Here is a 113653-nt window from a genome sequence, read left to right on the forward strand (position 1 = left end):
CGGCAGCTCCGCCGCCTAGGACTTGCTCACGGGACCCTGCCGTCGCACGACGGCGGGGTCTTCGGTGTCTCCGATGCCGCCCATCGCGTGTTTCACAGGCGTTCGCCTGTGAAACACGCGGTCACCCGGCAGTCCACCTGCGGCGATTACGTTTCATGAGCTGTTGCAAACAACTCGACGCCTGAAACGCCCTCATGAAACAGTCTCGGCTCGTGAGCGACGACTTCAAGCGCGTGGAATCGCGCGACTGTCCGATGTCCACCTGAGCCGCCCCGGCAGACTCGCCCTGCCGCACTGGCAAGAACAAGGTGGCGATCCAGTACCACACCGCCCGCTTCCGTCTGGTGCCCCAACTTGCGAAGGCCCTCAGCGTGCCGACCCCCGCCGTGCGCAAGCCCGGCTCCGCCTGGGCCGATCTGCCCCGACCAAGGAACACCGGCGTCGAACCCGTCGGGCACGCCCGCCTGGGGTACGCACGCGCATCCACCGCCCGGCAGTCCCTCGACTCCCCACTCGACTCGCTCTCCGAAGCCGGGGTCACCGATCTTCTCCGAGAAGATCTCCACCCGCGCCACCCAGCGCCCCGAACTGGACAAGACCGTCGCCCTCGCCGGCGAACCACGCGCCCCGGGGTACGCGTCACCCTCGTCGTCCACGAGCACAAGCGGGCTCGGCCGCGGCATCGAACTGGCGCCCCTGGCCGAGGAGCTGAAGGCGAGCGACATCAGCCTCGAGTTCCTCACCGGTGAGCTCCAGGGCTCACACGCCCCCTCCGGAGTCATGTTCACCGTCCTGGCCACCCTGTCCGGTATGGAACGCGAGTACACCCGTGAGCGCACCCTGGAAGGCCACAAGTCCGCTCGCAAGCCGGCAAGACCATCGACGGCGCGGGCGTCACCGACGACGACATGCTGTCCATGGCCCTCCACCTGCGCGATCAGGAGATGAGCCTGCGCGACATCGCCAAGCGCCTCGTCATCACCACGGGCAAGAAGAAGGGCCAACACCCCTCACCCGCCACCGTGATGCGGATGCTCCGCGAGCACGACGAGCAGACAGCGGCCGCCTCGGCGGCGTAGCCGAGCTATACGACCGCAGCCCCGAGTGTTACGCAGGGCTACACACCACCTGGCCGTAGGGGCGGCGAGCGGCGCCACCTGTTACTTCAGGCCGTGCAATGGGCGAGGCGGTCGGCGCTGCGTCCGAAAATGCTGGCGCAGCTGGCTGCAGCGGCCTCGGTGACGGCCGACCGCGCGCTCGCCATCGAGCTGGCGACCGAGGCGGAACAGGCAGCACGTGAACGTCCGCGGTACGACACCTGGGGGAACTCCAAGGAGTATCTCGCTCGAGCTCTCGTCCGGCTCGGCCGCCTCGATGCGCCCGAAGGCATGTACCGGGCAAGCGGCGTCCCCGCCTTGCTGCGGGCCGACATGGCCCTGGCCCATTCCCGGAGCTCGCCGGCGGACACACTGCGCCTTCTCGACGGCCTCGACGGCCTCGACGACCAGGCCAGGTGGCGAGATCCCAACGGTCAGCCCCTCGAAAAGATCACCAACGCAGACCTGGTCAAGGCGTCGGCGGTCCTGGAGGATCTTCAACCCTACCGTGCCGCCGCCCTCGTCGATCGAGCGATCGGCCGCGCCCGCGGCCGGACCCAACCCCGGCAAGCATGGGGAGGGGCTGGTCGACGTACTGACGTATGCGGCACCGAAGCGGGCCGAGCGGGTCCTCGTTGACGTCGCACAGGATCCGACCCTCGCGGATAGCTGGCCCCCCATGACGCGCTACAGACTGGCGCGGGCCCTGCTCCACCTGGACCCGCGACGCGCTGAGCGACTCGTTGGCCAGGTGCAGTTGGCAGACCGCGAGGAGTTCCAGTCGGTCGACCGGATCGCCGTGCCGGCTGTGATCGCGCCCGATCTCGCCGCCGAATCGGTGGAGCGCATGCTCGGCGAGGACGACATCTGGTTCATGGACAAGCCGGCCGACGCGCTGATCGTCGTCGGGGCAACCTGACACGGCACTCCCTGCAGTTCAAGGCCAGCTGACGAACGACGACCTCAAAACGGGGGCCGGCGGCTTATACGGGCAGATGATCACGCGGCTTGGGCCGGTGCCACCGGGCGACTCACTCACTGTTACGAGCCGGCCCAGAAAGCAGGGCTTCGAGCGTAGTCGGGTGGCGTCCGATTTGTGCTCAAGCGATGCCGACTTCGACAAGATCTCGACGGTTCGCGCAACCGCCAGGCCATGAGAGGCGGCGTCCCGCCGCGGCGCAAAGACGCCGCCCGCCCTCCGTCCCACCCCTTGTTTCACCTATCGACTTTCGATAGATTCCCATCGCAACTCGATGGAAGGATGGGTCGTGGGGAAGCTGACAGTGCGTGCGCTGTGCGCCGTGCTCGTGGTGGTGCTCGCGGGCACCGTGTTCGTGCAGGTTGGGATGGTGTGGGCGTTGGCCACCGACCCGGAGGACGGGTCGCTTCCGCTGACCCCGCTGCGCGTGATCACGATCCTGGGCATGGTGTCGGTCCAGGTCGCCCTGGTCTGCGTGTGGCGGCTGGTGACGATGGTGCGACGCGGAACCGTGTTCTCCCACGCCGCGTTCCGGTACGTGGACGGCGTGATCGGCGCGATCGTGGCGGCTGCCTTGGTGTGGTTCGCGGTCACGGCCCTCAATGCGCCGGGCCAGCGGGACGACCCGGGCGTCACCGTCATCATGGGCGGGGTTGGCGTGGCCATCCTGGGGGTCGCGCTCATCGTGCTCGTGCTGCGGATGCTGCTCGCCCAGGCCGTCGCGCGCGACGTCGAAGCGGCGCAGATGCAGGCCGAGTTGGACGAGGTGATCTGATGCCGATCGCCGTCGACATCGACGTGATGCTGGCCAGGCGGAAGATGTCCGTGGGCGAGCTCGCGGACCGCGTAGGGATCACGCCCGCCAACCTGGCGGTACTCAAGAACGGCCGCGCCAAGGCGGTACGCTTCGCGACGCTCGCCGCGCTCTGCGAGGTGCTCAAGTGCCAGCCGGGCGACCTGCTGCGCTGGGAGGCCGAGGACACCGCCGGCGGATGACGTGCACCAGGGCGGGCGTGAAAACGCCTGGCACCATCGGCCCGTGACACGGGCACGTGGACCGCATGGACGTGGATCGCCGATCACCCGCAGCACCGTCTTGACCCCGCTGGGCAGATCCCGGTTGACCTGCACCGCACCGTCCCTGTCGACGATCGCGACCTGCGAACGTGACCTCCCCACCGCAAACCCCCGTCCTTCCAGCGCGGAAGGGCGGGTGGCTTTGTAGAGGAGTATCGGGAACGTTTGTTGCTCACTGGTGAGATCTCCTGGTGCGGCGCGAGAACGATGTCTGCGAGTTCCGAAAACGCAGGGATACCAGCTCCGGGACCGCTGGTGTGCTGAGCCAGCGCCATGGGCCCGCCGCATGCGCTGTCAGAGGCAGCGGTCAGGATGACGGTCATGACAGACGGAACGACCTGGCTCGCTGACCGACAATCCATCGCTTTCGGGGGCTACCACGTGGTACTCACCCGCGGGCTCTCCCCGCAGGAACTCGCCAACCGCCTTGCAGCGACCCTGCTGTACGACACGGAGCACGTCGTCGTGCCGGTCGGGGACCACACTGGAACCTCGCTCCTGGAGCTCATGGACGACCACTACGACGTCGGGCTGCGCCTCGGCTCCGCGGGGGACTGGACCTACGCGGTTGCGTACGGCGGCTGGCAGGCCGAGTTCGGACCGATGACACCGATCTCGCGCGACGGCGCGCATGTCTGCCTCCTGGAGTACGAGGAGGAGAACGGCAAGCCGGTGCCGCCCCAGTTCGCCTATTTCCACGACGGCCGGCTGCTGGCCGCCTTCAACCTGCACCTGGACGGATCATGGGGCTACGAAAAGGTCGAAGGTGACCCCGCTACAGCCGCCCGACTGCAGGAGCGGCTCACGGCCGCCGGCCTCCCGGACCCGGAGCGGAACCGAAGGGAGGTCCACCGCGCCGCGCTGGGCGTTGTCGAGGAGTTCTTCGGGCTCTCGCTGCCAAGGGAACCGATCGTGAGCGGGACACTGCCGGCCGTTTTGCTGGAACCGGCGTGACCCGCAACCAGACCGACACACCCACCAGGTGTTCTCACTTCTCACGAACATGCACCGGACGGCCAGCCCTCGCTCGTTCTCACTACTCCTCGACAACCGTTTCTGGTTCTCACCTACGCAGCCAGGGGGGGGTTCGTCGTTGGGCGGGCAGCCAGGGCTTCGCCGTAGTCGCTTGATGCCCGCGTGGACCGTAGGCGCCGAAGTGGACCGTGCCAGTCCCGTCGAGTCAGGTCTCCCTCCGCCGGAAACAGCAGAGCGAGGGAACCCTCACGCGACGAAATCGAAAAGGGATCAGTTCCGCAAGGCATGATTCACGAGTTTGAATTGATGCCAGAGGGAGGGGTGCGTTATCGGTTGATTCCTGATGCGAAAAACCCGTGAACAACACTTAAGTTACCCGCAGGTTTCTCGTGACTTATCTCACGCCTCTTAGTAGAACTCGTTTCGATTATACAAGGGGAAGGAGATCTACGTGGGCACCAGACCTGCCGACACACTGCAAGGAAGAGGTTTGACCCGACGCCGACTCATTGGAGGAACTGGTTCTATTCTTGGCGCCGCAGCTCTGGGCGCATTCGACATCCCGACCGCTGCGGCGCTCCCTCGGGAGGCCGACCTGATCGAACCCGGCGCACAGATCGCCGCACTCGTGATAGGAACCGGATACGGGGGTTCCGTCACCGCACTGCGACTCGCACAGGCCGGCGTGGACGTCCACATGGTGGAAATGGGCATGGCCTGGGACACCCCGGGAACGGACGGCAAGATCTTCGCCAACACCGCCAGCCCCGACTACCGGTCCTTCTGGCTGCGGACCCGCACCAAGCAGCCGGTGATCCAGTTCCTCGGCTACCCGCTCGACAAGGACGTGCCGAAGTACACGGGCATTCTCGACGCCGAGGAAATGGGCGGCATCATCGTGTACCAGGGCCGGGGCGTCGGAGGCGGCTCCCTCGTCAACGGCGGTATGGCGGTGACGCCCGACCGGTCCCGGTTCCCCGGGGTGCTCCCCTCGGTCGACGCCGACGAGATGTACGACGTGTACTACCCGCGCGCGAACAGCACGCTCGGCGCCGCCACGATCGACCCTGCCTGGTTCGAGACGACGGACTGCTACCAGTACGCGCGCGTCGGCCGCAAACACGCGCAACGGTCGGGCTTCTCCTTCAGGTTCGTCCCCAGCGTCTACGACTGGGACTACATGAAGCAGGAGGCCGCGGGGACGGTGCCCAAGTCGGCCCTGGCCGCCGAGATCCTGTACGGCAACAACTACGGCAAGAAGTCCCTCCAGAAGACCTATCTCGCGCAGGCCCGCGCGACCGGCCGGGTCGACATCTCACCGCTGCACAAGGTCACTTCGGTGACGCCCGCCACCGGCGGCTACTCCGTGACCATGGACCAGCTCGACACGACCGGCACCGTCGTCACCACCAAGACCGTCCTCGCCGCGCGGGTGTTCTTCGCCGCCGGAAGCGTCGGCACCAGCAAGCTGCTGGTCCGGCTGAAGGCGACGGGCGCGCTGCCCGGCCTCAGCAGCGAGATCGGCAACAGCTGGGGCGAGAACGGCAACGTCATGTGCGGCCGGGCCAACCACCTGTGGGACCCGACCGGAGCGCTCCAGTCGTCGATGCCGACCGCGGGCATCGACAACTGGGCCGCGGGCGGTGCGTTCGCCGAGGTGGCGCCGCTGCCGACCGGTATCGAGACCTGGGCGTCGTTCTATCTGTCGATCACCAACAATCCCAACCGCGCGCGGTTCACGTACAACACGTCGACGGGACAGGTGGAACTGAACTGGCAGACCGCGTGGAAGCAGCCGTCCATCGACATGGCGAAAACGATCTTCGACAAGATCAACGCCACCGAGGGGACCGTCTACCGCTCGGACCTCTTCGGCGCCTACAAGATCTGGGGCGACCATCTCACGTACCACCCGCTGGGCGGCGCGGTCCTGAACAAGGCCACTGACAACTACGGCCGTCTGCAAGGCCATTCGGGTCTCTATGTGATGGACGGCGCGCTGATCCCCGGCAACGCCACCGTCAACCCCTTCGTGACCATCACCGCGCTCGCCGAGCGCAACATCGAGAAGATCATCACCGAGGACTTCTGACCGTTCCCGGGTCCCGTCGGGGCGTCGTACGAACACCTGCGGGCCGTAGCCGATGTGCCGCGGCCCGCAACTCGCAGCCCGAGACGCCTCACTGGTCCTGTGCCGAAGGCAGGACACAGACGCTGTCGAGACCCAGCACATGATTGAGACGGCCGAACGCCAGCCAGGAGCCGATGCTCATGGTCAGCTCCACGATCTCCGCCTGGCTGTAGTGCGCCTTCATCCGGTCCCAGAACTCGTCGTCCAGGTGGTGATGGTCGAGTGCGTAGCGCTCCGCGTACTCGGCGGCGAGTCGGGTCCGTTCGTCGAAGGTGTCCGTGGTCCGCCACTGCGTGACCGCGTCGAGGAATCCCTCCTCGACCTTCTCCCCGTCGCGTTCGGTGCGCCAGTCCAGGCAGAACAGGCACCCGTTGATCTGCGCGATGCGCAGGCGGGCGGCCTCGAACTCGCGCAGTCCGAGGGTCGAGTACTCATAGACGGACAGGGAGAAGGTGCTGGCCGCATGTCCGATCTTGGGCACCATGTCACCCCAGACGTACGGGATGGGCTCGGAGCCCTCGGGGATGTCGATCTGCATGATCACTTCTTTCCCAGTCTGCCCACCGCGGGGCGCAGCGGGACGTCGAGTGCGTCGAAGAGACCCGGTTCGGCCTCGACGAGCCAGTCGATGGCGTTCACCAGACGGCCGGCCGCCGTCGCGTTGCCGCCTGCGGCTCTGTTCTCTCCCTCGTCCGTGGCCTCGACCGTGACCTCTATGCGGGGGCGCCCTTCGATGATCACGCGATGTGCGCCCGCCCCACCGTCAGGCGGTGCCGGCCAGTCCGGGGCACAGGTGGCGTGAATGCGGGTGACATGCTCGATGACGATGCGGGGCTCGCCCGCCACCACGCCCTGCACCTCAAGACGCACCGCTCCCTGGGTACCGGCCGAGAACTCCCCCATCGTGGCCGTGCCGACGGACTTTTCGAGGGGTCGGCGTTCCAAGGTCTCCTCGATGCGGTCCAGTTCGACGCCCAGGGCCCGTGCCATCATCCGCAGCTGACCGCCCCAGATCATCGTCGGAATGCCCTCGGCGAGCATCAGCGGCTGATAGTCCAGAGGGTGTCCCATACCGATCAGCTGGCGGACCGCTTCCTCCTGGTCGTAGGTCGAGTAGTCGAAGATCTCCTGGCAGCGGACGGCGTCGATGTCGGACCCGAGCCCGCTGACCAACAGTGGGAGCACGTCGTTGGCCCAACCGGGGTCCACACCCGACACGAACAGGGAGCCGCCCCCGGCTTCGACGGATGCGAGCAGTACGTCGCGGATCTCGGCGGGCGCGTTCGTGCAGTCGTACATGCCGTACAGGGACGGTGTGACGACCACCGCGCCGGCACGGACCGCGCGGCTGATGTCATCGAGGGCGCCGTCCATGCGGACGTCACCGGATGCCGCGTACACGACCGCGCGAGGGGCTCCGGAGAGAACCCCGTCCACATCGTCCGTCGCCGTCACCCCGAGGCGCCGGCCGAGTCCGCCGAGCTCGCCCGCGTCCTTGCCGACCTTGGCGGGACTGGACACCAACACGGCCACCAGGCTGAGCATCGGGTGCGCCGCGACAGCTCGAATGGCCGCGCGCCCGACGTTGCCTGTGCCCCAAACCACCGTGGGAATCATGGGCGGAGGGTAACGATGCACCCCAAAACTTCCCATAGCCGTGCACGAGGAATCGTGCCCCGTCCTGCGCATGTTGGTGGTGCGCAGCCGACGCCGGCAGGTTGTCTCCTGGCCATCGACGAAGCCCGACCCCCGCCCGGCAGGCCGTGGCCCCGGACGGCAAGCTCGGCAGGTGGAGGAGCGGGGCGCGTACCTCGGCGTACACGTCGAGGAGGCCGCCGCGGACGGGATCGCGGGTGGTGAAGGTGCGTAGTTCGGTGGCGGGCGCGGTGGTAATGCGGCCATCCTCCAGGCGGCGGTGTGATCGATCCAGGTCTGTTGAGATTTAACGCAAGAAAGTCGCACGAAAGGACCACGAACGAGACCGCGATGCCTGGGAGGCAGACTCACCCAGCAGGTCGCGCTGGAACTGGCCGACGGCCACCCCGGCCTCATCCCCGCCAACCTGCTCCTCGCGAGGCCGCTCAACCGCGGGCACCGCGCTCGGCGGATATGCGGTGGGGCTGGTGGCCGTGGCGGTCGGCTACTACACGACGGCTGCCTGAGCGTCCGATCAGTCGAAGCAGGACTCGAGCGTGCCGCGGCGCCGAATGTCGAGCGTCGCGCAGTGGAACGAGCCGCCGAACGGCGCGTAGTGCAGCAGGTCGCTCGGGATCGGCTCGAAGCCCCACTGTTCGAGCGCGCGCAGCATGCCGGTGTGGTGGCGCTCGGCGATCACCCGCTTCTCGTCGACCATGAGCACGTTCATGCTGAGCCATTTGCCGCACATCGAGGTGATCCTGAGCAGGGGTTCGTCGATCGGGTCGGGCTCGGGGGCGACCAGGACGTCCCACGAGTTGAGGATGTCGGGCAGGCGGTCGACGTCGATGTATTCGGCATTGACCAGGACCTTGCCGGGCGCGAGTGGGACGAAGGTGGTGTCGATGTGCATGGGCGTGCGGCAGCGGCTCTCGATCTCGTGGATCCGGTAGCCGGGTCCGAGATGGCGACGTAGCCACTCGATGCCCATCCGGTTGGTGACATTGCTCCGCGTGACGAACAGGTCGCGTCCGGCGCGCACGAAGTCCGCGGCGTCGAAGACCGGCTCGAACTCGGTGAGGATGTAGCGCATGGGCTCGCCGGGCTCGGGCGCGCGGAATTCCGGTTTGTACAGCTCGTCGGTGAGCTGCGGCTTCGGCGCCGCCGTCCAGCGTGCGCCGCGCCGGAAGTAGTCCTTGAGGATCGGGCGATAGGAGTGGGTCTCGAAATACCGGCACGGCCACGCCATCGGGGTCTCGATGATCTCGTCGCCGATCACGAGCAGGCTGTCCCGCGGGCAGGTGGTGCAGAAACCGCGCGACGACCAGTACGGGGTGCTGAAGCGTTGCCTGTGGTCGACCGCGTCGGGGCGCCTGACCGTGACGTCGAGGGACCGCAAGAGATCGATGAACTGGTCGAGTTCGTCCTGCGCCCGCTCAAGCAGCACGCGCGGATACTTGAAGCCGCCGGCCAGCCCCAGCAACCGCCCCATCCATGGGGGGACGTTGCAGGCGACGACCGGATGGCGGGAGGGTATCGTCGCGCCGTCGAGACGGCCGACGATGATCTCCTCCAGCGGGTCCCACTCATTGTGTGAACTGACCGGCGAAACGAGAGGTTGCACAGCCTTGGTGGTCGTGGCCGAGGGCGCCGACACCACGCAGTCCATAGTCTGCAGATGGGCGTCGTGTTCTGCATCCGCCGTCCGTATGCGCCTCTGCGCCACTGACGTGCATCGGTCCATGAGCATCAGTCCCCATGGGTGTTGATCATGATGTCAGCGCTTTGGGGGGCTCTTGAGCTCCGGCTCCTCCAGGTATTCGGGGCAGTCAGGGTTACGGCAGGGCCCAGGGACCCGCACGGGCACAAAGATCCCAAGGGTCTTGTGTCGCCTTTTGACGATCATGTTCAGGGAGTGCTTGCAAACCGGACACGCAAGCGTCCCTTGAGGGTCGACCTCCCGCTCGACTTTGCTCATTCTTTAACAATAGGCCGTTTGTGGACAAAAGGGGAAATCGATCCCTGTTGGTCAGCGCGTGGCGCGGTCGCCGCGCAGGACACCGCCTCGGCGAGGCCGGCCAGGTCATTGCTGCCTCGACTACTGGCGGAAGAGGACGGCCAAACTGCCGGATAGCGACAACTCACCATCCCTCAAGATCGACCCGGATGAAGGCTCATGACAGAGCCGTTTGCGGTACGCCAGTGCGCCCTGATCGCCGCCTGGCAGGATGCCGGTGACCGTCGCATCGGAGGAACCGCGGATTGCCGCGCGCAGCAGGGGGCCTGGACCGTACTCGCCGCAGCACTGCGGACACTGCACCACGCCGAGCGGCGCGCGGCAGGGAGCGGGTCTCCGGCGTCGGGGAGCTCCGGGCCAGCCGTATGGAGGCGTGTGAGGCCATCGCCACGGACTGGTGCCCGCTCGGGTAGGACGTCGCCTGGCAGCGCTGCTGCCGCCCCGCGTTCGGGGTCGCTGGGGTTTCACTGCTGGAAGCCCCGGGGCCCGCGGCCGCGGTGTCCAGAACTCCTGGTGAGCGCGGTGGCGCGGTTCACGACCAGTGCGGCCGGCGTGCTTGGACCGCGCGGGCCTGCGCCCGGGCTGCCTGCCGCTGGCGCCCCGATCGAGCGCGGCCGCGCACCCCGCCGCACCCCACGTCGGCGGCGCGCCCAGCCGCGCAGAAGGCTGGACGCGCCGATGTCTCATCTGCGTGCGCGGGTGGCGTGTTCAGCTGCCATCCGCGCGATGTGCAGCGTCAGCGACGGGCGTCGCCGTGGTGGCGGTCGTGGCCCCAGGACGGCTTCTCGACCTCCTGCCGCCACGGCTCCATCGTGCTCGCCGTGTGGGCCGCGTTCGGTGTTGTGCCGGCGGGTCCAGGCGGCGAGCCGGTCCACGAACTGCTCGGTACGCAGCGGGCCCGTGCCTTCGGCGGCCGACGCCACGGCACGCTGCGCGCCGACGAAGTCGGTCACCGGCCCATACAGCTTCTCGGCCGGCGTCGCGCGGCCCGCCGGGGAGGTCGGCGTCTGCCCGATCGTGGGGTTCAGCCGCACCGCCTTGCGGCCCAACGCGGTCTCAGGCAGGCGGACTACAGGAAATGGACGGAATGGACATCCTCCGCCTGTTCAGCGTCGTACGGCCGGCCCGCAAAGTGCCGCGGGTCTTCTTGACGGCGGCCACCACGTGGGCGGCGTCCACCGGGTCGGTGGCCCGGGGCTCGGGCGTTCGCCGGGTGCGCAGCAGCACGTCCCGGGCGGCACCGGCGGACAGCGCGGTGGCGGCATCGGGATGCCAGACCGCGGCCAGCGCGTCGTGGGCCAGGTGGCCCAGGGCCCGGTCAGCGGGCAGCCAGGCAGCCAGCGCCGGGTCGTCGGCGAGTGCGCGGATGAGCATCTCGTTGTGCCGTTCGCGTTCGTAGGCGACGTCGCGGCGGGCGTGCCGGGCCTCGGAGGAGGCCAAGTCGCCCTGGTCGCTGCAGGCCAGCAGTCGGGCAATGGCATCCACTGTGCGGTGGTACTGGCGGACCTGGGCGGTCCGGGGTCCGCGCCGCCCGGTGGTCCACAGGACGACCAAAGCCAGACTGCAGCCGAGCAGGGTCTCGACGATGCGGTCGGCGAACAGGTCCCCGACCGCCGACCCCGGCGAGGAGGCGGTGTTCGCCATCGTCGCCATCGCTGTCACCGCTATGACGGCGAGCGTGTACTGCCGGCTGAGCAACAGGTTCATCCCGTACACACCGATGAGCAGGATGACCACTTGCTCGGACCTGGTGGGGCCCAGGCACCAGACACCGGCTACCACGACGACCCCGAGCAGGGTACCGAGGACGCGGTGCAGGGCCCGCCTGAGGGTGAAGTCCCGCGCGGCGCCGGAGTGCAGCACGACGGCCGAGGAAAGCACGGCCCAATATGGGTGCCCGATCCCCACAAGTTGGGCGATCAGCACGGCGGCCCCGGCGGACAAGGCGTTGCGGCCGGCGGTGAGGCGAGCCGGGGAGTGCCGGTCGAGGGCGTGCCGGAGCAGCCTGCGCGGCACCGGCCGCCCGACGTGGCTGTCTCGCGTCTCCGCGTATCCGGCGACGATTCCGGGAAAGTGGTCGGCCACCAACCGGTGGGCCAGTCTCGACTCGGTGTGCAGCAGTTCGTCGGCGAGCGCGCGGTGCCCGGCGGACGCGGCGTTGTGGGCTTGCGCAGCGTGGAGCACGCCCCAGGCCCGGTGGACGGCTCTGGTGGCGTGGTCGCGGGCGGTGAGCAGGGGCTCGTCGGACGGGCCGTCGGAGTGCGCGGGCAGCCTGGTGTAGGCGTCGACGGCGCTCCGGGCAGCAGCCACCGTGCTCCGCTCGGGGTGGCGCGGACGCACCGCCAGGTCGGTGAAGCTGAGCAAGCCGGTCAAGAGGGCCGAGCAGAGGGTGACAAGGACGATGTCCCATGCCTTGTCGGTGTGGCTGCCCAGGTAGGCGCCCAGGGCGCAGGCGAAGAAGGTGTTCAGTGGTCCGGGCCCTTGCTCCATCATGAAGGCGTAGTACAGGGCAACGGCAACCAAGGTGACAGTGGCCAGGGCCGGGGCCATCAGCCAGGGCAGGGGCGATATCAGTACGCCCAGCGCCATCGAGCCGGGCAGGACGCAGGCCACGGCCGAGAAGGTGCGGATTCGGGAGCGTAGTGGCTGGCCGGTGTTCCAGAGGGCGATCAGGGAGCCGAACAGAGCCATCGGGCCCACGTCCAAACCCGCGATCGCGGTGATCACCAGGATGGAGACGGCCATCACCAGCGACGTGCGCAGGGCCGTACGCCACTGCCCTGGAACCGGCGCCGGTGCGAAACGGAAAAAAGCGATGATGTGGGCGCGTGTCCCGTTGGTGGGGGCCGAGCCGGGCGGCATGGGGAGTGTTCTCCTTCGGATTGCTGTCGGGTGCCGGCCGCCCCAGGTACGAACGCGGGCGCCTCGCGGGTCAGGCGGCCGGCGGGCGCAGGAGCCCGGCGGCCCTGCTCAGGGCCTCGGCGTGCCGGGCGCGCTCGGGGTCGCCGCCCCGGTCCGCGGGCATGGATGCCATCAGGGCCAGCCGGTCCCGCCAGCTGTTGCCGGTCAGCAGCACGGCGACGGCGTTCATGCCGCGCACCGACTCGCCGACGCTGTCGGCGTGGCCGAGTGTGCGGATGCGGGCCAGTTCCAAGAGCAGGGCGGTGCGGGAGATCACGGTGTGCTCGGTGACGCCGGTCAGCCGCTCCTGCGGGTAGAGGGCGCAGACCTGTTCGGTCGTGAGCTGCGCGAGCAGCACCTTGCCGGCCGACGTGGCGTGCGCGGGGTGAGCGCGGCCGATCTCCAGGACCGCGCGCACCGGGTGGGGCGACTCCCGGCCATCGGTGATGATGACCTGGTCGCCGATCAGAGCGGCGGTGCTGATGGTCTCTCCGGTGGCGGTGGCCGCCGCGTCCAGGACCACCTGGAGGCGTGCCCTGAGCTCCGGGCCGTAGCCGGCGGGGCGGCCGAGGGTGACCAGTTCGGGGCCCGCCGAGTAGCCGCGGCCCGAGGCGTCGCGGGTGGCGAAGCCGCGGGCCTCCAGGGTGCTGAGCACGCGGTGAGCGGTGGAGCGGGCCACGCCCAGTTCCCTGGCCGCGTCGGTGACCGAGAGGGTGTCATGGGTGAGGAAGAGCCGCATCAGACGCAGTCCGGTGTCCAGTGACTCGATGACGTAGCTCTTGGTGCCGGTCACGGTGTCCTCTCGGTGGATTACGAGTGCCGGGTGCCGCTGGGTCCGTGGTGCGGCGTTCGGCACCCATCATCCCGGGCCGGTCACACGGCGGTGTAACCGCCGTCCACCACCAGCTCGGTGCCGGTGACGAAGCGCGACTCGTCCGAGGCCAGGTAGAGGACGCCGTAGGCGATGTCCGCAGGGGTTCCGCGATGGCCGACCGGGGTGCTGTCCAGCATCCGCTGGGCGTAGGCGGCGGCCTCGGGCGACGGGTCGGCGGAGAGCGACTTGCTGAGTTCGGTCTCGATCGAGCCGGGGTGCACCGAGTTCACCCGGATGTTCGACTTGGCGTAGGTGGCGGCGTCCGCCTTGGTCATCAGCCGGACCGCGCCCTTGGCCGCGTGGTAAAGCGGGATACGGGCACCGCCGACCAGTCCGTAGATCGACGACATGTTGATGATGCTGCCGCCGTCCTGCTCCAGCATGTGCCGTACGGCGTGCTTGGTGCACAGCCAGACGCCCTTGACGTCGACGGCGAAGAGGAGGTCGAACTCCTTCTCCTCCACCTCGTGGGACGGCTTGATCGGGCCGGGCACACCGGCATTGTTGACCAGGATGTCGATCCGGCCATAGGTGGCGGCAATGTCGTCGAACGCGGCGCGCACCGACGTCTCGTCGGTGACGTCGACCCGGCGGTAACCGGCGGGGCCGCCCTCGGCGGACGTGGGAACGCCGTCGGCGGGGGCGAGGTCGGCCACCACCACGGTGGCGCCTTCCGCGGTGAGGACCTTGCCGATCTCGGCGCCGATGCCGCGCGCCCCGCCGGTGATGACGGCGATCTTGCCCTCTACGCGTCCGTTTGCCATGGCCGTGTGCTCCTTCACTGTGCTTCTGGGCCTCGCACCCACCTCACTATTGTCCTTCTCTGCGGGACAGTTGTACGCGAGGGCTTCCATGAGGCCGGAATCGAACTCCTCGTCAACAACCTTACACCTCGACAACATGGGCCTATCTGCACCGATGCCTGTCCCACTCAGCAGGACAGAAGTGTATTGACTGATAGTCCGCAAGAGGGTTCGATGCCAGCACCCGCGGACATCCCCGAGCCCCAGGAGCAACGTTGTCCACCCCCGAACCCTCCCCCCGCGTTCTCGTCGTCACCGGAGCCGCATCCGGTCTCGGGCGGGAGATCGCCGTCCAGGCCCTCGCCCAGGACTGGACCGTCGCCCTGCTGGACCGCGACGCGCGATCCGTTACCGCCGCCGCCGACGAACTGGGCGTTCTGGCCGTCGCCGCGGACGTCACCAGCCCGGCGGAACTCGGCACCGCGTTCGCGACCGTCGTCGAACGACTGGGCCCGCTCGACGGTCTGGTCAACAGCGCGGGGCTGACCCGGCCCGGCCCCTCCAGCACCCTGCCGGAGACGGACTGGCGGACCGTGGTCGATGTCGACCTCAGCGGCACCTTCTACGCCTGCCAGGCCGCCTTTCCGCACTTCGCCCGCGACGCCGCGATCGTGAACCTGGCGTCGATCGCCGCTGTCCGGGGCCTGCCCCAGCGCACTGCGTACTCCGCCGCGAAAGCCGGCGTGGTGGGCCTCACCCGGTCCCTGGCCGCCGAATGGGCGCCCCGCCGACTGCGGGTCAACGCCGTGGGCCCCTCCTGGGTCGACACCCCGCTGACCCGGCGGATGGCCGAGGAGGGCGCCATCGACCTGAAGGAGATGACCGACCGGGTGCCGCTGGGCCGGCTGGGCACCCCGCGGGACGTCGCCGAGGCCGTGCTGTTCCTCCTGGACCAGACCCGTGCGGGCTACATCACCGGACAGACGCTGTACGTGGACGGCGGATTCACCTGGGCCGGCTGACCTGGGTCGACAAGGCGCGGAAGTTTCTCATTGAACGGAATGGCTGTATCGCGGGCTGTGTGGCTGAGGCCACGCTCATCCCCATCGCATGCGCACCACACAGGAACTCTCTCCGCGAGCCGCGTTCGGAGGATTCATGTCCGCTCACTTCCCGTCCCCGACGGCCGCCCGCCACCCGGTCGGCCACACCCCCCGCCCGCAGGCCCAGCCCAGGAAGGCCGCGCTCGCCGCGTTCCTGGGCAGCATGCTCGAGTACTACGACTTCTTCATCTACGGGTCGGCCGCGGCCCTGGTCTTCCCGACGCTGTTCTTCCCCTCCGGGAACGCGACGGTCGGCACCGTCTCGGCCCTCGCCACCTTCGGCGTGGGCTACGCCGCGCGTCCCCTCGGCGGCATCGTCCTCGGCCACTTCGGCGACAAGGTGGGCCGCAAGAAGGTCATGGTGCTCACGCTGCTGCTGATGGGTGTCTCCAGCCTCGTCGTCGGCCTGCTGCCCACCTACGAGCAGGTGGGCATCGTCGCCCCGGTCCTGCTGGTGCTCGCGCGTCTTGGCCAGGGCGTCTCCGCGGGTGGTGAGGCGGCGGGCGCCAGCACCCTGGCCCTGGAGCACTCGCCCGAGGGACGCCGGGGCTTCTTCACCAGCTTCGCGATGTCCGGCACGATGGCCGGCATCCTGCTCGCCAACTTCGTGTTCATCCCGGTGGCGGCCCTGCCGGAGGCCCAGCTGATGTCCTGGGGCTGGCGGATGCCCTTCTGGCTGAGCATTGTCATGATCGTGCTGGCGTACCTCGTCCGCAGGCGTCTGGACGAAGCCCCGGTGTTCAAGGCGGAGGCGGCCGGGGAGGAGCCCCCGCCGCTGCCCCTGGTGCATCTCTTCCGCACCCAGTGGGCGGACGTCCTCAAGGTCATGTTCGCCTCGCTCTTCGCGGTGTTCCAGACCGTCTTCATGGTGTTCGGCCTGGCCTACGCCACCTCCGACGCGGTCGGTCTGGAGAGGTCGACCATGCTGTGGGTGTCGGTGGCCGCGAACGCGGTGGCGGTGGTGGCGGTGCCCGCATCGGCGGCACTCTCGGACCGCGTCGGCCGCCGGCCGGTGTGGATCACGGCCGCCCTGAGCTGCGCCGTCCTGGTCTGCGCGTACTTCTGGGCCGTGTCCACCGGCAGCCTGCCGTTGATCATCCTGGTGGCGGTGCTGCTCAACGGCGTCGCCTACTCGGGCATGAATGGCCTCTGGCCCGCGTACTTCTCCGAGCTTTTCGCCGCGCGGGTGCGCTACTCCGGGTTCGCCACCGGCAGCCAGTTCGGCTTCCTGCTCGCCGGGTTCGCCCCGGCCATCGGCTTCGCGATCATGGGGGACGGCGTCACCGGCTGGGTGCCGGTCGCGGCCTTCGCGGCAGTCTGCGGCGTGGTCTCGGCGATCGCCGTCCTGACAGCCCGCGAAACCCACAAGGTCCCCCTGGCCGAGCTGGGCAAGCCGCTGTCCCGCCGCTGAGCGGCTCGCACCTCTACTCACCCACGCTACTCACCCACGAAGGAAGGAACCGCCATGCCGGTCTACGCCGTCACCTACACCTACACCGACGACAGCGCCGGGCGCGACGAACACCGCCCCGCCCACAAGGAGTACCTGGCCGGACTCGGCGACCGGGGCGTCAACCTCTGCTCCGGGCCGTTCGGCTCCCAGGAGGATCCCGGCGCCCTGCTCCTGATCCGGGCCGGCAGCAAGGACGAGGCCGTCCGGTTCACCGAGGACGACCCCTTCCGACGACATGGGCTGGTCGGCGCCGTCGCCGCGCGGGAGTGGCTCCCCATGCTGGGACGGCTGGCTGCGGAGATCTAGACCCGGACTTCGTGGGTCACCGTTTCAGGTTTGTGGCCAGCGGGTTTGTCCGATGTCGGTGTCGAGGCGATCGAGGAGGTGGAGTTGAACGCCGCGGGTGATCTGGACGGTGGGCGGGTCGGTGATAGTGCCGATCCGCAGCGCGAGTTCGCCGAGGTGGTAGAAGATCAGGCGGCCGGTGGGGCGGATGCGGCGGTTGTCGGGGTAGAGGCCGGCCATGGTCTGCTCGGGGCCGAGGGCACGTCTGACCCGCCGCTCGATCAGGCAGAGCACCAGCAGGGCCAGGCAGATGATTTGGATCAGAGCGGCGACGCGTCGGTTGTGCTGGGCCACATCGATCCCGAACTCGCCAATCGGTCATCGTTCAGGAGGTCCGCCTCGATCCCGAAGACCTCCTCCACCGCCCAGCTGCGGGCCCAGTCCCCGACCCGCACCAATGACGCAGGCGCGGTCAGCCGCTTGGCCACCAGCACCTCGATCACCTGCCCGTGCGTCACATGCGCACTCGCGCCGCCGGGGCACACCTCATCGACGATCCCGGCCAGATCCAGCCGACGAGTGAACTCGGAAACGACAGGCAGAGCGCCCAGACGCTTCTCCACCACGGACGTCACCGCCACTTCAAAGCGCTGACGCTGCGACCGTGGCCGCGGGGACCGGGAAGTCTTCGACACACCCCACCCAACGCCACACCACCGGCCCGGGACACCCCAGGCCGGTCACACCATACGCATCACTGACCCGCGAAGTCCGGGTCCAGAGGCGTCCCGAGGCAGTCCTCCGCACGCTGGTGCGCACACACGAGGACGTGTGCCAGTCTGGAACGGAAGGTAACCGTACATGGCCAGGTCCAACGCCGGTGAGTCGGTGCTCAGCCGCGCGATGCGCGTCCTGCGGCTGTTCACGGCCGACTCGCCCGCACTCACCGTGTCGGAGATCGCCCGTCGGGCCGGCCTTCCCGTCGCGACGGCCCACCGCATCGTGGGCGAGCTGGTCGCTCTCGGAGCCCTCGACCGGGCCGAGGGCAAACAGGTGCGCATGGGCTACCAACTCTGGGAACTGGCGTCCCGCTCCTCCCGGGTCCTCGATCTGCGCGAGGTCGCGATGCCGTTCATGGAAGACCTTCAGGCGGTGGTACGGCACCACACGCAGATCGGTGTGCTGGAGGGCACCGACGTGCTCTACCTGGAACGGCTCTCCGCCCGTGGCGCGGTGCGGAACATCACCAGGATCGCGGGCCGACTGCCGATCCACGCGACCTCGGCCGGCCTGGTGCTCCTCGCCCACAGTTCGCTCGAACTGCAGGAGGAGGTCCTGTCGCAGCCGCTACGGCGGTACACGGCCCGGACGGTCACCGACCCGGTGCGGCTCCGCTCACTGCTGGCGCAGATCCGCCGCGAGGGATTCGTGGTCGCGGCCCAGATGATCAGCCAGGCGGGCACGGGCGTCGCCGCCCCCGTCCGGGACGCGGGCGGCGAGGTGGTGGCGGCGCTCTCCGTCGTCATCCCGGCCGCCGACCCGAACCCCCGCACCCTGGTGCCGGCGCTGCTCGCGGCCGGCCGCGGCATCTCCCGCGCCCTGGGCGCTCCCACCGCCGACGAGGACCTGCTGCGCAGCCACGGTCCCCGGCTGCCGGGCGACGCCTGACGACGCCTGACGACGCCTGACGACGCCTGACAACGATTCTCCCATTGAACGGAATGCATGTTGTGGACCACCGCGTCCAGGCTGCACGCTGGTCGCACCGATCGAAGGACCCCACACGGACCAGCGGCCGGGCCCGGAGCGGAAGTCCGCGATCCACGCCATACCGGCCCCCGCATCCGCCGCCGAGCCACCTGGCTCTCCTCATCGCCACTGACACGCCGTCAGCATTCTCGGTGCGTGCTTCACCCGCGTACCGCTCTCGCAAGGACGGGTAACCACCACATGACCACACAGACCACCCATGCCCGGACCCGGGTCGGCATCATCGGGGCCGGACCGGCCGGCCTCATGCTCTCGCACCTGCTGTCCCGAGCGGGGATCGACTCGACCGTCGTGGAGACGCGCAACCGCGCCACCATCGAGACCACCATCCGGGCCGGCATCCTCGAACAGGGCACCGTCGACCTCATGGTCGCCACGGGTGTCGGCGACCGCGTCCGCAAGGAGGGCAGCTGCCACGAGGGCATCGAACTCCGCTACGGCGGGGAGAGCCGGCGTATCGACTTCCCGTCGCTGACCGGCCGTTGCGTCTACCTCTACCCCCAACACGAAGTGCTCAAGGACCTGATCGCCGCACGGCTCGGCGACGGCGGCGACATCCGGTTCGGCGTCACCGACGTCGCTCTGCGGGACCTCACCACCGACCGTCCCGCCGTCACCTTCACGGACGCCGACGGCACAGCCGTCGAACTGCGCTGCGACCTGCTCGTCGGCTGCGACGGCTCCCAGGGCATCAGCAGGTTCGCCATCCCCGACACCCTGCGCACCGACTACTTTCGTGCCTATCCCTTCGGCTGGTTCGGCATCCTCACCGAGGCGCCCCCCAGCAGCGACGAGCTGATCTACGCGCGCTCCGACCGCGGCTTCGCCCTCATCAGCTCTCGCACGCCGACGGTGCAGCGGATGTACTTCCAGTGCGACCCCGGTGAGAGGGCCGAGCGCTGGAGCGACGAGCGGATCTGGGAGGAACTGCAGTCCCGGGTCGCCGGCAATGGGTTCGCGTTGAAGGAGGGTCCCGTTTTCCAGCGCGGCGTCGTCCCGATGCGCTCGTACGTGTGCGCCCCGATGCGGTACGGCCGCCTCTTCCTCGCCGGAGACGCCGCCCACACCGTCCCTGCGACCGGTGCGAAGGGACTCAACCTCGCGATCTCCGATGTGGCGGTGCTGTCGCAGGCGATGGAACGCTTCTTCCTCGACGGCGAGCCGAATCTCCTGGATAGCTACGGAACCACAGCCTCGGACCGTATCTGGCGCGCTCAGCACTTCTCCTGGTGGATGACCTCGATGCTGCATCGCGACGAGTCCGCCACCGACTTCGACGCCCGCCGCCAACTGGGCGAACTGGACACGGTCACCGGCTCCGAAGCCGGGCGCGCCTTCCTCGCCGAGGCGTACACCGGCTGGCCCACGGCCCTCACCAACCCCGGCGCAGCCGCGGCCGAGGCACTCCGGCTCACCGCGGGCCGTACCCCGTAGCGGCCCCGACCACCTGACCGAACCGAATCCAGAGCCGCGAAAGTTGAACATCATGAGTGACACGACCTACCAGTGCGACGTGCTCGTCATCGGATCCGGCGCCGCCGGGATCTCCGCCGCCCTCAAGGCCAAACAGCAGGGCCTCGACGTCCTGGTCGTCGACAAGGAGCCGTACCTGGGCGGCACCACCGCCGTCTCCGGCGGCTGGCTGTGGGTGCCCGGCAACAAGCAGGGCGTCGCCGAGGGCGACACCCGCGAGGAGGCCGAGACCTACATCAAGGCACTGGCCGGAGACTCCTACGACCCGGCCGCTGTGAAGACGTTCCTCGACCTGGTGCCGGAGGCGCTGGACTTCTTCGAGAACGACGCCGATGTCGAGTTCCACTATCCGGAGATGGCGCCCGACTACCAGATGGACACCCCCGGTGCCCGCAAGTCCGGCCGGGCGCTGACGGTGAAGAAGGCCAGCGGCCGGATGCTGAAGCGGGACCGGCTGCGGGTCCAGCCCTACCTGTACACGTACACCGTCTTCGGCTACATGCCGGAGATCGGCCCGGACATCGCCACGTTCATCAAGGCCAACCGCTCCCTCAAGGCGTTCCTCTACGTCGGGAATCGGTTGGTCAAGACGTGGGCGGAGCGCATCCTCTTCCGTCGCGCCTTCACCCGCACCAACGGCAACGCGCTGATGACCCGCATGCTGGCGAGCGCCGGCGCCATGGGCATCCCGATGTGGACCGGCACCAAGGTCACCGAGGTCCTCAAGGACGCCGACGGCGTGGTGAACGGCGCGCTGATCACCGGTGCGCGCTCCGGCACCGTTCGGGCCAGGCACGGCGTGGTCATCGCGGCCGGCGGCTTCTCCGGCAACACCGGGCTGCGTACCAAGGTGTTCGGGCACGACCCACGCGGGGACAACCACTTCACGCCCACCATCGGCCACCAGGGCGACAGCTACTTCCTGGCCGAGCAGCACGGCGGAGTGCTCGACACCCGGCCGCACCAGCCCGCGTCCTGGGGCCCGGTCACCGTCTGGAAGAACCTGCGCGGACAGGACCAGATCTTCCCCCACCTGCGCGCGTTCGGCCTGCCGGGCCTGATCGCGGTCAACCGCAGGGGCGAGCGGTTCGCCAACGAGTCGTACTCCTATCACGACTTCGGCGTCGAGATGATCAAAGAAAACGCGGCCGAGCGCGACACCTACGGCTGGATCATCGCGGACAAGAAGGCCATGCACACCTACGGCATCGGCTACGCCAAGCCCTGGCCACTGCCCACCTGGTACTACAGGAAGGTCGGTTACCTCGTCAAAGGCTCGTCCGTGGAAGACCTGGCCGCAAGGATCGACGTGCCGGCCGCCGGCCTCAGGCGCACCCTGGACGACTTCAACATCGACGCTGCCCTGGGCCGGGACCTGAGGTTCCAGCGCGGCTCGAACTGGTTCCACCACTTCAAGGGCGACATGGAGCACAAGCCCAACCCCAACCTCGCCCCCATCGAGAAGGCGCCGTACTACGCCGTCAAGATCCAGATGGGTGACCTGGGCACCTACGCGGGACTCGCGGTGAACGACCGCAGCGAAGTCGTCGACTCCGCCGGTGCGGCGGTCCCGGGCCTGTACGCCGTCGGCACGGCCGCCGTCAGCGTCTTCGGCGGCGGATACCCGGGCTACGGATCCAACATCGGTCCCGCGATGGTCTTCGGCTACCAGGTCGGCCGGGACATCGCCGTCCACGCCGCGGAGCGCGCGGGTGGACCGCAGAAGGCCGGAAGCCGGAGCGAAGGGCGCTGAGACACCATGGGCCGGGCCCGGCCGCGTCACGTCACCCTCGGGGATGCCCGGCCCTGTCCTCCCATGCCTGGCGGTTCGTCGGCCGTGCCGTGATCGATGTGTTCATGTACTGCCGCAACACGGCGTAGTCGTCGGCGAGTGTGCTGATCACCAACGTGTGGTCGTCCAGCCGCAGCGTCGCCGAGTCGGGGGGCGGCTACGCTGCGGCATGTCTGCGCTGGTGAGTGAGGGTCCACGACGAGCAGGGTGCCGATCGCCCGCGGCCCGACCGGCCATCCCCCTGTCACCGTCCGAGGGCATGGTGATGCGCCGCCTTCGGCACGACCCCGCCGCCCGGCCCAGCCGCATCGCCGCCGCGACCGGGCTGCAGCGCACCAATCTGTCCACCGTCCTGGGCGGACTGGAGCGCAAGGGTCTCATCGAGCGACGTGCCGACCCGGGCGACGGCCGCTGAGTGACGGTCCACACCACCGAGCGAGGCCGCACCGACTACGCCCTGGTCCGCCGGGAATAGGGCCGCGGCCGTCGCCGCCGCAGCCGGCCACGACACCGTCCGTCTCGATGCGGCCCTCGCCTGTTCGTAGCTGATCCACACCTCCGGCGCGTCGTCCAGCATGCGGTATCCCCATCGTTTGTCCCAGGTCACGGGCGGAAGACCCTTCGCGGCCGAGACCTTGCGCAGGTGCGCGAGCCCGGTGTGGACCTGCGCGCGGGTGCGTTCGGTGGCGGCCATCAGCTGGGTGATGCTCAAGCCGGCGGGACGGGCTTCCAGCGGGGCGCTGAGGATCGCTTCGGCGTGGACGTGAGCGGGGACACCCCGCCCCATCGCCTACTCACCCGAGCCTTTCAGTAGCTTCTCCAACTGCTCGTCGAGGTCGACTTCGCCGCGGGTGACGGCGTTCTCGATCCAGTCGGCCGCGGCGCGTACCCGCGAAAGTTCCCGCCCGATCGTCTCGCGTTCGCCGTCGTCGTAGTGCTCGCCGCGCAGGTTCGGCACGATCCGCCCGGCCGTGGCCACGAACTGGGCGCAGGCCGCGACCAGGTCCATGAACTGGGCGCTGTGTTTCATGCGCTGCAGCTGCGGGACGGCTTCCTCCTGTACGAACTGGGCCTGCTGCCGGAACCGGTCGAACTGAGCTTCATTAACAGCGTGCCGAGCCGTTTCGTCGGCCATGGCCTTGTTGGCTACTGCGGGACGGCGCAGGAAGTCGGTGGTCACTACGGCGGCGACCGCGTCGTCGATGGCCAGGTCGTGAATCGCTTCGACCTTCTCCTGGACGCTTTCCGGGGAGTCGACCTTCCAGCCCACCACGCGTTTGGCCCTGTCGTGCGTCCAGCGTGGCTGTCCGCCGCGCGGGGTGGGCGGGGGGGTGCTGACCGCCTCGAAACGCTCCTGCTCATCGGGGATGCCGGCAAGGATCTTGTGGATCGTGTGCGAGACGTCCGCCCGTCGGCGCTCGGTTGGCCAGCGCGAGGACACCCACCGGTAACTGCGGACCGTCGTGTAAGCCAGGCCTACGTCTTCGGCCAACATCCGGATGGCCTCGCTGACGGTGAACAGGTCGTCCTTTCCAGACGGGTTCACCCCCCATACGAACGCATCGGCTCGATCTCCAGGGCGGTATCCCCGAGACGCCGCTGGGCACTGCTCATTGCGGACACCCAGTCCCGCCCCAGCTTGGCCAGCTCGTCGTAACGGTTCCGGGTCACACTCCCGATCATCGTGGGCCCATCCCGACACCACCCCCACGGGCCGGGGTGCGGCATCCTGTCCATGCCGACAACTTGCCCTGGCAGCCCGTCACTTCGCACCATCCTGCGGCCGGAGCCCGTCGGAAAGGGTGTGCGGTCCTGGCGCGTGGAGCGGCCCCGTGGTCGTCGGACGCGCGCTCTCACGTCTCGCTCTGTCCCGTGCGCTGCCTGTGCCAGGCCCGTTTGCGGCAGCGGGGAGAGCAGTACCTTGCCGAGGCAGGACGTTCGAGGCCGACCTCCAGGGCGTTCCGCACTCCGGGCAGCTGGACATCACGCCCGCCTTGACCGCCCGTGTTCTCGCCCGCGCTCGTCGCATCTGACGCCAGTGCCGTGACCGGCACGCCGACGAACAGAACACCGCCGTCGGCATCAGCGGACCGCCGCATCCGCGGCAAAGCCGCGGCCCGGTGTCGTTGTCCGTGGCCACGACCAGCCGCAGCCGCGGCACCCCGTTCCTGGCCATGCGGCCACCGTACGAAGGTCGATCCTGCCGAGCAATCGTCTCGCGCGGTCCGAGAGAGCGACTTCTTCGCAGTTCAGGCTTCTGCCGCAGTTCCCACCCCGCTCTCGTTCTTACCGGGCTTGAAGGAACTCTCGTGCTCCACGCAGCCGTGTGCGCACGCGTCCCTGGGTGGCGCTGCTGTCGAGGCGGACGTCCAGGGCCCCGGGCATGGGGGTGTCGGCTCGGCGCCCGGCAGGCAGCCGGGTTGCGTCGAGTCCATCGCGTCGGGCGATGAGAACGCCGAGTTCGTGACGGCTGAGGGCGTCCGTTCCGGCAAGGTGGAACATGCCGGCCTGGTCGGACATGGCGAGTTCCCGCACAGCGGAGGCGAGGTCTTCGACATGCACCGGGCAGCGGATGTCGTCGGTAAACAGGACGCCATCGCGGGTGCCGGCAACCAGGGCGTGGACCATCCGCTCGTGCACGGATCTGCCGTGCCCGATGATCAACGAGGTGCGTGCGACCGCAGCGGTCGGCGCCAGCAGTCGCACAGCGGTCTCGGCGGTGGCTTTGGCCGCACCATAAGGGGTGAGGGGATCAGGCACGCAGGCCTCGTCGTAGTGGATCCGGGAACCGGAGAACACGGCGTCGCTGGAGACGTGGACCAGACGGCAACCGCGCTTCGCCGCGGCTGCCGCCACGCGGAACGAGCCGTCGGCGGTGACCGCCCAGTCGCTCCCTCCGCTCGTCGCGTTGATGACGGCAATGGGAGCAACCGCCGCCAGTACCTCATCGACCTGCCCGGGGGCGCGAAGGTCGAGTTGGTACCACGAGGCTCCAGGCATGCTGCCCGGGCGGGAACAGTACGTCGCGGCCGTCTCCCAGCCTGCAGCAGCCGCCTGACGCACAAGTTCCGTCCCCAGAAACCCGCTGCCGCCGATGATCAGGACCCTCATAGCGCCCAACGATAGGTCAGCCCGGTTCCGCCCAGGCAAGTCGCCCGGGCGCCCCAGCAAACTGGCTTGGTCGGCTTCTCCCAGGGCCGGCGGAGATCGGTGGCCAGCGGCCGGGCAAGGCGGAGCTGGATGTGGGCGACGACCAGGAGCCAGGTCCAGCGGTCCACTGCCTCAGGCGTACGGATCTTCGGTGTGGTCCAGCCGAGCGTCTGCTTTCCGAACCGGAAGGTGTGCTCCAGATGGTCTCCCGGATCGGTCTGGGAGCGATGGGCATGTCCCACGGCCTGACCGGCGTCGGCGCCGACGCCGACGCCGACGAGGCGAATCCATCCGCACCGTGCACCAGGCCATCGACCTCGGCGTCACCCTCCTCGACACCGCCGAGATCTACGGCCCCTACATCAATGAGACCCTTCTCGGCCAAGCCCTGAAGGGCCGCCGCGACCCAGTCGTCCTGGCGACCAAGTTCGGCCTGGTTTCCCACGCCGGGGACGGTGCGTGGACGCTGGACTCCAGCCCGGCCAACATCCGCACCACGCGCCACCTCGACCTCGTCGCCGACGCCCTGCGTTCCGCCGCCCGCCCCTGACACAACCGGGCCAAACCGAGTCGGCGGCGGTCGCGCTCACCATCAGCGGCCGCCGGGCTGCGACCGGGAGCGGGCAAATGGATGTGTCCGTTTCGCGTCGGCATCGCACGCATGGTCGCTACCCTGTGGGGCACGCGAAGTGATTCTTGATCACGACGTGGGTGACGGGGGCGTGGGGGGCCATGGTCGATCGTTCACTGGGGGACGCGGGTGCGGCTCGGGAGAGCCTCCCCGCCGAGTCCCGCGTCCTGTCGCCGACTTCGGTCTCTCTGTCCAAGGGCGGCAGGGCGATCCGCGGTATCGGGGAGAAGTTCGCGGCCAGTCCCGTCACGGGGACGGGGATCCTGTCGGTGCCGATCGCGACCAGCCCGGGGCGGTCCGGTTTCGGGCCGCGGTTGTCGCTGTCGTACGACTCGGGCTCGGGCAACGGGCCCTTCGGATTCGGCTGGCGCCTCTCGCTGCCCGCGATCACCCGCAAGACCGACCTGGGCCTGCCGCGGTACGAGGACGCGATGCCCCCCACGACCCGGGGGCAAGCGGGCGGACCACGTGGCGGCCGAGTGACGACGACGTCCTCCCCAAGCCCCTTCGTTACCGCTGGGCCGCAGGCATGCCGTCCACCCCGATACCGCCCCGCCCTCTCATGTCCCCACCCACGGCCGGCACTTCAGGACTGCGGACCACTCATGCGAACCGTTTCCCGAGAATTCGAAGGTCTGTCTCGACAGGTGGGCAGACAGAGAGGAATATCTGAAAGGTCGCCAATTCTGGCATTCTGGAGGCTTTCATGGTGGAAAGAGAGCCAGAGCAAGGCGAACGATCAGGGCGCGCGGTAGTCGGGCGCGCGGTGGATCCCGAGTGCCGTCGGCTGGTCGAACAGCTGCGCCGCCGCAGTCCCGACGCGTTCCCCACGGGCCTGGGTCCCGGAGAGGTGGGGCCGGACATCACGCTGGACGACGCGCAGGCTGCCGACCTGTACAGGGTCGCGTTCGCTGACGCGGCAGGTGGGGGCGCGGTCGTCTGGGTGGACGGTGAGGATGAGCTGCTGGTGCGCGCCGAGCAGCTGCGGACCGTACTGCGGGACGGATTCGTACTGGTCGGGATACCCGTCTACACCCAGCAGACCAAGGACGCGGAGGTCGTCGTGGCCTTCGCGGTGGGCCGCCCGGGTGCGCCGCTGGGCATGGTCGCCGCCACCGAGCCTGTTCCGCGCGGGCCCGCCGCGGTCGTCGAGCGCTGGGGCGAGCAACTGGTGGCCACCTCCTGGCGGGCGCTGGTGGATGTGGCGGCCGGTCTCGCCTCCGCCTCGGGCGTCGACGACGCGCACGATTCTCTGCTGCCGGCCGCGCTCGTGGTCTCCGCCAAGGAGTTCACGGTCACCGCGCAGGCGCCGCACACGTTTGACAGGGGGCGCCGGTGAGCTTCGAGGTGTCCGGGCTCGGACCGCTCCTTGACCTGGCGACGGCGATCGGACTCGTGCGCGCGGACGGGGAGTTCGACCCGCAATGGTTCTCCGATCCTGGTGCGCGTGTCGGCCGGATGCTGCGCGACCAGGGCCAGCGCGAGGCGCTGCTGCGCGCGGCGGACGAACTGCTGGCGCAGGGCGCACCGCCGCTCCGCGACGCCGCGGGCAGGCGCTGGATCCCGCTGATCGCCGAGGGAGGCGTGGCACTGCACGCGGTCCTGACGGCGGCCGCCGACGGGCCGGTCGAACTGGGCGTCGGTGCCCGCCTGACGGCGGCCGATCCGCGGGCCGAGGTCACCGCGTACGTTCCGCTGCTGAGCATCCCCGAGAACGGCCCGGTGACCGTGCCGATCGCCAGGGGCACCGGCCGGATCGCCGTGGACGCGACGGTCACCTTCGCGAGCGAGACACTGGACGGGATCAACCTGAGCGCCGAGGTCGCCACCGACGGGTCGGCGCCCGATTTGTCTGTGACGCTGCGCGGGCTGCGGCTGCCCGGCCAGGCCGAACCGGCCGACTTCGGCTTCGCCGGCGGGGAGGAGGCCCTGCAGACGGTGCTCGGTATCGTCCGGCAGTCCGTCGCCGAGGCGTCGGGTGAGCTCGCCGAGCTGCTCGCGCTGGCCGGGATCGGCGCGGACCCGGCCATCCCCGCGCTGCCGATCGCCGGACTGCTGACCGACGGTGTCGCGGCCTGGCGCGACTGGCTCGACGACCTGATCGCCGATCCGTCCGCCGTCGCCGCGTGGCTGGGCCACCTGGCCGCGCTCGCCGGTCACGGCGCCACGGTGGAAGCGGCCGCCGGCCCCGGTCTGCCGCACCGGGTGCGCTGGACTGTGGGCGGCGGCATCTCCGTGGCGGCGGTGGTACGGACGGCCCGGGACGCAGGGGGCGTCCCGGTGGTGGACCTCGGCTTGGAATGCGCGCTGGCGGCCACCGGCACGCCGCCGGGCGGCCTGGAAGTGGCCGCGACCCTCACCCGGGTCACGCTCGGCGGGACCCCTTCGGTGACGGGGCTGCCCGCTGCCTCGGTCACCGGGCGGATCGGGCCGTCCCCCGGCCCGGACGGCAGGGTTCCCCCCGCGGACCGGCTGGTCGACCAGGCCGTGAAGCTCGGCGCGCTACGGGCCGGGCTCACCCTCGGCGAGGACCGGCGCGCCGCGCTCGTATTGGCGGCGCTGGACGTGGAACTCGGCGAACACCGTTATCCCGTCCTCGACCTGACGAACACGCAGACACTCGCCGATGTCGCGGACACCGCGCTGCGGGACCTGGCCGGCGAGATCCTCGATCTGCTCGGTCCGGCCGGTACGGCGGTGCGGGTGCTGCTCGGGGTGACCCCGCCCCCCGGCCAGCCGTCCTGGCCCGTGCCCCTCACCCCCCTGCCCGATCTGCTCGCCGATCCGGTCGGGGCAGTCGTCGCCTACCACTCCGGCGTGCTGGAGGCCAACCGGGCCGGGTACGCCGCCCTCCTCGGTGCGCTGGGCGATCTGTTCAGTCTCTCCGGCGCGGCGGTCACCGGGATCGGCCAGGCCGAAGACCCGTGGCGGCTGCCCCTGGAAGAGGACGGCGCCCTGGTGTCAGTGGTCGCCTGGACCACTGACACCCACCTGACCCTCGGCCTGGCCGTCGATGCCCAGACCATCGACCTGGGTGGCGGCTGTCCCACGGTGACCCTCACCCTGGTCGCCCGGCTGGCCGAGGTGGCGTTCAACGGCACCGGCGGGCAGGCGCTGCCGGGCGTGTCGGTGGGCCTGGTCTTCGGCGCGCGCGGCGGGATTCCGGTGCGCATCGGGGATCCCACCGCGGCGATCGTGGTGGACCGGATCGGTGTCGAGGCGGGCTGGACGCCCGGCGACGGCCTCACGGGCGGACTGGTGGCGCCCGGGCTGCGCGGCGTGATCGACGGTGAGGAGGTCGCGCTCGCGCTGCCCAGGCTCACGCCGTCCGGCACGCTGGCCGGTGACGTCCCGTGGCGCGGCCTGGAACTGCTCAGCGGGCATCTCATGCGGCGCCTGGGCCATCCCTGGGCGGACGAACTGGTCCGGCTGCTCGGCTGGCTGCCTGCCGAGCGCGCGGTGACGGCCCGGCTCCCGGCCGAGTCCCTGGCCTACGACCCCGTCGGCGCGTTACGGGGCTGGATCGCCGAACTCGTCCGGGCCGGCCGGGTGGCCGACCTGGCCACGGCCCTCGCGCTCGTCCTCACCGGCCCGGCCGGACCCGGCCTGTCCTCCGGCGGGCTCCGCGGCCGCGGGGACGCCGCCGCGCCCCTGGCGGTCGCACTCACCCCCACCGCCGCGGCCCTGAAGGCCGAACTGCTGCTGTGGGCCGGCCACACCGCCGACGCCGCGGACATGCTCCGTCCGGGCGAACTCGACGGCCGCGCCGGGCCCGAACAGATCGCGGCGGCGCTGGCCGCCGCAGCCGCGGGCAGCGACGTGTTCGCCGACTTGCTCTCGGATCGCGGTGACACAGCCGCCGGGCTGGCCGCGCTCGTCGCGCGCTGGACGGACACCGACGGCCTGGTCCCCTCCACCGACGCGGCGCTCCCCCAGGGTTACGTCCACGACCTCCCCGGCGTGACCCACACGGACCTGCCCACGGCCGGCCTGCCTCCGGGGATCACACTCGACGCCGGGACGGTCGTGGTGTCCGGCCCGCTCGGCGTCGAATCCTGGCCGGGTGTCGCCGCGGACCACGTGACCGACCTGCGTGCCGCCGGGCTCGCCCCCGAGGCGTTCGACATCGGCCTGCTCGCCGAGGAAGACGGCCCGTGGCTGGTGCTGCTGCCGAGCCGGTCCGACGCGGTGACGGCACCGGGTGACGACGGTGCGGCCCGGCAGGCCGACCGGCTGGCCCGCGCCGTCGACGCGGTCAGCGCGCGCATCGCGGGCGCCGGGCCCGTCACGGTCATCGGGTACGGTGCCGCGGGCCACGCCGCGGCCGCTGTGGCGAGCCGTCCGGGCGTCACCCATCTGGTCACCATCGGCACCCCCCATGGGGGCATCAGCCTGGACGTCCTGGAGTCCCAGCCCGTGGCCGGGGCCCTGAACCTGCTCGCGGCGCTGCTGCCGCCCCTCGACGAGAACCGGCCGGAGCCGCCCGCCCTGACGCGCGCCCGCGGCCTGCTGGCACCACTGCTGCGCGCTTCGGAGTCCACCGCGCCGCTCGCCGATCTGACGTCCCCTTCGCCGCCGCCCGTCGTTCCGCCGGAAGTCGAGCTGCACTGCGTGCGTGGCCGGTGCGACGCGGCCTCCGTCATCGAGTCCATCAACGCCGTGGTCGCCGCGGGTCTTGAGGAATCGACCCCACTGCCGACGACGGGAGCCGGGCTCGGGATGGGGCTGGGTGTCGCGCTGGATCCGCCCGCCGTTCCCGGAGAGATCCACATCACGGCCGACCTCGCGCTGACCGGGGCAGCGCCGGGACTGCGGGCCCGGATCGGGATCGGGCGCACCGGCGGCTGGCTGGCGGGCGGGCCCGACCCCGCGCGGCCCGCCGGGGTGGCACGGCACCCGTCGCTGCGCCGGGCCACGATCGAGGTCGACCTGCCCGCCGCCGGTTCGGCCACCGCGAGGCTGGTGTTCCACGAGGCCTGCGCCCTCGGGCTGGCGAAGCGGCGCTGGGTCATCGGCTACGACGGCTCGGGGGATCCGCTGCTGCCCGAGGCGCTCATCCTGGCCGGTCGGCTGGCCGAGGCGATCGGACGGTCCACGGCCGAGCCGGTGCGCGCGCTCGCTGAACTCATGGACGCGCTGGGACTCATGACCGGCGCGGGGTTCTCGGTGGAGGGTCTGCGGCACCTGCTGGTCGATCCCGGCGGGCTGTTCGCAGGCGTCTCGGCCCCGCCGAACGCGGGCCGGGTGGCGACCGCGCTGGCCCGCCTGCTCGGCACCCCGCTCCCGTCGGCCGCTCAGCCGGCCCGGCTCGCCTTCGACTTGGACGGCGTCACATTCGAGGCCGATCTCGTGGCCAGGACCGTCCTCGCCCGGGCCGGGGCACTGGCCATCGACGCCGGCGCCGCCCTGGCCGGGGAGTTGGAGCTGCGCACCGACGGGACGCTGCGGGCCGAGCTGAGCGCCGCGCTCGGCCCCGGCGGCATGCCCGGCGGACGCCCCGTGCTGTTTCTGAACGTGACCGGTGCCGGCGCCGCGGAGGTACGGCTGGAATTCGAAGGAGCGGGCGCCGCTCAGCCGCAGTCCGTCATGCTTGCTCCGGTACCCGATCTGGCCGGACTCCACCGGACCATCGCGGCATTGGTGCCCGCACAGTTGCTCTGGGCGGGCGTCACGTTCCTGCGCTCGCTGGACCCTGGCGCGGTCGCCCTGGCCGATCCGGCCCTGCGGGTGCTCGGGCTGCTCACCGAGTCGGACGAGGTGACGGTCCCGTTCGGCCTGGTGACGGATCCCGGGCACTGGCTGACCCACCCGGCGATCCTCGGAAGCGCCGACCCCGCCAGAGCCGGAGCCGTACTGGACGCGCTCGCACCGCTGTTCGGCTTCCGCCAGCCCCGGCCGGGTACGCTCACCCTGCCGTACGGCCTGGAACTGACCGCGGAGAACCGGGACGGCCGGGCCACGGTCACGCTGCGCCTGACCGAACCGGTGGCCGGAGCGGGGCTGCGCGTGACCGGTTCCCTGGGGCTGGGGCTGAGCACGGCCACCCTTCCGGCCGGCCCCGTCGCGGAGCTGGTCCTCGCGCTGCCCGACGGCTCACCACTCGACTCGGCCGGACGGATCGCCCTCACTCTCGGCACCTCCGGCCTCGGGGCCCGGCTGGTCATGCCGGGCAGGGGCATCGATCTCGCGCTGCTGCCCGACGGCCCCGGTCTGGCCGAACTGGGCACCGCGGCGGTGGCATACGCGCTGCCGCTGGTTCTCGACGCGGTCGCGGCACTCCCACCAGAGCACCCGGCGCGCCCGGTGGGGGACACCCTCGCGGCATTTGGCGACGCCACCGGGCTAAGGGTGAGCGGCCACTTCTCGGGCCCGCAGATTCAGGCGCTGGCCGCCAGCCCGGGTCCGGAGCTCGCCACACGGCTGGCCGGGAGCCTGCCGGCCGCGCTCGACGCGCTGGCCGGGCTGCTCACGCCCGCACTGCCCACCGGGTACTCGCTGGCCAGGCAAGGCACCGAGCTGGTCTTCACGGCCCCGGTCGGACAGATCCGGCTGACCGTCCCGGCAGGTGGCGTCCCGACCGGAGTCCAGGTCACCGGGGCCGTCACCGGGCTGCGACCGTTGACCGGGACGACACTCGGCGCGACGATCACCATCACCCCAGCGGGCCTGGCCGAAGCGGCCGTCACCTTCGCGGCCGACCCGGCCGCCGGGCTCGGCCTGGGGCCGATCACCCTCGCGCCGGTCGCGGAGATCGCCATCGGGCCCGCCTCGGACGCGCGCGTCGCGGTCGGACTCGCCGCGGACTCCACCCGCACGCTGAGTGGCGTCTTCCGGTTCGGGCCGCCTGCCGCGTTCGCCGTCGAGGCCACCGGCGGATCGCTCGCCGAGGTCGCGGCGGCCCTCCTGCTGCCCCCCGCGGTCGACCTGGCGCTGGCCACGGAGGAGGTCCATGATCTGCTCGGCCACGTCGTGCTCGGCGGGCCGACCATCGCCGAACTGCTGGAGGACGTCGTCCTGACCCACGAGGGCACGCTGGATCGCGGCGTTCTCGACCCGGACGAGCTCCTGGCCCGCCTGCTCCGACTGGCCTCCACCATCGCGGCGCACTCCCCCGCGCTGCCGGTCGATCCCCTGATCGTACGGCTGTCGCGCCGCGACCTGAGCGACTCCGACCAGGTCTTCGGGATCGCGGTCTCCCTTCCTCCGGGCGGGCGGTACACGCTGGCCGACGGAGACGTGACGCTCGACGTCGAAGTGGACGACACCTGGATCACCGGCGCGGACACCCCGGACGGACTGGTGGTCGAACTGCTCCGGGTCCAGGCCGGAAAACCGGACCCGTTCTTCGGGATCACCGTACGTGGCCTTGGCCTGCGGGTGAGCCGTACCCGTGGACCGCTCCTGGACACGTTCCTCGCCGTGGACTCGGTGGCGGTGCACACGCTGGTGACCGTGACGGCGCAGGACGGGGTCACCGACGCCGGAGGCCAGGTGGAACTGGCCGGCCTGCGGATCCCCCTCGGGTCGGCGACGGGCGGCAGCAACCCCGTCGCGGCCGGCGTCCTGCGCGACGCGGCCGACGGCGACCGGAAACCGGAGCCGAAGTTCAGCCCGGCCTTCGCGGTCCAGCGGCACGGCGCGGATCCGGCCGAGTTCGCGCTGCGCGCGGGCCCGGGCGACGGCCCGTGGTGGCTCCCCATCCAGCGCTCGTTCGGCCCCGTCTACATCGAGCAGGTCGGATTCGGGGTCACCCGTTCGGGCGAGCGGGTGATCGCCGCTCAGGTCATGGTGGACGGCCGGATCTCCCTGCTGGGCCTGGCGGTGTCGGTCGACGATCTCGCACTGGGCGCGCGCTGGCCTCAGTCCCCCGGCGACCCGCCCCTGTACGACCCGCAGTCCTGGGAGGTCGGACTGGCCGGGCTCGGCGTCGCCGCGGACACCGCCGGAGTGGTCGTCTCCGGCGGCCTGCGCAGAGCACCCGGCGCGCTCCCGGACTACCTCGGCATGATCAGCATCAGGTTCGGTGTCTATGGCATCTCCGCATACGGCGGTTACGGCGTGGTCACCGACCCGCAGGGCGAGTTCACCTCGCTGTTCGTCTTCGGCGCGCTGAACGCCCCGATCGGCGGCCCGCCCGCCTTCTTCGTCACCGGAATCGGCGCGGGCGTGGGCGTGAACCGGCAGATGCTGCTCCCCGCCGATGTGAACGACTTCCCCGCCCATCCCCTGCTGCGGGCCCTGGACGCCGGGGCACCGCCGGCCGACCCGGACACCGCCCTGGACGCCCTGCGGGCCTACTTCCCGCCGTCGCGCGGCACGTTCTGGTTCGCCGCCGGACTGTCCTTCACCTCGTTCACCCTGGTCGAGGGCATCGCGGTGGTCGGCGTCGTGATCGGCGACGGGCTGGACGTCAACCTGATCGGTCTGGCCCGCGCCGCACTGCCCAATCCGGACTTCCCACTGGTACAGCTCGAACTGGCGCTGGTGGCCCGCTTCTCCTCGCGCGAGGGCGTGCTGTGGGTGCAGGCCCAGCTGACCGACAACTCGTTCCTGCTCACCAGGGACTGCCGGCTGACCGGCGGGTTCGCGTACGTCATGTGGTTCTCCGGCGACAAGGCCGGCGAGTTCGTCCTCACGATGGGCGGTTACCACCCCTCGTTCCACCGCGACGGCTACCCCGTGGTGCCGCGGCTGGGTTTCGTGTGGACGGTCAGTTCGATCCTGGTGATCAAGGGGGAAAGCTACTTCGCGCTCACCTCCGAGGCGATCATGGCGGGGACCCGGTTCGAGGCCTCCCTGACGGCCGGGCCCCTGTGGGCGTATCTGCGGCTGGGCGCGGACGCGATCGTCTTCTTCGATCCGTTCAGGTTCCAGGTCACCGCGTACGCCGAGCTCGGGGCCGGCATCACGATCGATGTCGACCTGGGCTGGTTCGGTCACATCAGGATCACCATCGCCGTTCATCTGCACGCCGACGTCGAGCTGGAGGGGCCCGAGTTCCATGGGAAGGCCACCATCGACCTCGACGTGACCAGTGCCACGATCACGTTCGGCGACCCAAGCGACCGGTCCACGCCGAAGCTGGCCTGGCCCGACTTCGACACCAAATACCTGCGGCCCGGGAACGCCGAGGTGCTGACGGTTGTGCCGGGCAAGGGGACGCTGCCGCCGGGGACGGCCGGGGAGCCACCCACCGGGGGAACCCGGGACCCGTACCTGCTGCTCCCCGAGTTCGTCCTGACCGTCACCACGACCGCGGCCACCTCCGCGGTCGACGCGGGGGGCCCGGTGAGCCCGCCCTTCCCGGTCGTCCTCGCGATCGGGCCCATGCAGCTTCCCGCGGTCACCTCCACCCTGTCGGTCTCCGTCACCTCGTCCGCCGCAGTGGAATACGCGGGGACGCTGGCGCCCGCGCCGATCATCGGACAGTTCCCCAAGGGCGTGTGGGGGCCGCAGCCGCAGAGCGAGCCCAGGCCCGTACCCACCGGGGAGACCGTGGCGGCCGTCAACGGGGTGACCTTGACGGCGGAGGCCACCGTCTCCCCGGGCACTGTGGAGATCGACTACGCCCAGGTGGAGATCGGCCCGCGCCATCAGCTCCCCTTCCTGGCCGAGCGGGCCGCGGGTAAGGACCGTGCCCAGGACGTGGCAGCGGCGGCGGCGGCGGTGGAGCAGGCCCCGACAACGGCGGACGCGGTCCTGGAGACAGCGCGCGAGTGGCTGACCGGAGGCGTCCACGGCGTGCCCCTCACCCCACTCGCCGCGGCCGGTTTCGCCCAGGGCCGGGTGGCGCCGCCCCAACTCGTCCCGCTGGCCCATCGGATGCAGGCCGATCCGCTCCCCGCCGCGGAGGTTCCTCCGGGCTCGACACCCGAACCCCCGCCCGAAGTGGACACCACGGCACGGCCTCCCCGAGTCGAAGCCGTGCTGACGTCCTCCCTTCCGCTCCCGGCAACGCCGAGCGCCCGGACCACGGTCGGCGACGCGGGCGCGGGCCTCCCCCGCACGGTCCCGCCCCGGCCGGGCGACGTACAGGCCGGCCTCGACCCCCGCTACGCGGTACGCCTGGTGACGGCCGCTCCCTCGGCCGCCGCCGCAGGGGCGCGGCGTACCGCCGGGGCCGTGACGGGCACGGTGGTCGGCGCCGGGCGCGTGCCGGCCACCGGCCGTGCCGGATCCGGCGGCGAGATCCGCCGGCGGACGGGTCAGTTCCCGTGGCGGCGGCAGCGCATGGACACCTGGTCGCAAGCGCTGCACGACGCGGGCGCCGGTCTGCAGCCCGGCGAGGTCGTCGTGCTCACCGCGCCCGAGGCCCACTACGACATCAAGGACACCAGGCCCGCTCTGGTCGTCAGTGGCGACCTGCCGGTGCGGGTCGTCGCGCTGGACACCGTCGGGGCAGTCACTCTTGACGTCACGGCGCTGGACGGCACGGGAGCGGGCGCGACCGTACCTCTGCCGAAGCGGACCGAGCGGGTCGCCCTCATAGGCGGCGGCTCGCTGGACGGGGCCCCCGGATGGCACACGGGCACCCGGCTGGCCCAGGTCGGCGCCCGTACCCTGCTGGGGCCCGGCTGCGCGCTCACCTCGACCGCCGCGGCCACCCGGCGACCGGGCGGCCCCGCCGACACCGCGTTCGTCACCGCGGCGGCGGCCGTACACGGCTACTCGATCGTGACAACGCGGCTCCCGGCCGGCCTCACCGCGGTCGCCGTGGTACTGGAGGCCGCGTCCGGGATCGACGACGAACGAGCCGATGTGCTCGACCTCGGTCTGACGGGTGCACGCCGTACGGCCGAGCCGGTCAGGATCATCGTGGCCGGCAGCCGGTCCATCGCCGTCTACGGCATTCGGCCGAACGGGCGGCTGCCGGTCGAGGTGACCGTGGCCAGTGGCGAGCACCTCCACCTCGGCGGCGTTCTCGGCAGCCATGGCCCGGCGTCCGAACTCGCCGCCGCGCTGGCCGCCCGCGATCTCGCGGGCACCCTCGCCCGGCTGATCACCACGTCTCGGGGCACGGCCCGGGTGCGCTGGACTCCCCAGGAAGGTCGGTGACCATGCCCACTCCAGGAACGTTCGTGCTGCACAGCAAGGCCGTACCGGACCTGCCCGCCGGTCCGTACACCGTACGACTGACACAGACGATCACCGCGCCCGGCGCCTCCGCGCACACGCTGGAGCGTCATCTGGAAGTCACGGCGCCGCGCTTCACGCTCCCGCCCGACCAGGTACTTTCCACGTTTCCGCCCAACCAGGCCGAGGGGGCGTTCGGCTCCCGCCTGCCCCAGATCGTCCTCAAGCGGCGGACCCTGCCCTGGGAGCGCAGCGGTGACGTCCCCGGCCTCCCCTGGCTCGCCCTGGTCGTTCTCGCGGACGCCGAGTGCGAGTTCCGCACGGCCCGGCCGGTCACCGAATGCGTCACCCCCGGGGTGGTGCTCTCCGGAACCTCCGACGCCACCACCGGCAACTGCGTCGTGGTCACCGAGACGGTGGTCCGGAAGGTGTTCCCGGCCAAGGACGAGCTGCCGCTGCTCGCCCATGTACGCCAAGTGGACCTCTCGGACACCGAGCTGGCCCTCGGCGACGACGACGGCTGGCTCGCCGTCGTCCTGTCCAACCGGCTGCCGCAGCCGGGCGTACGGTACCGGGCCTGCCTGATCTCCCTGGAAGGGCAGCACGCGGTCCTTCCCGACTCGGCCGAGATCGAACCGAACCCGGCCGACGCGTTCCGTACCCCCTTCGTCTACGAGAACGCCGCCCTGTCCGCGGGAGAGCTGTCCCACCGGTACGGCTCCCGCGTCGACAGCGCCCGGCCGGGGGCGGACGGCCCGGCCGCGGTCTCGTCCGCGCGTTCGATGACCGTCACGGACGCCTGGTCGACGAGGGCGGCCACCAACCGCGCGACACGGCTGACGGCGCCGCCGACGAAGACCGCGCACCTGGTCGGCGCCATGCACACGGTCGATATGTCGATCATTGATCCACCCGCCCGGCAGTTCACCTTCCCCGTGCTGGCCCACTGGCAGTTCACCTGCACCGGCGCGGGCGACTTCCAGTCCCTCATGCAGGGCTTGGATGTCGGCATGCTGGGCACGCTGCCCGCGCAGCCGCCCAGCACCGGCAAACCCCCGCCACCTTCCACCCGTCCGGCCCCGGAGGTACTCGACACCGGACACGTCGCGCTCGGCCATGTCAGCCGCGCGGGCGAGGCCGGCACGATCTGGTACCGCGGCCCGCTCGTCCCGCGTCCGGTCGCCCGCGAACAACCAGACGCCGACGGCGGACTCCCGCTGCTGCACGCCAGCGACCAGGCCCGCCGGATCGGGCCGGACGGCCGGGAGAACCTCTCGCTGGCGGTCGCGTTCGAAATCGGACGGCTGCTCGCGCTCGCCGAGCCGAGCGTGGTCGCGGCCCTGCTGAACTGGCGCAAGGAAGGCTTCGAGCGGTTCCGCCGGGCCGTGCTGATCGACCGGGAACCCCTGCTGGGTTCGCTGGGCAAGGTCACCCCCAGGTTTGGCGCCCGAGCCGGACTGCAGGTCATCACAGGGCTCGGCGACCAGCAGGCCGCCCGGCTCGGCCCGGTCCGCCTTCCGGTCGACCCGGGACGGCCCGTCGAGGAGATCGACGACGCCGATCTCGTGGAACTGCTCGCCACCGGATTCGGACTGTCGCGGGACTTGGTCAAGACGCTCATCATGACCGGCCAGGCCGGCGACGGCGGGCTGACCGTGCCCGTCACCGATCAGCCGACCCGACTCGGGGCCCTCACCGAGGTGGCCGAGCGGGAGTTCGCCCCACTGCGCGACGCGGCCCTCGACACCGTCACTGAGCTGGCGCGGGACGCGCTGTCCGATCGCGCCATCACCGTCTGGCAGGAGGGCGCCGGATCATGAGAGCCGCGTACCTGAACACCCCGCTGCTGCTGGAAGCCACCGCGACCGCCGTCGGCGCCCACCGCGACGAGGCCGAGGCGACCCCGACCGGCGGCATCCTGCCGGACTCCGTACGCGGCTGGCTGGCCCGCCTCCGACTGCTGGAGGGAGTGCCCTTCGCCCACTTGGTGGCCGACAGCGCCCTGCTCCCTCCGGAGTCGATCCGCCTCTTCTACCTGGACCGGGAGTGGACCGACTCACTCGTGCAGGGCGGTCTGTCGGTGGGCACGGTGACCACCCTGGACCGCGAGGACGTCCAGGCCCTGCACGCCCCGATCCGCCGGGAGATCGACGCCGAGGAACGGAAGATCCGCGCCGTCGGCGGCGACCCGCCGGGAGCCGCCCCCGCCGAGACCATCACGGGATTCCTGCTCCGTTCACGAACCGTCTCCGGCTGGCCCGCCCTCCACGTACGCGGCTACCGGGAGGAAGTCGGCCCGGACGACGGCAGGACCGACGAGGACGACCCACGGCGCCTGCGGCTATTGCGCCTGGAACGGCTCGCCCCCGCGGTGCTGCTCTGCCTGTTCGACGGCATACCGGCCGTGGTGCACGTCGAGGAGCCCAGGCAGGGCATCCAGTTCGGCGTCGACCTGGTGCCCGGCGCCAGCGGCACGGCCGGGGCCACGATCCCGCTGCGCGACGTCACCACGGCCGAGCGGCTGGACCGGGTGGACCCGTCTCCGGCCGGCCTCCACCAGGTGTCCGTGCCGTTCCGCAAGGGAGCGCCCGGGGTGATCGGCGTGGCCGAGCTGGCCCGCCGGATCGCCGCGCAACCGGCGACCCACGTCGACGACTTCGAAGCGGCCGGCGTGCAGAGCGCCGAGTTCGCGATGGAGATGCTCCAATTCCCCTTCCGCCAGGTCTTCGGCGACCCCGAACTCGGCACCGCAGCCGGCGGCGGACCCGTCCCCTTCGCCACGCTCTTCCAGCCGACGATCGGCATCGGCACCATCCGCACCTGGACCCGCCCATGACCGACATCCCACTCGAGCGGATCGCCGAGGCCATGGTCACGCCCCGCTTCGCCGCGCTCGCCCGCGCCGGGCTCCGGCTCGACGCCGTGACCTCATGGGATCCCGCGCTGCCACGCGACGACCGGCTGCTGGTCCCGATCGACGTCCGGGCCCTGGCCGTCCCGGCCGGTTCGGGGGTGAGCGCCGTCCCCACCGCGGTCGTGGTGCCCGTGTCGCAGCCGGGCGATCCGGACGAGGCGGTGCTGCCGGTGCCCCCCGAGCCATTCGGGGACCCCGTCGAGCGAGCCCCGGGCGTGCACCTGCACTGGGCGATGCCTGACGGCCTCACCAAGGGCGACGCGGGCACCGCACGCGAGACATCCGCCCCGGCGGGCAATCCGACCGGCCTGCCACCGCTGCCCGACCGCTGGATCGTCGTACGACTGACGCACGGCACGGCCGACACCCGCTCATGGATCCTGGAGTCCGACCGCGGCCGAAGCACCGATCTGGCCGGATGGACCGACCCGGGACCGGCCGCGCCGGGCGACGGAGTGATCACGCAGGACCGGCTGACCGCGGTCGCGGGCGGGGACCCCGCCTGGGCCGCCACCTACGACGCCGTGATCAACCGGTTCGCCTTCCACGACGACCTCGACGGGGTACCCGCGGCGGCCTCGCTCTCCTACCTGGTGGCCGGCTGGTGGTCGGATCCGGCTCTCGACCCCCTCCACGACTGCACCTCCACCGGCGCGTACCACGAGCGCACGGCCTGGCTCGGCTGGCTCGCGCCCGAGCCGGCCGCGCTGGCCGAATCCGCAGCGGAGCGCACGGCCCAGCGGGACCGCCGCGCGACCGTGGGACTGCACTCGCCGCCCATCGCCAAGACCGGCCGGACCGCCGCCGACGGCACCGAGATCACCCTGGCGCCCGAGACACTCCTGGACGAGACGGCCGAACAGGTCACCGCCCGCGGCCCGGCCATGCCACGCCAGACCCTGCTGCACGGCTCGTTGCTCGGCCTGGCCTTGAGCACGGGGCCCGACCTCGCGCCCGATCCGCACGCCGTCCAGGTCGCCCTCGGCCCGTCGTCGTTCAGCGCGCTCGGCGCCCTGCTCGCGGACGGCGACGGGGAACAGCGCGTCTCCACCGAGCGCGCGCTCGCGGCCTTCGCCTCGGGCCTGCTGGAAACCATCGACACCCCGGGCGGGCTGGCCGCGGTCGACGAGGACCGGCACGCGGGCGGCTTCACCGCACTGTCCGGCGGGTCGCGCGCCCGGCCCGACCGGATCGCCGAAGGCGACATCATGGCGGGCGACCGGCCCGGACCCATGCCGTCGGTCAAGACCCCACCGGACGCGGGCGGGCCCACCGCGCGCGCCGAGCGATCGCTCAGGTCCAGGCTGGTTCCCCGCTCGTCGCACTCCGTCCTGGCCGACTCCCTGTCCCGCCGCTTCCCCGCCTCCCGCACCGCGGCCCCGCGCACCTACCGAGACGTCGCCGTGCCGGCCCCGCGCTCGTTCGTGCCGAACGACCCGGCGCTGGTGCTGCGCGGGGCGGCCCGCTCCCCGCGGCACGGCGGCGACGGGTCGTTCACCCACGAGGGACTGCTCGCCTGCCGGCTGCCCAGCCAGGTCGTCAGCGGCCTGTACGGCCTGCTCGGCGTCGGCAGGCTGCCGACGGGACTGCGGTCGGTGGGGTCGGGCGCGGTGCCGGCGGAGGTCGACGCGCTGCTCCGTGAAGTGGTGCTGACCGATCCCTACCGCTGGCGGGAGATCACCGAGTGGGCCACCACTACCGCCCAGGCCGACGAAGGCCCGGTGGGCGCGCGCGTCCGGGCCGAGCTGGCGCTGCGGCATGTGCGACCCACGTCCCGCGGACTGCGGCCCGAGGTGGACGACCACGTCGCCGACGTGCTGCGACGGGCCTCGCTCCAAGAGGGCGACGACGTCTCCCCGGTGGGGGTGACACGCTGGGCCCAGCCGTGGGTGCCCCTGTGGTGCGACTGGGAACTCGAACTACGGGTCGACGACCGCCTCGACCGGTGGCAGCTCGGCCCCATCGACCTCGAGAGCGCCCACCCCGACCCGGTCGCTCCCTCCTCGTCCCGAGTGCTCCGCGGCCGCACCTTGCTGGCCTCCGCCACGGCCAAGGCTCTGGCCGGCCGGATACGGCGGTGGCTGTCCGAGGAGGACGCGCGCGAGCAATCCGGCCACAACCAGGTGGGCGAGGAACACGAAGAGGCGCTCGCCGCGGCGGCGGCCGCCGCCGACGGGGCGGACCTGCTCACCGGCTCACTGTCCGGCATACGGGAGACCTTGCTGGGACTCGACCCGCACGACGCGGCCCGGGTCCGGATCGCGGCGGACGGCACTCCCCTCGGCAAGCCGCTCGCACGGGAGCTGCCGTTGCTCCTCGCCGGCGGCGCGGCCACGCTTGTCCGGCTGCGCGTCGTGGACGCGTTCGGCCGGTGGCTGGACATCCCCGCGGAACGGCTGGCCGCCGCCGAGATCGCCACCGCCAACCGGCACCCGGCCGGACCGCCCTCGCTCACCGTGCCGCCACGCCTCCAGCGGCCCGGCCGGCTCGCCTTCCGGTTCGTCGATCCCCAGGTCCCGGACGGCGACCCCGACGTGGAAGCCCGGGTCGACCAGCAACACCCCGACCAGGCGGTCAGCCCGGTGGCCGGCTGGCTGCTGCCCGACCACGTCGACGAGGCAATGGAGTTCTTCGATCCCTCGGGCGCCCCGCTCGGCCAGCTCCGCCACGACGAGCTGACCGGCGCCGTGGTCTGGGAGAGCGCCCCTGGACTGCCGGGACCCGCGGGCGGCCCACCCGATCCGGGAGCCGATCCCGGCGCCAGGCACGTCACCCGGCTGGCCGCCGGACTGGTCGAGGCGGACGCGCGGGCCCGCCGCGACCCGAGCGGCCAGGGGGCCGACAGCGCACTCTCGGCCCTCCTGCGGGCGATCGACACCACCCTGTGGACGGTCGACCCACTCGGATCGGTCGGCACCGGGGCGGTGGCGGGGCTCGTGGGCCGCCCGATCGCGGTGGTCCGCGCCACACTGCGCCTGGACGTACTGGACGACCTCGACGCGCTCGTTCACGGACCGGAACCGTCGCGGGAGGCCCGAGCCCGGGCGTACGCCGAGCTCGCCGCCCGAGCCGTCGCGGTCCGCCTCGGCGAGCTGACCCGCACCGACGACGGCCTGCTCGGGTACGTCCTCGACGACGACTACAGCCAGATCCGGCTGGTCGCGTCCGAAGTCAGGACCCAGGCCAGGGTGAGCGGACGGCTGCGCGGCCAACTGGCCGTCTTCGGCGCGGAATCCCGGCAGCCGCCCGCGGTCGTGCCCATCCGCCACCCGTACGTGGCCGGGCCCACCGATGTGGCGCTGCGCCCCGGGCACACGGCGCGGCTCACCCTGTTGCTGCATCCCGGCGGCAAGGTGCACGCCACCTGCGGCGTACTGCCACGCAAGGCGCTCGCGCTGGCCCGTGACTGGTTCCACCCCGCCCTCCTGCGGCTGTCGCCCTCGTTCCGGGTCGGCCCGGTGCTCGTCGACCCCACCGCCGTCCGGCTCCCGGCCATCACCGGGCTGGGCGACGGCCAGCAGTTCACCCGCCGGGACACCTCGCTGACCTGGCGCGATGACCCGATCGTGGCGGCAACCCAGACCGCCTACCTGCCCGACCTGCCCTCGACCGCACAGGAGGGCTGGATCCGCGTGCAGCAGCTCGACCCCCAGGAGGACACGCCATGACGGCCCCGGCCCGCGTTCCCTCCGGCGACCCCGTACGGGCCGCCCCGCCGGACCCCACAGCACCCCAGGCCGGGCAGTGGACCCAGGTCGGGCCGTCCGTGGTCGTCCGCGGCTCGGCCACCGGGCGGCCCCGGGTCACCGGGCGGTTCCGAGCCCTCGCGGTCAGCCCGGACGGCCTCCGGATCTACGCGGGCAGCGCCCTCGGCGGACTCTGGTACAGCGCGGACCAAGGTGACCACTGGATCGCTCTCGACCTGTACGCCTCGGTACGCGACGCCGACGGCCGTCCCCGATACGCGGACGCACTCACCGTGGGAGCCATCGCCGTGCAGTGGGACACCCCGGCCACCGACGTGGTCTATGTGGGGACCGGCGAACGGCCGCCGATCGGCCCGGGGGCGCAGACCGGGACCGTGCAAGGCGTCGGTGTCCGGGTCGCGACCGGGCCCGCCGCGGCGGTCGCGGCCACCGGAGCGGCCGCTGCCGACCCTTGGCGGCTGGAGACGATCGAGGACGCGGGCGTGGCCGTCCGGTCCCTGGCACTCGACCCCACGACACCCGGCGTCGTCTGGGCAGCCACCAGCCGCGGGCTCTACCGTCGGCGCGCGGGCGGCGGACGGTGGGAGGCGCGCGACACCGGGCTCGGCGATGGGGAGGTCTGCGACGTGGTGGCGTCCGGAGGCGCCCTCTACGCGGCCACACCGGACGGCCGACTCGCACGGACCACCGACGGAACCAACTGGCAGCAGATCGCGCTGCCCCAGGCCGCGAGCACCCCCATGACCCGGATCCGGCTGGCCGCGGGACCCCCGGCCGTCGTGTGGGTGCTCGGTGACGGGCCACGGCTGTGGCGGGTGGACGGCGCCGCCGCCGAGATCGTCACCGGTTTGCCGCCCCGCATGCTGGGAGGCGACGTCCTCGACGAAGACCCGTACGGTATGGCCCTGGCCGCGCACCCGGTGACCGCAGACCTCATCGTGGTCGGCGGCCAGGCGGAGGGTGGCCAGGCGGCCCTCTACAAGGGCGCCATCACCCGCGTCGGCGGTGGGCTCACCTTCGTCTCGCCCATTGAATGGATCGGCGACCGGATCCCGGTGGGCGTCCATGCACTCGCGTGGCTGTCCTCCGTGCCCCACCTGTGGGTGGCGGGCGACAGCGGGCTCTTCCGGTCCGTGACCGACGGGGCCGGAGGCAGCTTCACGGCGCGGAACACGGGCCTGGCCGCAGCCCGGGTCACGGCCCTCGGGCCGGCCGCCTCGGGGGACCTCCTGCTGGCCACCGCGCCGGGAACCGGCGTTCTGCGCCCGCTGGACCGCGAAACGTGGACGGTGGCACTGCCCGGCGCGCGGGGCGGTGTCGCGGCCGACCCGGACGGCGGCGCGCGAATGTACGCACAGGTCGGCAATGGCCGCTGGCAGCGGTCCACCGACGGCGGCCGCACCTGGAAGGAACTCCCCTATCTGACGCGAGCCGCCGCGGGCGCCACCGCCGCCCGGCAACGTGCTTGGCAGGACGCACACAGACAGGAGACCGACGCGGCCGCCGCGACCGGCCGGCTCGCGCTCTTCCTCGACGACGACAGTCCACGCGGCACCCAACTGGCTCTTGGCACCGACCGGATCTGGTACGCCGACGCGGCCGCCCTCCGCGCCGCGGAGAACACTGCGCTGTCCGGCTGGGTCACCCTTCCCACCGCGGCCGACCCCTTCGACCCGGCCCGGCAGGCGGCCCCGGACCGCCTCCTCGACCGGCTGGACGGCGCCGTCCTGGCCGCATATTGGGGGACGGCCGACCGGCTCTACGCGTTGACCAGGACCAGCGTCTACCTGTTCGACCGGGACCCCACGACCGGGACGTGGGCGCCCCAGGCCGACCACCTGTACGACCAGGCGGCCGTCCACCGCAACTGGAAGGGCAAGGTCCCCTCCGGGCAGATCCCCGACGGCCTGCCCCTTCAGACGCTCGCCGTACACGATGCCGGCACCGGGAAGGGCACCCTGTATGTGGGCACCGCCGGGCCGGGGAACGAGCGGCACCTGTGGTGGTTCGACGGAAGCGGCCGCTGGCTGCCCGCCGGATTCGAGCGTGACACGCCCGTTCACACGATCGCGGTGGACCCCGATCACCCCGAGACGGTGTACCTCGGCACCGACGCGGGAGTGTGGCGGGGCACTGGGGATTTCACCGGCAGCGACCCTGCCTGGCAGTGGGACCACTTCTCCACCGGCCTTCCCGAGGCTCCCTGCGTCGACCTCGCGCTGCGCAACGGGCTCCTGCGCGCGGCGCTCATCGGGCGCGGCGTGTGGGAGATCCCACTGGACGGCCGCGCACAGGGACCCCAGGTCTACCTCCGCGCCCACGCCCACGACGACAGGCTCACCGGGACACCGTCCGGCGGGCCCGCCGACCCGTTGACCGCGGCCGGCGGGCAGGCGCGGCTGGACGCCTCCCCCGACATCCGGATCTGGCGGACCCCCGCGGCACCACCGCCACAGCCGATGGCGACCGTCGCGAACCCGGTCGCGCTGCCGGTGGGTCCGGGATCGGCGACCCACGACATCTGGCTGCTGGAGTCCGCACTGGCCGCGGCCGGAGCCGAGCTGGATCCCGACGGAATCTGGGACCCGGCGATCGCTCCCGCACTGGCCGCCCGAGTGGCGGCCCTGGCGCCGGCACTTCCGGCGAACGCCACCGCGCAGCACGTTTGGGACCGGGTGGCCGCCGGCAACGCCATGCCGTACGACCTGGACCCTCCCGATCACGCCGACCTGGCCGCCTACCTGCGTGACGAGCCGGACCGCTGGCCCAAGGGGGCACCCGCGTCCTGCGCGACGGGAGACGGCCTCGCCCGCGTGCAGGTCGTCGTGCACAGCAGGCACTGGAACCCGATCGCGGCCGCACGGGTCTCGGTCGCGCTGCTCAGGACCAGGTGGCCGGCCAGCCGCGATCTCACCGGTGCCGCCCCGCTGCCCGCCGGATGGGCCGCCGCCCTGCTCGCCGACCGCGCCCTGGCGCCGGCCGCCCGCGGCGCCTGGCTGGCCGGCTCATCGTGGGAGTACGCCGACCGGGCCAACCAGTTCAGGCAGGCTCCCGCCACGATCGAACCGTCCTGTCCTCAGGTCGCGGTCTTCGACGTGTCACTCGCCGGGCCGCACTGGGACCGGCCCGGCTGGCTGCTGCTGGCCGTCGTCCTGGCCGACGACGACCCGATCGCCACCCAGGAGACCGACGTCGCCCGGCTGGTACGCACCGACCACCGAGTCGCCGCGCGGTCGGTGCGCAAGGCCCGCGTGCCGGAGCGGCCGATGATCCGCTATCCGGGCATGGACATCAGCCGCTATCCCCGCCGACAGGTCATGGACACCGCCTGGACCGACTCCAACATCATGTGGACCGGCCTGTATCTGGATTCCCCGACGTTCGCGCAGGGCACCGAGCAAGTGGTGGCACCCAACGTGCCCCAGGGCGAGGTACTCGGACAGATCAGCAACGGGCACAACCGAGCCGGCAACGCCCCGGCTCCGGGTGCACCGGACGCGTGGATGTCCGCCTGGGCGCAGATCACCCCCCACTTCGGGGTGCTGGTCATCTACTGGGGCCAGCAGGACCCGGCGAACGGCCACCACAACAACAACACCGGGCTGTGGGACGCGCAAGGCCCCTTCGACCTGCGCAACATCATGGGCGTCACCAATGCCGAGAACGCGGTGGCGCAGGCCCAGGCGGCGGGGGTGCCCGTCGGGAGCGTCATCTACCTCGACTACGAACGGTCCGCACCGGTCGTCGCCGATGGCATCACCTACACCCGCGCCTGGTTCCACCGGCTCGCCGAACTCGGATACCGGCCCGGCCTGTACGCACCGCGGACCGTATCCCCCACCCTGCGTCAGGAGTGCCCGGGGCTGCTGGTGTGGAACGTGCGCCTGCAACCCAACCCGCCGGGGAACCCGCCGCCACCGTTGCCGAACGCCTGGCAGGTCATCCGCAACCAGCTGGTCCTGGAGAGCGACCAGGCCGTCGGGCACCCGGCCGATCCCGATCCGCTGATCCGGCAGTGGGCCTTCGACACCCAGTTGCTCTTCCCACTGCTGAACAACCCGGTGGTCGGCTTCCCCGTGCAACCGTTCCGGCCGTTCCGGCCCGACCTCGATATCTCGGTCGTCGCGGATCCGTCCTTCCCGGAACGACGCAACCAGCCAGGCGAGATACGCGGCGGGCGGGTGGCCGTCACCCCGTCGAACCCGGCCATGGCCGCGATCCACGCGATCCGGCGCGGACGCCCTGTGCGGGTCACCTGGTCGGCCGGGCAGGCCGATGTACGCGATCCCGACCTGGTTCCGGCCGCCCTGCCGTACCAGTGGAACCCGTTCTCCCAGCCGGCCGCGGTGCGCACGGCGGCGGGCGCGGACCTGCTGATCGCCCTGGGCTTCGCGGCGGCCGAGGCCGAGCACGTGTGGCGCGTCCAGGTGCTGCGGCGCGCGCCCGGCGGCAGCACCTGGCAGCACCGTACGCTCGCGCAGGCCGGCTTCTCCATCGACCCGCTCCCCGGGGTGGCGTCGTCCACCCGATCCGACGCCTCTGTCGAGGTATTCGTGGTGGACGACACCACAGGTCGGCTGGCCGGCGCCCGCCGCGATCGCGACCGGCACACCTGGTCGGCGCTGACGCCCCTCACCACGCAGACCGGAGCATCGGCCACCACCGAGGTACGCCGGACCAATCGGCACACGGCGGTCAGCCGCGGAGCCGGCTTGCTCGACCTGTTCTGGGTAGGCGGGGACGGCCTGGTACGTACGACCGCATCACTACAACCCGGTCAGTGGGGCATTCCCCGGCAGATCGGCGCCCCCACGGTCCGCGCGCACCCGTTCACGAATCCGGCCGTGGTGAGCCGGGACGCGAACCACCTGGACGTACTGTTCATCGGGCGGGCCGACGGAACCCAGCCCTGGCTGCTGCAGCTCATCTCGTGGACGAGCAACGCGGACTGGTCCGCGGCCACCCAGGCTGTCGGCGGAGCCGCGACGGCGCTCGAACCCATGGGCGCCATCGCCGCCTGCAGCCGGACACCGACCGTGATCGACGCCTTCGCGGTCGCCGCCACCGGTGAGCTGTTGCGCACCTCGTTCGACCAGGGCACCGGCGTGTGGACCGCGCTGACCGCCATCGGCGGCCAGCCCGTGGTCGCCAACCTGCCATTACGCGTGGCCTCGGTCGACGGCGCCTGCTGCCAGGGCGCCAACGACATCGAAGTGATCGTCTCCGACCGCAGGGGCAACGTCTGGGCCACACACTGGAACACCGGGCTGGCCGCCTACACCCGTCTCGTCCCGATCGCCGGACTGGCCCTGGTCTGACCCTGCGCACCAGGCATCTCGCCGACGAACCACCCGCCCACGAGGGTTCGCATGCGCGCGGGACCGGTCAGTGCCTGTTTCCGATCCGGGGTGGCCCACCGCTCACGTTCAAGGTAAGCGTCTGGACGGCGTAGAGGGCTCCGACTCCCGTGGTGATGACGCTCGTTGAAAACGGTTCTGTCAGCGATCTCGTGAATGCCAAGGTGTTTTCGGCAGGATGATTCGGAGCCATCAGGGCGGCGTGATTGAGAGCCACTCCTCGACGCTCAAGCCTCCCGCCAGAGGTCGTGGCCGGCTTCTGGTCGCCACACACGTTGAGTTGAATGACCGTCAAAGCCGAGCGACTGTTCGTCGGGGGCCTCAGGGGCAACTGGGCGGACTGGTCGCTCTGGCGGAAATTCAATCGGACGCCATTACTTGATCTTGAGGCCGGTCCTAGGCTGATGGCATGGCGGCCAGGGGCGAGCGTTCAGGTCCAGATCCTCGAAGCGTGATGCGGTGGTCGCTGAGCCTGCATGTTGCTGTTGTGCTGTTGCTTTCCGCCTTCACAGTCGGCATCGTCGCAGCCGCGCTCTGGCTGCTTCTGGGTACGCCTCGGCTGCACGTAGCCGGACCACTCAAGCCCGGAGATATTTACGACGGCATCAAGATTGCATTGGCGATCGTTGCCGGAGCTGGCGGTGTGGTGGCTCTGGTCGTCGGCTACCGGCGCCAGCACCTCAATGAGGTGCGTGAGGAGCGTGAGCACGGCAGGTCCTTCACCGACCGGTTCGGGGCCGCAGCCGATCAGCTCGGGGCGGATCAACCAGCGGCCCGGATGGCGGGTGCGTATGCCATGGCCCGGCTCGCCGACGAGTGGCGCCAGGAGCGTCAGACCTGTATCGACGTGCTGTGCGGCTACCTGAGGATGCCCTATGCGCCCGATCCTCCGGCCGACGAGTCGGCCTTCGTCGCCTGGCAAGGCGAACGTGAGATACGCAAGACCGTCCTTCGGCTCATCGCCGCCCATCTGCGAGATGATTCCCCCGAATCCTGGCAGGGGTACGACCTCGACTTCACCGGAGCCGTCCTCGACGATGCGTCCTTCCGCGGCGCCCGCTTCACCGGCGCCGACATCATCTTCGTCAAGGCGCTCTTCGCTGGCCACGATCGAGAACAGGTAGTCTTCGACGAGGTCGAATTCGCCGACGGGAGTTGCGTCTACTTCCGCCTCGCCGAGTTCCGCAGCGGCTCCGTCCGCTTCGACCGGGCCGTCTTCAGTGGCGGCTGGGTCACCTTCGACAGTGCCCGTTTCACTGGCGCCCGTGTGAACTTCCGCGATGCCGCCTTCAGCGCCGGAGAGATCCGCTTCGAGGATGCGGAGTTCTCCGGCGGTCTCGTCGACTTCGCCGGCTCCAGCTTCACCGGCACCATCGTGGGCTTCGGTGAGCACCGCCTGCAGAGCCTCCACGTTACAGTCCCGCCCGCCCGCTTCACCGGCGGCACCGTTGATCTTTCCCGTACCGCGACGTTCACTCACCCCCCGCGCTTCGGCCTGCCAACAGCGCCCGAGGGGCTCCTGCTACCCCCCGGCACCAACATCTCCGAACTGCCCTGACAGCACCCAGGCGGCGCCCTTTCCCCGTCCCGAACTGTGGGTCGCTCAACAGAGTGAAGCAACAGGCGCTCGCCAGCTCTCCGGGCAAGAACGCTCGATCCGTGTTCACAAGATCACTAATGGCTCCCGAGCTCACCGCCTCGCTGGCTCTCATTCACCCCGCCGAAAACAGCCAAGGTCAGGGCCGCGCCAGGATGCGGGCTCGCAAGAGCGAGAAGGACGCGCGACCGTACATGCTTCTCTTGAGGAGCTTGACCCTGCAGACATGCCCTTCGACCACGCCCGAGCTGTATGCAAGGGTGAGTGCGGCGGTGACGGCGTCGAGGTCCTGGCGGAGGAAGCCGGCGAAGGACCGGATCGACGGCTGGCCGCATCGTTCGCCCTGCCGGATCCACTCGGTGAGGAGATGGCCGCGGCGGTTTCGGACCAGGTCGGTGAAGGCACGGGCGAGGTTGCATGCTTCCGTCACATCCGGGCAGGCCAGCCGGACGCGTTCCAGCTCAGCGACATGATCAAGCGAGAGCTTCTCGCGTGGCCGCATGATCCATCCGCTGATGGTGCGCGGGCTCGGGATCGGTGCGGGGGCCGGGACCGCGGTGCCTTCGCGCAGGGTTCGCACGTAGCGAGAGAGCGTCGAGTAGCCACCGGAGAACCCGCGTTCGCAGATCTGGTCGTACAACTCTCTGGCGTTGGTGTGGCCGGCGGCGAACTGCGTCTGGAGGTAGGGCTTGAAACGGTCGAGGGGCACATTCCTGCGATCGCGGGCTGAGGCGAGCAGAACGTCAAAGTCGGTGTCGCGGTAGCGGCGGACGGTTTTGCGGTCGAGGCCGAGGCGGCGGGCGATCTCACTGATCGGGTAGCCAGTCTCGATCATGTGGTTGATCACTTCGTGCCGGCGTCGGACCCGGTCCACGACCAGTGTGCTGGGCACAAGCTCCAAGGCGGGCTGCCGCGGCGGGGCCTGCTGTTGGTGTTCAGCGTATTTCCGCAGGCAGGCACGGTGATCATGGCAGACCCGTTCGACAGCAACCGACAGGTTGCGCAGCAGGTGCCAGCGATCAGCCACCTCAGTGGCGTCAGGGGCGGCCTCCTTGACTGCGCGGGTGTAGGCGCTGGCCCGGTCACGGCACACGACCTCGGCACCGGCATGGTCACGGAGCCATCCGGCCAGAGTCTCGGAACTCCGGTCCGGCAGGACGTCGACGAGCTGGTGGGTTTCGACGTCGACGAGGATCGTTCCGTAGCGACGGCCGCGGCGGAAAGCGAACTCGTCCACTCCGAGCACGCGCGGGGCCCGGTCCGGCACCGCCGGAGCGGTCAGGTGTCCGAGTAGCCGCATCCGCCCTGCGGGTACGGCGAGTTTCCGGCACAGCCGTGCTCCGGGCCTTCCGCCCAGGTCAGCCGCGACGGAGCGCAGCACGAAACGCAGGCTGGAGCTGGCTCGCTGATAGGGCTCGCTCACACCCGTCGATCTGCTCAACGAACGTCCTGCGGAGGCACGTTGGGGTATCGCAGAAGAACCGGCGCACGGTCAGACGGAGGAGCAAGGCTCTGCCGGCTATGGGCCGGTCGTCCAACTGCCGACCGTAGCGGCTGTGCACCCGACGTGACGGGATACCGCAGTCCGGGCACGTTCTCGATGAGCGTGTGCTGGACAGATGGACCAGCGTTCCGTTCGCGAGTGCCTCCACGCGCTCGACCCGTACACCAGTAGTCCCAGGAAAGAGCAAGCCCTCGGCCGATAAGTAGACGTCCCCCATGACCAAGGCATTCCCGTCGGCGCAGCCCTCTGACCGCGGCATTCACGAGATCGCTGACAGAACCTTGAAAACGGCCACCCGCTGCTCAGGGCTAACCCCACTCCTGCTCAATTGATCTCCCTACCCACCAAGTACCTGAACTGCGAGCGGACTCCACGGAGGAGGGGCCGCGCGGTGGTCGCCGCCTGTGCGGCCGGGCCGAGCGGTGAGATCAGAAACCGATGGTGGTCTCGAAGGAGTCGCGGGTCTGGGCGAGCTGACCAGCGGTCCGCGATAGCGGCGGGGTCGCCGGCGCCCGAGCCGGGGATGATGGGGAGGCCGATGGACAGGTGCCCCACGTAGACGCCTTCTCCGGCGAGGTCGTCGTGCAGGGAGCGGGCCCAGGAGCGCAGGCCGGACTGCGCAATGCCGGAGTTGGCCATCCCGGGAATGGGGGCGAGGGCAGTCGCCCCAGTGGTGAACAGCAGTGCGCCGTCACCGGCTTCGCGCATGCCCGGCAGGACGGCGGCGGCCGCGTTGAGGGCGCCACCGACAAGCATGTCGAACAGGGGCCGTACGGACTCCGGGGTGGTCTCTGCCGCGGAGGTGAACCCCATCGCCTTGAGGTCGGGTACCTCTCCGGCCGTGCTGGGGAAAGTGGGGGCCGGGCTGAAGGAGAGGATCCCGATCCGCCCAAATTCCTCGGCAGCCGCATCCAGCGCGCCGGTGAGCGCCTTGGCGTCGGTGACGTCGGCCGGGTAGGCACGGGCGGTGAGGCCCTCCTCGGAGAGGGATGCGGCGAGGGCCTCCAGCTTGGCCTGGTTGCGGGAGATCAGGGCGACCGAATGGCCGGCCGCGCCGAAGCGGCGGGCGATGGCGAGGCCCACTAGCAACACCGGCGAGAGCCACGACACCCCCAAGTTCGCCCCACCACACCCGTGTGCGGGATGGCCGGACAATGGCGCCGGTATCCGCGAGACCCTCGACCGGGTCGGCGACAAGTGGTCCGTGCTGGTGATCGGCATCCTCGCGGCCGGCCCCCTGCGGTACAGCACCCTGCGGGATCAGGTCCCCGGCATCTCCCAGCGGATGCTGACCCTCACCCTGCGCCATCTGGAACGCGACGGGCTGCTCACCAGGACCGTCTACCCTGCGGTTCCGCTGCGTGTGGAGTACGAGCTGACCCCGCTGGAAGAAGGTCTCCGCGAGACCTTCTCCGCGTTCGTGCGGTGAGCGACTGACCACAACGACGAGATCGAGGAATCCCGCCGACGCTACGACACCCGCTGAGGCGACTCCGGCGATGTCGGGCACGGCCTGGGACCTCGGGTGAGAGCAGTACGCGGCCACGATCCGCGGGCGAGCCGAACTCGACCGCCCGCCTGGTATGCCTACGTCAGACCACCGCAGGCTTCGGCTCGACCGTCTCCGCCGCGCCGCTCGGAGCCTCCCGGTTCTCCACCGCGCCGCTCGGAGTCTCACGCCGGAACACGTCCTTCAGGTAGAGCACCAGGGCGGCGCCGAGCACCCACAGCGGGAGGATCACCAAGGCGCGGGACAGACCGTCGTCCTGGAACCGGGACAGCCCCTGCATCGCGCGGACACCCACACCGACCGGCAGGATCTCGGACAGCGGGCGCAGCCAGGCCGGAAGGTAGGCCGCCGGCATGATCCCGCCGCTGCTGCTGTTGCCGAGGATCAGCAGGAGGATCGAGGCGAGGCTGACGCCCGCGGGGCCGAACAGCCGCAGCAGCACCATGGTCGTGGCGCCGACCGCGGCGCCCATCAGCGCGACGACGACGGCGAGGGGCAGGAAGGGACCGGGCAGCGCGCCGAAACCGGCACTTCCCGCGATGGTGGTGACCAGGATGCCGCCCACGATGCCGAACAGGGCCAGGCTGGCCATGCGCCAGCGGTATTGGAGCCGGGGTGCGAGCTGGTAGGTCGTCATGCCGAACAGGTATCCGGCCAGCACCAGGCCGAACGCCGCGTAGAACACGGAGAGACCCCGGGTGTCCCCCGCCGCCGCCGGGGCCACGTCCTCGACGGAGAGGTCATGGTGCTCCGCGTGCGCCACGGAGCCGAAAGCGGTGGTCACGGTCGCGGTGACGGCGGCTCCGTTGGCGCTGCCGTAGAGCAGGTTCCCCTTGCCGAGGTAGGCCGCGTACACGGACCTGTCCTGGACGGCCTGCCGGGCGGCGGCTTTGTCAGGGTAGGTCTCGAGGGTGAAGCCACCCGGAATGGCGCGGGCGAGGTCTTGGCGCAGGTGCGCCTGCTGCGTGCCGATCTCCGTCGTGCCCACACGGAGCTCATGAGGGCGCGGCGCGTGGAAGGCGGCGAGATAGACACTCACGAACACGGTACCGATCAGCAGGACGACCGCTACGGGGAGCAGGACGGCGCGTGGGGTTCCGGGGCGCGGAAGTGCATGGGCCACGTCCAGGGCGTGTTTGTGGGGCTGTCGGGTGGCGACTCGCTGGGGCATCGAAGCGTTTCCTAGAATAGAAGGCAACTGATAGTATTTGTACATCATAATCAGTTGCCTTACAAACGAGGTCCGCTCCATGAACCATCCCGACCGGCGCACCGGCTATGTCGCCTGGCAGATCGGCCAGATCATGGCGACCCGGATCGAGCGCACACTGCGCCCCTTCCAGCTGACCCTCGCCCAGAACAGCGCCCTGGCACAGGCCATCCTCGATCCGGGTGTCTCCAGTGCGACCGCCGCGCGCAGGGCGGCGATCACCCCGCAGTCCATGGGAACCGCGGTCAACGGGCTGGTCGAGCGGGGGCTCCTGGAGCGTCGGACCACCCCCGGCGACAGACGCACGCATCGACTGCACGCCACGGAGGCCGGCCTGCGGCTCGCAACGGAGGCAAGAAAAGCGGTGGACGCCACCCACGCCGAAGCTCTGCAGGCGCTGACGCCGACGGAGCAGGAGCAGGCCCACTCGCTGCTGCTGAAACTGTTGGCGTCGCTGAATCCCTCAGCTGTGGACGACAGCACGCCATGAGGAGTCCGCGGGCCGAGGCGACCGTCATCGGCCGGCCGCGCATCCTGACGCCGTACGGATGCGCACGGCAGGCGGCGGACACGATACGCCCGCCGTCGGGGAGATGCCGAGCCGCATGCTGGACGGCGAAGAGCCGGCCGCGGGTGTTGGCGGAGAAGACCCGGTCGAAGTTCTCCGGCGTGATCTCGTCGAGGCGGCCGAAGCGTTCGATCCCGGCGTTGCTCACCAGGATGTCCAGCTTGCCGTAGCGCTCGACGACCTGGTCGACGAGGCGTCCGACCTGCTCCGGGTCGGAGACGTCCGCCTGGAGCGATCACGTCGGTGCCGCTCTTCTCGAACTCCGCGACCAGTTGTTCGGCGCCTGCCGCGCTGCTGCGGTAGTTGATCGCGACCGTCGCTCCGTCCTGCGCGAGGCGCTCGGCGACGGCTTTGCCGATGCCACGACCGGCTCCGGTGACGAGGGCTACTTTGCCAGTGAGCTTCTCCATGAAGGTTCCACTCCGTCTGGTGTGGGGGGAATGCGCGGGGGGAGGGCGGAGCGGACGCCTGTGCGCCCGCTCCGTGGCGGCTCGAGGTGATACGGCCATATCTCGGCCGTACCGCCTCGGAACCGTTGGGGTCATTGCGCTGAACGGTCCGGATCGCGCTCCGGGTCCGGCGCGCGGCGACTACGCGCGGCGACTAGCCGAGGGTCGGGTAGTCCGTGTAGCCGCGCTCGTCGCCGCCGTAGAACGTCGCGGGGTCGGGCGTCGTGAACGGACCGCCCTGCTGGAGCCGGAGCGGGAGGTCCGGGTTGGAGATGAAGAGCGCGCCGAACGACACCGCATCGGTGGTGCCGTCCTCGACCAGGCTCAGCGCATCCAGGCCGGTGGGGTTCGGGTGGGTGAAGGGGTTCAGGATGAACGTGCCCTGCCACTGCTTGCGCAGCTGGAGGGTCAGCTCGCGGTCCGGGCCCTCCATGAGGTGGACGTAGGCCAGACCGAGGGGGGAGAGCGCCGTCAGCAGTTCGCCGTAGAGGCCCGACAGGTCGCTTTCGACGATGTCGTTGAAGGGGTTTCCGGGCGAGATGCGGAAGCCGACACGGTGGGAACCGATCGCGTCGGTCACCGCCTTGGCCACCTCCACGCCGAAGCGGATACGGCCCTGGGTCGTGCCGCCCCACTCGTCCGTACGGAGGTTGGCGTTGTCCGAGAGGAACTGCTGGATCAGGTAGCCGTTGGCGCCGTGGATCTCGACGCCGTCGAAGCCCGCGGCGATCGCGTTGCGGGCGGCGGAGACGAAGTCGGCGATCGTCTGCTCGATCTCGGCCGGCGTGAGTTCCTTCGGGGTGACGCAGGGCTGCAGGCCCTCGGCGGTGAAGACCTTGGTGTCCGCGGCCACCGCCGAGGGAGCCACGGAGCTCAGGCCGTCGGGCAGCAGGCTGGGGTGGCCGATGCGGCCGGTGTGCATGAGCTGGGCGAAGATCACGCCGCCCTGCTCGTGCACGGCGTCGGTCACCCGGCGCCAGGCCTCCACCTGGGCGGAGCTGTGCAGGCCGGGGGTGTTGGGGTAGCCCTGCCCCACCACGCTGGGCTGGATGCCCTCGGAGATGATCAGGCCCGCCGACGCGCGCTGGGAGTAATAGACCGCCGTCGCCTCGGTCGGCGTCTGGTCGGGGCCGTAGGCACGGCTGCGCGTCATCGGCGACATCACGATGCGGTTGTTCAGCGTCGCGCCGGCGAGGTTGAGCGGATCGAATGAGGTGGTCACAGAAACCTCCAGAATGTGGTCGACCAATCAATTCCGCACCACTATACATTGGCCGACCAAGGAAATCAGCTTGACGGGTACACCCACGCCCCTCCCCCGCCAGGCACGGATCGCCGGTAGGCCACCTGCCGACGGGGGCGCGGTCGTGAGATTCGCTTCGATCCGGGTCAGGACCCTGCACGGCCCGGCCCGCCGCGCGGCGCAAGAACCGCGGGGAATCGATCTTCGTGCCGTCGTCCAGGACCGCGAAGTGGGTGAGGCCGAGGTCGATTCCGACGCTGGAGTCGGGTGCGGTGTGGGGCAGGGTGGTGGCGTCGGAGTCGGGGTCGGTGGCGATGACGAAGCTGGCGAAGTACCGCCCCGAGGAGTCCTTGACGACGGTGACCGAGGACGGCACCGCCGGCAGCGGGCGCGACCACTTCACCCGCACCTCGCCGATCTTCGACAGGCGCAGCCGCCCCGTCTCGGTGATCTTCCAGCGGGCGTTCGCGGTGAACCGGATCGCCTGCCGGGAATCCTTCCGCGACCGGTACCGCGGCTCGCCCATGGGTGGGCCTTGGCGTTCGCCCTTGAGGGAGGCGAAGAAGTTGCCGTAGGCGGTGTCGGCGTCGCGCAGGGCCTGTTGCAGGACGACGGCACAGACCTCCCCCAGCCAGTACCGGTCCCGGTGGTGCCTGCCCCGTGTGATCAGGGAACGGGACAGGGTCTTGAAGGTCGGGTAGGGCTCCTTCGCCGCACGGGCGTCGCGGCGGGCGCGTACGGCGTCGTTGAACACGACCCGCGCGCACCCGAACGCCCTGGCCAGCGCACCCTGTTGACCGGGCTGCGGGTACAACCTGAAGGCGTACCGGAGCTGCATGCCGCTGACCGTAGGAATCCACCCCACACGATCGCTACGGGGAACATCCGTACGAGCCTTCGCCGTCTCCTGCGGGCGGCATTGTCCGGCTCCGCCGGAACGCCACCGCGACGCTTCGCGTCGCCGCTACGAGATTCGCTTCACCACCGACCTGAAGGCCGGTGCACTGCGAATGAATCCCGGTAGCGGGCCTCGTGCGGCACCCGGGATTCCACCGGTGCCGCAGAAGGACGTGCTTGCTATGCGGTGGTCGCCTTGGCGGCGAGGCGCGCGGTCTCCGCGTCGTCACGCCAGCCCGCGGTCGCGCCGCCGTCGACGCTGAAGTTCTGACCAGTCACCCAGGACGATTCGTCCGAGGCGAGGTAGAGAGCCATGAGAGCGACGTCCCGCCCCGTGCCGGCCCGCTGGATCAGCGCGTGACTGAGCTGGAACGCCTTGCCCTCCGCGTCAACGGCCTTGTCGGTCGCCGGGGTACTGATGAACCCGGGCGAGATGGAGTTCGCACGGATCCCGTAGGCCGCGCCCTCCGCCGCGAGCGCACGGGTCATGGCGATGACACCCCCCTTGGCCGCGGCGTGCGCGACCTGGCTGAGGGGCTGGATGCCCAGCAGAGCGGAGTACGAGCCGATGTTGATCAGAGAGCCGCCACCGTCCTGCAGCAGGGGCCATGCGACGTTGGTGGTGTGGAAGACCAGGTCGAGTTCGACGTTCATGACGTGCCGCCAGAGCGTGAAGTCCATCTTGTCGAACGGCGCGAACCCGAACCCGGCGGCGTTGTTGTACAGAACGTCGAGGCCGCCCATACTCGCGGCACCGTCACGCACCCAGGCCCCCGCCTCATCGGGATCCGTCAGGTTCACCGTGAAGCCTTGGACGTCATAGCCCTGCGAGCGCAGTTCCTCGGCGGTGCCTTCGGCTCCACCCGGCCTGAGGTCACAGCCGATGACGGTGGCTCCTTCGGCAGCGAAGATACGCTGGGCGATCTCGCCCTGACCGCCGCCCGTGCCCGTGATGAGAACACGCTTGCCAGCGAGCCGACCTGTCTTCTGTCCAGCCATGTTTGAGTGCTTCCCTCTCTTTATGGAGTGGTGACGCCGCACCGCCCTCGGCAACGCGGCGCACGGTGCCGCGGGTGTCGCGAGCACGGTGGTCAGGTAGTCGGCACTGATGACCTCAACTTAGACATGTGGTCGACCAACTAATCCCTTGCGACTATACATTGGTTGGCCAAGGAAACCATTCCGGGTTCGACGTCGGCCTGACTCAGGTCCAGGGCGGACAGCCGGTGGAGGGCAGCAAGGAGTGCCGCGACCGCCAAAGCGCGACATCAGTGGCGCCGCACAGGCATACAACCGAGCACCCTGGTGGCGGGCGGAAGCCTGGTATGAACCGGACCGGCCGGCACAGCACCCCTCCCCCGCCATCGGACCGGATCGCCGGTACGTCGCCTACCGGCGGGGGTGATCAACGACAGGCGCGCCAGGGGCGTCGGCCTCAAGGCCACCGCCGCGCCGGGGCGTCGGCCTCGAAGCCGCCGATCCGGCGTCAGGCGGTGGAGGTGCGACCGGTGGTGTCGGCGGCGCCGGCGGCGGGTGACGGAGTCGTGAGATTCGCTTCAATCCGGGTCAGCACCTGCATGGCCTGGCGGTACTCCTCCTCGGTGAAGCCGACCGCGGTGGCCTCTTCCAGGGCGCACCACGCCTGCCTGACCTGGTTACGCAGGGCCTGGCCCGCGCGGGTGGCGCTCACGACGACGGCCCGGCGGTCGTTCGGGGAGGGTTTGCGGGTGACGAAGCCGGACTGTTCCAGGCGCTGGAGCATCTTGGTGACGGTCGACGGGTCCAGGCCCAGCGTCTTGATCAGGTCCGCCTGGCGCTGCTCGCCGCGTTCCCACAGCTGCATCATCAGCAGTTCCTGGCCCGGATACAGGCCGGTGTCGCGCAGCAGACTGCCGGCCAGGATCCGGTGCACACGGGCCGCACGGAAGAGGGCCTCGCTCATCGGAGCGTTGGCGACGGTCGGTACCGTATCTTCCCTCTCCTCCATCGAATCGGATTTCCGCGGCATGGCTGTCGATCCTCCTGGCGGATAGGTCACGTCCCTGGCAGTCCAGCCAGGGAGTCATTTCACCCACCATTGTATTGGTCAGCCAATGGAATGCTCCGTACGACCGAGGACCTGCCGCAGAGGGCCTCGCCGTGAGCGGATGCCGCGGATCAGCGGTAGCCCGCGGTCCAGCCGCCTCGACGGAGATGTTCTGTCCCGTCACCCGGCTTGATTCGTCGGAGGCGAGGTACAGCGCGAGGGCGGCGATGTCGGGCCCGGTTCCGGGCCGCTGGATCAGGCACGTATCGGCGAGCCGTTGCCCCGCACGCAAGGTGGTTTCCATGGTGCTTCCTCCCTCGGGACATGCACTGATGAATGACTGCCAGAGGGTCGGGATCACGCCGTCCCAGCGGTGCGTCGCAGGTGTACCCACAACCGCTCCAGCAGCGACGGGGCGGCCGTGCGCCACGCCGCGATCTCCTCAGGGCTCAGCGTCGTCACCGGACCGGCACCGTGCGCCGCGAGGTGCACCCGGCAAGCGGCGTCCAGCAGCCACATGCGGGTCACGGCATGCCCGGGGGAGGTGCCCGTGGTGATGCCCCCGTTGCCGCGCAGGACGAGTGCGTCGGACTCACCGAGCGTGCGGGCCGCACGCTCGCCGCGCTCGGCGGAGCGCAGCAGGTGGGCATCGTCGTGCACCGGGATCGAGGCGCCCAGCCACGCGGCCTGGCCGTGCAGGGGAGAGATCCGGTCGGTGACGGCACCGGCGGCGAGGACGGCTTCGGGCTGGGCCCGCGCGATCGCGGTGACGTCGGGCCGCGCGCGGTACACCGCCAGGTGCCCCCAGGCTTCGGGCGGCGCCCCGGTGGGCAGGGTGTCGGCTGTCAGCGGGATCTCGACCAGCTCTCCCGGGACGACCAGGTCCAGCTCCTTCGGCGGAGTGATGAGCATGTACCCGTCGTGGCGCACCGACACATGCCCGAACGCCGTGACCAGCCCGAGGCCGGCCAGTACGTGTGCGGCCTCGACCAGCGCGGTGGCCACCGCGGCGGCACCGGCGGCTGAGGTCGTCCCCTCTGCCGTGTTCATGACCGGACGAGCCCGCCGTCGACGAAGAGCGTCTGACCGGTGACGAACGCGGCATCGTCGGAGACGAGGAACGACAACATGCCCGTGAGGTCCTCGGCCGCCCGCGGCGGCGGCGAGCTTGTCGAGGTCCTCGCCGGCCTTGACCAGGCGTTTGTCCCGGGCGGCCTGCTGCCCGGCCGCGACAGCGGTGGAGTGGACCAGGATCCGGCGCACGGTCAGGGCCGGGTCGTTTCTGCGGCGCCCGGACAAGGTGTGGGTGTCCTCCAGGACCCTGAAGCATGAGCACACCTGAGGCGATCACCGCCAGGAGCACGCCCGTCATCGCGAAGGCCTTCAAGGCGGTGACGGTTCGCGGAGTTGGTGCTCGCCGCGCTCATGCCATGGCGGGTCGGGCGGCGATACGGGTCACCGTGACCGCGACGGTGACCGGCTCCACGACGCCATGGGTGGCGAGGTGGGAGGTGGCAGCAGTCCGTACACGGTCGTGGACGTTCCTGGCGGTGTCCAGGACTCGGTGGCCCTCGGCCAGGACGCAGCGCACCTCGATGCGCCATCCCGAACCGTCCGGCGCCCGGTCGGCGCGGATGCCCGCCTCGGGCGGCATGCGGTGCGGCGCAGTGTCTGTCCGGGTGAGCGCGGCGGCCGCCGCGAGGCAGTGGGCCAGGCTGGGTTGCAGACCGGCCACGCCGGGAGCCGCTAGGGCTGCCTCAGCCGCGACGCTGAGGAGCGTGGTCGTGCCGGTGGCGATCATCACGTGCCCCTGCCGGTAGGGTCGCCGGGGCTCAGGGGTGGCCACGGCTCCAGAACGTCGACCATGGTGATGTCGACGGCCGTCACGGTCAGACCCAGGTCCCGTCCGGCCGAGTCGAGGACCGATCGGCGTACCTGATCAACCCGGTCGGGCAGCGGGCGGTCAAGGGCAGCGACCAGTTCCATGGTCACCCGCACGTCGGTGCCCTCGCCCGCGGGTACGAGCCGGCAGGTCGCGGCCCTCACACCGGGGACCATGTCCGCGGCCTGCCGCAATACCTTCGCGGCAGCGCTCTCGGCGATCCGTAGCTCCCGGTCCGGGTCGGCCAGGGGCAGCAGCCGTCCGAGCCGGATCTCAGCCCTGACGACGTTCATGACACGGTCGGCGAGCGCCTGCAGGCCGGGAGGGTCTTCCGCACGCAGCACCTGGGCGGCCGCGTTCACCGTGGCCAGTCCCTCGACCGCCTCACGGCAGTGAGGACAGGACACCGTGTGCGGGTCCGCGACCGGCGCAGCGTCCCGCGCCTGTTCCCAGACCCAGCTGAGCAGGCGGCCGCAGGGCAGAACCTCATCACCCGCGAACGGGGGCACGTCGGTGTCAATGGGGCTGGTGCGGGGCCCGTCGACATGGGGCGGTTCGGAAGGCCGGGCCTGCGGGTCGTCTAGCGCCATGGGCCCATCGCCTCCTGCAGGGATCGGCGTGCTCTGAACAGTCTGCCGCGCACCGTCTGCTCACTGGTCCGTGTCACGTAGGCGATCTCGTTGTAGGGCAGGCCCTGCAGTTCACGCAGGATCCAGCAGATCCGCTGGCCGTCGTCGAGCTCCGCGAGCGCGCGGGACAGGGCCTCGGTGGCCGCGTCCTGCTCGGCGGACCGGGCGGGCTGGCTCCTCGCGTCGCCCGTCGCGGGTTCGGCGACGGTGTCCAGGGGCAGGGGCGGCGGTCGGCGCCGCCGTCGCATGGTCAAGCAGCGGTTGATGGTGATCCGGTACATCCAGGTGCTGAACTCCGCACTGTGACGGTACTCCGGTAGACGCCGCCAGGCGCTGACGAAGGCGTCCTGCACGGCCTCCTCGGCGTCCTGGGGGTTGCCGAGCATGCCGCGGGCCAGGGCCAGGAGGGACCGGTTGTGCCGCTGGACGAGAACGGCGAAGGAGTCTTCGTCTCCCTCGGCCGCCCGCACGGCAAGCACTCCGTCCGGCAGGTCGCATCCCAGCTGTGGGGAAGCAGTGCGTTGAATCATGACGCTCTCGCAGGGGGCTCGGAAAGAGCGTGTACCCCCGCCACACCCGTGTGATACACATCACACGCCACGTCTGTGAGAGGTACGCCGCCCCGGGTGTCCAACCTCTTGAGAGACACCACGCAGGTGTCACACCGAGCCACTCGAGGCGACCGCCATGACGGACAACATCACCAGCGTCGGCGGGGGCAGCCGGCCCGACACAGGCGTGAGCGCGCTGAAGGGCCGTACCGGGGCCGGAGCACCGGCCGAGACACGGGGGAAGACCACCATCGCGGACGGCGTGGTGGCCAAGATCGCAGGCATGGCCACACGCGAGGTACCGGGCATCCACAGCATGGGAGCGGGGATGGCCCGCGCCTTCGGCGCCATGCGGGAACGCGTCCCCGGCGGAGGCGGAGGCGTCACGCGCGGGGTGAAGGTCGAGGTCGGCGAGCGCCAGGCCGCGGTGGACTTGGACGTCGTCGTCGAGTACGGCGTCTCCATCGTCGACGTCGCCGGCGCCGTACGCACCAACGTGATCAGCGCCCTGGAACGAATGACGGGACTGGAGGTCGTCGAAGTGAACATCGCCGTCGACGACGTGCACCTCCCCGACGAGGAGGAAGAGGCCGAACGGGACGAGGGCCGCGTGCGGTGACCGACCGCCGTGACCACGGCCATGCCCTGGGCATGAGCGGGTGATCACACGGACACTCACGTTCGCGAGACGGGTGAGTGGATGATGAACGCAGCGACGACGGGCCTCGCGGCCGGCATGGCTCTGGGCTTCGCCGGATACTTCGGCGGCTTCTGGGCATTCCTGCTGGTTCTGGCTCTGGGTGCGGTGGGACTGATCGTCGGCCTCGTCGTGCAGGGCGACCTCGACCTCCATGCGCGGAGGCAGCGGTGAGTACCCGGCCCGGTTCCCAACCCCCTGACGAAGGGGCCGGCCCGCCGGACCGATCCGCCGACCTGCCGCCGCCGGCCGAACGGGGCGCCACCGTCATCCCGGAAAGGGTGGTCGCCCGTATCGCCGCCAGGGCCGCACGCACAGCCCAGTCCCGGCGCGCCGCCATACCGCCCGACCGGAGCGGGCCGGCGGCACCCAGCGCCTCGGCAACCGTCCGTACCGGAACGGTGCGCCTGCACCTGGCCATGGACCTGCCCTACCCCACCGATATCCCCCACGTCTGCGAGCGGATCCAGCACGACGTCGCCGAACGGGTGACTCAGCTGACCGGCTTGGAGGTGGGAGAGGTCACCCTCACCGTCCGGCGGCTGCTGACCGCCGCCGACGCGAGCCGAGGACGGGTCCGATGAGGCGCCACGCGGCCCGGGCCGCCGGGCACGCCGCGCAGAAAGGAGGACCGGAATGACACCCGACCCGGACCCTCCCGCACGCAGCTCCACGCCATCCGCGCGCCGAGCCACCGTGCCGATGACCAAGGAGCTTGAGGAGCCGGAGGAGCCGAGAGAGCCGACGGAGCCCGGTCCACCCGAACACGACGCGCCCCTTCCGCCGGACTTGACGGCGGGCGAGCACGACAGAGGGCACCGCACCCACCGCCCGTGGTCCGCGCGCCGTATTCCGGCCGCGCTGGTCGCCTCGGTGATTCTCGTGGCGGCGGTCGCGGCGCTGTTCGACGTCGTCGCCGTGCGGGCAGGACGCCCTGCGGCAGCCTGGCGACGGCACCTGGCCGACGAATTGGCCACCCGCCCCTTGGACGACGTGTGGGTGCTCACGGGGGCCGCCGTGGCCGCTGCGCTCGGCATCTGGTTGATCGTCCTGGCCCTCACCCCCGGCCTACGCCACTGGCTGCCCCTGCGCTCCCCCGCACCAGGGCTGCGGGCCTCCCTGGACCGCGACGGCGCCGCCGACCTGCTGCGCGACGCCGCCATGCGGGTCCCGGGAGTCAGCACGGCTCGCGTCCGAGTGCGCCGCCACCGCGTCAAGGCCCGCGCGGACGTCCGCTTCCGCGACCCCCAGCAGGTGAAGGACGACCTCACCGCCGTCCTCGACGAGGAGCGCGATCAGCTCGCCCTCGCCCGCCCTCCCCGCATCGTCGTACGAGTGCGGCAACGCACCGACTGAGCGAAACCCCCACACCGGAGCCCACACCATGACGCCGCGAACTGTACTCAACCGCAGTCTGCTGGCCCTCGCCGGACTGGTACTGCTCGGCGGCGGTCTGCTGATTCTCTTCGCCGGACTCGACGTCTACCGGCGACACGATCTGGTCCCGCCCGTCGGCTGGCCCCTGACCACCCCGCACGACGTCCTTCTCGGCTCCGCCGACCGGGCCCGCTGGAGCGGTCAGGGCTGGTGGTGGTGGCCCGCGGTCATCACCGCCCTCACCCTCGTCGCCCTGCTCGCTCTGTGGTGGCTGCTCGCACAACTGCACCGACGCCACCCCGGAGCACTGCCCGTCGGCGGCACACCCCCGCAGGGAGGCGTCGAACTGCGCGACCACGCGCTCAGCGACGCGATCGCCGCCGAAGCCGGTGCCCAGCCGGGCGTTGAGCATGCAACCGTGCACATCACCGGCCGGCCTGTCCACCCCCGCACCCACATCACGCTCGCTCTCACCCCCCAGGGTGCACCCGGCGCCGCCCTCGACGCCCTGGACGAAGGCCCGCTCCGTACCGCTCGTCGGTCCACCGGCTCCCCCGACATGCACACCGACGTCCGCCTACAGGTCGCCCACCACAAACCGCACCGCGCACAGTAAGGGGGGACACCGACGGCCTGCCTCAGCAGCGGATCCCGCTTGCAAGCACGAGGTGCTCCCAGTTGCCGGGCCCCGCGGGCAGGCGCACGGTGAACAGAGATGCGTCGGTCCTGGACGGGCCGCGTTTCCCAGCGTCTTCGAGAGGACGGCGATTCCGATGGCCAAGGGCAATGCGAAGGTGCATCAGATCAGGGGCAAGATGAAGGAGACTCTCGGCAAGGCCCTGGGGGACTCATCGATGCAGCAGGCTGGACGTGGGGAACAGTTGCGTGCCAAGGCACATGAGATGACGGAAAGGGCGGCGGGCCACCTCCGTAAGCGGAACGGGCACTGATCGAGGACGTACGGCTGGTCCGCGTCTTCGGGGGCTCGTGTCGTCAACGTCGATATCGCGCCGGACGCGGGTGATCGCGCAGTGGTTCAAGCGCCGCGCCCGCGCCCGTCCGATGGCTTCTCCAACCGGTCGCTCACTCCGGCCAGAAGACGAGGTCCAAGCGTCCGGGAACGCCAGCCGACCAACTCTTGGGGCAGGTCGCACCGAGGGGAATCGCTCCGCTCGGGCCGCGTCAGCCCTCGTCCTCGTCGTCCTCCTCAGCGTACTCGTCCTCTGGCCCTTCTTCGTCGTACTCCTCTTCTTCCTCTTCTTCGTCGGGCGCCTCTTCGTCGTACTCCTCCTGCTCTTCGTCCTCCGCTGCCGCTTCCTCCTCTTCCAGTGCTTCCTCGTGGCTGCGGATCACCTCGCCGTCGCGGATCTCTCCGCGCCAGCCCTCGACTTCCTCGTCTGCGAACGTGACATAGCGCTGGAAGTGCTTGAAGTCCAACCGCAAACGGCGTCCTTGGGCCCGCCACAGGTTGCCCGTCTTCTCGAAGAAACCCGAGGGGTAGTACTCGACGACAAGCACGATCCGCGTCAGGTCGGGCGTGAGTTCGTGGAAACTGACACAGCCGTGAGTAGTGCCCTTCGCGCCTTCGGAGCTCCACACGATCCGCTCGTCCGGCACCTGCTCCTGAACCGTCGCCTTCCAACCACGAGTCGAGGGGCCGACCTTCACCTTCCAGTCACTGGCGATCTCGTCGTTCCGGGACACACTCCGTACGCCCTTGGTGAAGTCGCTGAACTCCTCGTACTGGGTCCAGTAGTTATACGCCACACGGATCGGCACACCCACGTCCAGCACTTCAATGATGTTCATCACCTTGGTACTGCCGGACTTGCCTCCGCGTCCCCCGCCGAAAACGTTCTTGACCTTGTCCATCACGTTGTCTTTGAGGCCCTTGGCCTTCTCACCGACGAACGCCTTGAAGGGGGAATCACCTTGGAGGATGCGTCCGCCGATGCCGAGAAGAGATCCGCCGTTCTCGGCCGTGTCAAGGAGTTGGTCGGTGACATCCCCCAACTTTTCCCCGGCCTTGTCGACGAGATGCTCAACCTGAGCACCGAGGAAGTCGGTCAGTTCGTCGCGCAACATTTCGAGGCCGGAGCCCTCTCCCCGGCCGGAGTCACGCTCTTTCTCGGCCATGACCTACCTCCGCCGCGCGGGAGTCTTCTTGGCAGTCGCCTTCTTCGCGGGGGCCGCCTTCTTGGATGGGGCCTTCTTCGCGGACGCGCTCTTCGCCGCCGCCTTCTTGGCAGGGGGCGGAGACTTCTTCGCGGTCTTCTTCGCCGGCGCCGACTTCTTGGCGGCAGTCTTCTTGGCCGCGGGCCTCTGCGCCGCCGACTTCTTGGCCGGGGGCCTCTGCGCCGCGGTCTTCTTCGCGGGGGCCTTCTTCTCGGGAGTTCTCCTCGCAGGAGTCCTCTTCCTGGCGGGAGCGGCTTCCTTGGCGGCCGCCCGACGGGGAGAGGGTTTGGCCGCGTGCTTCCTTCCCGCTACGGGGCGGCGACGACGCCGTGGCGGCTCCTCCTCAGCCTCTTCCTCTGGCTCTTCCTCTGGCTCTTCCTCTGGCTCTTCCTCTTCTTCCTCCTCCTCCGCTTCTGCCTCGGGTTCCTCTTCTTCTGGTTCTTCCTCCTCCTCTTCCTCCTCCTCTTCCTCTTCGAATTCCCCCTCAGGCTCTTCCTCGCCCTCCGTCTCCTCCTCGTCTTCGTAGCGCTCCTCGCCCTCAGGCTCTTCCTCGCCCTCTTCCTCCTCGCCCTTCTCCTCACCGATGCGCAGCGTGCGCTCATGGAGAGAGTCGGCGAGGCCGGCGAGGCGCCGGTCGGCGGTGGCGGCCAGGGCTTTGCGTCCGGCGTCCAGCAGCTCGCCGCGCACCTGCTCGTTCAGCTCGGCGACTCCAGGAACGTCACCGAGTTTCTTCAGGCCGGTCGTCAACAACTGCTGCGGATCGAGCCCAAATCGGCGACCTGCGAGATAGGTTGCCAGCCCGAAGGCGAAACGGGCTTTCTTGGTACGTCCGAGCACATAGCCAGTCGCGACCGCGGCGGCGAGGCCGATCTTGGTCGTGTCGTTCATGAGGCGGTTCCCTTCGGAAAGGGCAGGTGAAGACACTCGAATACGGGCCAAAATCCCCTGCTCAAACAGTGATTGAGACAGATACGGATCGCACGCGACGCGTCTCTCGACCCGCTGAGAGCACCCCGGACACGCCATGCGGGGCCCCACCGGGGCAGGTCGTGGGCCCCACCGGGCAGGTTCGCTCAAAGCCATCCATGCCCGAAGATATGTACCCCTATATGATGAAATTATAGTGTTCGCGTGGAGTATGGCGCGCGCTCCGACCACCGGAGAGACCATGGCCGCAGCAGAACCCCGGCGGCGATCCAGCAGCAGTGGCCGCAGCACGGACCGGGGAACCACAGGTGGCCCCCGGCGACGCCCCGGCAAGGGCAACGCAGCCTGGGCCATTCGTTCCGCCGTCGAACAACTTCAGGAGTTGCTCGGGCGGGCCCCCGAGTCCGTCTCGGCACTGAAATCCACCGAGGCCGGTTGGGAGGCTGACGTGGAGGTACTCGAACTGGAACGCGTCCCCGATACCACGAGTGTGATGGCTACCTACCGAGTGACGCTGGACGACGAAGGCGACCTGGTGGAGTACCGAAGGACGCGCCGCTACAGCCGCGGCCAGATCGACCGGCTGGGCTGAGGCCGCAACGGCCATGAAGGGAGGCACCATGACGGTGGTGCCACAGAGTGGAGGCGGTGTCGCGCGCGGTGGTGGCGGCGGCACCAGCCTCTACGACGTCTTGGAACTCATTTTGGATCGCGGGCTTGTCATCGATGTCTTCGTCCGCGTGTCACTGGTGGGAATCGAAATCCTCAAGATCGACGCCCGCATCGTAGTGGCCAGCGTCGACACCTATCTGCGCTTCGCCGAGGCATGCAACCGTCTCGACCTCGAGACCGGGAGAAAGGCACCCGCCCAGTTGACCGACATCGTCGGAGACACGGTGGAGAGCGGAGCCAAGGGCAAATCCAAGGGAGCCCTCTCCGGCGCGGCGGAAGCGGTCACTGATTCCCTCAAGGGGATCACCGGCCGTGACGACGGCGAAGAGGAGGAGGCCGAGGAAGAAGACGAAGGCAAGGAAAAGGAACCCGTGGAGAGGCGACGGCGGCCGGCTCGGCGCACCTCCCGACGTGAGCGCGAATAAGGCTCGCCCGGCGAGAAGGAATGCGCCATGGCCGTATACATCTACTCCATCACCGGCAAGCAGCACCCGCTCCGCCTCGACGGTCTCAGCGGAGTCGGTGAGTCACCGGCGGGCCTGCGGTCAGTGACAGCGGGACCGCTGTGCGCTGTAGTCAGCGACGCGCCAAAGGATCTACGCCCCAAGCGTCGCGACATCATCGCCCACCAGGAAGTGCAGAAGCGCCTCATGGCTGACGGCACTGTGCTCCCCATGCGGTTCGGCCTCATAGCCGAGAACGACGAGGCCGTCCTGCTGGCTCTGGAGCAGAATGCCGCGGACTATACGGACAGGCTTCAAGTACTGGAGGGGTGCACTGAGTACCACCTCAAGGCGTCGCAGGACGAAGACGCGCTGCTGCGGCAGATCCTGCGAGAGTCGGACGTGGCGCGAGAACTCAATGAAGAGATCCGCAGCGGCACCGCCGACCCCGACGCATCGCTGCGACTCGGTGAGCTGGTCGCCCAAGAAGTGATGGCCCGGCAAGAGGCGCTGGCAGCGGGTGTGGTCGAAGCACTGCGCCCCTTCGCCCGGACACTCGAAACATCCCAGCCGACGGGTTCGGACTTTCTCAACGTATCGTTCCTGGTGACCGAGGACCAGGAAGAGACGTTCCTCACCTCGGAGTTGAGCGTCGCTCACCAGATGGGCGACGACTTCGACTTCCGGCTCAACGGCCCCCTGCCCCCCTACAGCTTCGTCTGAAGGAGTTCTCATGGGCCTACTCACACAGCTCGTCACCCTTCCCCTGGCACCCGTGCGGGGCGTCGTATGGGTAGTGGAGCGCGTCCGGGAGGAAGCCGAGAACCAGTACTACGACCCCGCGCCGGTACACCGCGAACTCGCCGAGCTCGAACGTCTCCTCGTCGCAGGCGACATCGACGAGGAGACGTTCGACCAGTGCGAGGACGAACTGCTCGACCGGCTGGAGGAGATCCGTGCCTATCGGCAGGGCTGACACTCCTGATCCGGAACGAGGGAATACGAGGCCGCAACCGTGACTGAACCCCTGGCCAACAGGCTCGGTTCCTATCCGTCCCGATCAGCGCCCCCCTACGGGCAAGGATCCTCCGCGAATCTCGCCGACATCCTTGAACGGGTACTCGACAAGGGCATCGTCATCGCGGGCGACATACAGATCAACCTTCTCGACATCGAGCTGTTGACCATAAAGCTGCGCCTCCTGGTCGCCTCCGTCGACAAAGCGAAGGAAATGGGCATCGACTGGTGGGAGCACGACCCGTCGCTGTCCTCTCGGGCCAGGGGTGAACAGTCACTGGCCGAGGAGAACCGCCGGTTGCGGGCCGAGATCGATGCCATCCGCCAGGGCCACGCCCTCCCCGCAAAGGAGGAAGCGCCCCGGGACACGCGCAGCCGTCGCCGGGGAAGTGCTCGCGATGAGTGACCCGCTCACATACGCGTATGCGGTGGTACGCAACGCCGAGGGACTGCGGGAGGCAACCACGCTGCTCCGGGGCGTCGCCGACACCCCGGTCAGCCTCGTCACCGACTCCGGTGACGATCAGCTGGGGCTCGCGGTGAGCCATGTGCCCACGCAGGACTTCCAGGAGGGCGCTCTCAAGCAGCACCTCGAGGACCTGGAGTGGCTGGAGGTGGTGGCCCGCGCTCACCACGGCGTCATTGAGGCCTTGGGTGAGCGTACTACCGTCCTTCCGCTGCGCCTGGCAACCGTCTATCTCGACGACAACCGGGCGCGGGAGGTGCTGACAGCCGGGCGGACCATGTTCGCGGAACGCCTGGCTCGACTCGCCGAACATGTCGAATGGGGTGTCAAGATCTACGTCGAATCGTCTGCGGCCGTCGCGGCGCCGACTGTTCCCGCAGGAGATCTCACCCCCGGGCGCGCCTACCTGCGTAACCGCCGGCAACAGCAAAGTGTTCGCGACACCGTGTACCAGGCGGCGCAGAAGGCCGCCGAGCGGGTGGAGGCCGCAGGCCGCAAGCACGCCTCCGACCGTGTCCGGCATCGCGTACAGCAGGGTGTTCTCGCCGACGCGGCCGGTGCCGGCGGCGAGAACTTCGTCAATGACGCGTATCTTGTGCCCCAGAAGCGTTGCGACGATTTCCTGGCCGACGTGGCACATGCCGCTGACGGGTTGGCCGGGGTGCGGGTCGAGGCCACCGGCCCCTGGGCTCCTTACTCCTTCGCCATGCCACTCGGTGAATCCGGCGGTGCTGCAGCTACAGAGGGAGCACCTCCGTGATCACGCCTGGCCCTGCGCCCGAGGCGGAGCGTCTGCCTCAGCGGCAGGTCGCTCTCATCGATCTGTTGGACCGACTTCTGAGCGGTGGTGTCGTCCTCACCGGTGACGTTGTGCTGTCCATCGCGGACATCGATCTGGTACGTATCTCACTGCGTGCCCTGATCGTTTCCATCAGCGAGCAGAACCCCTCGCCATGGACGAGAACGAATCCGCCGCGAGGCGGCGACCATGACAACTGAGGGAGAGAGGCGGCCGTCGAGCCGCGCCGACGAGGTCGCGGAGGCCGCCGCACGCGCCTTCCGGCTGCTGCCCGCCGCCCCACGCGACCTGGACCCGCCGGCCGGCAAGGGCTCGCGTTCCCCGGCCCGGCGGATCAGCTCCGACCGCGACACCGTCGAACGGGACCTCATGAAGCTCGTCCTCACTCTCGTGGAACTGCTGCGCCAGCTCATGGAACGACAGGCCCTGCACCGCGTCGACCAAGGAGACCTCACCGACGAACAGGAAGAACGCCTGGGAGCGACCCTCATGCTCCTCCATGACCGCATGAGCGACCTGTGCGCCCAGTACGGACTGACCATGGCGGACCTCAACCTCGACCTCGGGCCGCTGGGCACACTGCTGCCGCCCTCCGACTGACCCCCGGCAACGCGGCAAACGGCAATACCGCTGTCCGCGCAGACAGCTCCTTGCCCCAGGAACACCATGTGAGACGTTCTGGATCACGGGTACCCCGTACACATGGATTTCTGGTCGAAAGAACCGCCACTGCCGCCGAGCCGGGGCCCCTTTTCGACGGCGATTGCTGAGTACTTGAGAAGTACAGGGCCACCTCCCGACGATGGGACGATCGCAGACGCATCCCCCTTCGGCGAGGACTGGCAGCTCGGCCTCTATCTCTGTTACGAGCTGCACTACCGGGGTTTCGCCGACGTGGACGCCGCCCGTGAATGGGACCCCGACCTGCTCAAGGCCCGGGCAGCCCTGGAGCGCCCCTTCCTCAAGGCCCTGCGCCACCAGGCGACACGGCATGAACGCGCCGCCGAGGCGCTGGACGACCTGCTCGTCGAGCCCGTGGACGGCATCGGAGTCACCCACTACCTCCAAGACGACGGCGAACTGTGGCAGCTACGCGAATACGCCGCACAGCGGTCGCTGTACCACCTCAAGGAGGCCGACCCCCATGCCTGGGTGCTGCCCCGCCTGTGGGGCCGGGCGAAGGCCGGAATGGCAGCCGTGGAGTTCGACGAGTTCGGCGGCGGCCGGGCGGATCGTGTGCACGCGCGGCTGTTCGCCGACCTCATGGCCGACCTCGGCCTGGACACCACCTACGGGCGGTATCTCGACTCTGCCGGCGCCGAGGCACTCGCCGTCGTGAACCTGATGTCCCTCTTCGGACTGCACCGCGCCCTCAGAGGCGCACTGGTAGGTCACTTCGCCACCGTCGAGATCACCTCGTCGCCCGGTTCACGGCGGCTCGCCCAAGCCATGCGGCGCACCGGCGCGGGACCGGCCGCCGAGCACTTCTACGACGAGCACGTGGAGGCCGACGCCGTACATGAGCAGGTCGTACGCCGAGAAGTCGTCGCGGGCCTCCTCGAGGAAGAACCCCACCTGGACAGCGACGTCGCGTTCGGCGTGGACGCCACCAACTACGTCGAGGACCGCCTTGCCGAACGACTCCTCGGCGCGTGGCGAGCAGGCGAGTCATCGCTGCGTACGCCCGTCTGACCAGCGGGGACCGGCCCGAACAGGTTCTCCTCCACCCCGAGAACCGGAGATAAAACCCCCATGACTCCCCTTGCTCTTCCCGGCGTCTACGCCCCACAACACGACACCGACCTGCTCGTGCAATCCCTGCACCAGGAGCCCCTCCCCCCGCAGGCCCATGTCCTCGACATCGGCACAGGTACAGGAGCTGTCGCTTTGGCCGCCGCACGGCTGGGCGCGAAGGTCACAGCCGTCGACATCTCCTGGCGGGCGGTTCTCAACGCCAAGGTCAACGCGGCGTTGGCGCGACTTCCGCTGCGCGTCATGCGCGGCAACCTGCTGGCTCCGGTGTCAGGCCGATCTTTCGATCTCGTCCTGTCCAATCCGCCGTACGTACCCTCACCCGACGCCGACTGCCCACGGCGCGGCGCGGCCCGGTCCTGGGACGCAGGCCATGACGGCCGCCTTCTGCTGGACCGGATATGCCGCGACGCACCCGCGCACCTCCGGCCGGGCGGCGTTCTGCTCCTCGTCCAGTCCGCCCTGAGCGGCCCGGAAGAGACGCTGAGGCTGTTGCGGGCGGCCGGCCTGAACGCGGATGTCGTGGAACACCGCTACATCGCGGTCGGGCCCATCCTCCGCTCCCGAAGCAGCTGGCTGCAAAGCCGCGGCCTGCTGGTCGGCGATGACGAGAAGGAAGAGCTGGTGATCATCCGTGCCGAACGACTCCCGTGAACGACGCCGCCGCATCACCGCTCAGCGCGCGGGACCCCTGCTCGTTGAAGGCCCGGTCGAAGTCACCCTGGACGACGGCACCACCGTGTCGTCCGACCGATTCTGCGTGGCCCTGTGCACCTGCCGCCGCAGCCGCACTTACCCGTGGTGCGACACCAGCCATCGCAGGCCCGCCAGGCCGCGCCGAACAGGCAGTCCGGAGTCCAAAGCGACATCGGAACTCAATCCCTGATCCGCGCTGACGATCCCCGCCTCCGCCGGCCCGTGCAGCCCCACCGCAAACCGGCGCCAGTACTTCGCCATAAACGCCTGAGGCGTCCGCGTGTCAGTTGCGGCGCCACCGCCAGCGGTTCGTTCGCCTGTACCGCGCCTGGACCAGCCCGCCTCGGCAAACGCCCGTCCCTTGTGGACGACAGCGCGTTGGGGGCGCGGATGTGCCTACTCTGGAAGAGGCATCACAGCAAAATCGGAGGACACCATGATCGTCCTCGGCATCATTCTGCTTGTCATCGGCCTCGTCGCCGGAATCAGCATCCTGTGGACCATCGGCGTGATCCTCGTCGTCATCGGAGTCGTCCTGTGGATTGTGGGCGCCCTCGGCCACGGCGTCGGCGGACGCAAGCACTATTGGTAGCAATCGCATCGGCACAGGGAGCTCCGCAATCCGTAGATGCTCACACAGTCCGTACTCAGTGCAGGAAAGGAAGGCAGGCCAGGCCATGGCCAAGGAGCCGAAGTCATCCCAGCCCCCGCACGGTGAGGGCCCCAGCCGGCACAAGGGCACCCACCAGCACGGCTGGTCTCCGGACGTCGACGAGACCCGCCAACAGGACAACCCGAGCGCCCAGCGCTCATTCCACCCCGACCAGCAAGCTCCCGACAAGGGCCCCGGGCGCACAGTCTCCAAAGAGGAGGCCGGTAATCCGCACGGCAGGCCCGTGAAGAGCACGAGCCACCGCGGAGAAGAACAGAGCAAGGCCCGCAGTGACGAGAAGGGCATGCACGACACCGGCCCCAAGGGCCGCTCCCAACGTCCCAGCGGAACCAAAGACGCATCCGCCACCACTGGCGTCGACCCTCAGGACCCTCCCGGCAACCGCCGGGCCCGCTGACCTTCGCGCCCAGTCGCTCGCCGAGGCCTACGACATCCCCTCGTGTACGACATCCCCTCGACCGCCGCGGCGCCGAGATGCTTTTCCACGCTCTGAGGGAGCATGCGGAGAAGAACAGTATCGCGACGCCTCCAACGAGGCGTTTACGAAAGCGCACATGTTCCGGCGAACCTCTGCCAGGCGGCACCGAAATTTCACAGGTTCCGGCTTCAGTGCTTATCAGCAATGTTGAGGAAGGAAAGTGCTCTGGCATGATGCGCCGCGTAAAGCGGTTCAGAGAGGACGATGCCGCGTAGGCGGCCGTCGCACCTCTGATCCGCGGCCCGCCGGCCTCGATGGCCGTGAGGGACGTTGGCTGCTGTGCTTGCTTGCTGTACGGCTTGAGCCGCACGGCGCGCACGGACGAAATTCTTGCGACTGGCCAGGAGCTGCGGATCAGGTACTCCTCTACCACAAAGCACCGACAGAACGCACCGGCGGTGAGTGTCTCACTGCTTCGGGACAAAGTGATCACTCCGTAGGGCGCGGCGCATAAAACACCGCCTGCTCAGGGTTTTGCCCCCGTCTCAAGGGCACTCGGCCAGTGAGCGCGGAGGTACTGAGATGAGTGCTGGAGAGAAAGCCAAGGCAAAGGCCGAACAGGTCGTCGGAAAGACCGTGCGAAAGGCGGCCCACGCGGCGCACAAGGATGTCCTCGCAGCAAAGGGCGCCGCTCTCGAAGCGCGGGGCATGATGCGGGGCGCGAAAGAGAGGTCCAAGGAGTTCAAGCGCTGACAATGTCATGACATTGAGTCACCAGGTCGCCTGGCACTGAACCGTTGATAAGGAAACGACAAGGCCGTCCAGTGACCTCACCGTCGACGTTGCCGTGGTCGGCGCCTGCATCGCCGGACTCAGAACGGCCTGGGAGCTGGTCCGGCAGGGACTCGAGGTCGCGGCGCTGGAGGACGACCGCATCGCCGCGGGTCACCGACCACACGACGGCCGAACTGACCGCCCTGCACACCTTGGTCTATGACCACCTGCGCCGAGGACCCGCGACGCACCGGCGTGCTGCGGGCGGAGGCCGACGCCGCACGCGAGGCGGGACTGCCGGCCGAGTTCGTCACCGAGACCGAACTGCCCTTCGCGATCGTCGGCGCGGTCCGGGTGAGCGGCCAGGCCCAGTCCCATCCCCGCAAGTACCTCCGGGCGCTCACCGACGACCTGCGCCGACGCGGCGGCGCGGTGTGACCGAGCTCCGCCGAGACCTGGTCACAGATGCCATCACTCGCACGTCGCGTTCCGGCCCAAGTCGATCACCACACGTATCCGCAGGTCAACGCACCCGACCCCGTGGCTTCAGCGGTACCAGCGGGACTTCGGGAGCGGGCAGTGGGGCGCCGTCGTAGCCGTGTACTGCGCCGAAGCGAGTCCCCTACATCCAGTCTTTCCGGGCCTCCTCGATGTCCTGCTGCGAACAGCCGATGAAGTTCCACCACCTATCCAGCCTGCGGCTGCGGGTCGGTCACGCCACCGACCCACCCGACATCGTCATCAGCCGGGGTGTGCAGCTCCATCCCCTCGGCCTCCTCGGCCTGGAACCTACGCATCCCCGCTGCCCAGAGAACCTGAACGAGCTACCCGCGAAGAACGGAGCCAGCCATTGAGGAACAACAAGGTGGCCGACCAATAGTGGCTGTGCGTGGCACCCGATGGGGCGGGAACCAGATCGCCTTTGGGATGGGGAATAGATCCCAGGTGGCGTACGCTAACCCTATCGCTTGGTCGACCAAGCAATCGCAAGGATCGCGATCACGGATCACCGACCGGTCCGCACCACATCAGCACAGCACGCCACAATCCGCTCCCCCGGAAGAGGCCCCCTCATGACTGCTCAGCCGTTCACCGCCGACAACACCGCGATGCTCCTGATCGACCACCAGGTCGGCACCATGGGATGGGTCACCTCCATCTCCTGCGACGAGATGAAGGCCAACGCCCTCGCCCTCGCCAAGACCGCCAAGGCCCTCGACATCCCCCTGGTCCTGACCTCCTCCATGGAGGAGTACGCCCAGGGTCCCCTCCTCGCCGAGCTCGCCGACATCGCACCCGAGGAGTTCGCCGCCCGCATCCAGCGCCAGGGCGTCGTCAACGCCTTCGACGACGAGCACTTCGCCGCCGCCGTCAAGGCCACCGGCCGCACCAACCTCATCATCGCCGGCGTCACCAACGACGTCTGCACCGTCTACCCCACCCTCAGCGCCCTCGCCACCGGCAACCAGGTCCAGGTCGTCGCCGACGCCGGCGGCTCCCCCTCCAAGATCGCCGACGACACCGCCATCCGCCGCATGGACAAGGCCGGCGCCACCATCACCTCCACCAACCAGCTCCTCGCCGAACTCGCCCAGAACTGGACCACCGAAAACGGCAGCAAGATCATCAACATCCTCATGGAAATCCTCCCCAAGAAGTAACCACCCCCCAGCACCACCGCAACACTTCTCTTGCCCGGGAGGGCTCCATGCAGTTCGGCATTTTCAGCATCGGTGACGTCACGACCGACCCCGCCACGGGCAGGACCCGGACCGAGCACGAGCGGCTCAAGGCGATGGTCGCGACCGCGGTCAAGGCCGAAGAGGTCGGCTTCGACGTCTTCGCGACCGGCGAGCACCACAACCCGCCGTTCGTCGCCTCCTCACCGACCACCCTGCTCAGCCATATCGCCGCCCGGACCGACCGGATCATCCTGTCGACGTCGACCACGCTGATCACCACCAACGACCCGGTGAAGATCGCCGAGGACTACGCGGTGCTCCAGCACCTCGCCGACGGACGCGTGGACCTGATGATGGGCCGCGGCAACACCGGCCCGGTCTACCCCTGGTTCGGCAAGGACATCCGCCAGGGCATCCCGCTCGCCATCGAGAACTACGCGCTGCTGCACCGGCTGTGGCGCGAGGAGGTCGTCGACTGGGAGGGCCGCTTCCGCACTCCCCTCCAGGGGTTCACCTCGACGCCGCGCCCGCTGGACGGCATCCCGCCGTTCGTGTGGCACGGCTCCGTCCGCAGCCCCGAGATCGCCGAACAGGCCGCCTACTACGGCGACGGCTTCTTCGTGAACAACCTCTTCGGACCCATGAACCACTTCACGAAGCTGATCAACCTCTACCGCGAGCGTTACGCCCACTACGGCCACGGCACCCAGGAGCAGGCCATCGTCGGAGCCGGCGGCCATGTCTTCGTACGCAAGAACTCCCAGGACGCCATACGCGAGTACCGCCCCTACTTCGACAACTCCCCCGTCTACGGCGGTGGCCCGTCGATGGAGCAGTACATGGCGCAGACCTCGCTCACCGTCGGCAGCCCACAGGAGGTCATCGACAAGACGCTGACTTTCCGCGAGTACTTCGGCGACTACCAGCGCCAACTGTTCAACATCGACATGGCCGGCCTGCCGCTGAAGACCGTCCTCGAACAGCTCGACCTGCTCGGCGAGGAGGTCCTCCCCACACTGCGCAAGGAGATGGACTCCGCACACCCCAGCCAGGTTCCCGAGGCCCCCACCCACGCCTCCCTGCTCGCCCAGCGCACCGCGCACGCCGAGGAGACGGACAAGTGAGCGAGAACACCAGTCAGCCGCTGCATCTCACGGTCGTATCGGCCGGCCTGAGCGTCCCCTCGTCCACCCGCCTGCTGGCCGACCGCCTCACCGAGGCAGTCCGCAAGCAACTGACCGACGCGGGGCACGATGTCGAGATACAGGTCGTCGAACTGCGCGACCTGGCCGCCGACATCGCCAACAACCTGGTCACCGGCTTCCCCTCACCCACCCTGGCGGAAGCCGTGGAGGCGGTCACCTCGGCGGACGGTCTCATCGCCGTCACTCCGGTCTTCACGGCCTCGTACAGCGGGCTCTTCAAGTCGTTCTTCGACGTCATCGACAACGACGCCCTCACCGGAAAGACCGTGCTGGCCGCGGCGACCGGCGGAACGGCACGGCACTCGCTCGCCCTGGAGCACGCACTGCGTCCGCTCTTCGCCTACCTGCGCGCGGTCGTCGTCCCCACAGCGGTGTACGCGGCCTCCGAGGACTGGGGTGGCAACGGCGATCCCCTGACCGACACGCTGCCCAACCGAATCGTCCGCGCGGCCGACGAACTGGCCGGACTGATGCGCGGGCGCGCGGGGGCTGCCGCCCGAGCGACCGACAACACCACCGTCATACCGTTCGCACAGCAACTGGACGCACTGCGACCCGCGAGGTAGTCGCCTCTCCTTCAGCGAACCGTCGAACCGTCACGTAGAGGAAAGACATATGAGTTCGCGTACTCCAACCCGTCTGCCACCGCTGAAAACAGTCGTGTCGGCCGGGCGGTCGGCGCAGACCGGCCGGCCGATACGCGCCGACGCCGTGCGCAACCGCGCGCGCCTGCTGGAGGCCGCAGCCCGCCTGGTGGCCAAGGACGGCGTCGCGCACGTCACCATGGACGCGGTCGCGCGTGCCGCCTCAGTGGGCAAGGGCACCGTCTTCCGGCACTTCGGCGACCGGTCCAGGCTGCTGATGGCACTGCTCGACCACGCCGAGCAGGCCTACCAGGCGTCCTTCCTCACCGGCCCGCCGCCGCTCGGCGCGGGCGCCCCCGCCATCGAGCGGCTGGAGGCCTTCGGCGTGGCCACGATCAGGTACCTACTGGCTCACCGGGAGCTCACTCTCGCGGCCGACCCGCCACCCGACCGCCGCTTCTCCGCGCCGCCCCTCAACGTCCGCCGCGCCCACATCCTCACTTTGCTGCGTGAGACTGGCGCTGGAGGCGACGTGGAACTGCTCGCCGAATCACTCCTGGCCTACCTCGACATGGCCCTCCTCAACCACCTCGTACATCAATGCGGCATACCGCAGGAGCGCGTGGAGGCCGGTTGGCGGGACCTGCTGAAGATCGTGAAGGGCTCATGTGACGGCGTTTGAAGGCGTTGGTCAGGGCGAGGCCGACCCTATGAGTCAGAACACGCCTGCGAGCCTTGAAACCAATTGGCGGGCTTCCAACACAACGGAGTTCCGACCTGAGTTCCTGCCCCCATGTTGCCGACTCAACGCGTGAGTTCTGCAGCTTCTCGGCGATCGTCGTTACGGTCGGCACAAGCTCGTCGTCGGTAAAGTTGGCCAGCTCATATTCATCTTCACCCCGGACACGAATTTTGACCAGGGAGTCAAGTTCATCCTGGCCAACGTCAGTGTCCTGGTCTGCACGGACGCCGCAGCGGTCGATGACGCCGTTGCACGGTGCGCAGAGCGTTACGGACGTACGCCGACCCCGGATCCTGAACGGGTCGGCATTCGGATTTCCATCGAACGGACGATGGGGCGGACCGCTCCTCCGCGCCCGCCGGTGGCCTCAAGCCCTTCGGCGAAGTGCAGCCGCACGGACCGAGCGCGGGTGCCTGCGCGCAAGCAGCCTAAAGCGTGTTGCAGAAGGCCGTGATTTTGCAGGGCCCGGTCATTGCTGTTCTGAACCAGGCTGGAGACGAACAGCGTGAGCAGGGCGCCTGAGACGGTACGGAGTAGGACGCACATGGTGGAAGCCCCTTACTTGGCCGAGCCGATGACAGCGAGCGAGGGCTGGAAGATCGCGGCGGTGGTGAGTGGGGCACCCGTGACGCGCTTGTTGAGGTGAGTGACCTCGTTGATGCTCAACAGCGGGACGGACCAGGCGACCGCCTCGTAGCGGGCCTGCGCTTCGACGATGTAGTTGGCGCGCTTGGTGGCGTGCGTCGTCTGCCGGGCCTTGGCGATGAGGTCGGCGGTCCTGGCGTCGTTCCAGCCGATCCAGTTGAACTGGCCGTGCGGCACCGGGCCAAGGGCGAGGTAGTCCAGTGGGTCGGCGGCGCTCAGGAAGCCCATGGTGAACAGGCCGCCAGCGAGGACCACGTCGCCGTCGGCCGGCAGACATCGGCCGCGAGGCCAGGGCCCGCCCCGGACCCGATGTCCAGGGCAGGCCGGCGTCGGTCACCCGGCTCCCGGTCACCGCGGTCCACTGCGTCCGGGAAGTTGAAGAGCACCGGTCGCGAAGCGCAAGGCCGCAATGCAGCGGCTGTCCCGTACCACGGAAGCTAGGATCCTGGTCATGGCCCTGACCATGAACGACGTAAACCGGTTCGAGGCCTCCAGGCCCCGCCTGGAGGCCATCGCCTACCGCCTCCTCGGCTCCGCGAGCGAAGCCGAGGACGCCGTGCAGGAGACGTTCCTGCGCTGGCAGGCCGCCGACGTCGACCACATCGAGGTCCCCGCGGCATGGCTGACGAAGGTTCTCACCAACCTGTGCCTCAACCAGCTCACCTCGGCCCGCGCGCGGCGCGAGACCTATGTGGGCCAATGGCTGCCCGAGCCGCTGCTCGCCGGGGACCCGATGCTCGGCCCTGCCGACACCGCCGAACAGCGCGAATCGGTCTCGTACGCGGTCCTCACGCTACTGGAGCGCCTCTCCCCCAACGAGCGGGCGGTGTACGTGCTGCGGGAGGCCTTCGACTACCCGCACCGGGAGATCGCCGAGATCCTCGACATCACCGAGGCCGCCAGCCAACAGATCTTCCACCGCGCCAAGAAGCACGTCGCGGAAGGCAAGGCCCGCACCGAGATCGACGAGGCCGCCGCCCAGCGGATCGTCGAGGAGTTCCTCGCGGCCGCCACCAGCGGCCGGACCGAGCCGCTCGTACGGCTGCTCACCCAGGACGCCGTCGCGATCGGCGACGGCGGCGGGAAGGTCCCGGCCCGCGCCAAGGCGTTCGAAGGTGCTCTCGCGGTCGCGAAGTTCATGCGGGGCCTGTTCAAACCCGGCACGGCCAAACGCGCCCTGGTCGGCGGCTCGCCCGAGATCCACGCCACGACCGCCAACGGCGACCCCGCGATCGTGGCGGTCCTCGACGGCCGGGTCATCGGCGTCATGTGCCTGCAGGTCACCGCCGAGGGCATCGCCGCGTCCCGCAACCAGGTCAACCCCGACAAGCTCGAACGCGCGACCCAGCGGTGGGCGGCCGCCGTCCACGGCGAACCCCTGCTCAACGCCTTCTGACCCTCCAGACCCTGATGTGAGGTGCTTCACATCGCGTTCCTGTCAGGAAACGGCGGGCCGCCCGGTTCAAGGGGCGAACCCGCTGAAGACAGGAGCTAGGACATGCAGCACCGCATCGTCGTCCTCGGAGCCGGATACGCCGGAGCCATCGCCGCCGGGCGCCTCGCCAAGCGGCTGCGCCGCGAAGATGTCGCCATCACTCTCGTCAACGCCGAGCCCGACTTCGTCGAGCGCGTCCGGATGCACCAGCTTGCGGTCGGCCAGCACCTCAAGTCCCGGCCCTTCACCGAGATGTTCGCGGGCACCGGCGTCGAACTGAGGCTCGCGAAGGTCACTGGCGTCGACGTCGACCGCAAGGCCGTCGCCGTCATCGACGCGAACGGCGCCGAAGAACTGGCGTACGACACCCTCGTGTACGCCCTCGGCAGCGGCTGGAACAACCAGGGCGTCCCCGGCACCGCCGAGCACGCCCACGAGATCGCCAGTCGCCCCGGAGCGCTCCGGCTGCGTGAGCGCCTGGCCCGCCTGGACGCCGGACAGCCCGTGGTCGTCGTCGGCGGCGGCCTCACCGGCCTGGAGGCCGCGACCGAGATCGCCGAGGCCCGCCCGGACCTCGATGTCGCCCTCGCCGCCCGCGGCGGCCTCGGCGACTGGCTCTCGCCCAAGGGCCGCCGGCACCTGCACAAGGTCTTCGACAAGCTCGGCATCACCGTGCACGAGCACGCCGCCGTCACCGGCGTCGAGGCCGACCGCATCACCACCGCCGACGGCACGTCCATCCCGGCCGCGGTCACCGTGTGGACCACCGGCTTCGCCGTCCACCCGATCGCCAAGGCCACCACCCTGGAGGCCGGCGACACAGGCCGGATCGTGGTCGACGGGACCATGCGCTCGCTCTCGCACCCGGATGTGTACGCCATCGGCGACGCGGCCATGGTGACGGGCCCCGGCGACAAGCCGCTGCGGATGTCGTGCGCCTCGGGCACCCCCACCGCGTGGCAGGCCGCCGACGCCATCGCGGCGCGCCTGACCGGCGGGAAGCTCCCGAACGTGCCGCTGCGCTACTTCAACCAGTGCATCTCGCTGGGCCGCAAGGAAGGCCTGATCCAGTACGTCACCGCCGACGACCGTGCCGTCCGGGCGGCTCTGACGGGACGGCTCGCCGCCGTCTACAAGGAGCTCATCTGCAAAGGCGCGGCCTGGGGCGTCGCCAACCCGACGGTCGGAATGCCGACCCGGCGCCACCGCGTCGTGCGGGAGCCGGCCCAGGCGGGCTCGGCAGTCAAGACGCCGGCCTGACTCACACAGCGCAACGGGCACCCTCGATGCGAAGGTGCCCGCTTCGCCGTCGGTCTGCGTAGCGACGATCGCCGCGTGGACGTCCTTCGCCGGGGCCCCCAGTCGTCGACGGCAACCTGGTCGTCGACGCAGATGCCCTTGAACCGGTGGCCCTCCTCGTCGGCGAAGTGGCCATGCAAGCGGAATCGTTCACCACGCCGACCGAAACGGCGATGAGGTCTACGGACGAAAGCCCCTGCGTTCATCACGAAAAGCCCCAGCCTCCCACGCAATCCGTACGCAACCGCGTACAAACACCTACGAGTTCGGACGAAACCGTCCAGCGCGGAGAGCACGAGGACGCCGGCGGGACCGGCGATCCTCTCGGCGGACGTTCCGCCGGACCTTTGGGGGCTGTCTGTCCGCCTCCAAGGCCCTGGCCGCGCGGCCAGGCAGCAGTCACGATCCGGGCGGGCTGAAGGTCACCAACATGGACGCCGTTGTCACCGCGATCCGCGACCGCAAGCGGCGAGGACACCATGCCCCTGTGGGGGAGGACTCTGACCGGCCTTCTCCGCTCGGTGCGGCCGCAGCAGTGGCCGAAGAATCTGTTGGTGTGCGCGGTGCCGCTGACCGCTGCCAGATTCGACCTGCCCACGGTGAACACGCGGCGTCCCGGCGGCGGGTGGTGACCGGAGTGTGGCCGGCGGCCTGGATCCAGGCATCGATCGTCCTCGCCGTGGTGGTCGGACTGCATGTCCCGCTCGGCGACTACATGGCCCGCGCCCTCGACGGCGGAAAGCACTGGCGGGGAGAGAAGACCCTCTACCGGGTCTGCGGAATCGACCCGGACAAAGAACAGACCTGGCGGCACTACCTAACCGCGCTGCTCGCCTTCTCGGTCATGAGTATCGCAGCGCTCTTCGCCCTCTTCACCCTGCAGGGCAGGCTGCCCTGGTCGACGGGGCACGAGGGCATGCCGTGGCGGCTCGCGTTGCACACGGCCGTGTCCTTCACGACCAACACCAGCTGGCAGAACTACGCGGGCGAGTCGACCACCGGACACCTCGCTGTCACGGCCGGCCTGGGCGTGCAGGCGTTCGCGTCGGCGGCGGTCGGCATCTGCGTGGCGCTCGCCCTGGTCCGGGGCCTGGTCCGGCGGTCCACCGACGACCCCGGCAACTTCTGGGTCGACCTGCTGCGGACCATCGTCCGCGTCCTGCTCCTGATGGCGGTCGTCGCCGGTCTGATCCTGATGGCGGGCGGTGTCATCCAGAGCCTCGGATCCGGACACACCATCACCACCGTCACGGGCGCCAAGCAGACGATCCCCGACGGGCCGGTCGGCTCCTGGGAACCCATCAAGCTGTTCACCGGCGACGGCGGCGGCGTCTTCAACGCCAACAGTGCCCACCCCTTCGAGAACCCGAGTGCCTGGACCAACGCCTTCGAGATCGTGCTGATGCTGCTGATCCCGACGGCCTGCGTCCGCATGTTCGGCCGGATGATCGGCAGCCTGAAGCAGGGCTGGACCCTGCTCACGGTCGTCGGCATCCTCTTCGGCCTGCTCCTCGCGGCCGGCGCCCTGGCCCAGTCCGCGCACACCGGCACGGTCACCCAGGCGGTCGGCGGCCAGTACGAGGGCACCGAGACCCGCTTCGGCATCCCCGGCTCCACACTGTTCGGCGTGAGCGCTACGGGTTCGGCGGACGGCGCGGCCAACGCCTCGTACGACAGCTTCTCCAGCCTGGGCGGCGGAGTGCTGCTGTCCGCGATGATGCTCGGCGAGATCGCCCCCGGCGGCACCGGCAGCGGGCTCTACGGCCTGATCATGGTCGTCCTGGTAGCCGTCTTCGTCGGCGGTCTGATGGTCGGCCGCACGCCCGAGTACCTGCGCAAGCGGATCGGGTTCGGGGAGATGCGCTGGGTCGTCGTGTACGCGCTGATCCCGCCCACGGTGATCCTGGCGTGCACCGGCATCGCGCTCGCCTTCGGCGACGGGCAGTGCTCGATGGGCAATCCGGGGGCGCACGGCCTGACCGAGCTGATCTACGCCTACACCAGCAACACCAACAGCAACGGCAGCGCGATGACGGGCTTCAACGGCGCCACCGACTTCCACAATCTACTGATGACGGTCGCCATGCTGGCCGGCCGCTACCTGCCGATGGTCTGCGTCCTGGCCCTGGCCGGGCGCCTCGCCAGGCAGCAGCCGGGCGTCGTCACGGTCGGCACGCTACGGGCCCAGGGCGTCGACTTCGTCGTCCTGGCCACGGCAGCGGCCGTCGTCCTGGCGCTGCTCAACTTCCTTCCGGCGCTGTCCCTCGGCGCCATCGCCGACGGACTGCTGTAGGCCGCGGGGATCTTCAGAGGCTCAGCCGGTACGGCACCACGCACACGACGACATCGGTACGGGCCCTCAGCACGGCCGCGAGCAGGAGGCCGCGCTGGTTCTGGAGGATCTGGTAGCGGCGGTGGAGGGGCTCGACCTCCGGGATGAGCACGGCGATCTGCCGTCCTCCCTCCGCCGCCCGCTGGACGTAGTCGACGATCGGCTGAACGAGCGAGCGCTGCGGGCTGTCGATGACGTCGAGCCGTACGCCGGGATCCCAGCGGTCCCAGCTCTCCTCCAGCGCACGGACCTTGGCCGGATCGCTGTGCACGGCGACCGCGACGACCTCGTGGCCGAGGGCGCGGGCGGCGGTCAGGGCGTGCTGGGTGAGCTTGCTGACCTCCCCGACCGGCACGATGACGAGGGAGTCGGTACGCCGCAGCGGCGGCGGGATCTCACCGAGCCCGAGTTCCAGCCCGACGGCCGTGTAGTACCGCTGGACGCGGGCGAACAGCAGCATCAGCAGCGGCACCGCGACGACCACGACCCACGCCCCTTCGAGGAACTTGGTGGTCAGCAGAACCACGCAGGCCACGCTGGTCAGCACCGCGCCGAACCCGTTGAGCACCGCACGTCGCAGCCAGCCGGGCGGCCGCTGACCCGCCCAGTGCCGCACGAGCCCGACCTGACTGATGGTGAAGCCGATGAAGACGCCGATCGCGAAGAGCGGGATCATGCGGTGGGTGTCGGCGTTCACGGCGATCAGCAGCAGCGCCGCCAGCACGGCGAGGGCCAGCACACCCCACCGATACACCGGGCGTTCCTTGCGCAAGCCGAAGAGATGCGGCAGCCGGTGGTCCCTGGCCAGCAGGCTCATCAGCACGGGCAGGCCGCCGAAGCTGGTGTTCGCGGCGAACAGCAGGACCCCGGTGACGACGAGATTGGTCGCGTAGTACGCCCACCCCGTCCCGTACGAGCCCGCCGTCAGCTGCGCCAGCACGGTCACGCCCTCACGCGGGGCCACATGGTCGCGCCGGATCAGCACGGCCAGCCCGATCAGCATCAGCCCGAGCAGCGCGCCCAGCATCAGCTCGGTGCGCTGCGCCCGCCTGACCCGCGGCTCGCGGAAGGCGGGCACGGCGTTGGCGATGGCCTCCACGCCGGTCAGCGCGGAGCAGCCGGAGGAGAACGCCTTGAGGATCAGCAGCAGCCCCAACACCTCGGTGGCGTGCGTGGGTTGGGCGTCACCGACGACGTCCGCGGGATGGTCGCGCAACAGCCCGATCACGATGATGCCGAGGATGCTCGCGATGAACAGCACAGTGGGCAGCATCAGCACCCGCGCGCTCTCGGCGACGCCCCGCAGGTTCACGGCCGTGAGCAGGGCGAGTCCGATGAGACAGATCTCGAGCAGATACGAGCCGAGCGACGGGAAGGCGGAGGCGAGACTGGCCGCGCCCGCCGCCAGACTGACAGTCACGGTCAGCACGTAGTCGACGACGAGACTGGCCGCCGCGAGGTAGCTCGTCCTCGGTCCGAGGTCCTTCTTCGCCACCGCGTAGGCGCCGCCGCCGTCCGGGTGAACGGCGATCACCTGCCCGTACGAGACGACGAGCACCGCCAGCAGCCCGGCGATGACCAGCGTCACCGGCAGGGTGGCGGTCAGCGCCCCGGTCCCGGCAGCGATCAGCACCAGCACGATCGCCTCGGGGCCGTACGCGACCGAGCTCAGCGCGTCCAGGGACAGGGCGGCGAGCCCCTCGAGGCTGGTCAGGTGGTGCCGTTCGCCCTCCCCCGGCAGCAACGGGACTCTCGGCCGCAGTTCGCGGCGGGCCAGACCGTACGCCATGCGTGACCTCGCGGTGCAGGGTGGGGAGCTGCTTGAGGTCAGTGTGCCGGGCCTGCGGCGGCGCGGCGCGTCAAGGACGCGCCAAGGCCGTACGGCGGCTGCGCGGGTGCCCGGCAGCCGCTGTCGACTATTCGTCAGGCGTTCTCCTTCGCCTTGCGGATGCAGGTGTCGAGGATGTCGACGGCGAGGTCGGCGTCCTCGGCCGCGTGGTCGGCCATGGCCTGGAGGCAGAAGCGGGCGGCGTCCGAGGCGACCGCGGGCTGTTCGACCCGGTGGGTGATGGCGAAGTCGAGGAGCGCCGCTGAGACGTCCTCGCCGACGACGTGGTGGAAGGTGCCGCCCAGATCCTCGACGAGAGTCCGCTGGACCGTCAGCTCCTTGGCGAGGCGGAGGTCAGGCCGTCGCTGCGGGAGATGTAGACGGCCAGGACCTCGCCGCCGGCGCCCTTCTCCGCGAGCCGGACCGCCCGGCGGATCAGTGTGCGTCCCTCGGGACCGCCGGTCAGACCGACCACGATCCGCTCGCGTGAGCCCCAGATCTTCGACACCTGGTGTTCGCTGCGGTACTCGGTGAGATAGGCGTCGACCCGGTCGGCCACCCACAGCAGCGCCAGCTCACGCAGGGCGGTCAGGTTGCCGGGCCGGAAGTAGTTCGACAGGGCCGCGTCGACCTTGTCCGGCTTGTAGACGTTTCCGTGCGCCATACGGCGCCGCAGCGCCTGCGGGGACATGTCGACCAGCTCGATCTGGTCGGCCCGGCGCACCACCTCGTCGGGGACGGTCTCCTGCTGCCGTACGCCCGTGATCGACTCGACGACGTCACCCAGCGACTCCAGGTGCTGGATGTTGACAGTCGAGATCACGTCGATCCCGGCGGCCAGCAGCTCCTCCACGTCCTGCCAGCGCTTGGTGTTGCGCGAGCCCGGGATGTTGGTGTGGGCCAACTCGTCGACCAGGGCCACCTGCGGGCGCCGGGCGAGTACCGCGTCCACGTCCATCTCGGTGAACGTGCCACCGCGGTATTCCAGCACCTGGCGCGGGATCTGCTCCAGGCCGTGCAGCATCACCTCGGTGCGCGGCCGGTGGTGATGCTCGACGAACGCGACCACACAGTCGGTGCCGCGCTCGCCCCGGCGGTGCGCCTCGGACAGCATCGCGTACGTCTTGCCGACGCCCGGTGCCGCACCGAGACATATCCGAAGCTTGCCGCGTGCCATGGTCTCGTCTCTTCATCACTGCGGTCGGGGGCCGGGGTGTAGGTGCGGGGCGGGCGCGAAGGCGTTCAGCTCTCGAAGCGGTAGCCCATCCCGGGCTCGGTGATGAGGTAGCGGGGGTGTGCGGGGTCCGTTTCCAATTTGCGGCGCAGTTGGGCCATGTAGACCCGCAGGTAGTTGGTCTTGTTGCTCTGCGAGACCCCCCAGACCTCCTGGAGCAGGTGCTTCTGGGTGATGAGCCGACCGGGGTTGGTGACCAGGATCTCCAGCAGGTGCCATTCGGTCGGGGTGAGGCGGATGTCGCGTCCGCCCCGGGCGGCCTTCTTGGCGAGCAGGTCGATGGTGAAGTCGTCGGTGGTGACGAGGGTCGTCTCGGGGGCGAGCGGGACGTCCTCGGTGCGGCGGACGGCGGCGCGCAGCCGGGCGAGGAGTTCGTCCATGCTGAACGGCTTGGTGATGTAGTCGTCGGCGCCCGCGTCGAGGGCGGCGACCTTCTCGTCAGAGGCCCGGCGGGCGGACAGCACCAGGATCGGTACACGTGTCCAGCCACGCAGGGCCTTGATGACCTCTGTGCCGTCCATGTCGGGCAGGCCGAGGTCGAGCAGGACCACGTCGGGCTGGCGGGCGGCGGCGAGCCGGAGTGCGGTGGTGCCGTCGGGCGCCGGGTCCACTCCGTACCGGCGTGCCCGAAGGTTGATCACGAGGGCCCGGACGAGCTGAGGGTCGTCCTCCACCACCAGTACCCGGGTCATCGGGGTACGCCTTTCCTGCTTGTGCGGAGGGCCGGATCATGCGGAACCGGCCTCATGGCAGCGGGAGTCGACGAATCGGGGTGTCCCCCGGCCGCCGACTCCCGCATGGTGTGCGTAACGCCATCAGCTCTTCGCCGCGAGTTCCTTGAGCGCGATGTTGAGCTCGAGGACGTTGACGCGGGGTTCGCCGATGAAGCCGAGGGTGCGGCCGTCGGTGTGCTCGTCGACCAGCTTCTGCACCTGGGCGACGGACAGGCCGTTCTTCTCGGCGATCCGGTGGACCTGGATGTCCGCGTACTCCGGGGAGATGTCCGGGTCCAGGCCGGAGCCGGAGGAGGTGACCGCGTCGGCGGGCACGTCCGAGGGCTTGACCGTGTAGCCGCCGACCGAGTTGTCCTTGATGACGGCGGCCTTGGCGGCCTTCACCCAGTCGATCAGGTCCTGGTTGTCACCGGAACGGTTGGTGGCACCGGACAGGATCAGGCTGTACTGGGTGTTGACGCTGTTGGTGCCCAGCCCGTTCCGCGGGCGGCCCTGGAACCACTTCAGGTCCGGTTCCGGGGTCTCCTGGCCCTTCTTCAGCGGCAGGTTGTACGACTGCCCGATCAGGGACGAACCGACGACCTTGCCGTCCGCCTTGATCTCGGAGCCGTTCGCCTTGTCGTTGAAGAGCGCCTGGGCGACACCGGTGACGGCCAGCGGGTAGATCACGCCCGTCACCACCGTCAGCACGAGCAGCGCGCGCAGCCCCGCCCACAGCAACCGGGCGGTGTTCGATACCGAGTTGTTCATGGGGATCAGCCGATTCCGGGGATGAGGGAGATGAGCAGGTCGATGATCTTGATGCCGATGAACGGGGCGATCAGGCCGCCGAGGCCGTAGATCCCGAGGTTGCGCCGCAGCATCTTGTCGGCACTCACCGGCCGGTACTGCACGCCCTTCAGCGACAGCGGCACCAGCGCAATGATGATCAGCGCGTTGAAGATGACCGCGGACAGGATCGCGGAGTCCGGCGAGGACAGCGCCATGATGTTCAGCTTGTCCAGGCCCGGGTAGACCGCAGCGAACAGCGCCGGGATGATCGCGAAGTACTTCGCGACGTCGTTGGCGATGGAGAACGTGGTCAGCGCACCTCGGGTGATCAGCAGCTGTTTGCCGATCTCGACGATCTCGATGAGCTTGGTCGGGTTGGAGTCGAGGTCGACCATGTTGCCGGCCTCCTTGGCGGCCGACGTGCCCGTGTTCATCGCCACGCCGACGTCCGCCTGCGCCAGGGCCGGGGCGTCGTTCGTACCGTCTCCGGTCATCGCGACGAGCTTGCCGCCGGCCTGCTCCCGCTTGATCAGGGCCATCTTGTCCTCGGGAGTGGCCTCCGCGAGGAAGTCGTCGACACCCGCCTCGTCCGCGATCGCCTTGGCCGTCAGCGGGTTGTCACCCGTGATCATGACGGTCTTGATGCCCATGCGGCGCAGCTCGTCGAACCGCTCCCGCATGCCCTCCTTGACGACGTCCTTGAGGTGGATGGCGCCCAACACCCGGGCACCGTCCGCGTCCTCGACGGCCACGAGCAGCGGCGTACCGCCCGCCTCGGAGATCCGGTCGGTGAGCACGCCGGCGTCCTCGGACACCTCGCCGCCCTGCTCGTGGACCCAGGCGATGACCGAACCGGCAGCGCCCTTGCGGATCTTGCGCCCGTCGATGTCCACGCCCGACATTCGGGTCTGGGCGGTGAAGGCGATCCACTCGGCACCGGCGAGCTCTCCCTGGTGGCGCTCGCGCAGCCCGTACTTCTCCTTCGCCAGTACGACGATGGAACGGCCCTCGGGCGTCTCGTCGGCCAGCGACGACAGCTGGGCGGCGTCGGCCAGTTCGGGCTCGGTGGTGCCGTGCACCGGCACGAACTCGGCGGCCTGACGGTTGCCGAGCGTGATGGTGCCGGTCTTGTCCAGCAGCAGCGTCGACACGTCGCCCGCGGCCTCGACCGCACGCCCCGACATCGCCAGCACGTTGCGCTGCACCAGCCGGTCCATACCCGCGATGCCGATCGCGGACAGCAGTGCGCCGATCGTGGTCGGAATCAGGCAGACCAGCAAGGCCACCAGGACGACCATGGTCAGGTGCGTGCCCGCGTAGTCCGCGAAGGGGGGCAGCGTGGCGCACGCGAGCAGGAACACGATGGTCAGCGACGCCAGCAGGATGTTCAGCGCGATCTCGTTGGGCGTCTTCTGCCGGGCCGCGCCCTCGACCAAAGCGATCATGCGGTCGATGAAGGTCTCGCCGGGCTTCGTCGTGATCTTGATGACGATGCGGTCGGACAGCACCTTCGTACCGCCGGTGACGGCACTGCGGTCGCCGCCGGACTCGCGGATGACCGGGGCGGACTCGCCGGTGATGGCGGACTCGTCGACGGACGCGACGCCCTCGATGACGTCACCGTCGCCAGGAATGATGTCGCCGGCCTCACAGACGACCAGGTCGCCGATGCGCAGCTCGGTGCCGGGGACCCGCTCCTCGCGATCTCCCACGAGACGGCGGGCGATCGTGTCGGTCTTGGCCTTGCGCAGGGTGTCCGCCTGGGCCTTGCCGCGGCCCTCGGCGACGGCCTCGGCGAGGTTGGCGAAGACGACGGTCAGCCACAGCCAGGCGCTGATCGCCCAGCCGAACCAGTCGCCCGGGTCCTTGAAGGAGAAGACGGTGGTCAGCAGGGAGCCGATCCACACCACGAACATCACAGGGGACTTGATCATCACCCGCGGGTGGAGCTTGCGGAAGGCGTCCGGCAGCGACTTCAGAAGCTGCTTCGGGTCGAACAGACCCGCGCCGACACGTCCTTCGTCCTTGTGCCCGGCCGGCACATCACTGTGCGGTGCCCGGGTCGGGGTGGCAGTGGACATCGAGTCCTCTTGCTTCTCTATACCAGTGGTCATGACGCCAGCCCCTCGGCCAGCGGGCCCAGCGCCAGCGCCGGGAAGTAGGTCAGACCGGTGATGATCAGGATCGCGCCCACCAGCAGACCGGTGAACAGCGGCTTCTCGGTGCGCAGGGTGCCCGCGGTCGCCGGCACCGGCTTCTGCTCGGCGAGCGAACCGGCCAGCGCCAGCACGAACACCATCGGCAGGAAGCGGCCGAGCAGCATGGCCAGCCCGATCGTGCTGTTGAACCACTGCGTGTCGGCGTTCAGACCCGCGAAGGCCGAGCCGTTGTTGTTGGCGCCGGACGTGTAGGCGTACAGGATCTCGGAGAAGCCGTGCGCACCCGAGTTGGTCATCGAGTTACCGGGGGTGGGCAGGGCCATCGCCGCGGCGGTGAAGACCAGCGCCAGCGCCGGGGTGATGAGGATGTAGCAGGCCGCGAACTTGATCTCGCGGGTGCCGATCTTCTTGCCCAGGTACTCGGGCGTACGGCCGACCATCAGACCGGCGATGAACACCGCGATGATCGCCATGATCAGCATGCCGTAGAGGCCGGAGCCGGTACCACCGGGCGCGATCTCGCCGAGCTGCATGCTCAGCAGGGTGATGCCGCCGCCGAGGCCGGTGAACGAGGAGTGGAAGGAGTCCACCGCACCGGTCGAGGTCAGCGTGGTCGCCACCGCGAAGATCGAGGAACCGCCGACACCGAAGCGGGTCTCCTTGCCCTCCATCGCACCGCCGGCGATGTCGAACGCCGGGCCGTGGTGGTGGAACTCGGTCCACATCATCAGCGCGGTGAAGCCGCCCCAGATCGTCACCATCGCGGCGAGAATCGCGTAGCCCTGCTTGAGCGAACCGACCATCCGGCCGAAGGTCCGCGTCAGCGCGAACGGGATCAGCAGGATCAGGAAGATCTCGAAGAGGTTCGAGAACGGACCGGGGTTCTCGAAGGGGTGGGCGGAGTTGGCGTTGAAGTAGCCGCCGCCGTTGGTGCCCAGCTCCTTGATGACCTCCTGCGAGGCGACCGCGCCGCCGTTCCACTGCTGGCTGCCGCCCATGAACTGGCCGACGGAGTGGATGCCGGAGAAATTCTGGATCGCGCCGCACGCCACCAGCACGATGGCGCCGGTCACCGCGATCGGCAGCAGGATACGGACGGTGCCACGCACCAGGTCCGACCAGAAGTTTCCGAGCTCACCGGTGCGCGAGCGCGCGAAGCCGCGCACCAGCGCGACAGCCACCGCGATACCCACCGAGGCGGAGACGAAGTTCTGCACCGCCAGGCCGCCGGTCTGCACGACGTGGCCCATGACCTGCTCGCCGTAGTACGACTGCCAGTTGGTGTTCGACACGAAGGACGCGGCGGTGTTGAACGCCTGGTCCGGGTCGATCGCGGCGAAGCCGAGCGAGCCGGGCAAGTGGCCCTGGAGTCGCTGCAGCAGATAGAGGAAGAGGACGCTGACGGCGGAGAAGCCGAGGACACCGCGCAGGTAGGCGGGCCAGCGCATCTGCGTGTTCGGGTTGGCGCCGATGCCCTTGTAGATCCACTTCTCGACGCGCAGGTGCTTGTCGGAGGAGTAGACCCTGGCCATGTAGTCGCCAAGGGGACGGTAGGCGAGTGCCAGTGCCGCTATGAGCGCGAGCAGCTGAAGCACGCCGGCGAGGACGGGGCTCATATCGCCCGCTGCGGTAGCAGCTGATGTCACGGTCAGAACCTCTCCGGGAAGATCAGGGCGAGGACGAGATAGCCCAGCAGGGCGACGGCCACGACCAGGCCGACAATGTTCTCGGCGGTCACAGCTTCGTCACCCCCTTGGCGACGAGAGCCACCAGCGCGAACACCGCGATCGTGGTGACGACGAAGGCCAGGTCGGCCATCGCGAGCTCCTAGATGAGGTTCGGTTCGAACGGACGGTTAGAGGAAACCGTCTCCGTGGCCGGATCAGGCCGCCGTTGACACCTCCCTTACGGCAGTGAGTCCGGCTTTGACGGAACTCTTACGGCTGACTCCTCCATCTGCGGAAACGAATCTCCCTGTCCGCTTGAGTACGCCGACGGCCCGCCCCGGGCAGGGGCGGGCTGTCGTGAGATGTCAGAGACTGGGGAAATGCGGAGAGGCCGAGATCAGGAGACCCGGAACAGCGTTCGCCTGCGTGAGGGCAGCAACGTGCCGCGCGCGGCCCGCTCGTGCGTGACCATGTGGACGTCGATGTCGGAGGAGAGTTCGACGACCGTCTCTCCGGTGCCGCGCCCGGTGAGGAAGCGTTCCAGCCGGCCGCGGCGGCTGGTGCCCAGCACGAGTTGGGTGGCGTTCTCGGCGCGGGCGAACTCCACCAGGGCGGTGGCGACGTCGTCGCCGACAACAGAGTGGTAGCTGCCGCCGAGATCCTCGATCAGCCGCCGCTGCCGGGCCAGGGAGGCGTGCGAGGCGCCCACGGCAAGGCCGTCGCTGCGGGTCACGTGCACGGCGAGCAGATCCCCGCCCGCCGACCGGTCGGCGGTACGGGCGGCCCGCCTGATGAGAGTGTCGCCTTCCGGCCCGCCGGTCAGCGCCACCACGACCCGTTCCCGCGTCTCCCACACCCCGCCGATGCCGTGTTCGGAGCGGTACGACTGGAGGGCCTCGTCCACGCGGTCGGCGACCCAGACCAGGGCGAGCTGGCGCAGGGCGGTCAGGTTGCCGGGCCGGAAGTAGTTGGCCAGCGCCGCGTCGACCTTCTCGGGCGCGTAGATGTTGCCGTGCGCCATCCGGCGGCGCAGTCCCTCGGGCGGCATGTCCACCAGCTCGATCTGATGGGCGCGCCGTACGACCTCGTCGGGCACCGTCTCGGGCGGGGTTGAGGATCCGGTGGAAGCGGCGGACCAGGTACCACTGGAGGACACCGAGCGCGACGAGCAGCAGCACCCCGATCGCGACCGCTGCCGCGAGCTGGGCGGAGAGCGTGGAACGGGCCTGAGCGTACTGGGCGTTGAACGCCTGGTCGTTGGAGGACACCAACTGCCGTGCATCCGGCAGAAGTCGGTGCTGGAGCAGGTCCGTGGCCGTCCGGTGGTCGGCCGGCGCGGCCGTCTTGTCGCCGCTGCGGCCGTCGTTCTCCTGCCAGTCGCGGCCTCTCTGAGGACGGCGACCGCGCCGGACACCACGAACAGGCGGGCCAGTGTGAGATACCGGCCCGCCCAGGGGATGCCGGGCGGCGAGGCGGGCTGAGGCTCAGCAGGCGAGACCTCAGCAGGCGGCCTGCCGAGCCTCGCGGATGCAGGTGCCGAGGATGTCGATGGCCGTGTCGACGTCGTCATCGCTGTGGTCCGCCATGGCCTGCAGACGGAAGCGGGCCGCGTCGGAGGCGACCGCCGGCTGTTCGATGAGATGCGCGACGAGACCTGGCTTTGCGGGTTCGTTGCTGCTTCTGTCATTTCGGCGTTGTGGCCGCAGCGGCGATGAGGGCGGCGACGGCGGAGACGAGTGCAAGCAGTGTGAACAGGTGTGGGTATCCGCCGAGCGGTGTCGCCAGGGCGGCACCGGCGAACGGGGCGAGGGCCGAGGCCGCGGTCGCCGGAGCTGTGAGGAGTCCGGACAGGTGGCCGTAGTGGGTGGTGCCCCAGCGGTCGGTGATGGCGGTGGCCTGCAGCAGGGTGAGGTTTCCCCGGACCATGCCGGCCGCGATGGACAGGGCGACCAGCAGGGGGTACGGGCCGGGGACGCACCCGAGTGCGGCGGTGGTTGCACCGCCAAGAGCGATGATGATAACCGTGCGCGCGGTAGTGCCAATGTGGCGGGCGAGGCTGGCGTACAAGGTGCGTCCGAGGGTCTGCCCGGCACCGCCGAGGCCGAGGGCCCAGGCGGCCTCGGTGGTGGTGAAGCCGCGTTCGAGCAGGAGCGGGACCAGGGCGACAACGACCGCGTACACGGCGAACGCGGAGAGGGTCAGGGCGCAGGCCAGCATCCAGAACGGCCTGCTGCGTGCCACGGCGGTCGCGCCGCCGCTGGTGTGAGCGGGGGCCGGTGGTGCCGTGGGCCACGGCCCTTTGAGCGCGAGGGCGTGGGCGGGGATGGTGACGGCGGCGAGGAGCAGGGCGAGAACGGCGTAGGTCGCCCTCCAGGACAGGTGGTTGGCGAGGGCCGCGGTGGTGGGGGCGAAAACGGTGGAGGCGAGGCCGCCGGCGAGGGTGACGATGGTGAGGGCCCTCACGTGGTCCGGAGCGAACCAGCGGGTGAGAGCGGCGAAGGCGGGCTGGTAGAAGGTGGCGGCCATCGCGCCTCCGGCGAGTAGCCAGCCGATGGCGAAGACCGGCAGGTTGGGCGCGGCGGCCACGATGAGGAGGCTGAGTGCGCCGAGGACAGAGCCGACGGTCATCACGGTGCGGGGACCGTGGCGGTCGATGATCCGGCCGACCCGGATCCCGGCGAGGGCGGAGACGAGCAGCGCGGCCGAGAACGATGCCGTGGTTGCTCCGGCCGGCCAGCCGGTGGCAGCGGTGATCCGGGGGTTCAGCACGGGGAAGGCGTAGTAGACGATTCCCCAGCTGGTGATCTGGGTGGCGCACAGGGCGGGTAGGGCGGCGTGAGGCCGTGACCGGTCCCCCGTCCCGGTCGCGGCCTCGCTGGTGGGGAGGTTGGTCATCTGCGGGTCAGCAGCAGCTGCTCAGTGCGGCCGGTTCCTTGGAGTCGGCGCCGACCGTGGCCGGATCTGCGCAGCAGGTGCTGCCCTGCTGCCTGGCCAGGGTGTCGGCGTCGGCCTTGACGACGTAGACCTCCCAGGGTTCTTGGCCGGGGCCGTGGACCCAGACCTTGTCCTGGAGGGCGTAGCAGCAGCTGGTGTCGTTCTCCACGTCGGTGGTCAGTCCGGCCTCGGCCAGGCGGGTGGTGGCGGCACGGACGGCCTCGGCGGTCTCGACCTCGACGCCAAGGTGGTCCATGCGGGTTGTCTCATCCGCGCTGCCTTCGATGAGGACGAGCTTGAGCGGGGGCTCGGCGATGGCGAAGTTGGCGTAGCCGTCGCGGAGTTTGGCGGGCTCGGTGCCAAACAGCTTGCTGTAGAAGGCGACGGACGCATCGAGGTCGGGGACGCGCAGGGCGAGCTGTACGCGGGACATGGTGAACCTCCTTCGGTTGGGTGGGGGGGTTCAGCAGCCGCCGGAGGCGGCAGGGGCGCCGATGCCGATCTGCAGGGTGGCCGGGGTGGCGCAGCAGCCGCCGCCCTCACTGTTCTGGGCGGCGTCGGGGTCGTCGAACAGGCCCGCGCCGCCGCAGACTCCGGTCTCCGGCAGGGTCAGCTCGACGCGCTCGGCGGCCTCGCGGTCCCCGGCGATCGCGGCGGTGATGGAGCGGGCCTGCTCGTAGCCGGTCATCGCGAGGAATGTGGGCGCGCGGCCGTAGGACTTCATGCCGACGAGGTAGACGTCCTGCTCGGGGTGGGCGAGTTCACCCACGCCGTGCGGGTAGACCGTGCCGCAGGAGTGGACGTTCGGGTCGATCAACGGGGCGAGCGCGGTGGGGGCCTGGAGGCGCTCGTCGAGGCCGAGGCGGATCTCGGAGAGGAAGGACAGGTCTGGGCGGAAGCCGGTCAGGACGATGACCTCGTCGACCGGGTCCAGACGGCGGCCGTCCTCAGCGACGAGGACGAGCCGGTCGCCGTCGCGTTCCACAGCCTCGGTGCGGAAACCGGTGACCGCGCTGGCGTGACCGTTCTCGACGGCGGCCTTCGCACGCAGGCCCAGCGCGCCGCGCGCGGGGAGCTGGTCGGCCTCGCCGCCGCCGTACGTGTTCGCGCCGATGCCTCGGCGCAGGATCCACACGGCGTGGGTCCCGTCTTCCTCCTTGGCCAGGTCGGCGAGGTAGGCGAGGGCGGTGAAGGCGGAGGCGCCCGAGCCGATCACAGCGGTGCGCTTGCCGGCGTGCCGGGCGCGTACGGTCGGGTCGCCCAGGTCGGGGACGCGGTAGGAGATGCGCTCGGCGGCCGTCTTCTCGCCGAGGGCGGGCAGGCCGTCGGCGCCCATCGGGCTGGGGGTGGACCAGGTGCCGGAAGCGTCGATGACGGCGCGGGCGTTGATCCGCTCCTCGTGGCCGTCGGCGAGCTGGATGTGGACGGTGAAGGGCTGCTCGTCACGGCCGGAGTCGACGATGCGGTCGCGTCCGGCGCGGGCGACGCCGGTGACCGTGACGCCGTAGCGGACCGTGTCGCCGAGGACGTCGGCGAGCGGCTGCAGGTACTGCTCTGCCCAGTCGGCGCCGGTGGGGTAGGCGGCGCCGTCGGGGCGGATCCAGCCGGTCGGGGCGAGGAGCTTCTCGGCGGCCGGGTCGGTGACCTCGGCCCAGGGGGAGAACAGCCGCACGTGCGACCAGGCCCTTACGGCGGTGCCGGCTGACGGCCCGGACTCCAGGACGAGCGGTTCGAGGCCGCGTTCCATGAGGTGGGCGGCGGCAGCCAGGCCGACGGGGCCGGCTCCGACGACCACGACGGGCAGCTGGTCGGTGGTGGACGCGTTCACGAGAATCCCCTTTGATTCGACATTCGTCGATGGCTTGTGCGGCCCAGCATGGCACCTGTATCGATGAGCGTCAACATAGACATTCATCGAATCCAAGGCGTCGGCACGGCCCGCCGTCGAACTCCGTGCGCGTCGGGTGAAATGCCGTCCGGGCCGCGCAGCACATCACCGCCCGCCTGCCCGCACTCGCGGCCGACCGGCCCTCGCACCACTGGTTCGATGTATGTCAACATAGATGCATGTCGAATACGAAGGTGCTGCCGCTGCTGGATGCCGGTGAGACCGTGGCGCCGTGCTGCCCGCCGCTGACGGAACGCCCCTTCACCGCGGGGGAGGCCGAGACCGCCGCGCGGATGTTCAAGGCGCTCGGTGACCCAGTGCGGCTGCGGCTGTTCTCCGCCGTCGCTTCGCACGAGGGCGGCGAGGCGTGCGTGTGCGACATCTCCGACGTGGGTGTCTCCCAGCCGACCGTCTCCCACCACCTGAAAAAGCTCAAGGAGGCCGGCCTGCTCACCTCCGAGCGGCGCGGCACCTGGGTCTACTACCGGGTCGAGCCGTCTGTACTGGCCGCGATGGGCAAGCTGCTGGCCGTCGTGCCGGCCGCAGCCTGACCACCACGACGGCGAAGGGCGCCCGCCGGCTACGCGGGGGCGGGCCAGTGGTCGCGTGCCCGCCGCAGTCCCGGGGGACTCCGCGGCGGACGGTCGACTCCGCCCCCGCTACCTGCAGCCGATCATGAACAGCTTGTTGCAGGCCACCCCGCTGCTCTCCGGGACGCTGATACTGGCCGGACGTTCGAAGGGCCAAGGGAAGCGCGGGGGCGTGGGTGGACTGGACAGTGCCGGGCGGGCTGGCCGTCGGCCTGCTGATCGCGACCGTGACCGCACCGGTCGGAGTGTCCGGCGCGGTCTTCCTACTCCCGGTCCAGCTGAGCGTCTTCGGCGTGCCCAACCCGGCGGTCACCCCGACCAACCTGCTGTTCAACGTCGTCGCCGGACCGGGCGCCCTGTGGCGCTACCGCCACGACGGCGCCCTGCGCGGTGACCTCGCCCGGCGCCTGGTGCTGGGCACGCTGCCCGGCGTCGTCCTCGGTGCCGCCATCCGCGTCTTCGCCCTCCCCGGCCCGGACGTCTTCCGGCTCCTGATCGCCACCCTGCTGCTGCCGCTCGGCCTCTGGCTGTGCCTGCGCGCCCTCACCCCGGCACACCACCGCCCGCCGCCCGCAGGCGAGTTGCCGCCACGTACCCTCACCGGCCTCGCCCTGGCGGTCGGCGTGGTCGGCGGCATCTACGGCATCGGCGGCGGCTCCCTCCTCGGCCCGATCCTCGTCGGACGCGGTCTGCCCGTGGCACGCGTCGCCCCGGCCGCGCTCGCCGCCACCTTCGCCACCTCCCTCGTCGGCGCCACCGCCTACGCACTGCTGTCGCTCGTGAGCTCCGGAGATGTCGCCCCCGACTGGTGGCTCGGGCTCGCCTGCGGCACCGGCGGGCTGATCGGCGGCTACCTCGGCGCACGCCTCCAACCCCGCCTCCCCGACAGAACCCTGCGGCTCCTGCTCGGAGCCCTCGCGACTGCCCTCGGCGCCCTGTACGCCGCCCAGACCCTGAGCTGAGCCCCGGCCCCAAGAACCCTTGTCACGCGGCGGCTTTCCGACCGGGCATGAAGATGAGCGCCAGCAGCGCCAAGCCGACCACGGCGCCGACGAGTTGCATGGCGATGAAGCCCGCGACCGAGCTGGGGGCGATACCCGCGAAGGTGTCGGTGAAGGCGCGGCCGATGGTCACCGCCGGGTTGGCGAACGACGTGGACGAGGTGAACCAGTACGCGGCACCGATGTAGGAGGCGACCGCGACCGGGGCGAAGCGCAGGCGATCGGCACGGGCGAGGCCGAAGATCAGCAGGATCAGACCGGCCGTCGCGACGACCTCACCGAGCAGCAGATGGCCGGCGGAGCGGTCGTGGGTGGACCACTTCACCAGCGGCTCGCCGAACATCGCATCCGCCAGGATCGCACCCGCGATCGCGCCGACGATCTGGGCGGGAACGTAGACAGCCGTCTCGCGCAGGGAGACGCCCGCGCCGCCGCGGCGGGTACTCCACCACTCGGCGAGGGTGACGGCGGGGTTGAAGTGCGCGCCGGAGACCGGGCCGAGCAGGAGGATCAGGACGCCCAAGCCGAAGACGGTGGCCGTGGAGTTCGCGAGCAGCTGCAGGCCGACATCCTTGGTCAGTTCGGTGGCCTGGATGCCGGAGCCGACCACGACCGCCACCAGGGCAGCGGTGCCGATCAGTTCGGCGGCGGCCTTGGCGATCAGCGGGGGCGCCTGGGGCAGGGTGGCGCCCGGGGCGGGATGCGGCTCGGTCCCTGCGGCAGCGGGGGCTATGGCGGATTCCTCGGCTTGGTCGTGCTCGGTGGCCTCGGTGGCGGTCAACAGGACTCCTCGGTGCAGGTCGCCGCGGGGGCGGGGATCAGGGGCAGGACCGCTTGACGTCGTTCTCGGCGGTGGCGCGCGCGGACTCCGCCAGGTCGGCGAACTGGCCCGCGAGGGTGGCGATGACGTCGGGCTTGAGCCGGTAGTACGTGAACCGGCCGCACGGCTCCGTGTCCACGACCCCGGCCTCGCGCAGCACCTTCAGATGATTGGAGAGGTTGGTCTGTCTGGCCCCCGTCTCCTCGATCAGGTGCGTGCTGCAGAGCGTCTCCTTGGCGAGCAGGGTGACGATCTGGAGCCGGAGCGGGTCCGCCAGAACCCGCATCAGATCAGTGTCGACTGACATCATCATGGGCTGATACTCTCACATCACTCCGGACTGATACCAGCCTGGGGTGATCCTTGGGACCCGCATCCCCACACCGCGTGGGGCCCCATGCCCCGAAGGGGGATCCCATGACCGCATCCCCGCCCCCTGTCCTGCCCGACGAACGCCTCGCGTCCGGCATCGCCCGCCTCGCCCTGCGCTACCGCGGGCACTTCTCTGCCGAGACCATCCAGCGCCTGGTCATCGACTCCTACGAGCGGCTCGCCGAACACGCCCGCGTCCGCACCCACCTCGTGGTGCCGGCCGAGCACCTGGCCACCGAGCGACTCGACGCGCTCGCCCACATCCAGGGCGCGCCGGGTGTCGGCCTGCCCCGCGTGCTGTTCGTGTGCAGCCACAACGCCGGCCGCTCCCAGATGGCCGCCGCCCTCCTCGCCCACCGCGCCGCAGGCCAGGTGACCGTCTCGTCCGCAGGCACGCATCCGGCCGCCGAGGCCGAGCCGGTCGTCGCCGAGGTGCTGACCGAGGCCGGGGTGGACCTTGCGGACGCGTTCTGCAGGCCGCTGACCGACGAGGTCGTGCAGGCCGCCGACATCGTCATCGCGATGGGCTGCGGGCACGCCTGCCCCGTACTGCAGGGCCGCCGCTACCTGGACTGGCCGGTCACCGACCCCGAGGGCGCCCCGATCGCCGTCGTCCGCGGCATCCGCGATGAGATCGACGCCCACATCACCGAACTGCTCGCCTCCCTGCCGAGCACCTGAACCCACCTTCCGTACCACGCTCTTGATCGACTTACGAAGGAAGAACCGATGTCCTCCAGCCCGCTCGCCTCCGTGCTGTTCGTCTGCGTCCACAACGCCGGCCGGTCGCAGATGGCCGCCGGATTCCTCTCCCACCTCGCGGGCGACCGGATCGAAGTCCGCTCCGCCGGCTCCATCCCCGGCGACCAGGTCAACCCCTCCGCGGTCGAGGCCATGAAGGAAGTCGGCATCGACATCGCCGACGCCAAGCCGAAGATCCTTACCACCGAGGCCGTCCAGGCATCGGACTACGTCATCACCATGGGATGCGGCGACGCCTGCCCGATCTTCCCCGGCAAGAAGTACCTCGACTGGGCCCTGGAAGACCCGGCCGGCAAGGGCGTCGAGGCCGTCCGCCCCATCCGCGACGAGATCAAGACCCGCATCGAGGCCCTGATCGCCGAGATCGACGCCAAGCAGGAGGCATGACCCTGTGCCCGACAGAGACGGGATACGCGAGGTCATCGTCATCGGCTCCGGCCCTGCCGGATACACCGCCGCCCTCTACACCGCCCGCGCCCAGCTCAAGCCGCTCGTGTTCGGCGGCGCGATCTTCGTCGGCGGGGCGCTCACCACGACCACCGAGGTCGAGAACTTCCCCGGCTTCCCCGAGGGCATCGACGGCCCGGACCTGATGGCGAACATGCGCACTCACGCGGAGAAGTTCGGCGCGGAGACGGTTGACGACGACATCGCCGCTCCCGCGACAACACCGAAACCATGCCCGACCAGCGGAAACTAAGCGATCACATCCGGAAAGACGACGGCTTCCAAGGACTCCAGTCGAACCGGTTCCCTCGGCCCTCGTGGCGGTGCTCAGGCTGTGAGGCCCTCGATCGCCACGGGAAGGTGGCGGGGGCCGCGCAGCACGGCGTTGGCGCGGTACGGAGGCGGGTCCTCGATCAGCCCGGAGAACTTGACCCGGCGGAACAGTTCGGGCACCGCCACATGGAGTTCTATCCGGGCGAGCGGGGCGCCGAAGCAGTAGTGGATGCCGGTGTAGAAACCCAGGTGCTCGTTGTCCTTGCGGTCGGGATCGAACCGGTCGGGGTCCTCGAAGCGCCGGGGATCGCGGTTGGCCGCGGCCAGCATGAGCCAGACCGGCGAGCCCTTGGGGATCGTGGTGCCGGCGACGTCGATGTCGGCCAGGGCGGTGGTCCACGGGACGAACTGGACCGGGGGCTCGTACCGCAGCACTTCCTCGATGAGCGGGACGGCCAGGTCCGGGTCCTTCTGGAACCGCGAGAGGATGTCGGGGTGGCGCAGCAGGGTGAGGGTCGTGTTGGTGATCGCGTTGACGGTGGTCTCGTGGCCGGCGACCAGGAGCAGCACCGCGGTGGCCTCAAGGTCCGCCGGGGTCATGTCGGGAGCGAGCGCGCTGAGAATCCCGGGGCCGGGGTGGCGGCGTTTGGCCTCGATCAGATCGGCCAGGTAGGCGCCCATGTCCTGGCGCGCCCGCTGCGCCTTTTCCTGGCCGTCCTCGCCGGCCTGGGGATCGAGTGACGACGCCAGGGCGTCGGCCCAGGCGTGGAAGCGCGGTTCGTCCTCGCGCGGCACGCCGAGGACCTTGCAGATGGCGGTGACGGGAAGGGGGTAGGAGAAGTCCTCGACGATGTCGACCTGGTCCTTGCCCTCGAAGGCGTCGAGCAGCTCCGTGACGACCTTGGCCAGATCTCCGCGCAGGCCGTCGAGGAATCTGGGGCTGTGCGGGGGGCCGAACGGCCGGTTGATGGTGTCCCGCAGCCGGTCGTGGACGGGCGGGTCGGTGAAGATGAAACTGGGCGGCAGGCCGGACTCCACTGGTTGCCCGACGCGGGCGTAGCCGGGTGGACGGTTGCTCGTGTCGTTGCTCAGCCGCGGGTCGTTGGCCAGGCTCCGCACCTCGTAGTAGGTGCTGACCAGGTAGGTGCCGTCGTCCTCCCGCCTGACCGGTTGCTTGCGCAGTTCCGCATAGAGCGGATAGGGATCGGCCCGATTGGCGTAGTCGGTGATCTGCGCGGAGATGGTGCCGGACGTCATGGTGACTCCTGAGGGCTCCGGGCGGTGCAGGGCCGGTGATCAGGCATGCGACGGAACGAACGTGACACGCCGCTCGCTCGGTGAGTGGCCCGTCAGCGTGACGGTGGGCCCGTGGGTGGGCAGATGGGGGTCGGGGAAGGCCGGGTCGATCGGCTGCAACGTCTCGGTCCGGCGGTCCACCGTGCGGTACTCCGGCGGGAAGGGGGCGCCGGACGCGATCTGCTGTTCGTAGAACCCCAGCCACTTGGCTCCGTCGAACGACGCTGCGGCGATGAAGCGGCCGCGGTAGCCGTACACCGCGACGAACCGCTCCTCGGCGAGTGTCCCCTGGGCGACGACCAGTTGGTCGCCCAGCGAGGGCACGCCCACCGACTTGATGTTGACGCCGAACTGGGTGGACCAGAACATCGGCAGCCACAGGTGCGGACGGCGATCCGGACCCGCACAGATCATGTTGTGGGCGGCGATCTCGGCCTGTTCGACCGCGTTGCCCCAGTGCTCCAGCGCCAGGAACTGGTAGTCGAACAGGGGGTGGGGGCTGCGGGCGACGTCACCGGCGGCGTAGATGTCGTCGGTGACGATGCCGTTGACGTCGAACACCCGGCACCCGGCGTCGCACGCGATGCCCCGGGGACCCGCGGCCACCCCCGAGCCGGCGAGCCATTCCGTGTTCCGCATAGCCCCGAGCGAGACGACCGCCGCCTCCACCTCGATCGCCGAACCGTCGGACAGATGAGCGCGCCTGAGCCGTCCCACATCGTCGCCCTCGAGGGCGGTGACGCTGACGCCACAACGCAGGTCGACTCCGTGCTTGCGCTGCAGCCGGTCCGCGACCGCACCGAGCACTCCGCCGAGTGCGCCCACCAGCGGTGCCGGGCCGCGTTCGGCGACTGTGACCTCAAGGCCCAGCTCTCGGCAGGCGGAGGCGACCTCGGAGCCCGTGAATCCGGCGCCGATCACCAGCACCCGGGACACGCCCCCGGTCAGCTTCCGCCGCAGGCGGGCGGAGTCGTCGCGGGTACGCAGCACGAACACCCCGTCCAGTGCGGCCTCTTCCGGGTGGATCCAAGGCCGCGCTCTGGTCCCGGTGGTGATGAGCAGGCGGTCGTAGGGGACGGTGTCGCCGTTCGTCAGGCGCACTTGCTTGGCGTCCCGGTCCAGGCCCTCGGCGGCGACGCCCAGACGCCACTCGGCGTCGATGTCCCGCCGCCTCGGAAGCGCGGTGTCCTCGGGCCGTGCCCGTCCGAGCAGCGCCTGCTTGGACAGCGGCGGCCGGTCGTAGGGTTCGTACGGCTCGTCGCCGATCATGGTCAGTGATCCGGTGAAGCCCTGCTCGCGCAAGGTCTCCGCCGCACGCAGACCGGCCAGCGAGGCACCGACGACGACAATGCGGCCCTGGCGCCGCAGGACCTCGACGTCCGTGTCAGCCGACATGGGGCTCCACCCGCTTCGTCGGCTCATCGGAGTAGTCGACGAGGATGGCCTGGACCGGGCAGGCGGCAGCGGCCTTCTCCACGCGGTCACGTTGTGCCTCGTCGAAGCGAGGGGAGAACAGCAGCGCTTCTTCCCCGTGGAGGGAGAAGACATCCGGGGCGAGAAAGACGCACTGCGCGAATCCCTGGCACCGGTTGAGATCAACGACAAGCCTCATCTGGAACACGCTCTCTGCCAGGCCGCGGTCGCCGCCGGCTCCGCAGTCCTTGCGCTCGGTTCACACGATTGCGTGGCATGCCTCTCTCTCAGGATGGGCCTCTGCGCAGGGCACTCGCAAGGCGAGGGCTGCCGAGCAGGCCGATGCCCACCCGACCGGCCACCGCAAGTCAAGCGAGGCGCCCCCGGCCGCCTGAACGCCGGACGGGCGTGGACCCGACTACCACCGCGAGCCCTGCTGGATGAGATGATCCCCGTGGTGTGGACACACCTGACAATGGAGCGGAGCCCCGGAACTCAGCGTCTTCTCAAATCCGTCGGCCCGGTTTTCAAAGGGCGTAGGAGCTCATGATCACGCCGACGAAGCCGCGGCGTGCAAGAACGGTTGCGCCCGGCACGGGCGTGGACGACCGGCCACCACCGGCCGGCTGCGGGACCTGAGTGGACTACCTTCTCTGCATGGCCTGCCGCCTTGGCTCTGAGCCCTTTGCACGACGTCGTCGTGACGGCGCAGCCGGACGCTGACCGTTCCGGCGGTCAGCAGCGCGGTACCTATGGTGGAGAGACACGGAGACCACCAGGGCGGCCAACGGTTTGGGCCAGTCTCGGTCGGAGGCGCATTGCAGCGCAGTTTCGTGCGCATCAGTGGAATCCTCGAAGTAGACGTCCCGGGGTTCGGAGTTGACCGGTGCGGGGCAGTCCACCGCGTTGTAGGTGGAGTCGTACTTGCGGCTCCTCATGTTGACCTTGAGTCGCCCGGAGACTCTACGGATCACCGTTCGGGTTCACGTACCGGATCTCGGAGGTCTCCAGCACGATGACGTAGTCCTGGCCAGTGCAGACGCCGAAGGAAGCGCCGCGGCGCCCTCCGCTGGGGCGCCGCAGTTGCTCCGCCTGGCCGCACCGGCGCAGCGCGCCTTTCGAGCCCGCCGAAAAGCACGAACCCCGCTCCGGATGTTCCGGGGCGGGGTTTGCTTGAGCGCCGGGCAGGCCTTGCACCTGCATCTCCCCGCAGGAAGCGGGGCGTCTTTCCTTGGACCACCAACGCACGGCGCTTCCCTGCAGTTCTGCAGCACGCTCAAGATCAAGTATAGCGTGCCTTGGCCGGGTGGCTCACCGCCGCCTGCGATAGGGGGCGTCCAGCCGACCCGCGAGCCGGACACGTGCGCGGGACGGGCCAACGGTGTACTGGAGGAAGGCCTCGATCGCTGCCCGTACTTGCGGCCCCCGGTCCCACTCCCCCGCCGTACCCACCCGCCGGGCAGCGCCAGATCTCTGCCGTATCCCGACAAACGCTTTCGCCCCCGTCTGCTCGCCCGGCCTGTGCTCCTGTGCTCGTGCCGCCGCCGAGCTGGGCACCCTCGGCTTGGCAGCCTGGTCAGACCGCGTGCAACTGGTCCGTCTTCGCATCAAGGCGGGTATCGGTGAGGACATCGGCGTCCTACGTGTGTTCGACGTCATCGCCTGGATGTGTCAAGGCCAGCAGGGTCAGGCAGCGACGAGCTGAGCTCAGAGGTGGAGTGGCGGTCCCGCAGCGCGGATACCCGCCCCCGGACCTCGACGCGCTCACCAAGCAGGGAAGTGGAAACGCCGGCAGTGGTACTACGCCGCCGGAGCCAACGCTCTCGGAGTGCCCCGGTGGCACGGCCCGGTAGGGCGTCGGCAGGAGCCTCAGGATGTGGGCGCGTCCAGCTGCGGCTTCAGCCGCACCTCGGTCACGCCCACGCCCTCCGGAGCGCCGAACGCCTCGACCATCACGCCCAGGTAGGTACCGGTGACCTCCAGAGCCAAGTGATCGGCCCCCACGCGCAGGTCGAGCCTTGCCACGGGCTCGGCCGAGAAATCCGGCATGCGGTAGATCCGCGCTGCCGGGTAGCGCAAGCTCGTCAACTTCTCCTGCATCTCCTCGTACGTGGCCGTGTCCGTGCCCGAGAACGCCCGGCTGATGCGCCGTGCGTGCCTCTCGGCGGCGCACTGCGCTTCCGTGGTCAGCGGCACCTCATCGACCAGGATGGGCATGGTGGAGTCGGGGGTCGGCTCCGCTGCCGTGGTGTCGGCCGTGGAAGCCGATGCCACATCATCGATGCCGCTGGAGACGTCCGGAGCGCAGCTCTGCGAGATGAGGTTCGCCAACTCCAGGAACCGCATCTCTGCATCGTCGTCGCTCGCCGCGGCGACGCTGACCGCAGAGCTTTGATCGGCGGAGGCGTTCTGCGCGCCGAAGCCGGCCAGGACGACGACGCCGCCGAGCGCGGCCGCCAGCAAGGACTTCGGGAGGAAAATCGATCGCATGTCCGTACCATGCAGGCTGCTGACCACCGCCCACATGAGTACCCGTACTCAATCCAGCAGAGCATCAGCTCACCAGCGATCCTCATCAGCCAAGCTCAGTCCGTCGCGCCATCACAGCTGCTTCGTCTACGGCCCCGCTAAGGACGATGACGATGCCGAGCACACCCGTCATCCACAGAGCGGTGGACGCGCGCCCTGAATGGCCTGTCAACCTCGGGCAGTTGATCGACGTGAGCGCCCACCGGGGTCCCGTGCTCCGGCTCGAATCCGGAGGGCCTGACGGCGTTGCGGAGCTGTCCGCGTTGGGGCCCGCTCGCGCTCCTATCGGTCGAAGTCACTGGTTCGGCGAGTTCCTCTCCATGGTGCGAGGTCAGCACCATCCCGATGCACTGCCCAGCCAAACAAATCGCCGGGCGAGGCTCTCTCCCCCCGTGCCCCGCCAACCCAAGAAGACCACGCTCACGAAGCCCTGACCGCCCCTTTGCGGCTGGGGCAGAGGGAGTCCGGGGCCGATCCGCGCTGTCGAGCAGAATCTCAGCCAGACGGCGCTACCGAGGACCACACGCCGAACCGCTGGGCCATGCGATGTCGTCAACGGCGAGAAACGGCTCGCCAGCAACGGTCGCGGGGGTCGCCCCGGTGAACGCCATGACGTCCCGATGCAGGTGGGACTGGTCGGCGTAGCCGGTGTCGGCCGCAACCTGGGCCGCGCCCTGACCTGCGACCAAGCGGTGGGCGGCATGGTCGAAGCGGACCAGTTTCACGGCGCGCTTGGGCGGCAGGCCGAGCTGCGACCGGAACCGGGACCACAGCCGCTTACGGCTCCACCCGACCTCGGCCGCGAGTCCGTCGACCCGGGTCAGGCCACGGCTGACGACGATCCGGTGCCAGGCCCAGGCCACCTCCGGGTCCACCGGCGGGCCCGCCTCATGCCGGCGGGCGAGCAGCACGTCCGTCAACGCGAAGCGATCCTGCCACGACGAGACATCGCCGAGTTGCTCGCAGATCCGTGATGACTCCCGGCCCCACAGGTCGCCTAGGGTCACAACGGCGGCGCCGAGGTCGGCGGGGGAGGCCCCCAGAATCGCGCGTGCGATCACCGGAGACAGGCGCACCTGCACGCACTCGACGTTCTCTCCCCGCGCCCGGACCGCGCCTCCGGACCCGAGCCCGGGCCCGGCGACGATGCTTCCCCGCTGCTGCCGCCCTGCGGGACAGTCAAGGACGGGCGAACCTGCGCCGAACTCCAGAAGCAGCGTCACGGCCGGGTGCGGGACTATCCGGAGCGTTTCCAGGTTAGGGACATGGAACCCGGCCATGGTGACACCGGTCACCCGGCTGGGCCGCTGCGGGCACTCGACGCCCCACATAGCCGCACCGCGCACGAAGGTCCGCATCATTCCATGCTATGTGAGCCGACTGAGGGGAACATTCGTCCAATCCAGCGGCGCGTTCCGGCGGAGACAGTGGGCTCATGACTGTTTCTGACGGCGATCCGTACGCGAACGGCGGCGCCGAGGCCGAGAGTTCAACCCTGTCGCTGGACGACGGCGACATCTACGTGTGCCAGGACGGCCCCCGCGACGCCCCTGCACTCCTGCTCATCCACGGGTCCGCATCCTCGACCCGCTCGTGGAATCCGATGGTCCCGCTGCTGACCGGATCTCACCGCGTCATCCGGATGGACCTGCTCGGGCACGGCCGGTCGGCCAAACCGGCCGACCACAGCTACGCGATCCCGGACCAGGCACGTCGGGCAGGCGTGGTACTGGACCGGCTCGGCGTCGAGCACGCTGTGGTCGTCGGTCATTCCAGCGGCGGCGCGGTCGCCACCGCTCTCGCCGAACAGCGGCCCGACCTGGTGACCGCGCTCGCGCTCGTCAACACCGGACCCAGCCTGGACGCCTTCATCGCATCGGAGTCCGCCGCAATCGGCCCCTCGCAGTGGCCGCCGACCGACGAGCAGCTCCGGCGGATCGCGAGCACGGGTTTCAGCCGCGCGGGCTACCAGATCCCAGAAGAGCTCCTGGACGATGTGCGCGGTATGACCTACCACACGTTCACCACGACGATGAGCGCCACCCGCTCCTACCTGGAGCAGCGGGCGCTGCCGGATCGGCTGACGGTCCTGGGCAAGCCACTACTGGTGATCTTCGGCGAGGACGACCGCAGATGGCGATCCTCATCCGCCTCCGACTACCGCGCCGTTCCAGGCTCGAAGGTCGAGTTGCTGCCCGGTCTCGGGCACTCGCCCCTGCTCGAGGATCCACCGCGGACCGCCAACCCCCTGCTGGTGTTCACCGCGATCCACGCCGTACGGGTGGACTGAATGGAAAGGAGGGGTGCCCTGCGGATTCTCGTCTCCGGCGCCAGCGTCGCCGGTCCGGTTCTGGCCTACTGGCTCACCAGACACGGCTTCTCCGTCACCGTCGTCGAGCGCGCGCCGGCTCTGCGCAAGACCGGCGGCCACGCGGTCGACCTGTTTCGGCCCGCGATGAATATCTCGGAGAAGAGACCGGACTGACCGAGGCGCTGCAGGCCATTCACGGCGCCGGGCTGGTGCACCGTGACCTCAAACCCGGCAACGTACTGCTCGCCGCCGACGGGCCGCGCGTCATCGACTTCGGGATCAGCAAGGCCCTCGGCGAGACCCGGCTGACGGGCACCGGCACCATGATCGGCTCACCTGCCTTCATGGCCCCCGAGCAGATCGCCTCGTCCCACGACGTCGGCCCGGAGGGAGACGTCTTCTCCCTGGCCGGGCTGCTCGTGTACGCGGCCTGCGGGGAGGGCCCCTTCGGGACGGGCGACGAAGGGGCGCTGCACCGCGTCGTGACGGCGGAGCCCGACCTGTCCGGCGTACCCCACGCCCTGCACCCGCTGCTGCAGCGCTGCCTGGACAAGACACCGTCCCGGCGGCCCACCCTCGACGAGGTCCTGTCCCAGCTGGCCCCTGCCGACCCGGCGGCCCTGCTGGTTCCGGCGCTGCGGGAGGACCTGGCGGTACGTGCCCGTGACGCCGAGCTGATGGCCGTGGCGCCGCCGCCTCCCGGGACGGTGCCGGGCACCGGCCGCAAGGAGCCGCGCCTGGGCCGTCGGCAGGCACTGATCGGCGGGCTGTCCGTGCTGGGCGTCCTCGCGGCGGGCAGCGCGGCCGTGGTGCTCAAGAACAACGGGGACAAGGACAGCGTCGGCAAGAACCCGGACAGCGGCAAACCGCTCGGCTCCAAGGGCGAGACCGTCAAGCTCACCGACCCGCCGAAGCCGCTGTGGACGGCGACGGGTGCCGCCGAGTCCATGATCCCGGACCTGCGGGCCTTTGGCTCCGCCGTGGTACTGCGGGACTCGGCGTACGTGGCGGGGTTCGACGCCTCTACCGGAGCGGTCCGCTGGGGGCACGGCACCCGTGCCGACGGGCAGCCGGTGGGCGGCAAGGACCCGCTCACCACCAAGGCGTTCATCCTCGGCATGACCGACGACAAGGTGCTCTTCTATCGCATGGGGATGGACCGGTCCTTCACCCTGCACTACGACGTGGAGGACGTGGACCCGGCCACCGCCCGCACCCGGGCCAAGACCTCCCTCAAACCCCAGAGCATGACCCCTACCGGGCTTCTCGCCGACCACGGCAGCACCGTCTACTGCCTGGTCAGCAACGTCGAGGGCGGCAGCATCGTCCCGAGCCCCGGCGCGACCCCGAACTACAAAGTCGACCAGACCGCCGCCGCGATCGACCTCGGCAAGGGCCGCGTCCTGTGGCAGAAGCCCATCGTCCCCAACTCCGTCGCCACCATGCGCTATGCCGCCGACCGCCACGGCTTCTACTACACCGAAGACACCGACTCCGGCCTGACCGTGCACGCCGTGGACGCGGCGCGGGGGGCGCCGCGCTGGTCCGTCAAGGTTCCCGCGAACCCCGACAGCCACCTCCCCGCCTACATGCAGGGCGGCAGGGGCGATCTCGGCTCCTCGCTGACGGTGGCCGGCGACCTGCTGATCACGATCAACCTCAAGGGCGGCATGACCGCGTACGACACGGCGAGCGGGAAGCGCCGCTGGGCGGTGTCCATGACGGCGGCGGCGCCCCCGGTCGTGGCCGGCGACCTGATCCTGACGAACGACACCAGCAAGGTCTACGCCGTCGACCGGCGCACCGGCACGATCAGGTGGCGCATCACGAGCCCCGTGCAGCTGTCCGCCTTCAGCATGTTAGGCCGCACCATCGCTGCGTCGGAGCAGGTCACCGCGGTCCTGTTCAGCACCCTCGCGGTGACCGCGAGCGGCACGTCCCCGTCGGGCGGTACGGGTGGCTGCCTGGTGCTGCGTACCTCGGACGGCAAAGAGCTGTGGGCGCTACGGGAGAAGCCCGGCTCAGGCGGCCCCTCGCCGTCGGCCTCGACGATCGGCGGCGCCTCCGTGAGCTTCGTCAGCTGGAGCGTGGCGGTGCACGACAGCACGGTGTTCGTCAGCGGCGGCGGCCGGGTCCGGGCGTATCGGGCGGGCGCCGAGTGACCGTGCCGCCGTCGTCCTCGTCCCTGGCGCCGCCGCCGTCCTCGGCGCCGCTGCCCGCCACCGTCGGCCCGTACCGGGTGCTCCGGCTGCTCGGCTCCGGAGGTATGGGCCGGGTCTACCTGGCCGCCACCCGGGCCGGGCGCCCTGTGGCGGTGAAGGTCGTACGGGAGAGCTACGCGCAGGACCCGCGCTTCCGGGAGCGGTTCCGCGCCGAGACGGAGGCCGCCTTCAAGGTCAGCGGCGCCTTCACCGCGCCCGTCCTCGCCGCCGACCCCGATGCCACTCTGCCCTGGCTGGCCACCGCCTACCTGCCCGCGCCGTCCCTCAGTGACGCGGTCACCGCGCACGGGGCGATGCCGGAGCCGATGGTACGCGCGCTGGCCGCGGGGCTCGCCGAGGCGCTGGCCGCCATCCACGCGGCCGGCCTGGTGCACCATGACCTGAAGCCG

General features: G+C 70.0%; 104 protein-coding genes and 13 pseudogenes (1 of these 117 cut by a window edge). 66 read left to right on the plus strand and 51 right to left on the minus strand.

Features of this window, described 5'->3' with window-relative positions:
• Positions 1 to 281 precede the first annotated feature (281 nt).
• The 9 genes and pseudogenes from ABT114_RS50745 to ABT114_RS40245 form a co-directional block, all read left to right on the plus strand.
• Positions 282 to 371 (plus strand): annotated as a pseudogene (locus tag ABT114_RS50745) (zinc finger domain-containing protein); the annotation flags it as partial.
• On the plus strand, positions 355 to 948 hold the full coding sequence (locus ABT114_RS40210; protein ID WP_351149228.1) for a recombinase family protein: 594 nt from the start codon (positions 355 to 357) through the stop codon (positions 946 to 948). The pseudogene ABT114_RS50745 and the gene ABT114_RS40210, both read left to right, overlap by 17 nt.
• On the plus strand, positions 909 to 1079 hold the full coding sequence (locus ABT114_RS40215) for a hypothetical protein (protein ID WP_351149485.1): 171 nt from the start codon (positions 909 to 911) through the stop codon (positions 1077 to 1079). The genes ABT114_RS40210 and ABT114_RS40215 overlap by 40 nt, the downstream gene beginning before the upstream one ends.
• Positions 1080 to 1208: 129 nt before the next feature.
• Positions 1209 to 1736, plus strand: a complete 528-nt coding sequence (locus tag ABT114_RS40220; protein WP_351149229.1) for a hypothetical protein — start codon at positions 1209 to 1211, stop codon at positions 1734 to 1736.
• 40 nt (positions 1737 to 1776) lie between these two features.
• Complete coding sequence (locus tag ABT114_RS40225) at positions 1777 to 2016, plus strand: hypothetical protein (RefSeq protein WP_351149231.1); 240 nt, start codon at positions 1777 to 1779, stop codon at positions 2014 to 2016.
• A 349-nt stretch (positions 2017 to 2365) separates the two neighbouring features.
• Positions 2366 to 2851, plus strand: a complete 486-nt coding sequence (locus tag ABT114_RS40230; RefSeq protein WP_351149232.1) for a DUF2975 domain-containing protein — start codon at positions 2366 to 2368, stop codon at positions 2849 to 2851.
• Positions 2851 to 3072 carry a helix-turn-helix domain-containing protein gene (locus tag ABT114_RS40235; protein WP_328421682.1) on the plus strand — a complete coding sequence of 74 codons (222 nt, stop codon included), beginning with the start codon at positions 2851 to 2853 and terminating at the stop codon, positions 3070 to 3072. The genes ABT114_RS40230 and ABT114_RS40235 overlap by 1 nt, the downstream gene beginning before the upstream one ends.
• A gap of 402 nt (positions 3073 to 3474) precedes the next feature.
• Complete coding sequence (locus ABT114_RS40240; RefSeq protein WP_351149235.1) at positions 3475 to 4107, plus strand: DUF6461 domain-containing protein; 633 nt, start codon at positions 3475 to 3477, stop codon at positions 4105 to 4107.
• 472 nt (positions 4108 to 4579) lie between these two features.
• Entirely contained in the window at positions 4580 to 6220 is a 1641-nt protein-coding gene (locus ABT114_RS40245) for a GMC oxidoreductase (RefSeq protein WP_351149238.1), read from the plus strand.
• 88 nt (positions 6221 to 6308) lie between these two features.
• Here the strand turns inward: ABT114_RS40245 and ABT114_RS40250 are convergent, their stop codons facing one another.
• From ABT114_RS40250 to ABT114_RS40285, 8 genes and pseudogenes are all read right to left on the minus strand, one after another.
• Positions 6309 to 6797 (minus strand): carboxymuconolactone decarboxylase family protein, encoded by a 489-nt coding sequence (locus ABT114_RS40250; RefSeq protein WP_351149241.1) that lies wholly within the window; start codon positions 6795 to 6797, stop codon positions 6309 to 6311.
• Between the two features lie 2 nt (positions 6798 to 6799).
• Positions 6800 to 7876, minus strand: coding sequence for an NAD(P)H-dependent amine dehydrogenase family protein (locus tag ABT114_RS40255; RefSeq protein ID WP_351149244.1), 1077 nt, complete (start codon positions 7874 to 7876; stop codon positions 6800 to 6802).
• 163 nt (positions 7877 to 8039) lie between these two features.
• Positions 8040 to 8153: pseudogene (locus ABT114_RS40260) on the minus strand (GNAT family N-acetyltransferase); the annotation flags it as partial.
• A 276-nt stretch (positions 8154 to 8429) separates the two neighbouring features.
• The gene (locus ABT114_RS40265; RefSeq protein ID WP_351149247.1) at positions 8430 to 9563 is read right to left on the minus strand and encodes an amidinotransferase; all 1134 of its coding nucleotides are present in this window, start codon (positions 9561 to 9563) and stop codon (positions 8430 to 8432) included.
• Between the two features lie 1031 nt (positions 9564 to 10594).
• The gene (locus ABT114_RS40270; RefSeq protein ID WP_351149249.1) at positions 10595 to 10960 is read right to left on the minus strand and encodes a hypothetical protein; all 366 of its coding nucleotides are present in this window, start codon (positions 10958 to 10960) and stop codon (positions 10595 to 10597) included.
• A gap of 7 nt (positions 10961 to 10967) precedes the next feature.
• The gene (locus ABT114_RS40275; protein WP_351149252.1) at positions 10968 to 12773 is read right to left on the minus strand and encodes an FUSC family protein; all 1806 of its coding nucleotides are present in this window, start codon (positions 12771 to 12773) and stop codon (positions 10968 to 10970) included.
• 70 nt (positions 12774 to 12843) lie between these two features.
• Positions 12844 to 13605: an IclR family transcriptional regulator gene (locus tag ABT114_RS40280; RefSeq protein ID WP_351149255.1), complete on the minus strand. Its 762-nt coding sequence runs from the start codon at positions 13603 to 13605 to the stop codon at positions 12844 to 12846.
• A gap of 80 nt (positions 13606 to 13685) precedes the next feature.
• Positions 13686 to 14450, minus strand: coding sequence for an SDR family NAD(P)-dependent oxidoreductase (locus ABT114_RS40285; protein ID WP_351149257.1), 765 nt, complete (start codon positions 14448 to 14450; stop codon positions 13686 to 13688).
• Between the two features lie 254 nt (positions 14451 to 14704).
• Between ABT114_RS40285 and ABT114_RS40290 the strand changes: the two genes are divergently transcribed.
• From ABT114_RS40290 to ABT114_RS40300, 3 genes are all read left to right on the plus strand, one after another.
• Positions 14705 to 15451 carry an SDR family NAD(P)-dependent oxidoreductase gene (locus ABT114_RS40290; protein ID WP_351149260.1) on the plus strand — a complete coding sequence of 249 codons (747 nt, stop codon included), beginning with the start codon at positions 14705 to 14707 and terminating at the stop codon, positions 15449 to 15451.
• Between the two features lie 136 nt (positions 15452 to 15587).
• Positions 15588 to 16943 (plus strand): MFS transporter, encoded by a 1356-nt coding sequence (locus ABT114_RS40295; protein ID WP_351149262.1) that lies wholly within the window; start codon positions 15588 to 15590, stop codon positions 16941 to 16943.
• Positions 16944 to 16997: 54 nt separating this feature from the next.
• Positions 16998 to 17291, plus strand: coding sequence for a YciI family protein (locus ABT114_RS40300; protein ID WP_351149265.1), 294 nt, complete (start codon positions 16998 to 17000; stop codon positions 17289 to 17291).
• A gap of 24 nt (positions 17292 to 17315) precedes the next feature.
• Here the strand turns inward: ABT114_RS40300 and ABT114_RS40305 are convergent, their stop codons facing one another.
• Positions 17316 to 17624 carry a hypothetical protein gene (locus ABT114_RS40305; RefSeq protein ID WP_351149267.1) on the minus strand — a complete coding sequence of 103 codons (309 nt, stop codon included), beginning with the start codon at positions 17622 to 17624 and terminating at the stop codon, positions 17316 to 17318.
• On the minus strand, positions 17591 to 17896 hold the full coding sequence (locus ABT114_RS40310; protein WP_351149270.1) for a DUF4277 domain-containing protein: 306 nt from the start codon (positions 17894 to 17896) through the stop codon (positions 17591 to 17593). Before ABT114_RS40310 ends, ABT114_RS40305 begins: the two co-directional genes overlap by 34 nt.
• Before the next feature lie 235 nt (positions 17897 to 18131).
• Between ABT114_RS40310 and ABT114_RS40315 the strand changes: the two genes are divergently transcribed.
• The 4 genes from ABT114_RS40315 (at position 18132) to ABT114_RS40330 (ending at position 22720) form a co-directional block, all read left to right on the plus strand.
• Positions 18132 to 18938 (plus strand): IclR family transcriptional regulator, encoded by an 807-nt coding sequence (locus ABT114_RS40315; RefSeq protein WP_351149273.1) that lies wholly within the window; start codon positions 18132 to 18134, stop codon positions 18936 to 18938.
• A gap of 282 nt (positions 18939 to 19220) precedes the next feature.
• Positions 19221 to 20474 (plus strand): 4-hydroxybenzoate 3-monooxygenase, encoded by a 1254-nt coding sequence (locus ABT114_RS40320; RefSeq protein WP_351149276.1) that lies wholly within the window; start codon positions 19221 to 19223, stop codon positions 20472 to 20474.
• A gap of 52 nt (positions 20475 to 20526) precedes the next feature.
• Positions 20527 to 22266: a 4-oxocyclohex-2-ene-1-carboxylate 5-dehydrogenase gene (gene chcC2, locus ABT114_RS40325; protein ID WP_351149279.1), complete on the plus strand. Its 1740-nt coding sequence runs from the start codon at positions 20527 to 20529 to the stop codon at positions 22264 to 22266.
• Positions 22267 to 22570: 304 nt separating this feature from the next.
• Positions 22571 to 22720: a MarR family transcriptional regulator gene (locus tag ABT114_RS40330; RefSeq protein ID WP_351149475.1), complete on the plus strand. Its 150-nt coding sequence runs from the start codon at positions 22571 to 22573 to the stop codon at positions 22718 to 22720.
• 375 nt (positions 22721 to 23095) lie between these two features.
• Here the strand turns inward: ABT114_RS40330 and ABT114_RS40335 are convergent, their stop codons facing one another.
• From ABT114_RS40335 to ABT114_RS40350, 4 genes and pseudogenes are all read right to left on the minus strand, one after another.
• Entirely contained in the window at positions 23096 to 23851 is a 756-nt protein-coding gene (locus ABT114_RS40335) for a DUF6192 family protein (RefSeq protein ID WP_351149282.1), read from the minus strand.
• Positions 23848 to 23976, minus strand: coding sequence for a hypothetical protein (locus ABT114_RS40340; RefSeq protein WP_351149284.1), 129 nt, complete (start codon positions 23974 to 23976; stop codon positions 23848 to 23850). The genes ABT114_RS40335 and ABT114_RS40340 overlap by 4 nt, the downstream gene beginning before the upstream one ends.
• Before the next feature lie 615 nt (positions 23977 to 24591).
• Entirely contained in the window at positions 24592 to 25416 is an 825-nt protein-coding gene (locus ABT114_RS40345; RefSeq protein WP_351149286.1) for an SDR family oxidoreductase, read from the minus strand.
• A 62-nt stretch (positions 25417 to 25478) separates the two neighbouring features.
• Positions 25479 to 25655 (minus strand): annotated as a pseudogene (locus ABT114_RS40350) (NF041680 family putative transposase); the annotation flags it as partial.
• Here ABT114_RS40350 and ABT114_RS40355 point away from each other — a divergent pair.
• The 9 genes and pseudogenes from ABT114_RS40355 to ABT114_RS40395 all read left to right on the plus strand — a co-directional run.
• Positions 25656 to 25969: pseudogene (locus ABT114_RS40355) on the plus strand (aldo/keto reductase); the annotation flags it as partial.
• 218 nt (positions 25970 to 26187) lie between these two features.
• Positions 26188 to 26841, plus strand: coding sequence for a SpvB/TcaC N-terminal domain-containing protein (locus ABT114_RS40360; protein WP_351149289.1), 654 nt, complete (start codon positions 26188 to 26190; stop codon positions 26839 to 26841).
• Complete coding sequence (locus tag ABT114_RS40365) at positions 26793 to 27425, plus strand: hypothetical protein (RefSeq protein ID WP_351149488.1); 633 nt, start codon at positions 26793 to 26795, stop codon at positions 27423 to 27425. The genes ABT114_RS40360 and ABT114_RS40365 overlap by 49 nt, the downstream gene beginning before the upstream one ends.
• Positions 27422 to 37141, plus strand: coding sequence for a DUF6603 domain-containing protein (locus tag ABT114_RS40370; RefSeq protein ID WP_351149292.1), 9720 nt, complete (start codon positions 27422 to 27424; stop codon positions 37139 to 37141). The genes ABT114_RS40365 and ABT114_RS40370 overlap by 4 nt, the downstream gene beginning before the upstream one ends.
• Before the next feature lie 2 nt (positions 37142 to 37143).
• On the plus strand, positions 37144 to 38979 hold the full coding sequence (locus tag ABT114_RS40375; RefSeq protein WP_351149295.1) for a hypothetical protein: 1836 nt from the start codon (positions 37144 to 37146) through the stop codon (positions 38977 to 38979).
• Positions 38976 to 39995 (plus strand): hypothetical protein, encoded by a 1020-nt coding sequence (locus tag ABT114_RS40380; RefSeq protein WP_351149298.1) that lies wholly within the window; start codon positions 38976 to 38978, stop codon positions 39993 to 39995. The genes ABT114_RS40375 and ABT114_RS40380 overlap by 4 nt, the downstream gene beginning before the upstream one ends.
• Positions 39992 to 43741 carry a hypothetical protein gene (locus ABT114_RS40385; RefSeq protein ID WP_351149300.1) on the plus strand — a complete coding sequence of 1250 codons (3750 nt, stop codon included), beginning with the start codon at positions 39992 to 39994 and terminating at the stop codon, positions 43739 to 43741. Before ABT114_RS40380 ends, ABT114_RS40385 begins: the two co-directional genes overlap by 4 nt.
• A complete protein-coding gene (locus tag ABT114_RS40390; protein WP_351149303.1) occupies positions 43738 to 49098 on the plus strand; it encodes a glycoside hydrolase domain-containing protein in 5361 nt (1786 codons plus the stop codon). The genes ABT114_RS40385 and ABT114_RS40390 overlap by 4 nt, the downstream gene beginning before the upstream one ends.
• A 448-nt stretch (positions 49099 to 49546) precedes the next feature.
• Positions 49547 to 50695 carry a pentapeptide repeat-containing protein gene (locus ABT114_RS40395; protein ID WP_351149306.1) on the plus strand — a complete coding sequence of 383 codons (1149 nt, stop codon included), beginning with the start codon at positions 49547 to 49549 and terminating at the stop codon, positions 50693 to 50695.
• Between the two features lie 178 nt (positions 50696 to 50873).
• Here ABT114_RS40395 and ABT114_RS40400 read toward each other — a convergent pair whose 3' ends face one another.
• The 3 genes from ABT114_RS40400 to ABT114_RS40410 form a co-directional block, all read right to left on the minus strand.
• The gene (locus tag ABT114_RS40400; protein ID WP_351149309.1) at positions 50874 to 52175 is read right to left on the minus strand and encodes an ISL3 family transposase; all 1302 of its coding nucleotides are present in this window, start codon (positions 52173 to 52175) and stop codon (positions 50874 to 50876) included.
• Entirely contained in the window at positions 52093 to 52497 is a 405-nt protein-coding gene (locus tag ABT114_RS40405; RefSeq protein ID WP_351149312.1) for a transposase family protein, read from the minus strand. Before ABT114_RS40405 ends, ABT114_RS40400 begins: the two co-directional genes overlap by 83 nt.
• A gap of 65 nt (positions 52498 to 52562) precedes the next feature.
• Positions 52563 to 53321 carry an SDR family NAD(P)-dependent oxidoreductase gene (locus tag ABT114_RS40410; protein ID WP_351149314.1) on the minus strand — a complete coding sequence of 253 codons (759 nt, stop codon included), beginning with the start codon at positions 53319 to 53321 and terminating at the stop codon, positions 52563 to 52565.
• Between ABT114_RS40410 and ABT114_RS40415 the strand changes: the two genes are divergently transcribed.
• Positions 53308 to 53667 (plus strand): winged helix-turn-helix transcriptional regulator, encoded by a 360-nt coding sequence (locus tag ABT114_RS40415; RefSeq protein ID WP_351149317.1) that lies wholly within the window; start codon positions 53308 to 53310, stop codon positions 53665 to 53667. The two genes, ABT114_RS40410 and ABT114_RS40415, sit on opposite strands and share 14 nt — an antisense overlap.
• 163 nt (positions 53668 to 53830) lie before the next feature.
• Here ABT114_RS40415 and ABT114_RS40420 read toward each other — a convergent pair whose 3' ends face one another.
• A complete protein-coding gene (locus ABT114_RS40420) occupies positions 53831 to 54919 on the minus strand; it encodes an ABC transporter permease (RefSeq protein ID WP_351149319.1) in 1089 nt (362 codons plus the stop codon).
• 79 nt (positions 54920 to 54998) lie between these two features.
• Here ABT114_RS40420 and ABT114_RS40425 point away from each other — a divergent pair, with 79 nt between their 5' ends.
• Positions 54999 to 55448: a MarR family winged helix-turn-helix transcriptional regulator gene (locus ABT114_RS40425; RefSeq protein ID WP_351149322.1), complete on the plus strand. Its 450-nt coding sequence runs from the start codon at positions 54999 to 55001 to the stop codon at positions 55446 to 55448.
• A 97-nt stretch (positions 55449 to 55545) separates the two neighbouring features.
• Here ABT114_RS40425 and ABT114_RS40430 read toward each other — a convergent pair.
• The 8 genes and pseudogenes from ABT114_RS40430 to ABT114_RS40465 form a co-directional block, all read right to left on the minus strand.
• Positions 55546 to 55698, minus strand: a pseudogene (locus ABT114_RS40430) (SDR family NAD(P)-dependent oxidoreductase); the annotation flags it as partial.
• Between the two features lie 121 nt (positions 55699 to 55819).
• Positions 55820 to 56071, minus strand: a pseudogene (locus tag ABT114_RS40435) (SDR family NAD(P)-dependent oxidoreductase); the annotation flags it as partial.
• A gap of 58 nt (positions 56072 to 56129) precedes the next feature.
• The gene (locus ABT114_RS40440; RefSeq protein WP_351149325.1) at positions 56130 to 57197 is read right to left on the minus strand and encodes an alkene reductase; all 1068 of its coding nucleotides are present in this window, start codon (positions 57195 to 57197) and stop codon (positions 56130 to 56132) included.
• A 244-nt stretch (positions 57198 to 57441) separates the two neighbouring features.
• A pseudogene (locus ABT114_RS40445) lies at positions 57442 to 58056 on the minus strand (RNA-guided endonuclease InsQ/TnpB family protein); the annotation flags it as partial.
• A gap of 239 nt (positions 58057 to 58295) precedes the next feature.
• Positions 58296 to 59114, minus strand: a complete 819-nt coding sequence (locus ABT114_RS40450; RefSeq protein WP_351149327.1) for an SDR family NAD(P)-dependent oxidoreductase — start codon at positions 59112 to 59114, stop codon at positions 58296 to 58298.
• 487 nt (positions 59115 to 59601) lie between these two features.
• Entirely contained in the window at positions 59602 to 60057 is a 456-nt protein-coding gene (locus ABT114_RS40455) for a MarR family winged helix-turn-helix transcriptional regulator (protein ID WP_351149330.1), read from the minus strand.
• Between the two features lie 441 nt (positions 60058 to 60498).
• The gene (locus ABT114_RS40460; protein WP_351149333.1) at positions 60499 to 61191 is read right to left on the minus strand and encodes a class II aldolase/adducin family protein; all 693 of its coding nucleotides are present in this window, start codon (positions 61189 to 61191) and stop codon (positions 60499 to 60501) included.
• A complete protein-coding gene (locus ABT114_RS40465) occupies positions 61188 to 61271 on the minus strand; it encodes a hypothetical protein (protein ID WP_351149477.1) in 84 nt (27 codons plus the stop codon). Before ABT114_RS40465 ends, ABT114_RS40460 begins: the two co-directional genes overlap by 4 nt.
• Between ABT114_RS40465 and ABT114_RS40470 the strand changes: the two genes are divergently transcribed.
• Positions 61270 to 61473, plus strand: coding sequence for a hypothetical protein (locus ABT114_RS40470; protein WP_351149336.1), 204 nt, complete (start codon positions 61270 to 61272; stop codon positions 61471 to 61473). The two genes, ABT114_RS40465 and ABT114_RS40470, sit on opposite strands and share 2 nt — an antisense overlap.
• Positions 61474 to 61564: 91 nt before the next feature.
• Here ABT114_RS40470 and ABT114_RS40475 read toward each other — a convergent pair whose 3' ends face one another.
• The 3 genes from ABT114_RS40475 to ABT114_RS40485 are packed head-to-tail and all read right to left on the minus strand — an operon-like array spanning position 61565 to position 63182.
• Positions 61565 to 61942: a hypothetical protein gene (locus ABT114_RS40475; RefSeq protein WP_351149339.1), complete on the minus strand. Its 378-nt coding sequence runs from the start codon at positions 61940 to 61942 to the stop codon at positions 61565 to 61567.
• On the minus strand, positions 61942 to 62613 hold the full coding sequence (locus ABT114_RS40480; protein ID WP_351149341.1) for an Asp23/Gls24 family envelope stress response protein: 672 nt from the start codon (positions 62611 to 62613) through the stop codon (positions 61942 to 61944). The genes ABT114_RS40475 and ABT114_RS40480 overlap by 1 nt, the downstream gene beginning before the upstream one ends.
• Complete coding sequence (locus tag ABT114_RS40485; RefSeq protein ID WP_351149344.1) at positions 62604 to 63182, minus strand: RNA polymerase sigma factor; 579 nt, start codon at positions 63180 to 63182, stop codon at positions 62604 to 62606. The genes ABT114_RS40480 and ABT114_RS40485 overlap by 10 nt, the downstream gene beginning before the upstream one ends.
• 157 nt (positions 63183 to 63339) lie before the next feature.
• Between ABT114_RS40485 and ABT114_RS40490 the strand changes: the two genes are divergently transcribed.
• From ABT114_RS40490 to ABT114_RS40510, 5 genes are all read left to right on the plus strand, one after another.
• Positions 63340 to 63822: an Asp23/Gls24 family envelope stress response protein gene (locus ABT114_RS40490; protein WP_168498679.1), complete on the plus strand. Its 483-nt coding sequence runs from the start codon at positions 63340 to 63342 to the stop codon at positions 63820 to 63822.
• An 81-nt stretch (positions 63823 to 63903) separates the two neighbouring features.
• Positions 63904 to 64074, plus strand: coding sequence for a hypothetical protein (locus ABT114_RS40495; protein WP_351149490.1), 171 nt, complete (start codon positions 63904 to 63906; stop codon positions 64072 to 64074).
• Positions 64071 to 64484 (plus strand): Asp23/Gls24 family envelope stress response protein, encoded by a 414-nt coding sequence (locus tag ABT114_RS40500; RefSeq protein ID WP_351149348.1) that lies wholly within the window; start codon positions 64071 to 64073, stop codon positions 64482 to 64484. Before ABT114_RS40495 ends, ABT114_RS40500 begins: the two co-directional genes overlap by 4 nt.
• Before the next feature lie 118 nt (positions 64485 to 64602).
• Entirely contained in the window at positions 64603 to 65256 is a 654-nt protein-coding gene (locus tag ABT114_RS40505) for a DUF6286 domain-containing protein (protein ID WP_351149351.1), read from the plus strand.
• A gap of 28 nt (positions 65257 to 65284) precedes the next feature.
• A complete protein-coding gene (locus ABT114_RS40510; protein WP_351149354.1) occupies positions 65285 to 65893 on the plus strand; it encodes an alkaline shock response membrane anchor protein AmaP in 609 nt (202 codons plus the stop codon).
• Positions 65894 to 66459: 566 nt separating this feature from the next.
• On the opposite strand, the gene ABT114_RS40515 is transcribed toward ABT114_RS40510, so the two are convergent.
• Positions 66460 to 67413, minus strand: coding sequence for an SRPBCC family protein (locus ABT114_RS40515; protein ID WP_351149356.1), 954 nt, complete (start codon positions 67411 to 67413; stop codon positions 66460 to 66462).
• Positions 67414 to 67416: 3 nt separating this feature from the next.
• Positions 67417 to 68340, minus strand: a complete 924-nt coding sequence (locus tag ABT114_RS40520; RefSeq protein ID WP_351149358.1) for a histone protein — start codon at positions 68338 to 68340, stop codon at positions 67417 to 67419.
• Between the two features lie 280 nt (positions 68341 to 68620).
• Between ABT114_RS40520 and ABT114_RS40525 the strand changes: the two genes are divergently transcribed.
• The 15 genes and pseudogenes from ABT114_RS40525 to ABT114_RS40595 all read left to right on the plus strand — a co-directional run.
• Entirely contained in the window at positions 68621 to 68971 is a 351-nt protein-coding gene (locus tag ABT114_RS40525; protein ID WP_351149361.1) for a gas vesicle protein GvpO, read from the plus strand.
• A gap of 28 nt (positions 68972 to 68999) precedes the next feature.
• On the plus strand, positions 69000 to 69476 hold the full coding sequence (locus tag ABT114_RS40530; protein WP_067384970.1) for a gas vesicle structural protein GvpA: 477 nt from the start codon (positions 69000 to 69002) through the stop codon (positions 69474 to 69476).
• A 27-nt stretch (positions 69477 to 69503) separates the two neighbouring features.
• Positions 69504 to 70217: a GvpL/GvpF family gas vesicle protein gene (locus ABT114_RS40535; protein WP_351149364.1), complete on the plus strand. Its 714-nt coding sequence runs from the start codon at positions 69504 to 69506 to the stop codon at positions 70215 to 70217.
• A 10-nt stretch (positions 70218 to 70227) separates the two neighbouring features.
• Positions 70228 to 70470, plus strand: coding sequence for a gas vesicle protein GvpG (locus ABT114_RS40540; protein ID WP_351149367.1), 243 nt, complete (start codon positions 70228 to 70230; stop codon positions 70468 to 70470).
• A 39-nt stretch (positions 70471 to 70509) separates the two neighbouring features.
• Positions 70510 to 70917 carry a gas vesicle protein gene (locus ABT114_RS40545; protein ID WP_351149370.1) on the plus strand — a complete coding sequence of 136 codons (408 nt, stop codon included), beginning with the start codon at positions 70510 to 70512 and terminating at the stop codon, positions 70915 to 70917.
• A complete protein-coding gene (locus ABT114_RS40550) occupies positions 70910 to 71737 on the plus strand; it encodes a GvpL/GvpF family gas vesicle protein (protein WP_351149373.1) in 828 nt (275 codons plus the stop codon). Before ABT114_RS40545 ends, ABT114_RS40550 begins: the two co-directional genes overlap by 8 nt.
• Positions 71737 to 71976: a gas vesicle protein gene (locus tag ABT114_RS40555; RefSeq protein ID WP_351149480.1), complete on the plus strand. Its 240-nt coding sequence runs from the start codon at positions 71737 to 71739 to the stop codon at positions 71974 to 71976. The genes ABT114_RS40550 and ABT114_RS40555 overlap by 1 nt, the downstream gene beginning before the upstream one ends.
• Positions 71966 to 72376, plus strand: a complete 411-nt coding sequence (locus ABT114_RS40560) for a gas vesicle protein K (RefSeq protein ID WP_351149376.1) — start codon at positions 71966 to 71968, stop codon at positions 72374 to 72376. Before ABT114_RS40555 ends, ABT114_RS40560 begins: the two co-directional genes overlap by 11 nt.
• A 102-nt stretch (positions 72377 to 72478) precedes the next feature.
• Positions 72479 to 73468 carry an iron-containing redox enzyme family protein gene (locus ABT114_RS40565; protein ID WP_351149379.1) on the plus strand — a complete coding sequence of 330 codons (990 nt, stop codon included), beginning with the start codon at positions 72479 to 72481 and terminating at the stop codon, positions 73466 to 73468.
• Positions 73469 to 73528: 60 nt separating this feature from the next.
• The gene (locus ABT114_RS40570; protein WP_351149381.1) at positions 73529 to 74182 is read left to right on the plus strand and encodes a HemK2/MTQ2 family protein methyltransferase; all 654 of its coding nucleotides are present in this window, start codon (positions 73529 to 73531) and stop codon (positions 74180 to 74182) included.
• A complete protein-coding gene (locus ABT114_RS40575; protein ID WP_351149384.1) occupies positions 74163 to 74414 on the plus strand; it encodes a CDGSH iron-sulfur domain-containing protein in 252 nt (83 codons plus the stop codon). Before ABT114_RS40570 ends, ABT114_RS40575 begins: the two co-directional genes overlap by 20 nt.
• A gap of 246 nt (positions 74415 to 74660) precedes the next feature.
• The gene (locus tag ABT114_RS40580; protein WP_095851855.1) at positions 74661 to 74816 is read left to right on the plus strand and encodes a DUF6131 family protein; all 156 of its coding nucleotides are present in this window, start codon (positions 74661 to 74663) and stop codon (positions 74814 to 74816) included.
• 85 nt (positions 74817 to 74901) lie between these two features.
• Complete coding sequence (locus tag ABT114_RS40585) at positions 74902 to 75294, plus strand: hypothetical protein (protein WP_351149388.1); 393 nt, start codon at positions 74902 to 74904, stop codon at positions 75292 to 75294.
• A 603-nt stretch (positions 75295 to 75897) separates the two neighbouring features.
• Positions 75898 to 76068 (plus strand): hypothetical protein, encoded by a 171-nt coding sequence (locus ABT114_RS40590; RefSeq protein WP_351149390.1) that lies wholly within the window; start codon positions 75898 to 75900, stop codon positions 76066 to 76068.
• A 64-nt stretch (positions 76069 to 76132) separates the two neighbouring features.
• Positions 76133 to 76524: pseudogene (locus tag ABT114_RS40595) on the plus strand (FAD-dependent oxidoreductase); the annotation flags it as partial.
• Between the two features lie 88 nt (positions 76525 to 76612).
• On the opposite strand, the pseudogene ABT114_RS40600 reads toward ABT114_RS40595, so the two are convergent.
• A pseudogene (locus ABT114_RS40600) lies at positions 76613 to 76774 on the minus strand (pirin family protein); the annotation flags it as partial.
• A 388-nt stretch (positions 76775 to 77162) separates the two neighbouring features.
• Here ABT114_RS40600 and ABT114_RS40605 point away from each other — a divergent pair.
• Genes ABT114_RS40605 through ABT114_RS40620 form a run of 4 tightly spaced genes read left to right on the plus strand, consistent with a single transcriptional unit; the run spans position 77163 to position 80242 of the window.
• Positions 77163 to 77750 carry an isochorismatase family protein gene (locus ABT114_RS40605; protein ID WP_351149392.1) on the plus strand — a complete coding sequence of 196 codons (588 nt, stop codon included), beginning with the start codon at positions 77163 to 77165 and terminating at the stop codon, positions 77748 to 77750.
• Positions 77751 to 77797: 47 nt separating this feature from the next.
• Positions 77798 to 78895, plus strand: coding sequence for an LLM class flavin-dependent oxidoreductase (locus ABT114_RS40610; RefSeq protein WP_351149395.1), 1098 nt, complete (start codon positions 77798 to 77800; stop codon positions 78893 to 78895).
• Positions 78892 to 79542: an FMN reductase gene (locus tag ABT114_RS40615; RefSeq protein ID WP_351149398.1), complete on the plus strand. Its 651-nt coding sequence runs from the start codon at positions 78892 to 78894 to the stop codon at positions 79540 to 79542. The genes ABT114_RS40610 and ABT114_RS40615 overlap by 4 nt, the downstream gene beginning before the upstream one ends.
• A gap of 49 nt (positions 79543 to 79591) precedes the next feature.
• Positions 79592 to 80242, plus strand: coding sequence for a TetR/AcrR family transcriptional regulator (locus ABT114_RS40620; RefSeq protein ID WP_351149401.1), 651 nt, complete (start codon positions 79592 to 79594; stop codon positions 80240 to 80242).
• A 618-nt stretch (positions 80243 to 80860) separates the two neighbouring features.
• Here ABT114_RS40620 and ABT114_RS40625 read toward each other — a convergent pair.
• Complete coding sequence (locus ABT114_RS40625) at positions 80861 to 81202, minus strand: hypothetical protein (protein ID WP_351149404.1); 342 nt, start codon at positions 81200 to 81202, stop codon at positions 80861 to 80863.
• A 196-nt stretch (positions 81203 to 81398) separates the two neighbouring features.
• Here ABT114_RS40625 and ABT114_RS40630 point away from each other — a divergent pair, with 196 nt between their 5' ends.
• The 3 genes from ABT114_RS40630 (at position 81399) to kdpA (ABT114_RS40640) (ending at position 85974) form a co-directional block, all read left to right on the plus strand.
• Positions 81399 to 82343, plus strand: a complete 945-nt coding sequence (locus ABT114_RS40630) for an RNA polymerase sigma-70 factor (RefSeq protein WP_351149406.1) — start codon at positions 81399 to 81401, stop codon at positions 82341 to 82343.
• Between the two features lie 102 nt (positions 82344 to 82445).
• The gene (locus ABT114_RS40635) at positions 82446 to 83642 is read left to right on the plus strand and encodes an NAD(P)/FAD-dependent oxidoreductase (RefSeq protein ID WP_351149409.1); all 1197 of its coding nucleotides are present in this window, start codon (positions 82446 to 82448) and stop codon (positions 83640 to 83642) included.
• A gap of 667 nt (positions 83643 to 84309) precedes the next feature.
• Positions 84310 to 85974 carry a potassium-transporting ATPase subunit KdpA gene (gene kdpA / locus ABT114_RS40640; protein ID WP_351149412.1) on the plus strand — a complete coding sequence of 555 codons (1665 nt, stop codon included), beginning with the start codon at positions 84310 to 84312 and terminating at the stop codon, positions 85972 to 85974.
• A 13-nt stretch (positions 85975 to 85987) separates the two neighbouring features.
• Here kdpA (ABT114_RS40640) and ABT114_RS40645 read toward each other — a convergent pair whose 3' ends face one another.
• Complete coding sequence (locus ABT114_RS40645) at positions 85988 to 87802, minus strand: APC family permease (RefSeq protein ID WP_351149415.1); 1815 nt, start codon at positions 87800 to 87802, stop codon at positions 85988 to 85990.
• A 32-nt stretch (positions 87803 to 87834) separates the two neighbouring features.
• Here ABT114_RS40645 and ABT114_RS40650 point away from each other — a divergent pair, with 32 nt between their 5' ends.
• Positions 87835 to 88107: a hypothetical protein gene (locus ABT114_RS40650; protein ID WP_351149493.1), complete on the plus strand. Its 273-nt coding sequence runs from the start codon at positions 87835 to 87837 to the stop codon at positions 88105 to 88107.
• Here ABT114_RS40650 and ABT114_RS40655 read toward each other — a convergent pair.
• The 7 genes and pseudogenes from ABT114_RS40655 to ABT114_RS40685 all read right to left on the minus strand — a co-directional run.
• A pseudogene (locus ABT114_RS40655) lies at positions 88084 to 89018 on the minus strand (histidine kinase); the annotation flags it as partial. The gene ABT114_RS40650 and the pseudogene ABT114_RS40655 sit on opposite strands and share 24 nt — an antisense overlap.
• Before the next feature lie 65 nt (positions 89019 to 89083).
• Positions 89084 to 89767, minus strand: coding sequence for a response regulator (locus ABT114_RS40660; RefSeq protein ID WP_351149418.1), 684 nt, complete (start codon positions 89765 to 89767; stop codon positions 89084 to 89086).
• A gap of 123 nt (positions 89768 to 89890) precedes the next feature.
• Positions 89891 to 90559: a potassium-transporting ATPase subunit C gene (locus ABT114_RS40665; RefSeq protein ID WP_351149420.1), complete on the minus strand. Its 669-nt coding sequence runs from the start codon at positions 90557 to 90559 to the stop codon at positions 89891 to 89893.
• Positions 90560 to 90564: 5 nt separating this feature from the next.
• On the minus strand, positions 90565 to 92661 hold the full coding sequence (gene kdpB, locus ABT114_RS40670; protein ID WP_502988483.1) for a potassium-transporting ATPase subunit KdpB: 2097 nt from the start codon (positions 92659 to 92661) through the stop codon (positions 90565 to 90567).
• A gap of 29 nt (positions 92662 to 92690) precedes the next feature.
• Positions 92691 to 94355 carry a potassium-transporting ATPase subunit KdpA gene (kdpA, locus tag ABT114_RS40675; protein WP_351149425.1) on the minus strand — a complete coding sequence of 555 codons (1665 nt, stop codon included), beginning with the start codon at positions 94353 to 94355 and terminating at the stop codon, positions 92691 to 92693.
• Between the two features lie 32 nt (positions 94356 to 94387).
• Entirely contained in the window at positions 94388 to 94477 is a 90-nt protein-coding gene (gene kdpF, locus ABT114_RS40680) for a K(+)-transporting ATPase subunit F (protein ID WP_016434100.1), read from the minus strand.
• 341 nt (positions 94478 to 94818) lie between these two features.
• Positions 94819 to 95508: pseudogene (locus ABT114_RS40685) on the minus strand (universal stress protein); the annotation flags it as partial.
• A 19-nt stretch (positions 95509 to 95527) separates the two neighbouring features.
• Between ABT114_RS40685 and ABT114_RS40690 the strand changes: the two are divergent.
• Positions 95528 to 95887 (plus strand): hypothetical protein, encoded by a 360-nt coding sequence (locus ABT114_RS40690; RefSeq protein ID WP_351149495.1) that lies wholly within the window; start codon positions 95528 to 95530, stop codon positions 95885 to 95887.
• 202 nt (positions 95888 to 96089) lie between these two features.
• On the opposite strand, the gene ABT114_RS40695 is transcribed toward ABT114_RS40690, so the two are convergent.
• Genes ABT114_RS40695 through ABT114_RS40705 form a run of 3 tightly spaced genes read right to left on the minus strand, consistent with a single transcriptional unit; the run spans position 96090 to position 99168 of the window.
• Complete coding sequence (locus ABT114_RS40695) at positions 96090 to 97301, minus strand: MFS transporter (protein WP_351149429.1); 1212 nt, start codon at positions 97299 to 97301, stop codon at positions 96090 to 96092.
• 7 nt (positions 97302 to 97308) lie between these two features.
• Positions 97309 to 97773 (minus strand): ArsI/CadI family heavy metal resistance metalloenzyme, encoded by a 465-nt coding sequence (locus ABT114_RS40700; RefSeq protein ID WP_351149432.1) that lies wholly within the window; start codon positions 97771 to 97773, stop codon positions 97309 to 97311.
• Positions 97774 to 97803: 30 nt separating this feature from the next.
• Entirely contained in the window at positions 97804 to 99168 is a 1365-nt protein-coding gene (locus ABT114_RS40705) for an FAD-dependent oxidoreductase (RefSeq protein WP_351149435.1), read from the minus strand.
• A 239-nt stretch (positions 99169 to 99407) separates the two neighbouring features.
• Here ABT114_RS40705 and ABT114_RS40710 point away from each other — a divergent pair, with 239 nt between their 5' ends.
• Positions 99408 to 99779, plus strand: a complete 372-nt coding sequence (locus ABT114_RS40710; RefSeq protein ID WP_351149438.1) for an ArsR/SmtB family transcription factor — start codon at positions 99408 to 99410, stop codon at positions 99777 to 99779.
• A gap of 215 nt (positions 99780 to 99994) precedes the next feature.
• Complete coding sequence (locus tag ABT114_RS40715; RefSeq protein WP_351149441.1) at positions 99995 to 100780, plus strand: sulfite exporter TauE/SafE family protein; 786 nt, start codon at positions 99995 to 99997, stop codon at positions 100778 to 100780.
• A 22-nt stretch (positions 100781 to 100802) separates the two neighbouring features.
• On the opposite strand, the gene ABT114_RS40720 is transcribed toward ABT114_RS40715, so the two are convergent.
• Entirely contained in the window at positions 100803 to 101600 is a 798-nt protein-coding gene (locus ABT114_RS40720) for an aquaporin (RefSeq protein WP_502988482.1), read from the minus strand.
• 37 nt (positions 101601 to 101637) lie between these two features.
• Complete coding sequence (locus tag ABT114_RS40725; protein ID WP_351149444.1) at positions 101638 to 101952, minus strand: ArsR/SmtB family transcription factor; 315 nt, start codon at positions 101950 to 101952, stop codon at positions 101638 to 101640.
• 104 nt (positions 101953 to 102056) lie between these two features.
• Between ABT114_RS40725 and ABT114_RS40730 the strand changes: the two genes are divergently transcribed.
• From ABT114_RS40730 to ABT114_RS40740, 3 genes and pseudogenes are all read left to right on the plus strand, one after another.
• Positions 102057 to 102692 (plus strand): arsenate-mycothiol transferase ArsC, encoded by a 636-nt coding sequence (locus ABT114_RS40730; RefSeq protein WP_351149446.1) that lies wholly within the window; start codon positions 102057 to 102059, stop codon positions 102690 to 102692.
• Between the two features lie 48 nt (positions 102693 to 102740).
• Positions 102741 to 103160 carry an arsenate reductase ArsC gene (locus ABT114_RS40735; RefSeq protein ID WP_351149448.1) on the plus strand — a complete coding sequence of 140 codons (420 nt, stop codon included), beginning with the start codon at positions 102741 to 102743 and terminating at the stop codon, positions 103158 to 103160.
• A gap of 4 nt (positions 103161 to 103164) precedes the next feature.
• Positions 103165 to 103431, plus strand: a pseudogene (locus ABT114_RS40740) (FAD-dependent oxidoreductase); the annotation flags it as partial.
• A 116-nt stretch (positions 103432 to 103547) separates the two neighbouring features.
• Here ABT114_RS40740 and ABT114_RS40745 read toward each other — a convergent pair.
• From ABT114_RS40745 to ABT114_RS40765, 5 genes are all read right to left on the minus strand, one after another.
• A complete protein-coding gene (locus tag ABT114_RS40745) occupies positions 103548 to 104750 on the minus strand; it encodes a cytochrome P450 (RefSeq protein ID WP_351149450.1) in 1203 nt (400 codons plus the stop codon).
• Positions 104751 to 104789: 39 nt separating this feature from the next.
• Positions 104790 to 106184 carry an NAD(P)/FAD-dependent oxidoreductase gene (locus ABT114_RS40750; protein WP_351149452.1) on the minus strand — a complete coding sequence of 465 codons (1395 nt, stop codon included), beginning with the start codon at positions 106182 to 106184 and terminating at the stop codon, positions 104790 to 104792.
• Positions 106174 to 106401 carry a ferredoxin gene (locus ABT114_RS40755; protein WP_053659297.1) on the minus strand — a complete coding sequence of 76 codons (228 nt, stop codon included), beginning with the start codon at positions 106399 to 106401 and terminating at the stop codon, positions 106174 to 106176. Before ABT114_RS40755 ends, ABT114_RS40750 begins: the two co-directional genes overlap by 11 nt.
• A 1670-nt stretch (positions 106402 to 108071) precedes the next feature.
• On the minus strand, positions 108072 to 108719 hold the full coding sequence (locus ABT114_RS40760; RefSeq protein ID WP_351149455.1) for a hypothetical protein: 648 nt from the start codon (positions 108717 to 108719) through the stop codon (positions 108072 to 108074).
• 521 nt (positions 108720 to 109240) lie between these two features.
• Complete coding sequence (locus tag ABT114_RS40765) at positions 109241 to 110089, minus strand: helix-turn-helix domain-containing protein (protein WP_351149457.1); 849 nt, start codon at positions 110087 to 110089, stop codon at positions 109241 to 109243.
• A gap of 77 nt (positions 110090 to 110166) precedes the next feature.
• On the opposite strand from ABT114_RS40765, the gene ABT114_RS40770 reads away from it, so the two are divergent.
• The 4 genes and pseudogenes from ABT114_RS40770 to ABT114_RS40785 all read left to right on the plus strand — a co-directional run.
• Positions 110167 to 111021 carry an alpha/beta fold hydrolase gene (locus ABT114_RS40770; protein WP_351149460.1) on the plus strand — a complete coding sequence of 285 codons (855 nt, stop codon included), beginning with the start codon at positions 110167 to 110169 and terminating at the stop codon, positions 111019 to 111021.
• Positions 111022 to 111204, plus strand: a pseudogene (locus ABT114_RS40775) (FAD-dependent oxidoreductase); the annotation flags it as partial.
• Positions 111205 to 111251: 47 nt separating this feature from the next.
• Positions 111252 to 113204, plus strand: coding sequence for a protein kinase domain-containing protein (locus ABT114_RS40780; RefSeq protein ID WP_351149463.1), 1953 nt, complete (start codon positions 111252 to 111254; stop codon positions 113202 to 113204).
• Positions 113201 to 113653, plus strand: the beginning of a protein-coding gene (locus tag ABT114_RS40785) for a serine/threonine-protein kinase (protein ID WP_351149466.1). It continues 1782 nt past the right edge of the window; the window shows 453 of its 2235 coding nt (coding positions 1-453); it begins with the start codon at positions 113201 to 113203; its stop codon lies off the right edge, out of view. The genes ABT114_RS40780 and ABT114_RS40785 overlap by 4 nt, the downstream gene beginning before the upstream one ends.

The sequence above is a fragment of the Streptomyces sp. NPDC002088 genome, assembly GCF_040296605.1.
Lineage (GTDB): Bacteria > Actinomycetota > Actinomycetes > Streptomycetales > Streptomycetaceae > Streptomyces.

Bases quoted from the DNA above. Each gene is read 5' to 3' on its own strand.
- ABT114_RS40215 (WP_351149485.1), top strand. From the start codon at position 909: ATGCTGTCCATGGCCCTCCACCTGCGCGATCAGGAGATGAGCCTGCGC.
- ABT114_RS40220 (WP_351149229.1), top strand. From the start codon at position 1,209: ATGCTGGCGCAGCTGGCTGCAGCGGCCTCGGTGACGGCCGACCGCGCG.
- ABT114_RS40225 (WP_351149231.1), top strand. From the start codon at position 1,777: ATGACGCGCTACAGACTGGCGCGGGCCCTGCTCCACCTGGACCCGCGA.
- ABT114_RS40235 (WP_328421682.1), top strand. From the start codon at position 2,851: ATGCCGATCGCCGTCGACATCGACGTGATGCTGGCCAGGCGGAAGATG.
- ABT114_RS40240 (WP_351149235.1), top strand. From the start codon at position 3,475: ATGACAGACGGAACGACCTGGCTCGCTGACCGACAATCCATCGCTTTC.
- ABT114_RS40250 (WP_351149241.1), bottom strand. From the start codon at position 6,797: ATGCAGATCGACATCCCCGAGGGCTCCGAGCCCATCCCGTACGTCTGG.
- ABT114_RS40255 (WP_351149244.1), bottom strand. From the start codon at position 7,876: ATGATTCCCACGGTGGTTTGGGGCACAGGCAACGTCGGGCGCGCGGCC.
- ABT114_RS40265 (WP_351149247.1), bottom strand. From the start codon at position 9,563: ATGGACTGCGTGGTGTCGGCGCCCTCGGCCACGACCACCAAGGCTGTG.
- ABT114_RS40275 (WP_351149252.1), bottom strand. From the start codon at position 12,773: ATGCCGCCCGGCTCGGCCCCCACCAACGGGACACGCGCCCACATCATC.
- ABT114_RS40285 (WP_351149257.1), bottom strand. From the start codon at position 14,450: ATGGCAAACGGACGCGTAGAGGGCAAGATCGCCGTCATCACCGGCGGG.
- ABT114_RS40295 (WP_351149262.1), top strand. From the start codon at position 15,588: ATGTCCGCTCACTTCCCGTCCCCGACGGCCGCCCGCCACCCGGTCGGC.
- ABT114_RS40300 (WP_351149265.1), top strand. From the start codon at position 16,998: ATGCCGGTCTACGCCGTCACCTACACCTACACCGACGACAGCGCCGGG.
- ABT114_RS40315 (WP_351149273.1), top strand. From the start codon at position 18,132: ATGGCCAGGTCCAACGCCGGTGAGTCGGTGCTCAGCCGCGCGATGCGC.
- ABT114_RS40320 (WP_351149276.1), top strand. From the start codon at position 19,221: ATGACCACACAGACCACCCATGCCCGGACCCGGGTCGGCATCATCGGG.
- chcC2 (WP_351149279.1), top strand. From the start codon at position 20,527: ATGAGTGACACGACCTACCAGTGCGACGTGCTCGTCATCGGATCCGGC.
- ABT114_RS40330 (WP_351149475.1), top strand. From the start codon at position 22,571: ATGCGCCGCCTTCGGCACGACCCCGCCGCCCGGCCCAGCCGCATCGCC.
- ABT114_RS40345 (WP_351149286.1), bottom strand. From the start codon at position 25,416: ATGAGGGTCCTGATCATCGGCGGCAGCGGGTTTCTGGGGACGGAACTT.
- ABT114_RS40360 (WP_351149289.1), top strand. From the start codon at position 26,188: ATGGTCGATCGTTCACTGGGGGACGCGGGTGCGGCTCGGGAGAGCCTC.
- ABT114_RS40365 (WP_351149488.1), top strand. From the start codon at position 26,793: ATGGTGGAAAGAGAGCCAGAGCAAGGCGAACGATCAGGGCGCGCGGTA.
- ABT114_RS40375 (WP_351149295.1), top strand. From the start codon at position 37,144: ATGCCCACTCCAGGAACGTTCGTGCTGCACAGCAAGGCCGTACCGGAC.
- ABT114_RS40380 (WP_351149298.1), top strand. From the start codon at position 38,976: ATGAGAGCCGCGTACCTGAACACCCCGCTGCTGCTGGAAGCCACCGCG.
- ABT114_RS40385 (WP_351149300.1), top strand. From the start codon at position 39,992: ATGACCGACATCCCACTCGAGCGGATCGCCGAGGCCATGGTCACGCCC.
- ABT114_RS40390 (WP_351149303.1), top strand. From the start codon at position 43,738: ATGACGGCCCCGGCCCGCGTTCCCTCCGGCGACCCCGTACGGGCCGCC.
- ABT114_RS40395 (WP_351149306.1), top strand. From the start codon at position 49,547: ATGGCGGCCAGGGGCGAGCGTTCAGGTCCAGATCCTCGAAGCGTGATG.
- ABT114_RS40405 (WP_351149312.1), bottom strand. From the start codon at position 52,497: ATGCCGCGGTCAGAGGGCTGCGCCGACGGGAATGCCTTGGTCATGGGG.
- ABT114_RS40415 (WP_351149317.1), top strand. From the start codon at position 53,308: ATGGCGAGGCCCACTAGCAACACCGGCGAGAGCCACGACACCCCCAAG.
- ABT114_RS40420 (WP_351149319.1), bottom strand. From the start codon at position 54,919: ATGCCCCAGCGAGTCGCCACCCGACAGCCCCACAAACACGCCCTGGAC.
- ABT114_RS40425 (WP_351149322.1), top strand. From the start codon at position 54,999: ATGAACCATCCCGACCGGCGCACCGGCTATGTCGCCTGGCAGATCGGC.
- ABT114_RS40450 (WP_351149327.1), bottom strand. From the start codon at position 59,114: ATGGCTGGACAGAAGACAGGTCGGCTCGCTGGCAAGCGTGTTCTCATC.
- ABT114_RS40455 (WP_351149330.1), bottom strand. From the start codon at position 60,057: ATGAGCGAGGCCCTCTTCCGTGCGGCCCGTGTGCACCGGATCCTGGCC.
- ABT114_RS40460 (WP_351149333.1), bottom strand. From the start codon at position 61,191: ATGAACACGGCAGAGGGGACGACCTCAGCCGCCGGTGCCGCCGCGGTG.
- ABT114_RS40470 (WP_351149336.1), top strand. From the start codon at position 61,270: ATGCCCGTGAGGTCCTCGGCCGCCCGCGGCGGCGGCGAGCTTGTCGAG.
- ABT114_RS40465 (WP_351149477.1), bottom strand. From the start codon at position 61,271: ATGTTGTCGTTCCTCGTCTCCGACGATGCCGCGTTCGTCACCGGTCAG.
- ABT114_RS40475 (WP_351149339.1), bottom strand. From the start codon at position 61,942: ATGATCGCCACCGGCACGACCACGCTCCTCAGCGTCGCGGCTGAGGCA.
- ABT114_RS40480 (WP_351149341.1), bottom strand. From the start codon at position 62,613: ATGGCGCTAGACGACCCGCAGGCCCGGCCTTCCGAACCGCCCCATGTC.
- ABT114_RS40485 (WP_351149344.1), bottom strand. From the start codon at position 63,182: ATGATTCAACGCACTGCTTCCCCACAGCTGGGATGCGACCTGCCGGAC.
- ABT114_RS40490 (WP_168498679.1), top strand. From the start codon at position 63,340: ATGACGGACAACATCACCAGCGTCGGCGGGGGCAGCCGGCCCGACACA.
- ABT114_RS40495 (WP_351149490.1), top strand. From the start codon at position 63,904: ATGATGAACGCAGCGACGACGGGCCTCGCGGCCGGCATGGCTCTGGGC.
- ABT114_RS40505 (WP_351149351.1), top strand. From the start codon at position 64,603: ATGACCAAGGAGCTTGAGGAGCCGGAGGAGCCGAGAGAGCCGACGGAG.
- ABT114_RS40510 (WP_351149354.1), top strand. From the start codon at position 65,285: ATGACGCCGCGAACTGTACTCAACCGCAGTCTGCTGGCCCTCGCCGGA.
- ABT114_RS40515 (WP_351149356.1), bottom strand. From the start codon at position 67,413: ATGGCCGAGAAAGAGCGTGACTCCGGCCGGGGAGAGGGCTCCGGCCTC.
- ABT114_RS40520 (WP_351149358.1), bottom strand. From the start codon at position 68,340: ATGAACGACACGACCAAGATCGGCCTCGCCGCCGCGGTCGCGACTGGC.
- ABT114_RS40525 (WP_351149361.1), top strand. From the start codon at position 68,621: ATGGCCGCAGCAGAACCCCGGCGGCGATCCAGCAGCAGTGGCCGCAGC.
- ABT114_RS40530 (WP_067384970.1), top strand. From the start codon at position 69,000: ATGACGGTGGTGCCACAGAGTGGAGGCGGTGTCGCGCGCGGTGGTGGC.
- ABT114_RS40535 (WP_351149364.1), top strand. From the start codon at position 69,504: ATGGCCGTATACATCTACTCCATCACCGGCAAGCAGCACCCGCTCCGC.
- ABT114_RS40540 (WP_351149367.1), top strand. From the start codon at position 70,228: ATGGGCCTACTCACACAGCTCGTCACCCTTCCCCTGGCACCCGTGCGG.
- ABT114_RS40550 (WP_351149373.1), top strand. From the start codon at position 70,910: ATGAGTGACCCGCTCACATACGCGTATGCGGTGGTACGCAACGCCGAG.
- ABT114_RS40560 (WP_351149376.1), top strand. From the start codon at position 71,966: ATGACAACTGAGGGAGAGAGGCGGCCGTCGAGCCGCGCCGACGAGGTC.
- ABT114_RS40565 (WP_351149379.1), top strand. From the start codon at position 72,479: ATGGATTTCTGGTCGAAAGAACCGCCACTGCCGCCGAGCCGGGGCCCC.
- ABT114_RS40570 (WP_351149381.1), top strand. From the start codon at position 73,529: ATGACTCCCCTTGCTCTTCCCGGCGTCTACGCCCCACAACACGACACC.
- ABT114_RS40580 (WP_095851855.1), top strand. From the start codon at position 74,661: ATGATCGTCCTCGGCATCATTCTGCTTGTCATCGGCCTCGTCGCCGGA.
- ABT114_RS40585 (WP_351149388.1), top strand. From the start codon at position 74,902: ATGGCCAAGGAGCCGAAGTCATCCCAGCCCCCGCACGGTGAGGGCCCC.
- ABT114_RS40590 (WP_351149390.1), top strand. From the start codon at position 75,898: ATGAGTGCTGGAGAGAAAGCCAAGGCAAAGGCCGAACAGGTCGTCGGA.
- ABT114_RS40605 (WP_351149392.1), top strand. From the start codon at position 77,163: ATGACTGCTCAGCCGTTCACCGCCGACAACACCGCGATGCTCCTGATC.
- ABT114_RS40610 (WP_351149395.1), top strand. From the start codon at position 77,798: ATGCAGTTCGGCATTTTCAGCATCGGTGACGTCACGACCGACCCCGCC.
- ABT114_RS40620 (WP_351149401.1), top strand. From the start codon at position 79,592: ATGAGTTCGCGTACTCCAACCCGTCTGCCACCGCTGAAAACAGTCGTG.
- ABT114_RS40630 (WP_351149406.1), top strand. From the start codon at position 81,399: ATGGCCCTGACCATGAACGACGTAAACCGGTTCGAGGCCTCCAGGCCC.
- ABT114_RS40635 (WP_351149409.1), top strand. From the start codon at position 82,446: ATGCAGCACCGCATCGTCGTCCTCGGAGCCGGATACGCCGGAGCCATC.
- ABT114_RS40645 (WP_351149415.1), bottom strand. From the start codon at position 87,802: ATGGCGTACGGTCTGGCCCGCCGCGAACTGCGGCCGAGAGTCCCGTTG.
- ABT114_RS40660 (WP_351149418.1), bottom strand. From the start codon at position 89,767: ATGACCCGGGTACTGGTGGTGGAGGACGACCCTCAGCTCGTCCGGGCC.
- ABT114_RS40665 (WP_351149420.1), bottom strand. From the start codon at position 90,559: ATGAACAACTCGGTATCGAACACCGCCCGGTTGCTGTGGGCGGGGCTG.
- kdpB (WP_502988483.1), bottom strand. From the start codon at position 92,661: ATGTCCACTGCCACCCCGACCCGGGCACCGCACAGTGATGTGCCGGCC.
- kdpA (WP_351149425.1), bottom strand. From the start codon at position 94,355: ATGAGCCCCGTCCTCGCCGGCGTGCTTCAGCTGCTCGCGCTCATAGCG.
- ABT114_RS40695 (WP_351149429.1), bottom strand. From the start codon at position 97,301: ATGACCAACCTCCCCACCAGCGAGGCCGCGACCGGGACGGGGGACCGG.
- ABT114_RS40700 (WP_351149432.1), bottom strand. From the start codon at position 97,773: ATGTCCCGCGTACAGCTCGCCCTGCGCGTCCCCGACCTCGATGCGTCC.
- ABT114_RS40710 (WP_351149438.1), top strand. From the start codon at position 99,408: ATGTCGAATACGAAGGTGCTGCCGCTGCTGGATGCCGGTGAGACCGTG.
- ABT114_RS40725 (WP_351149444.1), bottom strand. From the start codon at position 101,952: ATGATGATGTCAGTCGACACTGATCTGATGCGGGTTCTGGCGGACCCG.
- ABT114_RS40730 (WP_351149446.1), top strand. From the start codon at position 102,057: ATGACCGCATCCCCGCCCCCTGTCCTGCCCGACGAACGCCTCGCGTCC.
- ABT114_RS40735 (WP_351149448.1), top strand. From the start codon at position 102,741: ATGTCCTCCAGCCCGCTCGCCTCCGTGCTGTTCGTCTGCGTCCACAAC.
- ABT114_RS40745 (WP_351149450.1), bottom strand. From the start codon at position 104,750: ATGACGTCCGGCACCATCTCCGCGCAGATCACCGACTACGCCAATCGG.
- ABT114_RS40750 (WP_351149452.1), bottom strand. From the start codon at position 106,184: ATGTCGGCTGACACGGACGTCGAGGTCCTGCGGCGCCAGGGCCGCATT.
- ABT114_RS40755 (WP_053659297.1), bottom strand. From the start codon at position 106,401: ATGAGGCTTGTCGTTGATCTCAACCGGTGCCAGGGATTCGCGCAGTGC.
- ABT114_RS40765 (WP_351149457.1), bottom strand. From the start codon at position 110,089: ATGCGGACCTTCGTGCGCGGTGCGGCTATGTGGGGCGTCGAGTGCCCG.
- ABT114_RS40770 (WP_351149460.1), top strand. From the start codon at position 110,167: ATGACTGTTTCTGACGGCGATCCGTACGCGAACGGCGGCGCCGAGGCC.